We start from the raw sequence: 88,888 nt of genomic DNA, 5'->3' as shown, positions 1-88,888 counted from the left end.
GTAGATACACGGGATATAAATAGTAGGAGGAAGTACGCGTGCATTTAACAGTAGAGGCACTTCACGGTTAGCTTTTTTTTTTTTTCGGGTCCTCCGGCGCCCTGCGCACGCCGGAGGACCGGGCCGCCGAACGCGCGGCCCGGCTGCGGCGCATCGCCGGCGCGCCGTCCGGCCCGGCGGGCGACGCCGGCAAGGCGGGCCTGCTGCTCGCCTATGCATTTCCGGACCGGGTAGGCCGGCGGCGGGGTTCGGGCCGCTTCCTGCTGAGCGGCGGGCGCGGAGCGTACGTGCCGGAACGCGAGCTGCTCTCGCGCGAAGAATATCTGGTCGCCGCCGATATCGACGACCAAGGGACCGAAGGCCGCATCTGGCTCGCGGCCCCGCTCGAACCTGCGGATCTCGAAAGCTTCGCCGCCGAAGAAGGCGCCGAAGAGATCCGCGTCGAATGGGACGCGCAGCGAGAAGCGGTCTCCGCGCTTCGCGTGCGGCGCATCGGCGCCGTCGTGCTGCAATCCGCCCAAGCGGCGTCTCCCGACGACGAAGCGATCGCCGCCGCGCTGGCGCAGGGCATCCGCGCTTCCGAAGGGCGTCTGCTGCCGTGGACGAAGGAAGCCCGCGAGCTTCAGCGGCGCATGATCTTCATGCATTTGGCGGATCGCGAATTCCCGGCTTCGGACGATTCGGCTCTGCTCGCCGAATTGGAAGACTGGCTGCTTCCTTACGCGTCAGGCATCCGCAGCGCCGCGCAGCTCAAGAAGCTGAACTTGACGCAGCTCTTGGAGCAGCGGCTCGATTGGGATCAGCGCCGTACGCTCGACGCCGAAGCGCCGACCCGGCTGACCGTGCCGAGCGGATCGCGCATCGCGATCGACTACGGCGATCCGGAACGTCCGCACGTAGCGGTAAAGCTTCAGGAAATGTTCGGGCAGACCGAAACGCCGCGCATCGGCCGAGGCCGCGTGCCGATCACCGTTCAGCTCTTGTCTCCGGCCCGGCGTCCCGTGCAGATCACGTCCGATCTGGCGAACTTCTGGCGAGAAACGTACTTCGAAGTCAAGAAAGACTTGAAAGGCCGTTATCCCAAACATTATTGGCCGGACGACCCGAACGGCGCCGAAGCGACCCGGCATGTTCGGCCGAAGTCTTAAGGCATGTCTCTCGTTTTCGAACCGATTCTCCCGCCGCCGATTGTCTCTTGCAAGTTTCGCCGCGTTTTTACCGGGTAATAAGAATCGAACACGAATCCCAAAGGATCGATCAACCCATCTGATAATCCCAACTACCAAGGAGGACTTTCATCATGGCTAAGAAGATTGTGGGCGTATTCGAGAACGAACGGGAAGCATCGCGCGCGATTCAACATTTGCAGGATCAAGGTTTCACTTCGGACGATATCTCGGTGGTAGCCAAAGATCGCAACGATCTGAGAGCGATCGACGAAGAGACCGGTACCAAAGCGCCGGAAGGCTTGGCGGCCGGAGCGGCCACGGGCGGCGTGCTCGGCGGCGTGACCGGACTGCTTGCGGGCGTAGGCGCGCTGGCGATTCCGGGCATCGGACCGATTCTCGCGGCGGGGCCTCTCGCGGCGACGCTTGCCGGTCTTGCAGTAGGCGCCGGAGCAGGCGGCTTGGTCGGCGGTCTGGTCGGTCTGGGCATTCCGGAGAACGAAGCGGAAGAATACCAAGAATACCTGAACCGCGGCAATATTCTGGTATTGGTCGACGAAGACAGCCGCAGCAGAACGGTCTACGACTCGTTCCGCGACAATCGTTCGCTGAACGCCGACCGCTACCATCTGACCGAAGAAGGGTACGGCAACGAGATGCGTACGGGCGGAGCCGTGAATCCTTCTTCCAATATGGAATCCGATCCGGCGATCGACAGCATGCGCCGCGAACCGGGCCTGACGAACACGACGCCGGGCATGACGAATCCGGGCATGCGCGCGGAAGATGAAGCGCTGCTCGAAGCGGACCGCCGCAGACAGCTTGACGATACCGCCAATCCGTTGTCTTCGCGCGGCGATCGCAGAGAGTAACGGTCAGAGAGTAAAGGCTGCCGCATAGGTCGCGTAAGCGGAAGATTACGCGCCGGACAGCCGGACCGAACGGGACGACAATCGTATACGATATCGCGATCCAAGGCTGTCGGGAGAAATCCCGACAGCCTTTTTTGCGTGGGAGATTTTCCGTAAGGACGACTAAATTCGACAATTTATTTAATTTATCTAAATCTTTAACGAATTCATGACGATAAAAAGCGTAATCGCTCGATCTCTAAGTAGGCTATCAACCCTGCCGATCAAAGTGCTTTTTTCAAATAGAAGCCTACTAGATCGTCCACATTCAACGGGAGGTTACACATTCATGTTCAAAAAAGACAACCAAAGCTCCGATCTCGCGTTTCTGCTCGAAGAAAGTCGTCGACTGATCGGTAATGTCGAACAAAAAGAATCGGCCGAACTGGCTTCTCCTGCCGGAGGTTCTCCTCAACTGCAAGAATTGATCGGCAATCTGAACCAAACGCTGCAGAGCATGAAAAAGCGGGAAGAAGATATCGCCATGCGTCTCGATCTGGTGACTCAAGCGATTCAAGTAGGGTTGTGGGACATGAACGTGATTGCGGGAGATCCCGTGAATCCCAACAACACGTTTACGTGGACCGACGCGTTTCGGGCCATGCTCGGTTTCCGGGACGTCAACGACTTTCCCGACGTGCTGGACAGTTGGGCTTCGAGACTCCATCCGGACGACCACGGCTGGGTGCTGCAAGCTTTTGCCGACCATCTGTTGGACCATACCGGCCGGACGGGCTACGATATCGAATACCGGCTTCGGTTGAAAGACGGCAGTTATCGGTGGTTTCAGGCTACCGGAACGACGGTTCGGGACAAGCAGGGCATTCCGCTGCGCGTAGCGGGCGCGCTGTTCGACATTCATGACAAAAAGCTCAAAGAACGAGAACTCGCCGATTATATCGACCGATACGAATTGATCAACCGGGCTTTGGTCGAAGCGCCTTGGGATATGACGGTCGTAGCCGGAGACGTCGTCAATCCCAACAACGAATTCTGGTGGTCGCCGCAATTCCGCAAAACGCTGGGCTTCCAGAACGAAAATGATTTCCCGAACGTGTTCGGCAGTTGGAGCAGCCGTCTCCATCCGGAAGATGCCGAACGGACGATCCAAGCTTTCGCGGACCATATGAACGATTATTCCGGCCGAACGCCGTACGAACTGGATTATCGGCTTCAACTCAAGAGCGGCGAGTATCGCTGGTTCCATGCCGGAGGCGAGACGATTCGCGACCCGAAGGGCGTGCCGCTGCGCGTAGCCGGAACCATTCGCGACGTGACGCTGGAACGCAGAAAGCAGGAAGTCTCGGAAGTCATGAACAGCCGGATGCAGGAGCTGTCGTATTCGATCGACGAAATGGTACGCGCGATCGAATCGGTCTCCAGCCAAGCTCAAGAGATGGCCGCGGCCCAAGAAAAATCGACGCAAGCCGCCAAAGAAGCCAAAAAAAGCGCGGACGCGACCCGAAGCATTTCGGATTCGATCCGAGAGATCGCCAATCAATCCAACCTGCTTGGTCTGAATGCCGCGATCGAAGCGGCCCGCGCGGGCGAACTGGGGAACGGATTCGCGGTCGTGGCCGGCGAAGTGCGCAAACTGGCGATTCACAGCGCGGAAGCGACGAACAACATCGATCAGGTCTTGAACGAAACCAAGATGCTGATCGACGAAATTCTGGAAAGCATCGGACATATGACGACGTACACGCAGACCCAAGCCGCTCTGACCGAACAAGTGAACGCTTCGATGGACGAAGTCAGCACCATGACGAAATCATTGGTCGATATCATTCACGGTTTGTAAAATAAAAAGCATCGTTTCCGCTTATGACCGATCGAAGCGGAAACGGTGCTTTTTTATAATAAAAATTAAAAATCATCATATGAAAAATTCATAATAGAAAATCGGCGTTCGAATATTCATACGGCGCGGAGCGACGGTTTTCGTTCTCCTCCTGAAAAAAGGGAAAAAGCGCCGTTTCAAGCTTTTTTTAATCTCGAATCGATAAAAAATGCCCGAAAAGGTGTGAAAGCGCGCAAAGTCGATTATAATGGAAGGGAACAAGCGTTCACCTGAAAAGGAGGGGAAACACATGGCCTTCATGATCGCCCAACGGGCATTCATTAAACTGTACCTGATCACCATGGTCGAACAACAACGCGGATACGGATACCAGATGCTTGAAGAAATGAAAGAGAACTTCAAGCCGTTCGGATATGTGCCTCCGCAGAGTGAAATCTACCGCGCGCTGCACGAGCTGGTGCACGAAGGCGTATTTTATCGGACCAAGCAGCTTAAGGGAAGCGATCCTCGCATCGATTTCCAAGAAATCGTGCTGTATCATTTTACGGAAGACGGTCCGGAGAAAGCGAAGCTGTACAAAAAACAAGTCAAAACCGATCTCGACCGCTGCTTGGGCATGTTGAACAAAGCCGCGGAAGACAATTACGGAACTTAGTTCGGCCAAGATACCGGTGTCGAAGAAGAGGGGATGCGCCGCATCGCCTCTTTATCAAAAGACTTACTCGAGGAGGCCCAAACATGGTTCAACAGCTGCGATGGGGGATTATCGGAACGGCGGCGATCGCCGAGAGCGCGTTTATCCCGGCCGTTCAGGAATCCGAACGCGGCCGCGTGCTCGCGATCGCCAGCCGCAACGCGGACAAAGCGCGCGAAACGGCGGAGCGTACCGGCATCTCTCGGCATTACGGATCTTATGAAGAACTGTTGGCCGATCCGGAGATCGATGCCGTATATATCCCGCTTCCCAATCATCTACATAAAGAATGGACGATTCGTGCAGCCCGTGCGGGCAAACATGTCTTGTGCGAAAAGCCGTCCGCGCTGAACGCGGAAGAAACGGCCGAGATGCTGCGAGCGTGCGAAGAAAACAAGGTGCTGTTCGCGGAGGCGTTCATGTATCGGTACGGAGGCAAACACGAGCGCGTGCGCGAGATCATCCAATCGGGCGAGATCGGAGAGATTCGCGCGCTGCGCGGCGTATTCAACTACTGCACGCCGGACGATACGGGCAATGTGCGTTTCGACCGTTCGAAAGGCGGCGGTTCGATCTACGATATCGGCGTTTATCCGATCTCCGCCGCTCGCATGATTCTGGGAACCGAGCCGCTTTGGGCGTCGGCGCATGCTTTTTTCTCGCCGGAACATGACGATGTCGATATGGCCGCAAGCGGGCTGCTGGCTTTTCCGGGCGGCGTCGCTTTATCGTTCGAATGCGGCATGTGGGCGTATAACCGCTCTTATTTCGAAATCACCGGGACCTTGGGACGGATCGAACTTCCTTATATGTTCGGTTGGCGCGAGAACCCGCAGATCATCGTCGCGACCGATCGGGAGCGGCGGGAAGAGAAATTGCCCTGCGTCAATCATTATGCGCTGCAAGCCGACGCTTTCGCGCGAGCGGCGTTCGGAGAAGCGCCGCTTCCTTATCCTTCGGACGACGCTCTCGGCAACATGCGCGCGGTCGATGCCTGCCTTAGGTCCGCGCGCGACGGCGTCCGCGCGAACATCCACTGAAACTCTTCTCGAAGTCTACTGGATTCCGCCGTCCGCTTGACTTTTTCGACAGATTGAAGCCCTGCTTTCGAGCAGGGCTTTTTGCCGGTTTCGGACCTCGCTGCGTTTACGTCAAATTTTTTTTCACGTTTCCTCTTGCCAAATTCGTTTTCTGCGTTAAAATAAGGTTAACATTAAAAATATTTTAACGTTCATAAAAATTTGAGGAGGAAATAAAAATGGAAAACGCACATTCCGTTCCGGCCGAAAAGACAGGCAAGCCGCAAACCGCCAAAAAAGAAGGGATTCGGGCGCTGTGGCAAATCTCGGCGTTTCGCCAAATGCTGATCTCCCGCGTCCTTTCGAATTTCGGCGATGCGATCGATGCGATCGCGTACAGTTGGCTCGTCTACATGCTGACCGGTTCCAAACTGCTGATGGGCACGTTGTTCGCGGTAGGGACGCTGCCGACCATCGTATTGGGGACGTTCGCGGGCGTGCTGGTCGATCGTTGGTCCAACAAAACGACCGTCGTCGCGAGCGCGCTGATCCGCGGTTCGATCGTCGCTTTTACCGCTCTGCTCTACGTGACCGGCGCGATCGAAGTCTGGCATCTGTTCGTTCTGTCGCTGCTGCTGTCGTCGGTCGCCGCGTTCTCCAATCCCGCGATGATGTCGTGGATGCCCCGCGTGCTGCCCAAAGAGAAGCTGGTATCCGCCAATTCGCTCGCCGCTTCCGCGGCTCAGACGGCACGGCTCGGCGGTCTGGCGTTCTCGGGAGCGCTGATCGCTTGGGCCGGACTCGGCGGCGCTTTCGCTTTGAACGCGGCGATGCTGCTGCTCTCGGCTTGCGTATTGGGACGCATTCCTTCGATGCACGTCCCGAGACGCGAAGCGGCAGACGGAACGAAAGCGCCCGGGTTCTGGAAAGAGCTGGGCTCCGGCATATCTTATCTGTACGGTCAAAAAGTGCTGCTGTTGATCGTGGCGCTGGCCGGGTTTCTGAACTTCGCGATTTCGCCGATGGAAGCGTTGGAAGCGGCCTATGTCGGCGAACTGCTGAAGCAAGGTCCGGCCGCGCTGAGCGTGCTGAGCATCGGCATGTCCGCGGGCATGATCGCGAGCGGGCTGCTGCTCGGACAGATCGGAGGCCGCGTACGCAAAGGAACTTTGATGATCGCGGGCTTCCTGTTCATGGGCTTGTCGATCGGACTCCTGCTGTTCCCGCCGCACGCGGAGAGTCCGCAGCTTGCGCTGATTTTCGCGACCGCTTTGTATTTCCTGCTCGGACTGTCGGTCAATATGATCGCGTCGCCGACCACGTCTTACCTGATGGAGCAGACGCCGCCGGAGATGCTCGGCCGGGTGGGATCGCTGTTCAACACGTTATGCTTGAGCGCTTTTCCGATCGGAAGCGCGCTGTCGGGGGCCTTGGCGGAATCGCTCGAATTGGAGACGCTCTATCCGCTGATGGGGGCTTTGGTGATCCTGCCCGCGATCGTGCTGTTCGTTATTCCGAAGATGCGCGGCTTGCGCTGATTTCGCGCCATCTTTTGTGCAGTCGCTCCTTTTTCGCCTATAATGGAGAGTAAGAGGCGTCCCGAGCGATGCCGATCACCAAAGAGCGGGAGCTGGAGCAGTGAACAACGAATCCAAAAAAACGTTAACGACCCTGGAAGAAATCAAAATTTTCTCCGATCCGTATCGGCTGCGCATCATGAAGACGTTCGTGGATTTCGGTCGTCCGGCCACGGTCAAGGAAGTGGCCGACCGGATGGGCGAGGTTCCGGCGAAAGTGTACTATCATGTCAAGAAACTCGAAAGTATCGGTCTGGTCTCGATCGATCATACCGAAGTCATCAACGGAATCGTGGCGAAGTATTATCTGTATCATGACGGCGAAATCGAGATCCAATCCGCGGAGATCCAGCCGGAGATGCGCGGGGCTTATTGGTCCAACGTCAGACGCATGCTCGCGGAACAATTCGATCAAGTCAAAGAAAGGTTTTTGCGCCGCGCCGGCGGTTCGAGCGCCGAAACGGGACGGTTCATGCAGAACGCGCTCTATATGACGCAGGAAGAAGCGCAGGAAGTTTTCCGTCAACTCAACGAACTGCTCGAGCCTTTCAAACACAGGGATTCGGGAGAAAACCGTTTGTCTTACGACATCTTTATCGCGATGGGAGCGGATAAAGAAAAAGCGGAAGACGAAAAGCAGGCGAAAAAAGCGAAAAAGGCGAAAACGGATCGGCTCGAGAAAGACGGCAAGAAAGCCAAGCGGGCAGACGACAATACGACCGAGTGATAAAACGGAAGCAAGCGGGAGCAGCGGGGATTTTCGGCCGAGGCTCCCGCTTTTTCGTACGGGCGAGGTTTTTTCAAATTGAAAGCGCCTACCGTCGCGGGGTATAATAGGCCGTGTGCGATTCTATCTTTGTCCAAAAGGAGACTATATATGTCGATGAATCCAAATGCCGGAACCCCTCCGGTATACGAAGCCGCTCGCGGCGATTACAAAGGGGAAGAAGCCGTCTGGCTGAAATACGGCGATTACGAAGCGGCCGTACTGCCGAACGTGGGCGGCAACCTGATCGCTTACCGCGATACGAAACGCAACTTCCATTTCCTGCGCGAGCCGGAAGACATGCAGGCGTTCGTCGCCGATCCGGGCACGCACGGCATTCCGCCGCTGTTCCCTCCGAACCGTTACGATGCCGGGCTGCTGAGATGGAACGGCGAAGAATATTCGTTCCCCGTCAACGAAGAAGCGACGGGCAACTTCCTGCACGGTTACCTGCATACGCTGCCGTGGGACGTGGAAGCTTTCGGAGCGACGGAAGCGGGCAGCTTCGTGTCGGTCGTGCACCGCGTAGACGAGGGGCACAAAATGTACGCGTATTTCCCTTACGCTTTCACGCTGCGTATCCGCTATACGCTCAGCGCGCTGGGACTGGAACAAGACGTCGCGCTGTTCAACGAATCGGGCCGCAAGCTGCCTGCGCTGCTGGCGTTCCATACCGCGCTTAACGCGCCGTTCGCCGAAGGCAGTTCTTCGGAAGACTGCCGCATCAAGGTCACGATCGGCCAGCGCCGCGAACTCGACGGCCGCATGCTGCCGACGGGCGGTTTCCAGCCGCTGGCGGAATGGGAAGAAGAGATGCGCGAGAGCGGCGTCAATCCGTACGTGGATTCGATGGATAACCATTACACGGCAGTGCCGCAGGGCGGCCGCAACCGCGCCGAGATTACGGATAGCCGAATCGGCGTCAAGGTAGTCTACGACGTCGGAACTTCTTATCGCCACTGGATGATCTGGAACAGCGGCGCCGGCGGTTCGTTTATCTGTCCGGAACCGCAGGTGAATCTGGTGAACGCTCCGAATCTGTCGCTGCCGTCCGAAGAAACCGGGCTGTTCGCGATCGAACCGGGCGAGATCTGGCAGGCGACCAGCCGAATCTACGCCGTCGATCTGGCCAGCGGCGTATAAAGGCTCGTCGATCCGGCAGACTTGACGTTCTGTCGATCGACAGCCTCGGTTAGGGTGTACTCAACGAAGGAGGAATCGGAATGGACGTGAGAGAAGCGATCCGTACCCGGCGAAGCGTCGGGGCGGTCCAAGACCGGGAGGTGCCGCGCGAATCGATCGAGCGAATTCTCGAAGCGGGGACTTGGGCGCCGAATCATCGCAAGACCGAACCGTGGCGCTTCTTCGTTCTTCAAGGCGAAGGCCGAATGAAATTGGCTTCCGCGATGGCCGATACGGAAGCGGCAGAGAAAGGCATCTCGCCTTCGCCGGAAGAATACGAAGGCATGCTGGCTTCGGCGGGCAAAAAGGTATCGCGTGCTCCGCTGATTATCGCGGTCGGCTGCGAACCGGTCTCCGGACCGAAGATCATCCCGCTTGAAGAGACTTTGGCGGTCGGCGCGGCGATTCAGAATATGCTGCTCGAAGCGCATGCGTTGGGATTGGGCGCGGTCTGGAGAAGCGGCAACTTGTGTTACCATCCTTTGATGGCGCAGCGTTTCGGCCTTAGCGAAGACGGGCAGATGCTGGGTTTTCTGTATATCGGCTTTCCCGATCGGGAACCGGGCGATTCCAAGCGCGAGCCGTTCGAATCGAAAACGGCGTGGATCGACCAAGCCTAGACGGACGTTTAGGGTCGAGACTGCGCAGTTCGAAGATTCAGTTTTCAAAGCTTCGCCTTTCTTCGGAAAGGCGGGGCTTTTTTGCGCGTTTTACAGGTTGCGGATATAATGGAAGGCGAACGAAGAAGCGATCGTTCCAAGGAGAGGAGAACAAGGTCATGCAGGATGTATGGACGGAATCTTGGTGTCCTTCGGTCACCGATTCGGATTTTGCCGGGCGCATTCGGCCTTCGGCGCTGCTCGGCGTGATGCAGGACGCGGCGGATCGCCATCTGGAAGATGCCGGCGTGACGGTTGCTCGGATGTTGGAAGCCGGTTTGGCTTGGATTCTGATGACGACGCGCGTCGAATTCCATGCCGTACCGGAACTTGGGGAACGCCTTGTTCTGGAGACTTGGAACTGCGGCGCTTCGGGCGTATTGTGGACGCGCGATTATCGACTGCTCGGAGAAGACGGCAGCGAACGGGTCACGGCTTCGACGGCGTGGACGCTTGTCGATCTGGCGAAGCGGCGGATTCTCCGGCCTTCGGCTTTTCCGTTTCCTTTGCCGGTCAGCAGCCGCCCGGCGTCTAACGGCGTGCCGGAGAAAGTGATCCTGCCGGGCGAAGAAAGCGATTGGCAAGAAGGCGAATCGTACCGGGTTCCTTACAGCGCCGTGGATTGTTACGGTCACATGAACAATGCCCGCTACGCGGATCTGTGTCTTGATCTGCTTACGCCGCAAGAACTGCAGGAGCGGGAGATCCGATCGCTGCATCTGACGTACAGCCGCGAGGCCGCGTTAGGAGACGTGATCGGCCTTCGGCGCTGCGGGTCGGACGACGGAATTTTCGTGAGCGGCGAATCGAGCAGCGGACGCAGAACGTTCGACGCCGCGCTGGAACTGCGTTCGCGTTCGCAAGCTTGAGCCATAGCGAACTCGGAGCGCGAGGCAGGACAGCGCCAAGATCGATTCCAATGCTTGGATGTAAGCGAAACCAATAATCGAACAGAGAGGAGAGATTCAATGAAAACGAACCGATTAGGCCGTTCGGAACTGTCGGTCAGCGAGATCGGCTTGGGATGCATGTCGATCGGAACCGATGAAAAACATGCCTTAAGAATTCTGCACGAAGCCATGGATCTGGGCATCACTTTGCTGGATACGGCGGATCTCTACGACGCGGGGCGCAACGAAGAATTGGTCGGCAAAGCCGTCAAAGGACGGCGCGGAGACGTCGTCTTGGCCAGCAAAGTCGGCAATCGCCGGGTGCCCGGACAAGACGGTTGGGTCTGGGATGCTTCCAAAGCTTATATTCTGTCGGCGGTCAAAGACAGCCTGCGCCGGCTCGGCACCGATTATCTGGATCTGTATCAGCTGCACGGAGGGACATTGGACGATCCGATCGACGAGACGATCGAAGCGTTCGAACAGCTGCGGCGCGAAGGAGTGATCCGGTATTACGGAATCTCTTCGATCCGGCCCAATGTGATCCGCGAATACGTCTCGCGTTCGAATATCGTCAGCGTTATGAGCCAATACAGCATCTTGGACCGCCGTCCCGAAGAAGAAGTGCTGCCGCTGCTTGAAGCGAACGGGATAAGCGTGATCGCGCGCGGTCCGGTCGCGAGCGGCATGTTGACCGACAGCGGGGAAAGCAAGCTGTCCAAAGGATACCTCGGATACGGCGAAGAAGAACTTCGTGCGTTCCGCAGCGGTATCCGTTCGGCTGTGAAGCGGCCGCTGGCCGAAACGGCGCTGCATTATCCGCTTGCCGCTCCCGCTGTGGCGTGCGTGCTTGCCGGAGCAAGCACGTCCGAGCAGATTCATGCCAATGTCGAAGCGGCCCGCCGTCCGCCGCTCGGCGCGGAAGAGCTGGCCGCCGTTCGTTCGGCCGTGCCCGCGAACGTCTATGCGCAGCATCGGTGAGCCATAATCGCGTCAGGCGGCTTGCAAGCCATTAACAGTCAGTTAACCGTTGTCGAACAACCTGTTTATACTCAGCTGCTAGAATGATGAAGATCGGTAATTCTAACACATAGACAGAGAGGGGAAATCTCGGAAATATGAAGAGACTCTCGGTTAAAAAGAACAGAAAATGGCCTGCGCTGCTGGCCTCGGCGGTCTTGGCGACCAGCGTATGGCCGGCTCCGCTTCCGGTATCGGCGGCAACGGACAACAGCAATGTCGTTATTTCTCAAGTATACGGCGGCGGCGGGAACTCCGGAGCCAAATACATACACGATTTTATCGAGCTATATAATCCGACCGACGCTCCGATCAGTCTCGAAGGCTGGAAGATTCGGTATGCCGCGGCCGATAAAAGCCTTGAAGGCAGTACCAATACGGCCGCGTTAAACGGCACGATCGCGCCGAACGGCTATTATCTGGTAGAAGGTGCGGCAGGAAACGGAGGCACGGACGAACTTCCTCTTCCGGATGCGTCGACTTCGTTGGGTATGGGCGGTACGAACGGAAAACTGGATATTCTGAACGCCGCAGGCGAAACGATCGATATGATCGGTTACGGCACGGCGAATTCTTACGAAGGCAATCAGGCAGCCCCGGCTTTAAACAACACGACCGCAGCGATCCGGGGCGCAGCTAAGACTCTGCCTGCCGCCAATCGAGGCTCGGATACCGACGTCAACGCAGCCGATTTTGCCGTCGGCAGTCCCGATCCGCGCAACAGCAGCTACGTTTATGCTCCGGTCACCCAAGTCGAGAGCGTGAAGCCGTCTCTGGCCGCAGGCGCTCTGCCTTCGGGAAGTCAGGTTTCGTTCAGCAGCGCGACGCCGGGAGCAACGATTCACGTTTCCGTGAGCGCGCCGGGCGAAACGGCTCCTTTTGCGACCTACGCCGGTCCGATCACGATCGACGGACCGAAAACGGTCAAAGTCTATGCTTCGGCGGACGGTTTGGAAGACAGCGAGACGGTGACCTATGACTATACCTTGATGGAAAAGAGCAGCATTGCTCAAGCGCGCTCGACACCGGTCGATCAGATCGCGTTTACGGAAGGCGTCATTACGTTTATCGATAACGCGGAAGTCTATATTCAAGACGGCACCGGCGGAATCGTGCTCTATGGATATAATCTGCCGAGCGCCAAAGTCGGCGATCGGATCGTTGTCGGCGGCCAAACGGCGGTCTATCAGAAGCTTCTGGAACTCAAACCCGTCGCGGGTCTTCCCGCTGCGACGATCGAACCGAACGTCGGCCTGCCGGCCGCTCAGCAGTTGAGCGCTTCCGATCTGTCCGCGGCCAAGGGAGGAGCTTACGAAGCCGAGCTGGTTCGGCTGGATAACGTCAAGATCACGGCCAAAACCGGCAGCAATGTTACGGCCAGCCAAAACGGGCAAACGGAAACGTTCGCCATCTATTCGGCTTCGGCCAAACTCGCGGTCGACAAGACGTTCGACAGCGTTACCGGAGTCGTCAAACGCTACGGCGAAGTCTATCAGTTGATCCCGCTCGGCGAAGACGCTTTGGTGGAAAATACGTTCTCCGTCATCGCCAATCCGCAGGCCGGCAAGATCGTTCGCGGCGGCGAAGTCAAACTGGCGAGTCCGGCACCGAACGCGGCGATCCATTACACGACGGACGGAACCGTTCCGACTGCCGCAAGCACGCTGTATGCTTCTTCTGCTCCGATCATCTTGACTGAGGATACGACGATCAAAGCGATTCTGATCGCGGGCGGAGACACGAGCGAAGTTTACGAGTTCGCGTATACCGTCGTCGACCAGCCGCGGATCCACGATATTCAAGGAAGTTCGCATACGTCCGCATACGACGGACAGAACGTTTCGAATATCGAAGGGGTCGTGACCCAATACGGGTATTCGTTCGGCAATGGCGCTTACAAAGGATTTTTCCTGCAAGACAACGAACCGGACGACGATCCGGCTACTTCCGAGGGCATCTTCGTTTATTCGACGAATACCGGGTTGAAGCCGCAGATCGGCGATCTGGTTCGCGTATCCGGCAAAGTGAGCGAATATAACGAAGGCAGCGCGAACAATCTGACTTCGACGCAGATCGCGATGACGTCGGTCGAGAAAGTCTCGGGCCAGACCGCGCCGATGCCGGAGCCGATCGTCCTCGGAGCGACCGGACGTCCGATTCCGTCTTCGATCATCGACGATGACGACATGACGGAATTCGATCCCGAGACCGACGCGATCGATTTCTACGAATCGCTGGAAGGCATGCGGGTCACGCTGCCGAAGCCGACGATCATCAGCCCGTACTGGAAAAGCGGAGGCGGCAGCTCGGAGACTTACAATATCGCGACCCGCGTGGACAACGGCGGCGACGTGATCTCGCCGGCCGGCGGCCTCGTGCTCAAAGAGTATCTGAACTACAATCCGCAGCGCCTGATTATCGCTTACGGCAATCCGGGGCAGGAAGTCGGCACGGGCGATACTTTCGCTGCCGACGTGACCGGCGTGATCGGGTACAACAACGCCAACTTCAAAATCATTCCGGCGCAGGGCCAACTGCCGGCCATTACGCCGAGCACGTACGAGCAGGAGACGACGCAGATCGTTCCGGCGGAAGACAAACTCATGATCGCTTCGTACAATATCGAGAACTTCTACCCGGGAACGGGAGAAGAGAAGATCAAGAAGCTTGGCAAATCGTTTGCTTCCAACTTGAAACAGCCGGATATCATCGGCGTGGTCGAGATGCAAGACGGCGACGGTCCGACCAATAACGGGATGACCGAAGCCGATGCGTCCGCTCTGATCGCGGCGATCGCCGACGCGGGCGGTCCGACTTATCGGTATACGGACGTCGCTCCGGCCAATAACGAAGACGGCGGACAGCCGGGCGGCAATATTCGAGTAGGCTTCCTATACAATCCGCAGCGCGTTCAGCTCGCCGACAGCGTAAACGGGGTCAAAGGCGAAGCCAAAACGGCGGTCGCTTACGACGCGACCTCCGGGCATCTTACGCATAACCCGGGGCGGATCGATCCGACGAACGCGGCGTTCGACGAGTCGCGCAAACCGCTGGCGGCTCAGTTCGTCTTCAAAGGCGAATCGGTGATCGTGATCGCGAACCATTTCAATTCGAAGGGCGGCGACAATTCGCCGTTCGGCAAGATTCAGCCGCCTGTTCTGTCGAGCGAAGTCCAGCGGCACGAGATCGCCAAAGTCGTGAACGGATTCGTCAAAAACGTGTTGGCCGACAATCCGAAAGCCAACATCGTGGCGCTCGGCGACTTGAACGATTTCCAATTCACGCCTACCGCTTCGATCCTGCGCGGCGGCGAATTGGTGAATCTGATCGATACGCTGCCGCTAAGCGAGCAGTATACGTATACGTATGACGGAAACTCGCAGGTGCTGGACCATATTCTCGCCAGCAAAAATATCGCGTCTTCCGCGAAAATCGACGTGGTGCATCTGAACGCCGACTTCCCGGAATCGAGAGGGCGGGTATCCGACCATGATCCGGTCGTCGCGCAGTTCGATCTGAAGCCGGCGGCGACCAACCCGGATCCGGGCACGAATCCGGGAAACCCAGGAAATCCAAACAGCCCGGGAACCGTGCCGACTCCGACGCCGGGTTCAGGCAGTCCGGCCAACCCGAATCCGGGAACCGGCACGAATAACGGCCAGACGGGCGGAACTTCGCCGTCCGCCGGCGATACGCCGGTCAAGACGATAACGGCCGCGGAACTCGGCGCGCAGATCGCTGCGCTTCCGGCGTCTTCCGACGAGCTGCGGATCGCGCTCGATGCGGGAACGGGCGGAGCCGAAGCCGTTCTGCCGGGCGCGGAGCTGCTGCGTCAAGTCGCGGCCAAGCCGGATATGACCGTAGCGTTCGTCGCGGACCACGCGACCTATTCGCTGCCGCTTCAGGTGTTGCTCGCAGCGAATCTGACCGCGCAGCTCGGAGAAAACTTCGAACTCAAAGTCTCGATGACGAACGCGGAAAAGCCGATCGTCGACGGCGCGGCTCAGGCGGCGGCCCTAAGCTCGCTCAAACTCGCGGCTCCGATCGTGGAATTCCGGGTCGCGGCGCAGAGCGGCGGCAAGAGCGTCGACCTGAACGAATTCGGCGGCACGTACGTCAAGCGGACGATCGCGCTGCCGGAAGGACAAAATACGCAAGATCTCACCGGAGTCATGTACGACCCGGCCAGCGGCGAATTCTCGTTCGTGCCGTCCGTGTTCGCGAAGGTCGACGGCAAGAATCAGGCCGTTCTGCTGCGTAACGGCAACAGCGTCTATACGGTCGTCGAGTCGTCGCGAACCTTCGGCGATATCGCCGGGCATTGGGCGCAAGCGCCGATCGAAGAACTGGCTTCGCGCCTGATCGTCGACGGTACCGGAACAGATGCGTTCGCCCCCGCGCGAAACGTAACCCGAGCCGAATTCGCGGCGCTGATCGTCCGCTCGCTCGGCTTGACGCCGAACGCGTCGGCCGCCGCGTTCTTCAAGGATACGGACGGCGGAGCTTGGTATGCGGAGGCCGTCGGAACGGCTGTCGGCGCGGGCTTCATGTCCGGTTATCCGGACGGAACGTTCCGCCCGAACGCGCCGATCACCCGCCAAGAGATGGCGGTCGTCTTGTCGCAAGCGGCCGAGTTCGCCGGCTTCGCGCTTCAAGCCGACGCTTCCGCCGCGTCACGGCTCGGCGATCTGAACGAGGCTCCGGCTTGGTCGCGCGAAGCTCTGGCAGGGCTGATCTCGTTCGGCATCATGCAGGGCCGAGCCGACGGACGGATTGCGCCCGGAGCGGAAGCTACCCGCGCGGAGACGGCGGCGCTGATCGAGAAGCTGCTCAAAAAAATGCAGTTCATCGATTGATCGCTGCGCCGTTCGGCACAATGATAACGCGCTTTGAACACGAGAAGCCCGGCAGATTTCGATCCGCCGGGCTTTTTCGTGCGCGATACGGCCGGAAATCGGTAAGGCTTCGTTAAACTCTTACAGATAACGGGTAAAAGGGGAGAAGACGGACAACAGGAGGGAGCCACAAGTCATGGACGAAAAAAAGCAGCACGAGAAAGAGATCGAACAGAATCAACAAGATCCTCATCGGGAAGGCGCGTCGGATCATCCCGAACAGTATCCGACCGAGAACGAAAGCTTGTTCGATATGCATGAAGAAGAGCAGAACGTCGATCCGCTGCCGATGGAAGACATCAGCATGGAGCAGCAGGAAGAAAAAGACAAGGACGCGACCAAGCAGCGTTCGTCGAGTCCGGATAAATATCACAGCGGATTCTGATCCGCTCCGCGTATCGGGTTCTGCTTGCAGACTCCAAAAGCGTCCCGCTTGCATCAGCTAGGATTTTTTCGAAATCCGCGGCTCTGCGCATATATCGACGTATAGATAAACGAAACGCCTTCCGGCAGCCCGGAAGGCGTTTCGTTTAAGCTTTATGACCTGAAGTTCCAAGCTCGTCATGCCCAAGCGATCTTGGTTTCGATCTTCCGCAAACCGTGCCTTTTACTGATCGGCTTGCTGCGTCGAAACGTCGGCATTTTCGTCCGTCACGACGTGGCTGCGCAAGATCTCCAGTTTGCGGTAGCGGCGCGGACCGCGGCGCAGCACGGTAAACTCCAGATTCTCGTGTTCCCATTTCCGGCCTACGGCCAGATCCGGCTTGTGGCCGTACAGCCAGCCGCCGATCGTGTTCAATTCTTCGTCGTCCAGCGAGGTGCCCAGCATCTCGTTGATGCGATGGATGAACACTTTGCCGTCGACGATCAGATGGTCTTCCGACACCTGCACGATCTCGGCTTCTTCGGCCGCGTCGAATTCGTCGCGGATATCGCCGACGATTTCTTCCAAAATGTCTTCGATCGTCACCATGCCCGATGTGCCGCCGTATTCGTCGACGAGAATCGCGATATGGGTGTTTTCGTTTTGCATTTTTTTGAGCAGGTCTTTGACCGCCATCGACTCCGATACGGACATGACCGGATGAACCAGAGACGCCACGTCGATGTCGGGGTCTTCTTCGAGCGCGAGGAAATACTGCTTCGTGTTCACCATGCCTACGATATTGTCTTTGCTCGAATCGGCCACCGGGAAACGCGTGTATTGTTCCTGCACGATGATGCGGCGATTTTCTTCGCGCGTTTTGTCCAGATACAAGCAGGCCATGTCGGTACGCGGAACCATGATCTCGTTGGCCAGCATCTCGTCGAAAGCGAAGATGCGGCTGACGTAGCCGTATTCGCTCTGATTGATCTTGCCGCCTTCGTAACTCTCGTTGAGGATCAGGCGCAGTTCTTCTTCGGAATACGCTTCGCCGTGTTCGCTGGCCGGCTTCATGCCGATCAAGCGTCCGATCTGGTTCGCCGAACCGTTCAGCAGCCAGATAAACGGATACATCACTTTATAGAAGACGAGCAGCGAGCCGGCGACGGCCAGCGTCATCGTTTCCGCTTTTTGGATCGCGACCGTTTTCGGGAACAATTCGCCGACGACGACGTGCAGATAGGTGATGATCGCGAACGCCAGAACGTAAGACAATACCGAACCGACGGCTTCCGGAATGAACGGGAAAGCTTCGAATACCGGATGCAGGATCAGCTCCATCGTCGGCTCGCCGAGCGAACCGAGGCCGAGGGCGGTAATGGTGATGCCGAGCTGGCAGGCGGATAAAGAACCGTCGAGATTGGTGATGACTTGTTTGGCTTTGACCGCCCGTTTGTTGCCTTCCAGAATCAGTTGATCGATCCGGCTTCCGCGAACCCGAATGATCGCGAACTCCGTCACCACGAAATAAGCGGTAGCGGCGATCAGCAGCGCGACCAGTACCAGATTGATAGCTATAGTAGCTCCCATGACAATGATGTCTCTCCCTTCGAATATGAACGCTTTTTAATGAAATGAAAGAAAAAAGCGCATATCCACGTAGTTCGAGAGAAACTTGAGCGGCCGCAGCAGCAAGCGTTTCAATCGCAGCAGCACGGCCCATCCGGACAGCAGTTCCGCCGCATGCAGCGGGAAAAAAGGATCGTAGGGAGCCAGTTCCGGCCCGATCGTGGGCAGCTCGGGGAGCCACAGCAGCGGAGACAAGCCCGAAGGCAGCAGGCCTACGCCGGTATCCGCGCTGTTAAGATTGTCCAACGCTTCGTCCAGATCGATCGGATCGACGTCTTTGAGAACGGCGGGAGACAGGCATAAGATCAACGTCAACAACAAAACGAAAAAGAAACGGACCCCGTGAACGGCACGGTTTGAGACGCAACGGGGCCTTCGTATTCGGCTAGATAAGGGAATCGACCTCTTTCTATAAGGAAATGATCCGTAAAACGCAGCTACACAAATTGTAGGGATGCATGCGGTTATTGTCAAATGGACGTTCAAAAGCCGACTTTTTGGTTTATATACTTTTGAAACCGACTGTACAAAAACAAGCGACTTCGAAGCCGGCTCGGCTTAAGGATTCGAACGTCTTTTCAACTCGGAGAGGAGTCTGGTTATGCTGCATGATTGCATCATCATCGGCGGAGGAATCGCGGGAACGCAGGCAGCCATCCAATTGGGTCGTTACAGCGCGCATAAAGTGCTCGTTATCGATTCGGGTTACGGCCGTTCTTCCGTTTGTCATACTTACCATAACATCATAGGCTGGCCGGAAGGCGTCACGGGCGAAGATCTGCGTCAGACCGGACGCAAGCAGGCCGAAGCGTTAGGTATCGAATTTCTGGAACAGACGGTAACGGAAACGGCGCGGGACGGAGAACGATTCATCGTCACGACTGGCGACGGGCAGAGGTTCTCGGCGCATACGCTGCTGCTGGCTACCGGCATGATGGATCGGTATCCGGACATTCCCGGACTCCGCGAAGCGCTCGGCTACAGCGTATACATCTGTCCGGATTGCGACGGCTACGAGATCGTGGACCGCAAAACGGTGCTGATCGGCTCGGGCGAACACGGTTCGGGCATGGCGGTCCTGCTGGCGGAACGCACGCCGCATCTGACTTACGTGAACCACGAACGGGCGCCGATCGAAAAGCGTCTGATCGATAATCTGCGCAAGCACGGCATCGAATACGAAGAACAGCCGGTCACCGAAGTCCGCGTCGACGACGATCACGATATCCGCTCCGTGGTGCTGGAAGACGGCCGCGTGTTGGAAGCCGATCGGGGATTCATCGCGTTCGGAGGCAGTCACGTACGTACGGAATTGGCGGACCAATTGGGTATCACTTTGGAAGGGAATCGCCATATCAAGACCGATCCGCGTACCAAGATGACGGACGTGGAAGGCGTATGGGCAGCCGGCGATATCGGCTTGCACTCGGAGCTTTCGACCATCGCGATGGGAGAAGGGACGCAAGCTGCTATATGGATACACAAAAAATTGCGTAAAATCAATAAAAGCAGATAACGGAAGGTTCAGATTCGACAGAAGGGTTAATAATAGTGCAGCAGGTGCTGGGAAACCGGCAGTCGAAAGTCGAAAATCGTCTCGAAAAAACCGACATCTTAGGAGGAAACCGACAATGAGTAACATCAACGAACAACAGCATGCGGTAACCAAAGACGGAGAAGTTCAACCGGACAAGATCGAGCAAACAATCGACCGCATCAGCGACGACAAAAAAGACAAGATCTTACAAGATTTCGACGAATTCAAAAAGTATCTGCACAATCGGATCAAGATCGGCGAAAGCATCGGTCTCGGCGAAGAACAACTGGCGAAAGTCGCCGAAAAAGTCGCCGGATATCTGGCCGCTAACGAAGAACCGCGCAACAGCGAAGAAAAACTGCTGCAGGAATTGTGGAAAGTCGGCGATCAGGATCAGCGGCATAAGTTGGCTCACCTGCTCGTTCGTTTAGCTCAATCCTCCTGATCGAAGCTGCCCGTCGGGAGAGGGATTCTTGGAATCCCGCTGCAACCCGGTAGGACAAAAATCGGATTCGCACCCGCACAGCTTATGATCGACATGACACCAGCCAACCGATTTTTGAGGAAACCTTCCGGGCATTATGGAGGGTTTTCCTTTTTTTCGCGGTTATACGGCCGGTCGATTCGGGATTCTTGTTCTGAAATATTCCGAATCGCTGCCGATAAAATAAGTAAATATAAGAAGAAAGAGCGGGGGTGAACGTTTTGCCGATTATCGGAATCGACTTGGGAACGACGAATAGTCTGGCTTCTTATCGAACGGAAGAAGGCAGCGCTCTGATTCCGAACGCGCTCGGGAATGTGCTTACGCCTTCGGTGGTCGGCGTGGACGACAACGGCCAGATTCTGGTCGGGGAGATCGCGAGGGAGCGTCTGGTGACGCACCCGGAACGGACCGCGGCACTATTCAAACGATACATAGGCACGGAACGGCGCTATCGCTTGGGCGAACACGAATTTTCGCCGGAAGATTTATCCGCTTTCGTACTGCGTTCGATCAAACAAGATGCGGAAGCGTTCTTGGGAGAACCGATCGAAGAAGCGGTGATCAGCGTACCGGCTTACTTTAACGATATCCAGCGAAAAGCGACGAAGCGCGCCGGCGAACTGGCCGGATTGCGCGTCGAACGATTGATCAACGAACCGACGGCCGCGGCCGTGGCTTACGGACTGCATCTGGAACAGGAAGAAAGCCAATTTCTGGTGTTCGATTTGGGCGGCGGCACGTTCGACGTATCGATTCTCGATATGTTCGAAGGCGTGATGGAAGTCAAATCGGTAGCGGGAGACGCGTTTCTCGGCGGCGAAGACTTTACGGACATGTTGATCGCCCGTTTCCTCGATAAATTCTCGCTGGACGAAGACCGCTTGGACAAGCGGACGATGGCAGCGCTGCGCAAGCAAGCCGAGCAAGGCAAACGTCTGCTGACGATGCAGCAGGACGCGAAGCTGGTCTGCACGGTGGACGGGGAGACCTACGAATGGTCGATCGATCGCGGCTTGTTCGATCATCTGTCCAAGCCGCTGCTGAACCGCCTTCGCCATCCGGTGGAACGGGCGTTGAAAGACGCTTCGCTCAGTCCGCGCGAGTTGAACGAGATCGTGCTGGTCGGCGGGGCTACCCGCATGCCGCTGATCTATTCGTTCGCGGCCCGTTTGTTCGGCCGACTGCCGGCCGCCCGTATCCATCCCGACGAGACGGTCGCGATCGGCGCGGGCATCGTCGCCGCCATGAAGGAACGCCGGGAAGAGCTGCGCGAAGTGGTGCTGACCGACGTCTGCCCGTATACGCTGGGAACGATGGTCACGGTCAAAAACGGCGAAGGCGGCTACGATAACGGACATTTCTATCCCATTATCGAACGCCATACCGTTATCCCGGCGAGCCGGGTCGAACGTTTCTATACCGTTACCGAAGATCAGAAGACGATCCGCGTCGAGATCTTCCAAGGGGAAAACCGATTGACCCGCAACAATATCAAATTGGGCCAATTGGAAATTCCGGTGCCGCCCGGGCGCGCCGGAGAGCAGGCCGTGGATATCCGGTTCACTTACGACATCAACGGGATTCTGGAAGTCGAAATCACGACGTTGTCCACGGGCGAAACGCATCGGCTGCTGATCCGCGAAGACGCGAGCGGCATGTCGCTCGAAGAAGTCGAGAAGCGGTTCCAAGAACTCGAAGCGATCAAGATCCATCCTCGCGACAAAGCGGAGAATCGTCTGCTGCTGGCTCGCGGCGACCGCATTTACGAAGAATCCCTGGGAGCGGCGAGAACGCAGATCGCGGGAGCGCTGCGCCGCTTCGAGACGGCGCTTAACCGGCAGGACGAACGCGAGATCCGCAAAGAAGCGGGAACGCTGAAAGAACTGCTGGAACTGGCGGACAAACAGCCGGAGGAATGACATGAACATATGGGCCATGCTGGGAATCGAACCGACATCGGAAGTGAAAACAATCAAGAGGGCCTACGCGCGCAAATTGAAAGAATGTCACCCGGAAGAGAATCCGGAAAACTTTCAGCGGATCAGACAATCTTACGAATCGGCGCTGGAAGAAGCCAAACGGATCGCGACGGATCCGGGAGCGCGGACGGAGCTGAGCGAAGCGGAATTGGCGCATCTTCGCAGTCCGGAACCCGCCGCGGCGGACCCGGGGCCCGAATCGCCGGTCAAACAATTCGTTCGACGCTGCGAGATCTTGTATGCCGATATCGCGCGGAGAATCGATCCGGAGGAATGGCAGGAACTGCTGGACGACGAGCTGTTCTGGCCGATCGAGACTCGCGAACGGATCGGAATCGAACTGTTCGGCTATTTGCTTAAACATCCTTATCTTCCGCAAACCGTGCTGCGTCTGCTGGACCGGCATTTCGAATGGACGGCAAGCGAACGACGTTTGGCCGACGATTACGATCCGACCGAAGTTGCGCTCTTGATGGAGCGTTTCGGCAGCTTCTGGGAACTTCGTTACGACAAGCTGACCTCGGACGAACCCTACGATTACGACGCCTTCCTGAAATTCCGCGAACAAGCGCATTATGCTCTGGTCACGAACGACCTTTCGCTTGCAGAGAAAACACTTAAAGCGGCGGCGCTGCTGAATAATCGAGAACCGGACTGTCTGCGGTTGATCGCTTTGTTCTATTTGCGCCAGAACCAGTATGCATCCGCGCTTCAAGTACTGGAACAGTGGCTCAAAGACGAGCCGGACGAGCCGGAAGCCCGTTTGATGCATGCGGACGCCCTGCGCGGTTCGGAGCAGTGGGAAGCCGCTCTGCTCGATTACGAGCATTTGGCCGAACTGCTGCCGGGAAGCATTCATGCGCTCAGCGGCAAAGCCTCTTGTCTCGAAGCCTCCGGGCGTCTATGGGAAGCCAAAAAGGTGTATGAAGAGCTGCTGTCGCGTTACCCCGAAGATCTGGATGCGCAGATTCGGCTGTTGATGCTGAACGACAAGCTTGCAAACGAGCTGACGGGCGAGCCTCGCGAAGAAACGGCCGGCGTTCTGACTTTGGCGGAGTTGTATCTGGACACGGGACGCACGTCGGAATGCGCGGAGCTGCTGTTGGAAACGGAAAGCCGGCAAACGCTGTCGGCGGATCTGAATTTCCTGCTCGGCAAAGCGCTGGGGAAACTGGAACGTTATGCCGAAAGCGATCTGCGTCTGTCGCGCGCCGAATCGCAGACGGAAACGGAACCGTTCAAACAGGCGGATGTTCTGAAGCTTCGGGGATTGATCCGCATCGCGCTTCGGCGATTCGACGAAGCGCGCGAAGATCTGCGGCGCGTGCTTCTTTTGCAGCCGGCCGACGCGGAAGCTCTCTACCGATTCGGCGAATCTTTGCGGATGGAGGAACGTTACGAAGAAGCGCTTCAACTGCTCAACCATGCGTTGGAACTCTCTTCGAACTGGTATTACCATTCCGCGCGCGGCGATTGTTTCTACTCGCTGCATCGGTATCCGGAAGCTCTTTTGGATTACTTGCGCGTGATCCAATACGACCGAGGACTGGCGGAGGCTTGGTTCCGAGCCGGATATTGTTTCTTGCGTATCGGCGATTACGCGCATGCGCTGGAGTATTTCGGCGAATCGCTGGGCCGGGGTTTCCCGGAGATCGCGTTGTTACTGATGGCTCAGGCGCAGTATCGAAGCGGAGATACGGAGGAAGCCCTCCGGTCGACGGAACGTTATATTCGCGAACGGCCTCAAGACTATTACGGCCGGATCATCGAAGGCGATCTGTATCGCTTGGAGAACCGGTCGGAAGAAGCGTGCACTAGTTATGAGGAAGCCGCGCGCCTCGCGCCCGACGAATATCTGCCGCTTCGACTTTCGGCGCACATGCTGCTGCGTTCGGATCGTGCCGAGCAGGCGGAGAACCGGCTCAAGCTTCTGACGGAACGTTATCCGGAGAAAGGATGGGCGCATCTTCAGCGAATCCGTTTGTTGATCGCGCGAATGCGTTGGCAGGAAGCCGAATCGGCTATCGTAGCCTACACGGAGCGGATTCCGGCGAAAGAACAGGACCCTTTGGTGCTGCTGTACGGCGGATACATTTTGCTGCGGACGAAGCAGTACGTTCAAGCGGCCGAGTTTTTCGAAGCGGCGCGCAAAGTCGGACTGCGGGGCGAATGCGACGAATACTTGATTCGCTGTTACGTGGCTATGGGGCGTTACGATCAAGCGGAAGCGCTTGCGTCCGAAATTTCGTCCGCCGATGACGTCAGTCCCGTTCTGGTCGAGATCAAGCAAATCTTGGACAAAAACGCCGGACGCCGATGGAAATGGTTGGGGCGTTCCAAACCGATTCAACTGCCGCCTTTAGCGGATAATCCGGCTCTGACCGAGCCCGCAGGCGAGACATTATCGGACTTTCACGGGTTCTGAAAGGAGACAGAGCAATGGAGACGCTGCGTATACGCGAAACGGATGAGCGCGCCATGCGCGCGTTCGCTCTGGGAGCGGTATTGTTCCGAATGAACGGCCTGCTCGAAGAAACGGGCTTCGCTTGGCCGGCTTCCCGAAAAGAAGAATTGCGTAAATTGTTGGCGCATACCTGGTCGGTCAAAGACGAAGAGACGCTGGAGAAGCATCTTAGCTGGCTGCTGAAAGAAGGCGGCCAAGCCTCTTACCGCAAGACCGAGTCGCTGCTCGGCGCTTTGTCTCTGCGCGATCGCGAACAATATTTCGAACGGTTGAACGGCAATGCCGCTTTATTCAATCATGCAAGACTCGTTCAGATGTACAGCGGCAAGCTTCCGCCCGCGGGCATCGCCGCTTGGGATCTGGGCCAATACGTTTTTATCTGCCGAACGGCCCATTCCGCCGGTTTGATGGAAGCGGAAGAAGCTATGGAACGATCGCTTTCTGCCGCAAGGCACGCTCAGACGTTATATCGGGATTGGACGGAATTCGCCGTTTCCTATCTGGCCGGCCGCCAGATTTGGACCAATCAACCTTCGGCCGAAGCAGCCAAGCCGTACGTGGATTGCGTAGCGAAACTGCTCACCGAACCGCGGGGATTATGGCGAAGATTGGCGTGGGACATGTCTTTGAACGAAACGGAAGATGAAGGACGTCCGAAGGTTTCTGCCAACCCGACCGTAGATACGGATATTACCCCAGCTTATGACTCGGAATAAAAGCTTGACGACTCTTTCAGACTGATATATAGTTTATTACGAAAAGTTATTAAAAATATTTTCGTGATCGACAAGGAGGAGTTTTATCGTGGCAGCAGAATTTTTCGAGGCGCTTAAATCCAGACGTTCCATCTACGGCATCGGCAAAGACGTTTCGGTAGACGAAGCGAAGATCCAGAAAATCGTCGAAGAAGCGGTTCTCTACACTCCGACTTCGTTCAACTCTCAGACTTCCCGCGCGGTCGTTCTGTTCGGCGAACAGCATGACAAGCTGTGGGACCTGACTTTGGCGGAACTGAAAAAAGTCGCGGTATCCGAAGAAGCTTTCGAAGGCACGACGAACAAGATCAATTCCTTCAAGAGCGGCTACGGCACGATCCTGTTCTTCGAAGATCAAGACATCGTGCAGAACCTGCAAAACCAATTCGCTCTGTATGCCGACAACTTCCCGATCTGGGCAGACCAATCTTCGGGCATGCTGCAGCTGGTCGTATGGACGGCCCTGCACGACGCGGGTCTGGGCGCTACGCTCCAGCATTATAACCCTCTGATCGACGCCGGCGTTCAAGAAACATGGAACCTGCCTGCTTCTTGGAAACTGAGAGCGCAGATGCCTTTCGGCAGCCGCCTCGCCGAAGCCGGAGAGAAAGCTTTCCAACCGGTCGAAGAACGGGTTAAGGTATTTAAGTAAGGTTTTCGCAAAATCACAAATTTCGCGACTTTTATTAAGAGGAAAAGAGACGGAGCGGTTCTATCCGTCTCTTTTCGTTTCCCGGGAGCGATTCTAATCGAGTTTTGCGAAATACCGGAGTATAAGACTTTTGCAAAACTTCAATACTAGCGATTTCTAATCAAGGAAAAAGAAGCCGGACGCTTTAACCGGCTTCTTTTTGTATCCCGTGAGCGGCTTCAATCCGTTTTGCAAAATGTCGAAGTACAAGATTTTCGCCTACTCCCTTGTATCCCCTTTCAAAAAAATCAAATTTGTAAGAACTTCTTTATCGAATCGACATCCATTATTTATGACCAGGTCCTATAATGGAAACATACCAAGGAAATTCTTAAAAACAGTTTGTGCAAGCTAGCTTTCGGGTAATGAAGGTTACCGAAAACTTGCACCTAGTGACCTCTGAAAGGGGAGAACAACAATGAAAAAAACAACAATCGGTATGATCGGTACGGGGCTCCTCGCTTTTGTGATCGGATTCGGATATTTCCCGCTCTCGGGCGGCATGACTCCGGCTGCTGCGGCTCCGGCGGAACAGACGACGACGCAAAGCCCCGAGACTTCCACTGAAGCGCCGGAACAAACATATACAGTATTCATCAACTCGGTAGAGAAAGACGGTAACGGCGGACTTCAACTCGAGACCGACCGCATCGGCTGGTACACCGGAGAAGAAGCGGACAAGCTGTTCTTGAAAGATAACCCGGATGCCGAAGAAGAACTCGGCGGCGCGCCGGACGGTTATTACATCGTGAACAACGATACGACCGAAGTGAAAATGCCGGTCGCCAAATCGGCCGAAGTCCTGATGCAAATCTACGACCACACGGGCAACTACGAAGACGTTCAGATCAACTGGAACGAACCGATGAGCCTGGACAAATTCGATGCGCAATACAATAACCCGATGGGCCTGCTGGATCTGAGCGCGTTCCCTTACCATATCACGGTCAAGAACGGCGAGATCGTCAAGATCGTGCAGCAGTACATCCCTTAAACAAATACGTTTTTCGAACGAATCGGTCGAGCGAACGCTCGGCCGATTCTTTATTTGTTCAACTGATTAAACGCTTTCAAATCGGGTAATCAAAAATTAGGATTTACAGCTTATTTGATTTCTTATATAGTCAAATCGGTAAGGATTCAACCCGAGTGACTGGAGGCGTAGACAATGTCATCAAAGGTCAAAATTGCGGGATGTGCGCTGCTGGTCATTCTGTTCGAGGCGGCCGGAGTACGGTCTTTCTTGTACCCGGACTATGTGCAAGCGGTGCTGTACGCGGGCGCGGGGATCGTCTTGGCGTCTTCGGTAGTGCGCCGTAAGATCTGAAGATCGTACAAGGCGCAGTCGAAAAAGATTTACCCCCGAATGCTTTTCGTTCCCGCGAACGAGAAGCATTTTTCATATCTTTTAAAATATTTCTTTACAGGTGTCTTTACATGTGAGCGCAGAACAGATAGACTGTGAAACAGACTCGAAAGAGATCCCGGCGCGCGCGTGGGGAGAACGTCCGGTCGTTTCGTCAGGATTGCGTGCAAATTCACAAACTTTGAACGATAAAGAGCGTGAAACGGACCTTTCTTAGCGAACGAACGACTTCCTTCCATGCCAGTCTCGGGGACAGCAAGTTCCTAGAAGAACTTGATCGACCGAAGGCCGCGCCCACCAAGAGGAAATGGGGAGAAAAAGAATGGAAAACGCAAAAACGCTCAGCAAACCCAAACGGAGAAGTTTGCTGGCAAGTGTCGGAATGAGCTGGTTCTTCGACGCGATGGACGTGGCGCTGATCTCGTTCGTAGCGGCCGCGCTCGCCAAAGAATGGCTGCTCAAACCGCAGGAATTGGGCGTGCTCACGGCAATCAACTCGGTAGGCATGGCGCTCGGCGCCGCCTGCGCGGGAATTCTCGCGGACCGTTTCGGCCGCAAATCGGTACTGCTCTGGACGCTGCTGATCTTCTCGCTCGCGAGCGGATTGTCCGCCGTCGCAACCGGGTTCGTCATGCTGCTGATTCTTCGTTTTATCGGCGGTTTCGGTCTGGGCGGAGAACTGCCGGTCGCTTCGACCCTCGTATCGGAATCCGTGCCCGCCAACGAACGCGGCCGGACGGTCGTGCTGCTCGAAAGTTTCTGGGCGGGAGGATGGATCGCCGCCGCGATCATCGCGTATTTCATCATTCCGCATTTCGAATCCGGCTGGCGCATCGCGTTCGCGCTCGGCGCGCTGCCTGCTCTGTATGCGCTGTACCTGAGACGCAAGATCGACGATTCGCCGCGCTTCCTGTCGCAGAAAGGCAAGATCGCGAAAGTGTCGCTGCGCGAACGGTTCGCTCAAGTCTGGGCGCCGCAGTATCGCAAAACGACGATCATGCTGTGGATTCTCTGGTTCACGGTCGTCTTCTCCTACTACGGCATGTTCCTCTGGCTGCCGCAGGTTATGGTCTACAAAGACTACAGCTTGACCAAAAGTTTCGAATACGTGCTGATCATGACGTTGGCGCAGCTGCCGGGTTATTTCACCGCCGCTTATTTCATCGAGAAATTCGGCCGAAAGTTCGTGTTGGTCGTGTATCTGATCCTCACCGCCGCGAGCGCGATCTGGTTCGGACTTGCCGACACGACGGCGTCGCTGATCGCGGCCGGCATCTGCTTGTCGTTCTTCAATCTCGGCGCTTGGGGCGGCTTGTACGCGTACACGCCGGAGCATTATCCGACGAGCATCCGGACCACTGGAGCCGGCCTTGCCGCTTCGTTCGGCCGGATCGGCGGAATTATCGCTCCGTTCTTGGTCGGCTGGCTGATCTCGCAAGGCGTAGCGATCACCGCCATCTTCGCCATGTTCTGCGTCATGATCCTGATCGGCGCGGCCGCCGTCGCGTTCCTCGGCAAAGAGACCAAAGGCACAGAGTTGGCAGGCTGATTTTCGGATTTGCAGGAAAAATGAAGATTCGATTAGGTCCGTTCTCACTGGGAGAACGGGCCTTTTTCCATTAATATGGATATTTAGAGGGTTCCGGCGAACAGACCGGGTAATGGATAAGAGAGCCAATACGACGACATCAAAGGAGGAAAATAGATGCGATCGAAAAAATTCCGCAAAAAGGCGTTCTCGCTGTCTGCCGTTCTGCTGACGGTCTTGCTTGCCGCGTGCGCAGGCCCGGGAGGCGGCGGGATGTCCGCGCAAGCTTCGCAGGGAACCGAAAACGGCAGGGCATCGGAAACGTCGAAGTCGGCGGCGCTGCCCAAAGCGCTCGCCGCTTCTTCCGTTCGTACCGGCAAAGCCGCCGCGGCTTCTTCGTTCGTCGGCATGCACGGGCAGCTATCGATCAAGAACGGCAAACTGACGGATTCTTCGGGCAAGCCCGTCCAGCTCAAAGGCATCAGTTCGCACGGCATTCAATGGTACGGCGATTACGTCAACAAAGAAAGCATGAAGTGGCTTCGCGACGATTGGAACATGAACGTTTTCCGCGTGGCGATGTATACCGGCGAAGGCGGATACATTTCGAACCCCGATTTGAAAAAGAAAGTGAAAGAAGCGGTAGACGCGGCGATCGAATTGGGCGTATACGTGATCGTGGATTGGCATATTTTGTCCGACGGCGATCCGAATACGTACAAAACGCAGTCGAAAGCTTTTTTCAAAGAGATGGCGCAGACGTACGGCGATACGCCGAACGTCATCTACGAGATCGCCAACGAGCCGAACGGAAACGTGAATTGGAACAACCAGATCAAACCGTACGCCAAAGAAGTGATCGCCGCCATCCGGGCGGAAGATCCGGACAACCCGATCATCGTCGGTACCGGCACATGGAGCCAAGACGTGCAGGATGCCGCCGCTTCCCCGCTGGATGATCCGAACGTGCTGTATGCGGTGCATTTCTATGCCGGCACGCACGGAGCTTGGCTGCGCGAGCGGATCGACGCCGCTTCCGCGAAAGGGTTGGCCGTATTCGTCAGCGAATGGGGAACCAGCGACGCTTCGGGCAACGGGGGGCCTTATCTGACGCCTTCCCGGGAATGGACCGATTTCCTCGATAAACGGGGCATCAGTTGGGTCAATTGGTCGCTCGCCGACAAGCAGGAAGCTTCCGCCGCTTTGCGTCCGGGAGCGAGCAAGAACGGAGGGTGGACGGCAAGCGAATTGAGCGAGTCCGGCAAATTCGTGCGCGAGCGCATGAGAGCCGGTACTTCGGGTTCGGGCGGCGCGACGTCTCCGTCGACCGTACCGGGGCAGGTGCAAGGACTGACGGCGAAAGCGGGCAGCGCAAAGGTCGATCTGCAATGGACCGCCGTATCCGGCGCGGACAGCTATACGGTAAAAAGAGCGCTCGGCGGCGGAACCTACAGCGTGCTTAAGCAGGGCGTCAAACAAGCGGCGTTTACCGATTCGACGGCGGAGAACGGAAAAAGTTATCGATACAAAGTCGCCGCGGCGAACGCCAAAGGCGCAGGTCCGGATTCGAAGGAAGTCGCGGCCAACCCTGCGGCCTCGGGCGGAGGGACGTCGGGCAGCCCGGGAACCCCGCCTTCTGGCGGATCGGGCGATCTGACGCTGCTGTACCGGATTCTCGACGATAACCCTTCGGATAACGCGCTGCGGCCTGTTTTCAATATTCGAAACGAAGGAAGTTCGCCGCTCGATCTCAACAACGTCGCGATTCGCTACTATTACACGAACGAAGGCGGCGTCGCCCAGAATTACTTCTGCGATTGGGCGCAGATCGGCGCTTCGAACGTCAAGGCGACCTTCGGCCGAACGCCGGGCGCTCCCGAAGGCGCTGCGGATTACGTGGAGATCCGCTTTTCCGGAGGCACCGTTCCGGCAGGCGGAGAAAGCGGAGAGATTCAATCCCGCATTCATAAAAGCGATTGGAGCCCTTACGAAGAAAGCGGCGATTATTCGTATCGGGCCGGCCAACTGCAATTCGGCAAAACGGACCGTTCGGTCTTGTACGTCGGCGGGAAGCGGGTCTCCGGCAGCGAGCCGCAAAGCTGACGGAACATGGCATTTTGCAACGTTTCGGCGGGAACGGTAGAATAAAAAGCGGAGCCCCGCGAAAAAGGGGGGTTGAAATCGGCGCGGAATCGGGCGAGTTTGCGTTTCTTCGCCGCGACCCGCGCTTTATTCGAGGATGGGAGTGTAGCAAATGAGCGAGAAAGCGTTGATGCGTTCGGAGGTTCCCGAGTCTTCGACTTGGAATCTGGAGCATCTGTTTTTGTCCGAAGAAGAATGGAACCGAGAATTGGAGCTTGTCGCCGCGAGCGCGGAAGAAGTCACGCGGTTCCGAGGACGATTGGGCGAGAGCGCCGCGACCCTGCTCGACTGCCTGAACGCGCGGGAGGCCGTGAGCGAGCGGGCGACGAAGGTAGGCGCTTATGCCCACCTGCGCCAGACCGAAGATAGCACGAACCCGGACAATCAGGCGCGCGCGGCTCGTTCGGGCGATGCCATGACTCGATTGTTCGCCCAGTTCACGTTTATCGATTCGGAGATCCTTGCGCTCGAAGACGGCACGATCGAACGCTATCTGCAAGAAGAACCGGGGCTTGCGGACTTCGAGCGCAGTCTGAAGCGTCTGCTCGCGCAGAAACCGCATCGTTTGTCGCCGGAGACCGAGCAGCTGCTGGCTTCCATGTCCGAAGTGCGCGGCGCGCCTTACCGCACTTATCTGCGCGGCAAACTGGCCGACATGACGTTCGAAAGCGTAGAAGTCGAAGGCCGCCGTTATCCGGTGTCGTTCGCTTCCTTCGAAACCGATTACGAGATGAGCGCGAACACCGAACTGCGCCGCAGCTCGTTCGCTTCGTTCAGCAAAGGACTGTACGCTTATCGCAACACGTTTGCCGAGACGTACGCGACGGAAGTGAAGCAGCAGGTCGTGCTCTCCCGCCTGCGCGGTTACGATTCGGTCACGCAGATGCTGCTGGAGCCGCAGCAGGTGACGGAAGAGATGTACGGGGCGATTCTGGATACCATCCAAGAAGAGTTGGCTCCGCATATGCGCCGGTATGCCGAATTGAAGAAAAAGATCTTGGGCCTCGACAAGATGTATTTCTGCGATCTCAAAGCGCCTCTCGATCCGGATTACAGTCCTTCGATTTCGTACGAAGAAGCCTGCAAAACGGTGCAAAGCGCGCTCGGCGTGCTGGGCGAAGAATACGGCGAGATCGTCGAAGCGGCGTTTACGCAACGTTGGGTCGATCACGGCACCAATATCGGCAAATCGACGGGAGCGTTCTGTTCGTCGATCTACGGCGTGCATTCGTACATCCTGATGTCGTGGTCCGACAATATGCGCGGCGCGTTCACGTTGGCGCACGAAGTGGGACATGCCGGCCATCTGATGCTCGCGGCGCGCAACCAGCGGATGATCAATGCCCGGCCTTCGCTGTATTTCATCGAAGCGCCGTCTACGATGAACGAACTGCTGCTGGCCGAACATCTGCGATCCGGTTCCGACGACAAACGCCTGCGCCGCTGGGTGATCATGCAGCTGCTCAACACCTATTACCATAATTTCGTGACGCATCTGCTGGAAGGCGAACTTCAGCGCCGCGTGTATGCGCGCGCGATGAACGATCAGCCGCTGACGGCCAAAGTTTTGAGCGATCTCAAAGGCGACGTGATCTCCGGCTTCTGGGGCGACGCGCTCGAAATGACCGAAGACGCCAAGCTGACTTGGATGAGACAGCCGCATTATTACATGGGACTGTATCCGTATACGTATTCGGCGGGGCTTACGCTGTCCACGGCGATGATGCAGATCATTCGCGAAGAAGGACAACCCGCGATCGACCGTTGGCTGGAGACGCTCAAAGCGGGCGGTTCCAAGACGCCTCTGGAATTGGCCAAGATGGCCGGCGTCGATATGTCCGATCCGGCGACGATCCGCAGCGCGGTGAGTTACGTAGGGTCGTTGATCGACGATCTGCATGAATTGTTCGAAGAAGAAGCGCAGTAAGAGAGTTCGATCCGGCCGCCGAGCCGAGTCGATTGCGGCGGACAAAGCTTGAAAACAAGCTTTGTCCGTTTTTTTATGCAAATCCTGACTTACGTAAAATTTCTGAAAAGGCATTGACTTCGTTTAAAACTTTTGTTTTATTTATATAGACCGATTGTTATAATTCGTGGGGTGAAAAATATTGTCCATGAAAAAAAATACCCGGGAGAACATTCTCGATACGGCAGGACGGCTCTTTTTTACGCAGGGCTATCATGCCACCGGGCTTAACCAGATCATCAAAGAAAGCGAAGCGCCGAAAGGTTCCTTGTATTATTACTTTCAAGGAGGCAAAGAAGAATTGGCGCTCGAATGCATCCGGCGAATCGGCAAAGACGTCGCGGATATGTTCTGGAACAAACTCAGCGGAGAAGGCCCGGTAAGCGAAGTGCTGCCGAAGATGATGCTCGAATTGGCGGAAGAGATGAAGCAGCAGAACTTCAAGAACTTCATGCCGTTCAGTTTCTGGGCCGCGGCCGAAACGTCCTGCATCAGCAACCCTCTGCGTCAAGCCTGCACCGACGTCTTCCGCAGTTGGCAGCAGGTGTTGGCCGACAAAATGGTATTGGACGGGGTCCCGCGCCAAGAAGCGGACTCGCTCAGCCTTCTGCTGATCACGATGATGGAAGGCACGCTGATCGTGGCGACCACCACCGAAGACGTCGCGCCGCTGCTCACCGCCGCCGACTATGTCCCGAGATTGATCAATTCGCATACCCGAGCGTAACCGTCTACAGCGGGAACCGGGAAGCGTTGATATAAATACACAGAGTTCCATAGGAGGGACATACGAGTGGAAGCATCCGCACAAAGTCACGCAAATCCGGGAGTGGCCGGCAAAAACATAAAGGTCATCCCGATCCTCACGGCGCTGCTGCTCAGCGCCTTCATCGGCATGTTCAGCGAAACGGCGCTCAACGTCGCCCTGACGCAGCTGATGCAGGATCTCTCCGTTACGCCGGCGACCATTCAATGGCTGACGACCGGTTATCTGCTCGTGCTCGGCATTCTGGTTCCGGTATCGGGCCTGCTGCTGCAGCGATTCACGACGCGTCAATTATTCACGACCGCGCTCAGCTTCCTGATCGCCGGCACGCTGATCGCGGCGCTGGCATCGGTGTTCGAAGTGCTGCTGATCGGACGGGTCGTTCAAGCCGTCGGCACGGCGCTGTTGATTCCGCTGCTGTTCAACACGATTCTGGTCGTCATTCCGCCGGAACGACGCGGAGCGGCGATGGGTCTGATCGGCCTGATCATCATGAGCGCGCCGGCCGTCGGACCGACGATCTCGGGTCTGATCGTGCAGAATCTGACTTGGAACTGGATCTTCTGGATCAGCCTGCCGTTCTTGGTGTTCGCGCTGCTCTTCGGTCTGGTCTATATGCAGAATATTTCGGAAACGACGCGTCCCAAATTCGATATCTTTTCGATCCTGCTGTCCACGATCGGCTTCGGCGGTATCGTGTTCGGTTTCAGCAGCGCCGGAGAAGGCGCGGGCGAAGCGGGCGGCGGCTGGGAAAGCCCTCGCGTCATTATCGCGATCGCGGTCGGCGTCGTAGCATTGATCTTGTTCAGCTGGCGGCAGCTCAAGATGGAGAAACCGATCATCAACCTTCGGGTGTTCAAATTCCCGATGTTTACGCTCGGCCTGCTGATGGTCTTTATCTCCATGATGATCATCTTGTCTTCGATGCTGCTTATGCCGATGTACTTGCAGCGCGGCCTGCTGCTCACGACTTTCGCCACCGGCTTGATCATGCTGCCGGGGGGAGTGGTCAACGGCGCGATGTCGCTGGTCACCGGTCGACTGTTCGACAAGTACGGTCCGAAATGGCTCGTGATCTTCGGCCTGATCATCGCGGCGGTTACGCTGTGGTTCTTCTCGGGCATCACGACGGCTTCGGCGGTCTGGTTCATCATCCTGCTGCACAGCTTCCTGATGATCGGCATCTCGATGGTCATGATGCCGGCGCAGACGAACGGACTCAACCAGCTGCCGCCGGAATATTATCCGGACGGCACGGCGATCATGAACACGCTTCAGCAGGTAGCCGGCGCGATCGGCACGGCTTTGGCGGTCAGCTTGCTGACGACCCGTCAAGCGGCGTACATGAAAGCCAACCCGGGCGATATCGCGAATCCCGATTACGTGTCCCACGCGATGGCGGTGGGCGTAAGCGGAGCGTTCAAGATGGCTGCCGGAATGGCCGTCGTCGGCTTGATCGTCGCTTTGTTCATCAAACGCGTCGACGTTCGCCGCGGCAAAAAAGAAGCGCAGGCGGAGAAGCTGCCGCATTGATCGTGCGTGGACTTAGAGGTTGTTGAGAAGTGAAGACTTCCAACCAAGCCTTTGCATACGAAACAGTAAAGCCGTGCCTTCGGAACGAAAAATTCCGACGGGCACGGCTTTTTTATGCGGAGATGAAAATAAAGGATCGTCGAGCGGCTGCTTAATCAGACAATCGGATTCAGAACCGGTTGAACGTGACGAATTCGGATACCGGTTTGCGGTAACCGCGCGGACGCGATCGATCGGAATCTTCTTTGCCGATCGTGATCAGCATGACCGGGTGCATATGGTCTGGCGCGCCGACGGCTTCTCTGACGGCCTGCGGATCGAAGCCGATCATCGGGCACGTATCCCAGCCTTTGTCTTTGGCGAGCAGCATGAACATCATGGCCGACAAGCTGGCGTTGCGGACGGCTTCTTCGCGTTGGAAGTCTTCGCCGCGCATCTGGTAAAATTCGGTGACGTCGCGGACGGTCGTATCGTATTGCAGTCGATCGATGATGCCCAGCGACAAGAAACCTTCGTTCATCTCGGCGATATGCGTATACGCTTCTTTGTCGCCGAAGACGGCGATGACGGCGGAAGACAGTTTAATCTTGTATTGGCCGCCGGAAGCTTGATAGATCTTTTCTTTGACGTCTTCGTCGGTCACCGGAACGTAGTGGGCATGCTGTAAATTGAACGCCGAAGGAGCGAGTTTGACCAATTCGAAGATCTCCTTCAATTCCTGCTCGGAAATCGGCGTATCGGGTACGAATTTGATAGCGGAATGGCGATTGCGAACGAGCGTAGTCAGATCTTGCATGGTGGACACCTACATTTCTATGGATTTGGCGATTCGGAAGCCGGGGAGAATCTATTAAATGAAATAGGGTCAAGATATTAGGTTGCTATGTATCTTTAGGATAACTGCTGTTAAAAAGTAAGTCAATGAGTTTGTAGAAATTTTACAAACTCGAAAAAGCCGCCCGGGTTGGAGGGCGGCTTCTTCGCATAGATTCAAAACCAAATCGCAAACATCCAAGACCGAAATTAAGCTTTCACCAGATTAATATGCGATAATTCGGTCGGGGTATCGAAGAGAAACTCCAAATTATAATCGCCGCGTTTATACACGACTTTGATTTGTTTGGCGTTTCCGACTTTGATCGTGTTGGAGGAAGTCGGTTTAAACCAATTCTTCCACAGCATGCTGGCCGTCATTCCGCCGATATTGGTCTGGCGTTCGACGTTGGTCCCGAAATAACGGATTTCTTTCAGGACGCCGGCAGAGTCGTAAGACATGGAATAACCGGGATTGCCCATATCGGCGGTGTAGCTGTCGAATCCGGTTACGGAAGTCCGGGAGACGCTGGGCGCGCCGAAGCGCTTGATCACTTCGGTACGTTTTGTCTTGCCGACTACGAACTCGGAAGCATTGCCCGGGAAAGAGCCTTTCAAGGCCGGTTTATAGAATTCGTTAAGTTTCTCTAATGCCATGGCGCTGTCCGAAGAAGTCGGCGCTTGAGCGGCCGACGCGGAAGGCAGCGGCAGTTGGGTAACGGCTCCCAGAGAACCGATTGCGACCACGCTTGCGGCGGACAAAGCCAGCAGCGTTTTGCGCACGCGAACGGATGATTTCATGATGATCTCCTCCTTACAAGCGACTGCTTGATTTTCACTATTGAATTCACTATGTTGCTTATTACATATTACCTGATTCGGAGGAGTTGAAACAAGTTTGGCGTTCGGGCCCGAGGTCAAGCCTGTTCTTTCATCGAGCCTGCGGGATCCGTGAACAGTTTGCGGTACTGGCCCGGCGTATGGCCGGTTTCTTTTTTGAATTTGCGGATAAAGTTCGGCGTATCCTGATAACCGACGCGCTGAATGATCTCTTTCAGCGGTTCGTCGGTCGTCGTCAATTCCACGATCGCGGCCGCCATTCTTTTTTGCCAGATGTATTGGACGAAATTCACGCCGACTTTCTCTTTGAACGAACGGCTGAAATACGACATGGAGATCGAATAGTTATGCGAGATCGTCTCCAAGCTCAGCGAATGGTCCGCGTAGTGCTCGTCGATATAAGCAACGATCGTGTCCATTAATGTATGCGCTTCCGTCTCTTCTTTCTGCTCGACCTGCTCGCAGATCCGATTCGCAAGACGCAGGAAGCCTTGTTCCAATTCGTCCGGCGAAGAGAACGTTTCGAGCGAAGGGATGCAGCCCTGCAAGTTATCTACGCCCGCTTCGCTTGCGGTCTTCAGAATCGTATTCAGAATATCGAACCCGATGCAGCGCATATAGACGGCGGAGAGGGCAGGTGCGCGAAGCGTATCGACGGCTTCGCCGATCGAACGCGCGGCCACGTCGGCGCTTCCCTGCTTCAAGCTCTGAGACAGCTTGAGCAGGACGGTCTTGGATACCCAGCAGGCTTCGCCGGCGTCGGCGGTCAGATCGCTGAAATAAGCCAAGTTTATGCCTACGCCGCGCGTTCTCGATTCGAAAGCGGAGCAGGCTTCGATAAACGATTGATTCAATCGTTTCGTGCCGCTTCCGCAGGTTCCGATACCGATCGCCGCGTTCAAGCGGCCGATGCCTTGAAGATGATCGTAGACGGCGCTCGCGATCCGGGCGATCTGGGACGCTTCGTCGGTTTCGTCCAAAGGGTCGAAACCGACGATGACCGCGATCTGATCGGGTTTGGTCAGCTCGACGCCGTGCAGCCGCGCGCCCAGTTCCGGATATTCCGCTTCGGCCAGCATCGTCAGCATGAGCTGCCAGTCTTTCGCGTCTTCCGCCGCCGCTTCCGGCCGGTCTCTGCCGATCAGCATGGCGAAGTAACGCGAACGATCGAAGCGCAGTCCGAACGATTCCGGCAGTCCGGCCGCTTGCTCCGAATCGCCGCCGTGGCGCAGCAGCGTCAGCAGGAAATGATTGCGCGCGTAAGGTTCATGCAGATCGGCCCGCGCGCTGAACGCTTGCAGCGCGGAGCGGATTCGATCCAGCTCGTTGCCGCCGGCCGCTTCCTCGCGGACATCGTCCGATTCGTTCGAGAGGGCGGACACAGGCTTCGAACCGGCAAATTCGGACAATTGGAAGATCGGGCCGTACTGCCGGCGCGCGAGCATCCAAGCTCCCAGAGCGCCGAAGATCACCACGATCGAGAACAGAACGGCGATAAAGGTCCGAATATGCAGCACGCTGCTGAAGAATTGCGAACTCGGCATCAACGTCACGTATTCCCAGCCGTTCAGCTCCGACTTGACCGATACGACCGAATGCGGAACTCCGCCGATCTTCACGCTGTGCGTGCCGGTAGACAAGGAAACGAGAGAAGCGAGCGATTCCGCGTTCAAGCCTTCGCCTTGATTGTTTTTGACGGCGAGCACTTGGCCTTCCGCATCGAAAATGTAAGACGATCCTTCGTAACCGCCGAGAATCGAGTCGATCAGATTGGTCAGACTGGATTCTTTGACGAAATACATCAACGTGCCGTGCGGATTCGGGCTGTTCGGCACGATCGGCACCAGATAGACGAGCGTGGATTGTTCGAAGCCGGCTCCCCGTCCGACCAAGTCGGCCGGACGCATCGTCGTGTATCGCACCTCGTTCAGGTCGCGGTCCACCGCATCGGAATTCCAATTCCGGAAGCGGTATTTGTCCGCGAAGACGTCCAGATCGTACATGCCGACGCTCGAATAGATGCGCGGATCGCCGCGGAAATACAGGAACATCTCGTCGATGATCGGACTTGCGGCTTTGTAATTGCCCAGAGCGCTGATCGCCTCCGAGCTGTAATAAGCGTCATGCACGCGATAACGGCTTAATCTCGGATCGTAGGCCGCGCGCGAAGCGATATCGTTCATCTGTTGAAGATGCGTATCGACGATCGTTTCGGCTTGCTTCAATTGATTCAGATGCGATTGTTCGATCTGCGCGCGCAGATTGGAAGCCGTATTGTGATAGAGCACGAAGGTCAGGCAGACGAGCGGAACAACCAGAACGAACAGATAAGACGAAATGTATTTGAGGAAAAGCTTCGACTTGAAGTAGCTGGGTTTGACCTTCACGCTCATTCTCCTCTCGCGATCTGATGGTGAAAAACGATGAGTGTCCCGATGCCTCAAGTGTACGCAAGCGGCGGATTGTCAGACAATATGTAGAATTTGACCGGCCGTCTTCGCGCATATTGGCGCTGTCTTCGGTCTTTGGATATGTGGTTTTTTACTTTTTCTTCGGAATCGGGAGCTTCGATCTTTCTCCGATGTTTCTCCGCAATGTGAAATTCGGTTTGGTTTTTCATGAAAAAACCATAGAATCTGTAATGTATTCTAACATATTTAGGCGACAAAAAGAGAGTGCAAAATTCGGACATGACCAAAACCACATATTTACGATCCCCGAACCGTTCTGTAAACTCGCTGTAAACCCGATTCCAAGAAAGCCGGAATCAAGCCAATGGAAATGCTTACAAGAAAAACGAACAGCCTTGTATTCCGCTTTGAAAGAACGGAATTGATCCTGCAGGCTGTTTGAAAGAAGGAAGGGAAGCGGGGGAGGGTCACTGTTAGATAACATTACAACAAGGGAGTGAGGACCATGATGCACGAAGGCGCGAAAGCAGTGATGAACCCGCCGGATGCTCCGACCAAACGGAAGAGCAAAAAGCTGTTCAAGAAAATCGTGCGAAATTGGCAGCTCTACATCTTTATGGCGCCGGCGCTGCTGACCGTCATTATCTTCAACTACGTTCCGATGTACGGCATCCAGATCGCGTTCAAGAATTATGTGCCCGCTCTGGGCATGGCCGCCAGCAAATGGGTCGGATTCGATCATTTCACCCGGTTCTTCGAATCGTATTATTTCTGGGATCTGATCTGGAACACGCTGAGCATCAGTCTCTACGGTCTGATCGTCGGGTTTCCGCTGCCGATTCTGCTGGCGCTGGCGTTCAACGAGATTCGGAACGGCCCGTTCAAGAAAACCGTCCAGACCGTCACTTACGCGCCGCACTTCATCTCGATGGTCGTCATGGCCGGCATGATCATCACGTTCTTGACGCCGTCCAGCGGAATGATCGTCAATCTGCTCGAACTGATCGGCATCACGCCGCCGAGCTTCTTGACCGATCCCCGCTGGTTCAAGACCGTGTATGTCCTCTCGGACGTCTGGCAGGCGACCGGTTGGGGAACGATCATCTATCTGGCCGCGCTGACCGCCGTCGATCCGGGTCTGCACGAAGCGGCGATTCTGGACGGAGCTTCGCGGATGCAGCGCATTCGGCATATCAACTTCCCGGTGATCGTGCCTACCATTACCATTCTGCTTATTCTGAACATGGGCGGACTGCTGGGCGTAGGCTACGAGAAAATCCTGCTGCTGCAAAATCCGCTCAACATGGAATCGTCCGACGTCATCGCGACCTCCGTTTATCGGACCGGCCTGCTGGAAGCGCAGTACAGTTATTCGACCGCGGTCGGCTTGTTCAACTCGGTGGTAAACGCGGTTCTGCTGATCGTCGTCAATCAGGTCGTGCGGAAGACGAGCGAGAACAGCCTATGGTAAGTCTCTCGTTCGATCGGTTCGACCGTCAACGGAAAGGAGCGAGGCAGCATGGTTAGCTCGATCAAAGAAACGAAACAAGACAAGATTTTTCTGGCCTTCGTGTATCTGATCCTCACGGTCGCGCTCGTGATCGTGGCGTATCCGCTCATCTATATTCTCAGCGCATCGATCAGCAATCCGACGCTCGTGGCGGCGGGCGAGATGTGGCTGCTGCCCAAAGACGTGACTTTCGAAGGGTATCGCCGGGTCTTTCAAGACTCCAGCATCTGGAACGGTTATCTGAACACGATCATCTATACCGTCGTCGGCACGTTGGTCAATCTGATCGTGACGCTGCCCGCCGCTTACGCGCTCAGCCGCCGCGATTTCGTGGGACGCAATCTGTTCATGATCTTGTTCCTCGTGACCATGTTCTTCGGCGGCGGTCTCGTTCCGACGTATCTGGTCGTTCGCAGCCTCGGACTGGTCGATACGATGTGGGCGTTGATTCTGCCGGGGGCGACTTCGGTCTGGAACCTTATCGTATGCCGGACGTTTTTCCAATCTTCGATTCCGAAAGAACTTCAGGAAGCGGCGGAAATCGACGGCTGCAGCAACTTCCGTCTCTATTTCCGGATCATCCTGCCGCTCTCCACGGCGCTGATCGCCGTCATGGCTTTGTTCTTCGGCGTCGGCCATTGGAACAATTACTTCTCCGCGATGATCTATCTGAACCATCAGGAAAAATATCCGCTGCAGCTGGTGCTGCGCCAGATTCTCGTCCTGCAGCAGATGTCGGCGGAATCCGGCACGATCGGCGCTTCGATGGCGACTTCGCTCAACAGCAAAGCCGAAGTCGCGGCGCTCGTCAAATACGCGGTCATCATCGTGGCGACGCTGCCGATCATCGCGGTCTATCCGTTCCTTCAGCGTTATTTCGTGCAAGGTGTCATGATCGGTTCCGTCAAGGGCTGATCTTGTCATAGAAAAGCTTGTCCATCAGAAAAAAGGGGAGGATTTAGGGATGAAAATGAGTCGTAAAAAGGGCGCTGCGGCGCTCTCGGGACTTCTGCTCTTGTCCATGTTGGCTTCCGCCTGCCAGTCCGGCGGAGACGCGAAGACTTCGGAGAAAGGGGCGGAAAGCGCCGCTTCGACCGTAAGCAAAGACGGATTCCCGATCGTCGACAAGCCGATCACGCTGAGCGTATTCGCGCCGAGCGCCGATATGGCGCCGTGGGATACGATGCCGGTCGTGCAGGAAATGGAGAAGCTCTCCAACATCAAGCTTGAGTTCCAGACCGCGCCGATCGACAGTTTCCCGACCAAGAAGAATCTCGTATTCGCGAGCGGCGAACTGCCGGATATCTTCTACGCGGCGGACCTCACCCCGGCCGAACAGGTCAGCTACGGCACGCAAGGCCAATTGAAACCGCTCGAAGACCTGATCGACAATTATGCGCCGAATCTCAAGAAAATCCTCGACGAGAACCCGAACGTGCGCAAATCGATCACGACGACGGACGGACATATCTACGCGCTGCCATTTATCGATACGACGGCGGTCTGGTACCGCGGCCCGATGTGGTATAACGGCGAATTCTTGGAAAAGTTGGGCGCGCAGGAGCCGAAAACGACCGACGAATTGTACACGTACCTCAAACGCGTGAAGACCGAAGATCCGAACGGCAACGGACAAGCCGACGAGATTCCGCTGACTTCGGTCAAGCTGAACGATCTGCGGATGTATTTCCTCGGTTTCTGGGGCATCTATAACGAAGTGTATTACGCGGACAAAGACGGCAAAGTCCATTACACGCCGCAAGAAGAAGGTTACAAAGGCTATCTGACGTTCCTCAACAAACTGTGGAACGAAGATCTGCTGGATCACGAGACGTTCTCGCAAACGGACGAACAGAAAAAAGCCAAAGGCGCGAAAAACCAACTGGCGCTGTTCAGCGATTACTATCCGTACTTCACGCTGGGCGGCACGGAAGAAACGATGCAGGACCCTATGATGACGCCGGTCAGCAGCGAGATCGCGGGCACGCCGGTCTACGGCAAACATCCGGGCATGTCGGCCAACGGCACGTTCGCGATCTCCGCGACGAACAAATATCCGGAAGCCAGCATGCGCTGGATCGATTATCAGTACGGCTACGAAGGCGCGACGCTCTGGACGCAAGGTCCCAAAGGCAAGATGTGGGATTACGTAGACGAAGCGAAACACGAGAAAAAATTCCTTGACGTGCCGGGCGGCGGCGACCGCGAAGAATTCCGCGCGACGCTCACGCCGAACTACGGCATCGTGACGCCGGGCGTCAATATTCCGGATCTGACCAACGGCCTGCGCAGCGGCGTGGAAGATTGGGTCGTGAAGCAGAACGAAGAAAAATTGGTGCCCATCGCCAAAGTTCCGTTCCCGAACGTGTATCTGACGAACGACGCGCAGAGCGAAGTGTCCGCGCTGCTGTCGGATCTCAATACGTACGTCGAGCAGATGGAAGCGAAATTCGTCACCGGTCAAGAACCGCTGAGCAACTGGGACAGCTACGTGGCGCAGCTCAAGAAGATGGGCAGCGACCGGATCGTGGAGATCTATCAAGAGGCGTACGACCAGTGGAACAGCGAGAACGCGAAATAAGCGAAACTCGAACAACGGATAAAAAAGACCGATGACCGTTCGGCCGCAGAAGGCTTCGTACCTGAACCGGGTACGAAGCCTTCGTTCGAACGCTGCCCGTTTTTCGGAGCGAGGCGGCGCGATCGGACGAGAGAAACGGCGGATCGACGGAGAAGGAGGCAGCAATGACGGAAGCGAATACCGCGGAAGAAGCGCAAGCACAAGAAACGGCCGTTCACGAAGGCGTACACAATTACAGCAGCGAAGACGAATGGGTCAAGCCGGACGATCCGCTGCTGCTCGAACGTCTGGAATGGTTCAAAGACCAAAAGCTCGGCTTGATGATGCACTGGGGACCCTACTCGCAGCTCGGCATGGTGGAATCTTGGGCGCTGAGCGACGGAGATGCCGATTGGGCGCGGGACTGCATCGATTGGGGCGTGGAAGGCGAAGAACTCAAGCGGGAGTATTTCGACTTGAACAAGACGTTCAATCCGATCCGTTTCCAACCGGAATTGTGGGCGGATCTGGCTGCCGAAGGCGGATTCAAGTACCTGACGTTCACGACCAAACACCATGACGGCTTCTGCATGTGGGATACGCATACGACGGATTACCGGATCACGGGCTCCGACACGCCGTTTCATCGGCACAAATACGCGGACATCTGCCGCCATCTGTTCGACGCGTTCCGTTCGCGGGGCTTAGCGATCTCGGCGTATTTCTCCAAAGCGGATTGGCACACGCCGGACTATTGGGCGCCGGGCATGGAGCGGGGCGAGAAGATGTGGCGCGGCCCTTCTTACGATCCGAAAGAGTACCCGTGGCTGTGGGAAAAGTTCGTGAATTTCACGCAGGAGCAGATGACGGAGCTGCTGACGAAATACGGCCGGATCGATATGCTCTGGCTGGATGCGGGCTGGGTCAACGCGGAGCGCGGACAAGATATCCGGCTCGGCGAATTCGTCGACAAGATTCGGCGCGAACATCAGCCGTGGCTGCTGTCGGCTGATCGAACGGTAGGAGGGCCTTACGAGAACGTGATCACGCCCGAACAGACGCTGCCGGAACGGCCTCTGAACGTGCCGTGGGAGAGCTGCATCACGATGGGCACTTCGTTTTCTTTCAATTACGAAGACAAGTACAAGAGCGTCCGCGAGCTGGTGCATCTGCTGGTCGAGATCGTGGCCAAAGGCGGCAATCTGGCGCTTAACGTCGGCCCGCAGCCGGACGGCCGTCTGCCGAGAGCGGCGATCGAACGCATGAAAGGTCTCGGAGCTTGGCTGAAAATCAACGGCGACGCGATCTACGGCACGCGGGTCTGCGCGCCTTACGCGTCGGAAGATCGGAAGTTCAGATTCACGCGCAAAGGCGACGTCGTGTACGCGATTCGTTTGTATGCGGAAGGCGAAACCGTCGAACGCGAACTTGCGCTGGCGCTGCCGGAAGGTTCGTTCGAGACGGCCGAATTGTTGGGCGGCGAAGGTCCGCTTCCGCTGCGGCGCACGGAGTCGGGCATCACCTTGACGCTGCCGGACTCGGTTCGCGCCGGAGAGACGCCGATCGCGCTGTGCGTGCGTCTGAGCTGAACGCGGGAAGAACAGGAGGAGAAACATGAATTTGAGCGGAGTGCCGGAACCGGCAATCGCTTTTGCGCCGCGTTCTTATGGATGCAAACGCGCCTCGGGCAGCTTGGAATTGGACGGCCGGTTGGATAAGCCGTTCTGGGCCAACGCGCCGTGGACGGAAGAGTTTGTCGATATCGAAGGCGACTCGAAGCCTCTTCCTCATAAACGCACGCGCGTGAAAATGCTGTGGGACGACGACTATTTCTATTTGGGCGCGCTGCTCGAAGAAGACGAGATCTGGGCGACGCTGACGGAGCGGGAATCGGTTATTTTTCACGATAACGACTTCGAGATCTTTATCGATCCCGACGGGGATACCCATCAATATTACGAATTCGAGATCAATGCGCTCAACACGGTCTGGGATCTGCTGCTGGTCACGCCGTACCGGGACGGCGGTCCGCCGATCAACGGTTGGGATATCCGCGGGCTCAAGACGGCGGTGCATATCGACGGCACGCTGAACGACCCCGATGCGGATAATCGGAGCTGGAGCGTGGAAGTCGCGATGCCGTGGAACATTCTGCGGGAATGCGCGGAAGGACAGCGTCCGCCGCGGGTCGGCGATGCTTGGCGGGTGAATTTCTCGCGCGTGCAGTGGCAGGTCGACAAAGAAGACGGAACGTACCGCAAAAAGCTCGATCCTTCGACAGGCCGGCCTTATCCGGAAGACAATTGGGTCTGGTCGCCGCAGGGCGTGATCAATATGCATTATCCGGAAATGTGGGGATTCGTCCGGTTCGCCGGCGAAGAAGGTTCCGAAGCGGACGAAACGCTCGCGATTCCCGCGGACGAATCGGTCAAATGGAAACTGCGGCAGTTATACTATCGGCAGCGGAATCTCTACGCGCGTACAGGATCGTTCGCAAGCAGCTTGAACGCGCTGTTGGAAGAAGGTGCGGCAGACGAGGCGTTGGCGGCATGGAGCGATTCGGATGCCGGACCGACGATCGAAACGACGCGGAATTCGTTTCGGATCAGCGCGCGGGCGGCAGACGGAGAAGGGCGGTATTGGATTCGCGAAGACGGCAAACTGTGGAAGGAGTGAAAGCGGATGGGAACGGATAAAGCGGCACGCGACCCGATAACGGAAGCGGCCGGGAAAGCGGAATCCGGCAAAGTCGGGACTTCCGCGGCTCGGGAAAGCTTTTCGCTGAGTTCGGCGGAACTGGCCGCGCTCGAAACGAGCTTCAACCTCAGAAGAGAGCTGGCGAAGCATCGCGAACAGGAATTGTTCGGCGTCTTGACGGGCGATCTGAACGAAGAAGAACGGCTGGCGCTCGAATGGCTGTACGCGCATATGCCGATCAACGATCTGGCGGATTACGACGGCGAATTGTTCTTGTCGCATGTCCGGCAGGCGCTTGAGACGCGCCGCCGCATGCCGTGGGGCGCACGCGTGCCGGACGAGCTGTTTCTCCATTACGTGCTGCCGCCGCGCATCAACAACGAACGGATCGAAGATTATCGCGGCGTCATCGCCGGAGAGTTGGAAGAACGCGTCCGGAACCTGACGATGGCCGAAGCCGTGCTGGAAACGAATTACTGGTGTTACGAAAAGGCAACCTATACCGGCAGCGACGCCCGTACGATCTCGCCGCTCGGCTTGATGCGCAGCGCCAAAGGACGCTGCGGCGAAGAATCTACGCTGGCGACGGCCGCTCTGCGCAGTATCGGAATCCCGGCCCGTCAGTGTTATACGCCGCGTTGGGCGCATGTGGACGATAACCATGCGTGGGTCGAAGCTTGGGCGGACGGCGCTTGGCATTATATCGGAGCCTGCGAACCGGAACCCGCGCTCGATCGCGGTTGGTTCGACGGCCCGGCCCGCCGCGCGATGCTGGTGCATACCCGGGTATCGTCCGGTTATGCCGGACCCGAACCGATCACCGTCGGCGGCGGCGCGCATACCGAGATCAATCTGCTGTCCAATTATGCCCCGACGCGCAAGCTGCACGTACGCGTCGCGGATCGCTTCGGCCGACCGGCCGGCGGCGCGAAGGTGCAGTTTCAGCTCTATAATTACGCCGAGCTGCATCCGATCGCCGAGATTACGGCGGACGGGCAAGGAAGCGTCTCGTTCGTGACCGGCTTCGGCGATCTGGTCGTCCGGGCCGCGCAAGGCGGATTCTGGGGCGAAACGACGGTACGGGGCTTCGGCGCTTCGACGCCGGAAGAAAACGCGGAACTGGTGCTGGATCAAGAAGGCCAGCCGGAAGGCGCGGTCGATATCGATCTGACGCCGCCGGGAGAACTCGCGGCGGACCCGGAAGCGGAAGGACAAGCATTGAGCGAAGCGGCGCTTGAACGCCATCGGGAAAAGGTCGCCGAAGGCGAACGGATTCGCGCCGCTTACGAGCGGACGTTCGCGGGCGAAGCGGAAGCGAACGCGCTGGCCGCGAAAACGGGCTTGGACGCGAAGCGCACGCTGCGCGTGCTGGAAGACGCGCGGGGCAACGTCGAAGCCATCGCGGCGTTCTTGGAGGACCATGCGCCGCGCTTCGGGGAGTGGCCGCTTCGGCTGCTGGAGAGCCTGACCGCCAAAGACTTGATCGACAGCGATCGTCGGACGTTGGACGACCATCTGCTGCACGGCTTGGAAGCTCTGGCGGACTATGCGCCCGAGCTTGATCTCGGGTCCCCGGCGGCTCGGGCCGGGGGCGAAGAGGCGGACGGAAACGCGGCGCCGCTTCCGGAAGACCTCGCGCACGTGCTGAATCCGCGCGTGCGCTGGGAGCGGCTGGCTCCCTACCGAGGCGCGCTGCGCGCCGCTTTCTCCGCCGAGCAGCGGGCGGCCTTCCGGGCAGACCCGCGCACGCTGGCGCGTTATGTGGCCGCGAACCGGACCGTTCGCGGCGAGCTGACGCCCGTTCCCGGCAAAGCTTCGCCGGCCGGGACGTGGGCTCTTAAGACCGGCGACCGCGAGTCGGTCGAGATCCTGCTGATCGCCCTCTGCCGAAGCTTCGGCATACCGGCGAGACTGCATCCCGCCGATCAGCGGCCGCAGGCGCTTGTAGGCGGCGAATGGACCGATCTGGAGCGGCCGACAGACATCGGCCGGCAGTCCGCGACTGAGGAGGCTGATGAGTCCTCGCCTCGCGAAGCCCGAAACGAAGGAAGCGGTTCGTCGTCCGCCGCTTCGGACCCGTCGACGGCGCATCCCGCCGTCTCTCTACTCGGGTCGGCCGGTCTTGATGCTCCGAAATCCGCATCGGCCGAGGCCGATCCCGCCGATCCGGCACGTCAGCCGTCGGCCGCCGCTGCTGCGGCCGTTCCGCCCAGCGGCGGCGGAGGAACGCTGCGCCTGCTGCGCGGCGCGGCCGCCGAAGCCGCGCCTGTCTCCGTCGAAGCCGCTTATCGCGAGAATTTTACGCTGGCGCGGCTGGAGAACGGCTTCTACGCGACGCTGGAATACCCGTTCCGGGAAAAAGACGTTTATGACCGTCCGTTCGAACTGCAAGCTGGCGATTACCGGATGACCACGGGGATTCGCTTGCAGGACGGCCGCGTGCTCGGCCGACTGCTTTATTTCAAGATCGAGCCGGGCGCCGAGACGCAGCTTGAACCGTTGTTCCGTCAGCCGGAAGAAGCGGTTCCCGTATTGGGAGCCGCGCCGGGCGATGCGCCCCTGCTGCGGACCGGCGTCGAGACGGCTTCGCTTGCGGAGTTGGCCGGAAGCCGGGGAGCGCTGGTCGCTTGGATCGATCCGAGACTCGAACCGACCCGCCATCTGCTGCGCGAAGCCGGAGAATCGCGAACCGAGCTGGAAGCGGCAGGCAGACCGTTGATCCTGATCTTGCAAAGCGACAGCCCCGTCAACGCGGTCGAAGATCGCGCTTCGGGGAACGCCGAAGAAGCCGGTGCGAAACTGCCGCCTGAAGTCGCTTCGTTCGTGCCGAAGCCGCTGCCAAGCGGTACGGTATTCGCATATGACCGATTCGGCGAAGCGCTGAACGCGATGAAAGCCGCGTGTCCGCCGCCGGGTACGGAATACCCGCATCTATTCGTTTTGGACGAGTCGCTGAACGTTCGTTACGCCGAATCCGGTTATAAACCGGGCAGCTGCGGCGAAGCGCTTCAAGTGCTGCGCTCCGTTACGGATTGACGGCCGCGTCGCTCGTTTCCTTGATCGCGGCTTCATCACTTATAGAAAAGAGGAATCGACTTGACAGACCTTTCTCCGAATTCGTTATCCGACGCCGCCGAGTTCCGCACGGTCGGTTACGTCGGCCATGCCGATCTGCCGGATCTGCATGCCGACGATCTGCGCAAACTGACGCATATCAATATCGCGTTCGGCCATGTGCAAGATGACGCGATCGTCACCGGACACCTGCGCAACATGGAAGAGATCGGCCGTCTTCGCCGCGAACATCCGCCCGTCCGCATCCTGCTGTCGGTCGGCGGCTGGAGCGCGGGCGGATTCTCCGAAGCGGCTTCGACCGAAGCGGGACGCCGGCGCATGGCCGAATCCGCTCTGGCCGCCGTCGAGACTTACGATCTGGACGGCGTCGATCTGGATTGGGAATATCCGTGTTACGGAGAAGCCGGCATCGGCGCGAGCCCGAACGACCGCGTCAATTTTACGCTGCTGCTGCAAACGATTCGCGAAGCGTTCGACGCTGGAGGCGCTGCGGAAAGTCGGCATTATCTGCTGACCATCGCCGCAGGAGCGGACCGTTATTACATCGACGGAACCGATATGGCCGAAGCCCAGCGTTATCTGGATTACGTGCAGCTTATGACCTACGATATGCGCGGCGGATTTCAGGTATTGACCGGCCATCATACGAATCTGCATACGCCGACCGGCGATTTGTTCCGCATCAGCGTCGAAGAATCGGTCAACTTGTTCGCCGGAGCCGGCGTGCCGAAGGACAAGATCGTGATCGGGGCCGCTTTCTATTCCCGAATGTGGAAAGGCGTTCCGGACGTCGACAACGGCCTGCACCAGATGGCGGCGACCAGCGGCGGTTACGGACCCGAATTCACGGAATTGGATGCCGCGTATATCGATCGGAACGGCTTCCGCCGCTATTGGGACGACGAAGCGAAGGCTCCGTATTTGTACGACGGCGGCCGGCATGACGGCGGGACGTTCATTACGTACGACGACGAAGAATCGATCGCCTTTAAATGCGAATACGTTCGAGCCGAGCGTCTGGGCGGCGTGATGTTCTGGGAATATCGCTGCGACCGGACGGGAAAACTGCTGGAAGCCGTTCGCGCGGGATTGGCGAGCGAAACGCCGTCTTCGGTGCGGCGATAAGTGGCCGCTATATTCAGAATTCCCGTTTTGTAGATTTAGTAGGCTGACCGCATAAAATCTAAGGTTTGAGTTCTTCGGAAACCCGCATGGTTCAAGCGGGTTTCCCGTCGGAGACTTCGTATACGGGTTAGGTACGAACTCTCGGAGGGCGAAACCTAACCTCTTAAGCGGTCAAGGTAATAGAAGGTCGCGTCGACAATTTGGCAGCGTAGAGCACGCAGCCGACGGCCTTCCGGTAGCTGCATTGACAAAAAGGCAACGTAGAACACAGGATCGACGACCCTGCGATAGCTTCATTGACGAAAAGGCAACGTAGACGCGGAAAACGAGCCTCATTTGGCGATGCAGCGTTTCTACGTTGCTTTTTAAGCAATGTAAGATAGCGGGCAAGCGAAAAAGCCTGTTCTACGTTGACGAAAAGACAATGCAGGACACAACGTCGAATACCATCCGCGAGTCGTGCGGTCGAAAAAGCAGCCTAATGAGCTGACCACATAGAATCTAAGGTTTGAGCCTTTCGAAAACACGCACGGTTTAAGGGGGCCCGTCGGAGACTTCGTACACGGGTTAGGTACGAAATCTCGGAGGGTGAAACCTAGCCTCTTAAGCGGTCGGCGTACCAGTCTTATCCGTCCAAAGCCTGAACCCGGTCATCGGTCCGGCGTACGATAGACCGAATCGCGAAGGGGCTTTATAATCGAATGAACGGCCCGGTATCCCCCGTTGTCGACAGCGGGGGACTTCGTTGTTCTCGGACGCGGCGCTGCCACAAAACGAAGAAACGGGTTCTCGTCCAGAAAGGAAGGAATACCGAACTTGAGAAACGAAACCGAATGGAACGACGCGCACGGCAACGACGAAGAATACGCGAACCCCGAACGTTACGATCGGGAGAACGAAGCTTGGAAGCCCGAACTTCCGATGCTGCTCGAATACGCGGCGCAGGCCGCGGGCGGAGCGATACTGGAGATCGGCTGCGGAACGGGACGTACGGCGATCCCGCTTGCGGAAGCCGGTTTCGAGGTGGTAGGCGTCGATCTGCACGAAGGCATGCTCGAATTGGCGCGCCGCAAAGCGGAAACGGCCGGAGTCGAGATTCGCTGGATCGCGGGCGACGCGGCGGCGCTGAATCTGACGTCCCCCGCGGGATTCGCTTATATGACGGGCAACGGCTTTCAGCACTTTTTGACCAACGAAGACCAAAACCAGCTGTTCTCGGCCGTATCGCGCAATTTGAAGAAAGGCGGCGTATTCGCGTTCGATACCCGTTTCCCCGGCTCGGAAGAACTGATGCAGCCCGAAACGGAAGAATACTGGCGTACGGCCGAAGAAACGGACGGCAGCCGAACGAACCTCTATACGATCGCCCGTTACGACGCGCTGACGCAAATTCAGCACTACACGACGATCCGGCGGCAGGAAAACGGAACCGAAGAGCGTACGCATATCGATCTTCGTTATACCTATCCGCAGGAACTGCTGCGTTTGTTGGAACAAGCCGGCTTTGAAGCGGAAGGTCTGTACGCCGATTGGCAGCGTTCGCCGCTCCGTCCCGACAGTTATTCGATGGTTTGCGTTTGCCGGAAAAAATAACCCGTCGATCAGGTTTGATCCTTCGTTATGTTAACTAACCTGCCGCAGAAAGCGAAAGTTTTGCATTTCATCTGGTGATTATGTTCCGAAATCGTTATACTGGGAAAAGAATCTATGAGATTAGAGGAGGAACACAGCCTTGACGACTTTTCAGCAATTCGATTACGTACGCCCTAATATTGACCAGTTGAAGATTAATTTCAAGGACCTGATCGCCAAGTTCGAAGCGGCGGGAAGCGCGGCCGAACAGGAATCCGTGATGCACGAGATCAATACCCTGCGCAACAGCTTCGACACGCAACATCAGCTCGTCAGCATCCGCCACTCGATCGACACGACCGACGAGTTTTACAAGACCGAACAAGAATTCATGGACGAAGTCGGCCCGGTGGTCCAAGAGTACATATCGGATTATTATCGCGCGCTGACGACGTCGAAGTTCCGCGGAGAACTCGAAAGCAAATGGGGAACCCAGTTGTTCGCTCTGGCCGAAAGCGCGATCCGCACGTTCAGCCCGGAGATCATCGAAGACCTTCAGCTCGAGAACAAACTCTCGACCGAATACGACCAGTTGATCGCTTCGGCGAAGATTCCGTTCGAAGGCGAAGAACGCACGCTGCCGCAATTGCTTCCGTTCGAGCTGTCGACGGACCGCGATATGCGCAAACGCGCTTCCGAAGCCCGTTTCGGTTTCCTGAACGAAAAAGAACCGGAGCTTGACCGCATCTACGACGAGCTGGTCAAAGTCCGGACGAAAATGGCGAAAAAACTCGGCTATCCGAGCTTCGTCGAAATGGGTTACGACCGCATGATGCGCACCGACTACAACGCCGAGATGGTCGCGAACTTCCGCAAGCAAGTGCAAGAAGAGATCGTGCCGGCGGCGACCCGTCTGCGCAAGCGCCAAGAAGAGCGGATCGGCGTCGATACGCTGCGTTATTACGATAACGGCTTCAGCTTCAAGACGGGCAACGCGACGCCGAAAGGCGATCCGGAATGGATCGTGAAGAACGGCGAAGAGATGTACAAAGAGCTGGCGCCGGAAACGGACGAGTTCTTCCAATTCATGCTGAAGAACGACCTGATGGACCTCGTGAGCAAAAAAGGCAAAGCGGGCGGCGGCTACTGCACGTACCTGCCGGACTACAAAGCGCCGTTCATCTTCTCGAACTTCAACGGAACGTCGGGCGATATCGACGTCTTGACGCACGAAGCGGGACACGCGTTCCAAGTCTATTCCAGCCGCGGACACGAAGTGCCGGAATACCTGTGGCCGACTTACGAGTCCGCCGAGATCCATTCCATGAGCATGGAGTTCTTCACTTGGCCGTGGATGGAGAAGTTCTTCAAGGAAGACACGGACAAATACCGGTTCGACCATCTGGCTTCGAGCCTGCTGTTTATCCCTTACGGCGTATCGGTCGACGAATTCCAGCACTTCGTGTACGCGAATCCGGACGCGACGCCGGACGAGCGCAAGACGGCTTGGAGAGACATCGAGAAGAAGTACCTGCCGCACTTGAACTACGAAGGCAACGACTATCTGGAGCGCGGCGGTTTCTGGCAGAAGCAGGGCCACATCTTCGGCGCGCCGTTCTACTACATCGATTACACGCTGGCTCAATTGTGCGCGTTCCAATTCTGGAAACGTTCGAGAGAAGATTTCGCGGATGCTTGGAAAGATTATATCCACCTCTGCGGTCTCGGCGGCACGCAATCGTTCGTCGGTCTGGTCAAAGAAGCCGGTCTGATCTCGCCGTTCGAAGACGGCTGCGTCGCTTCGGTGATCGGCACGATCGAAGAATGGCTGAACAGCGTGGACGACAAAGCGCTGTAAGTTACGTATGATGAAGTTCTTTCGCGTTTAGGCATTTCCGACAAGCCAAGCCTCCGTTTTCTCGACAGAAACGGAGGCTTTTTTACAAAAATGCCGCATCACCGCGTTTCCGTATCGACTTCCCCGAAAAGGAGTGTTTGTGATGACCTTAACTTTCAAGGAATATCCGTATACCCGGCCCGACGTCCAAGAGTATTCGCGCCGTTTCAAAGAAGTGTTGGCCCGATTCGAATCGGCCGCGAATGTGCAGGAAGCCGAAGCGGCGAACCGCGAATACAACGAGTTATACGGCAATCTGGCGACGCAAGTCACGCTGGTCACCATCCGTTATTCGGTCGATACGACCGATGCTTTCTATCAGGCGGAAAAAGCGTTCATGGACGAAAATATCCCGTTCATGCTGGAATTCGAGAACGCCTATTTGCGGCTGTTGGTCGATTCCCCGCTGCGAAGCGAGCTGGAAGCGAAATGGGGCCGCCAATTGTTCGAACTCGCCGATTGCAATCTCCGTTCGTTCAGTCCGGCGATCATCGAAGAACTTCAGCTCGAAAATAAACTGACGACGGAATATTCGCGTCTGATCGCGTCGGCGAAAATTCCGTTCGAAGGCGAAGAGCGCACGCTGTCGCAGCTGCTGCCGTTCGAGCTGTCGACCGATCGTGACATGCGCCGCCGGGCGTCCGAAGCCCGCTACGGATTCATGGCGGAGCACGAAGCCGACTTCGACCGCATCTATGACGAGCTCGTTAAGGTTCGGACCGCAATGGCGAAAAAACTCGGTTATCCAAGCTTCGTCGAGATGGGTTACGATCGCATGAAACGCACCGATTACGATGCCGGAATGGTCGCGAATTTCCGCAAACAGGTGCAGGAAGAGATCGTGCCGGCGGCGACCCGTCTTCGCGAACGTCAACAGCAGCGGATCGGCGTCGATACGCTGCGCTATTACGATAACGGATTCGCGTTCAAGAGCGGCAACGCGGCGCCCAAAGGCGATCCGGATTGGATCGTCAAGAACGGCGAAACGATGTACCGCGAGATGTCGCCGGAGACGGACGAGTTTTTCCGCTTTTTGCTGGATCGCGATCTGCTCGATCTGCTCAGCCGCAAAGGCAAAGAAAGCGGCGGTTACTGCACCTATCTGCCGGATTACGGAGCGCCGTTCATTTTTTCCAACTTCAACGGAACGTCCGCCGATATCGACGTGCTGACGCATGAAGCGGGACATGCTTTCCAAGCGTACAGCAGCCGTCATGTCGAACATAACGCCTATCTGTTCCCGACGTCGGAATCCGCCGAGATCCACTCGATGAGCATGGAGTTCTTCGCGTGGCCGTGGATGGAGAAGTTTTTCGAAGAAGATACGGACAAATACAAGTTCGATCATCTGGCTTCGGCGCTGCAATTTATTCCGTACGGCGTATCGGTCGACGAATTCCAGCATTTCGTGTACGCGAATCCGGACGCGACTCCGCAAGAGCGCAAAAGCGCTTGGAGAGAGATCGAGAAGAAATATCTGCCGCATCTGAATTACGAAGGCAGCGACTATCTGGAACGGGGAGGCTTCTGGCACAAGCAGGGCCATATCTTCAATACGCCGTTCTATTATATCGATTACACGTTGGCCCAGATCTGCGCCTTCCAGTTCTGGAAACGTTCGAGAGAAGACCGCGAAGCGGCATGGCTCGATTACGTGCATCTGTGCGGTCTAGGCGGAAGTCTGTCTTTTACCGGACTGGTTCGCGAAGCCGGTCTGATCTCGCCGTTCGAAGACGGGTGCGTATCGTCGGTGATGAAGCAGATCGAAGCTTGGCTGGACAGCGTGGACGATCAGGCTTTATGATCGAAGCTTGACGGTACAGGAAGAGCAGAAGAAGAACCGGCTGAAGACGCCGGTTCTTTTTTGTGCAAGAGATCGGGAAAGAGAGGCGAAGAATCATGCGATTCGAAGACGAACATGAGTTATGGAATCATTTTCGGGGAAAAATCGACGAGCAGCCGAAGATCGACGAAGAGCTGCTGTCGGACATTCTGCATCATTATCGGGAACGTCCGATCGCGGCCATGTCGAGCGTCGTGATCGCGCTGCTCAAAGAAGACAAGATCACCACGGAGCAGCACGAACGCATCCGGCGTTTCGCCGCCCAAGAACCTCTGCTGTCCGAAAAAGCGTTCCGCAAAGAATCACTGTCGTTCGAAGCGCGTACGAAAATCGCAAGCGGCGAGCCGCTTTCCCGCGCGGAAACAGAACGGTTGTACGAAGCGGCAGCTTTCGGGGTATTGGAATCGGCTTTCGACCGCAAAGCGATCCCGAAAGGCGCGATAGACGTATTCGTCCGGCCTGCCGAAGGCGAGACCGACCGCAAACGCAAGCTTTCGCTGTTCGACAAGGCGCAGGCGCGCTTACGCGGCTGATTTGCGCCGGAAATCCTGCGGCGTCTCGCCGAGATGTTTATGGAAGACGTGCGCGAAATAACTGGCCGATTGGAATCCGCACGCCAACGCGATTTCCGAGACGGGCCGGTTGGTTTCTTTGAGCATCTCGCAGCTTTTCTGAATCCGGTATTGAATCAAGTAATTGTTCGGCGTCAGATGCAGATGCTGCTTGAACAATTGGCAGCAGCGGCTTCGGCAGACCGAACCGGCCGCCGCGATCTCGTCGACGGTGAGCTTGGACTCGTACCGCTGATGAATATAGCCGGTCATCTCGTGGATGATCGCCATCTGATCGCTGCTTCCGGAATCGGCCGGGCTTTCTTCGAGCCGTTCGGCCGCAAGCGCGCATAGAGAAGAAGCTCGCGTCAATAAGTGAAGCGGATTATCGGGATCGCGTTCCATCTGTTCGTGAAGCGCCACGATCTCGTCCAATATCTCCCGTTGCCAAGAAACGTCCGGAGACAGCAGCAGGTAATCCTCCGCTTCCAGACCGAACTTGCGATCCGAATAAGCTTTGGCCGCCGGAGAAGTCTCGCCCAGCAGAGAAGGATGAACGGTCGCCAGAATGTAAGAGTAGCTGTCCACGGCTCCGGCGATTCCCCGGTGCAGCCGCTTCGAATTCACGAAGATTCCCATACCGCCGGTCACCGGAACCGCTTGACCGTTGACATAATAAGTCATCGCGCCGTCGAGCATCAACATAAACTCCAGATCCGCATGCCAATGGTAAGCGAAAGCCCGGGCATCTCGGGTACGCGGCGCGTCTTTGTAGGCGCATATCGGGAGATCCGGCACATTATATTTGAGGCGTTCGGAAAAATCGGAGAAAATTTCAAGATCTCGGTCCATAGCATCCCTCTCCACAAAAATACGATATTGATAGTATAATACCCGATTTTCGGAGCGGATGCTTTCTTTTTATTGTACAATTTCGATACGTCGAATTTGGAATTCGCGTTTCCCGAACGCCGCTTCATCACCTTTAGCGTAAGCAGCAGGAGTGTGACAGAGATGAATATTTTGATTATCGCCGACGACCGTTGCGTAACCGAGACGGTCAGAAAAACCGTTTATCAATGCGAACCTTCATGCACGATTTTTGAAGCCTCGTCGCCCAGAGAAGCGCTTCGGTTAATGCGGTCGGCATACATGAACATCGTGTTCTCCGAAATCCATATGCACGAGATGAACGGACTGGCTTTCGTAGAAGCGCATAAGCAATTGTTCGCCCGCAACTGTTGGATTGCCGTCTCGGAATTCAAGAGCTTCCACGATATCAAAAAAGCGATCCAGCTCGGCGGCCGCGACTATCTGCTGAAGCCGGTGGAAGAGCCGGTACTTCACGGTTTGCTTGAAGGCCTGATTCATGAAGAAAACGCCTATTGGCAGGGCGGATACGGTTACGATTCCTGCGCTTGCTGTCATTGAAGCCTTCCGTCGTCGTTCCATAGCCCGTACATCCGATTCGCTCGGGTATTCGCGATCCATTTCTCCAGCCTGGCGGCATACTGCTCGGGCTGTTTGCGGCAGCTCTGAATCGTGTCGATCCGGATGCGGCGGTACGTTTCGGGCATGGCCAAAAAATTCGCGTATACTTGAGGCTCTTCCTGCATGCGCCGTTCGATCTCTTCGTCGATCGCGAACGAATCCAATCCTTTTCGCGGATAAACGCGCCGTCCCGACTCCTGCATCAAGCCCAGCCGTTCGAGACGCAGCGCCCGCTGCTTGTTCAGCTCCGTCCATGAAGAATTGCGGCTTCTCGGAGACAACCGCTGCGCGACCGTACCGTCCGCTTGTTTCTTTTTGATCCCGTCGATCCAACCGAAACACAGACATTCTTCGACGGCGTCGAGATACAGAAGCGTCCCGGGAGTCGGTTTCATCGCGACGTTCACCCAACAGCAAGCAGCGGACAAGGCGTTGGCATCCAGCCAGCGCCTTAACTCTGCCCTCGTAGTTACTTCCGTCAGCAAAGGCTTGATCTCCATGTCCTATTCCTCCTTGCGATCTTTTCGTACCCCGATATCTTCTTCTACATCTTACAAGAAGAAGACTGACAATAGTTTGTCAGTCTTTTCGCCGGAAATCGATCGCTTGCCGAAATATCTCCGCAGATACTCCGCAGTTCGATTACTTTCGACATATTAACCGAAAATCAGTGCGGAAATGCCCCGTTTGCGGTCAAGCAACCTTGCAAAAACCGCGGTCTGCTCCGATATATAAGATACGGTCTGTCAGATTCCGATCTGATTATATCGCGATTATTTCCGAGGAGCATGAAGCGAATGAGAAAAGTGCCAAAAATAGCGATACAGGGAATCAAATTGTCGACCGTTATCGGGATGTTGTGCACGTTTATTTTGCTGTCTTCGACGGCGATCGGGTCATGGGTCGGTTACAACAACGATAGAAAAGCGTTGGAGATGCAGACCTTGACGTTGAACGAATATCAGGCCGGAGAATTGGCGAGGGTCGCCGGGACCGCCGTTTCTTCGATTCAAGGGTCGCTGCGGCAATTGGCCGCCGTTTTGTCTTCCGGCGACCTGTCGCCCGACACGATTCAGAAGGATCTGGAACTGTTCGGCGACTCGAGTCGCTTTTTTAATTCCGTCGTCGTGATCGGACCGGATGCCGTCGTGGATTATAACGTTCCTTACGATCTGGGACTGGTAGGGACCAAGATCAAGACTCCGGAAGTATTGAATTTGTTGTCTGCCAAGATTCCTCTGTTGACGCCGCCTTACAACGGGCCGACCGGACGCTATTTGTTTACCGCCAGCCAACCTTTGTTTTCGCGCGACGGGACTTACAAAGGAATCATCGTCGGCTCGATCTACCTGAAGGAAGCGAATCGCCTTCGGGAAATTCTCGGAACCCAGAATCAGAAAGCCGACGGGTCTTACTTCTACGTGATCGACAACGACGGACGCTATCTCTATCATCCGAACGAGAAGCTGATCGGCCTGCGGGCAAACGAATGTCCCGATATCAGCGTGTTTGCTTCGGGCGGTACCGGATCGAAACGAACCAGCCAGCAGAACGGAGAGCGATACTTGGCCGGCTACGCGCCGATTTCGCAGACGGGATGGAGCGTGATCTTTCAGACGCCGACCGAGAACGTCAACGCGTTCGCGCGGCAGTCGATTCTGGATACGACCGTTTATCTGATTCCTTCCGTGCTGCTGTCCCTGCTCTTGGTTTTCTTCATCTCGAACCGCTTGTCGAGACCGCTGCACGCGCTTGCGCGTTATACCGACAATATGGCCAATCGCAAGGAACAGGACGTTAAGCTGGAAGGCGGACGCTGGAATTACGAAGCGGTCATGCTGAAGAAAGCGATTCTGTTGGCCGAGACGAATACGCGGCAAACGGAAGCCGATCTGCTGAAGGAAGCCAATCACGATCCGCTTACGGGACTGCTGAACCGCCGGACGCTGGAGCATATGACCGAAGAGTGGATGCGGCAGCGCAGAACCTTCGCGGTCGTATTCGTCGATGTCGACCGGTTCAAGCCGATCAACGATACGTACGGGCATCAACAGGGAGACGAAGTGCTTAAGCGGCTCGGCGCGATCCTGAACGAACAGGTCGGCGTCCACGGACACTGTTTCCGCTACGGAGGCGAAGAATTCGTGCTGTTGCTTTCCGACCTGCGGGAGAACGAAGCGTTTGCCGTGGCCGAACGTATTCGCGTCGTCGTCGGGACGGCTCCGATGCCGATCCCGCAGACGGTTACCGTCTCGCTGGGACTGGCGGCTTATCGCGGCGAAGAAAGCGCCAAAGACCTGTTCCACCAAGCCGACCTCGCGCTCTACCAAGCCAAAAACGCCGGACGCGATCGTACGGTGATCGCCGAAGCCAAGTAACCCACACAAAAAACACATAACTTCCGGGTACACTTCCCGATAAGAACGGATCGAAACAAAAGGGAGTGACCGGGATGATCGCAATGAGAAAAATGATACCGTCGGCGCTGACGCTGGCGAATTTGCTGCTTGGTTTTCTGGCCGTCGTTTTTACGTTCAAAGGAGAGCCGGAGGCGGCCGTTCTGTTGATCGTCGCAGGGTTGATCTGCGATTTCTTCGACGGCTACTGCGCGCGAAGATTGGATGCGGTTTCCGCGCTGGGGCGGGAATTGGATTCGTTGGCGGATCTCGTGACGTTCGGTATCGCGCCCGCGCTGCTGATCTATGCTTCTTCGCTGCATGAAGTCCGCGTATTGGGGGCGGCTTGCTGCATCGTATACGTATGCTGCTGCGCGCTGCGGCTTGCCCGCTTCAACGTCTCGCAGAGCAGTCTCGCCGGATTCGTCGGTATGCCGACGCCGCTTGCGGCCGTGCTGGCTTTGATCTTGACCGATCTGGCCGGACCTGCGCCGCTGGCCGCGTTCTGCCTCTTGGGCATCGCGGTTCTCATGGTGAGCCGTCTGAATTTTCCCGCTTTCAAAAAAGCCAAACCCGAACCGGCGGAGGACTGCTGATGGATACGGTGCTTCGTTTTCTCGGAGACTACGGGTACGGAGCGATCTACGGTCTGTTGACGCTCGGCATCGTGGGACTGCCCGTGCCGGACGAGCTGTTGATGACGGCCGTAGGCTATCTGACCTTGATCGGCACGATGAAGCTGCCTTACGCGATTCTGTTCAGCTTCGCCGGAGCCATGAGCGGCATGATGATCAGCTACGCGATCGGACGCAAAGCCGGAAGACCGCTGCTGGACCGCTACGGTAAATGGGTCGGCCTCAAACCGCACCGAATCGCCAAAGTGGAAGGATGGATGGGCAGATACGGGCCGTTGTCGATCGTGATCGGTTATTTTATCCCCGGATTTCGGCATGTCACCTGTTATCTGTGCGGAATCGGTCGGATGCCGCTTCGCCGCTACGGCGTATTCGCTTCGATCGGCGCGCTGATTTGGTGTTTGATTTTTATCTTCGCGGGAAGGATACTGGGACATGCGAGTTATTGAAGGAAGAACGGAACGGTATCGCCAACAAGCTTACGGTTCCGTCATGCGAGTCTTGGGCAGCCGCGTATGCAGCCGGAGCTTGAAGCGTTTCTGCGATTCGGCGTTCAGCCGGATTTTGATTCCGCTTTTCGTTCGGGCATACGGCATCGATACGAGCGAAATCGGTCGGCCGCTCAAAAGTTACCGCTCGCTGACCGATTTTTTCGTGCGCGATATTCATCCGGATCTGCGGCCGGCCGATCCCGATCCGGCAGCGGTGGTCAGCCCGGTGGACGGTTACGTGCAGACGTTCGGAGACATCGCGGACGATTGCACGTTCGAAGTCAAAGGGAAACGGTATTCGTTCGAAGAGTTGACCTCGATGAAGCTGGGCTATTCGGGCTTCGCGGGAGGCAAATTCATCATTTTGTATCTCAGTCCCGCGGAGTATCATCATTTTCACAGCCCGGCATCCGGCGAAGGACGTCAGATCGCGGAGTTAGGACGCCGTTCGCTGCCGGTGAACGCGGCCGGTTGGCGGTACGGAGGCCGCCTGCTGGCGTTGAACCATCGGATCGTATTCGAGATTCGGCGGCGAAGCTCGAGCCTGCTTATGGTGGCGGTGGGCGCGTTGAACGTCAATTCGATCGAGCTTAACAATCCGCGTTCTTTTTGGCGAAAAGGCGAAGAAGTCGGCTATTTTTCGTTCGGGTCGACGGTGGTCTGCCTGTTCGAGCGAGAGCGGATCGAGTGGAGCGAAACGTTACAGGAAGAAGATCGTTTGCGGGTAGGCGAACGGATCGCGATATGGAAGCAGAAGCCGGATAATGCGGCGGAGCAAGGAGGAGAACAAGCATGTCCAAAAAAGTGTTGGTCGTCGAAGACGAACGCCGAATCCGGGAGCTGATCGCGGATTATTTTGCCGCGCAGCAGTGGCAGGTCTGCCAAGCCGCGGACGGCGCGGAAGGATTGTACGTATTCGAGACGGAGACGCCGGATCTGGTGATCCTCGACCTGATGATGCCGGAGATGGACGGATGGGAGCTGTGCCGCAAGATTCGCAGACGATCGGATGTGCCCGTGATCATTTTGACGGCGGTATCCGGCGACGAGCGGGAGATCGAAGGATACGAGCTGGGAGCGGACGACTATATGACCAAGCCTTTCAGTCCGAAAGTGCTGGTGTCCAAAGCGGAAGTGCTGATGCGCCGGGTCGAAGGACGCCTCGTATCGGCCGGAGAAATTCCGCTCGGATTCGGCGCCGTGTTGAACGTGCGGAATCGCCGGGTAGAACACGGCGGCGAGATCTGCGATCTGACTCCCAAAGAGTTGGGGATTCTGCAATTGCTGCTGCGCAACCGGGGGATCGTGCTGTCGCGGGATACGCTTCTCGGTTATGTCTGGGGCACGGAATACGAAGGAGACGTCAGGGTCGTGGATACGCATATCAAGAAGCTGCGGAGCAAGATGGGGCCTGCGTCCGATTGCATCCGTACCGTGTTCGGCGTCGGCTATGCCTATGAGGAACCGTCATGACCAAGCGAAGCGGCGGCAAGAGGCGGCGAACCGGCATCACCGCCCGTCTGTTTCTGGTCACCGCCGCGATCTTCATGTTGTTTTACGCGATCGTGTTGGCGGGTCAGATTCTGGTCTTTCCTCAATTTTACGAACATCGGAAAATGACGAAGTTGGAGCGGGGAGCCGAAGAGCTGGCCGCTTGGTACGAAGAAGATCCGGCGCGTTTCGAGCAGGGAGACTCTTCGTTTTTGACTCGTCTTCGCCGGGATGACGTGAACGCGGCGCTGACCGATTTCGACGGCAACAACATGGCCAACGATCCGTTTCGGATTCAAGTCGTCCGTTCGGACGGGCAGGTGCTCGACGTCTCTTTGTTTTATCTGGTGGTGGCTTACCGCAGCGAACTGGAACGGCTCAAATTGTCGGCCGGCGAGTCGGTTCGGTTGTACGGCGAATTCGGAGAAGGCGGCGACGCCAAAACGTTTTATGCGTTCTACCTCGGGGCGGCCGATGCGGCAGAAGGCGGCAGAGAAGCCGGGGAGCGAGGCGCTCAGAACGAAGCGCAGGCGATCACGGGAACGCTGCTGACCAAGCAGCTTCCCGATACCAGCAAGCTGAGCCGCCGCATGGGACTGCTGTATCTGGTGCTCGACGAATTTTTCCCGTTGTCCGATTCTTACAGGGAGACGCTCGAGCAGATGAAGCCGGTCGAGCTGAAATGGATCGATTCGTTCAGCGGCAACCGCAGCGGAATCCGCATCCAACCCGTGCGCGGCGCAGACGGCGAGATCAAACTGCTGATTCTGGTCACTTCGCTTCAGGAGATCAAAGAAACGAACAGCGCTTTGCGCGTTTTCTACGCGTACCTCGGAGCCGGCGGGCTGATCCTGATCGTCCTGCTGTCCATCTTCTATTCGCGGATCGTGACCCGTCCCCTGCTTCGGTTGAACGAACGCGCGGAGAATATGAAGAATCTGGACTTTGCCGGCGAACAGCCGCCGCATCGCAGCGACGAATTGGGCAATCTGTCCAATACCTTGTTCGAACTGTCGAGCAAGCTCGGCGCGACGTTGGAAGAGTTAAGCGACACGAACGCGCGGCTGACGCGGGAGATCGAAGAGAAGAAGCAGCTGGAACAGCTTCAGAAAGACTTTTTCGCCAATGCTTCGCACGAACTCAAGACGCCGATCAGCATCGTGCGCGGATTTGCCGAAGGCATGAGGGACGGCATCGGAGCAGGTAGGCAGGATCATTATATCGGCGTGATCTTGGAAGAGAGCGAGAAGATGGAACGTCTCGTTCAAGACATGCTGGAGCTGCTGCGTCTGGATTCGCCGGCCGTCAAGCTGTACAAGTCGCCGGTGCTGCTCAGCGAATTGACGGAGCAAGCGCTTCAGAAACTGGTCTATCGCATGCGGGAAAAAGGATTGGCCGCGCGCATCGTCCGTCAGAACGAACGAACCGTGATCGTGGACGTCGGCAAGATCGAACAGGTGGTGCTGAATCTGCTGACCAACGCGATCCGCCACGCCGAACCGGGCAGCACGATCGAGATCGATGTCTGCGAAGAAGGCGGCCGCTGCGTCTACAGCGTGCATAATGCCGGCGCGGGGATTCCCGAAGCGTATCTGAGCCGAATCTGGGAACGATTCTTCCGCGCGGAAGCCGCCCGCGATCGGGAAAGCGGCGGCACCGGCTTGGGCCTTGCAATCGTCAAACGGATCTTGGAACTTCACGACTGCGAATACGAAGCCCGTAACGAGCAAGGCGGCGTGACGTTCGAGGTCGCTTTTCCCGATTGAAGGGTACGCGAAAAGTGCGAACCCCAAGCTCCCATGAAATCTGCGGGAGGTTCGCACCCCGCGCCGCGATTGGGATTGAACGATTTCGGTTGTGTTTTTGTCCGGTTTTCGTTAGGCTGATTTTGGTCGCTCCCCGTGCGGGAGCGTGGATTGAAACGCAGTAATATATCGAGAAAGTTCCAACGCAGCTAGAAGCGAGTCGACTCCGAGAGCCGTGCGTTTCCGCAGGATCACGAAGCGGCTTCGCTAACGGATCGTAGATTCCTTAGAACCGCAAAATAACCCTTTTCGAGATTCTAACGGATCGTAGATCTCTTAGCCGTCCGATTCGCCTCTTTTTAGGCCAAAAACCTGCCTTTTTTCACTCTAAGCGTCATCTCGTTCCGTTAGAATTTCAAAACTGCTTTGAATGCTCGCTAAGCGTCACCTCGATCCGTTAGATACCGAACGTTGATCCGAATCGATGCGGAAAAACCAAAGAAGGGACGACCACCGAGGTCGTCCCTTTTGCTTTTATTCTTTTAAACCCTTACTCCTGCTTATCCTGTGTCCGCCCCACGATAAACAGCGCCCCCACCAGAACCAGAATCGCCAGCGTCCACCAGAACGTATGCACCGCATCGTCGTGGTCGACGATAATCAAACGGATGATCGCCGTAATCCCGATATAGATGAAATAATGCAGCGGGAAATGGAAATTCGATTTGAAGTACTTCACGATCAGAGCGATGAATTCGAAATACAAAAAGAAAACCAGAAGTTCGTCCGCCAAACTAAAATAGCTGCTCACCGATTCCGACGAGAAGAACGCTTGGTTGACGATAAACCAAGTTTCTCCGATCAGAAAGACGCTGAGCACGAGAGCCATCACGAATAAACAGACATTCAAGATCATTTGCAGCAGTTCGGGTAACTTTTGTGTATGAAACCAGCGGAGTACGTTGATTAATTTCATTGGGAGATTTCTTCCTTTTTATCAAGATAAGTAGGGCCGTCCATTTTCATTTTTAACGTGAATAAACAGCAGGTTAAAGTGAGCAGCGACGATAAGCCGTATACGACAAATAGAGAAGAGACGTTCATCAGCAGACCGGAAACGCCCGTTCCCAGCAGCATGCCGGCCATCATGATCGGAATCATCAAGCCGTTGACCCGTCCGACATAATCCTGCCGCACTTCTCGGATCATGAACGCGGTAAAAATCACTTCGAAAAACGCTCCGCATAATCCGGACAACACACGCGTTCCCGAAGTCAACAGCGGCCAGATCGACAAGACCTCGACAAAGGTCAAGATCGACCAGATCATCATGATGCCGGTCATAACGCTGCGTCGATGGCGGCCTACCCATGCCGATCCCACGGCCGCCAGAAGTCCGCCTACCAACATGCCGACGCCTTCGGAAGCCGTCAGCCATTGCACGCCTTCTTTGGGCAGACCCAAACGTTCGAGCGCCAAGAAGACGTCGAGCGGCTGCGTCAATCCGATCGACAAACCGCTAAGCAGGAACAGAACCGCCGTCAGTTTCAGATTCGAACGCTCTTTGACATAACGAATGCCGTCTTTCAGATCCGTCCACGGCGAAGCGGCTTCTTCTCTGGTTTCTCTTTTCGAGTCGGGCAGCAGCAGTTGGATTCCCGCCGCGCTCAAGAAGACGATGATCAAGGCGATCAGAGAAGCGTCCAATCCTAGACGAGTATAGATGAACGTTCCGAGAACCGGGCCGAGAATGGTGAAGATCGCCATCAAGCTCTGCGTAAGGCCGACCGCCGTTCCTACCTGTTCTTCGGGAACATGCCGCCGGAACAGCACCGAAGACGAAGGCTGCGAGAACTGGCTGACGATGGCGGATACGACGGTGGCGACGAACACGGCCTGCCACAGTCCGGCCATGACCAAGAGCAGAATCAGCAGGATCGAGACCGCGCTGAGCGCGTCGCCTGCGATGACCGTTTTCTTGGGATTCCAGCGGTCGGCGAACGTTCCGCCGATCAGCGAGAACAAGAAGATCGGCAGATATTCGAGCGTAGTCAGCAAAGACACCGCGACGGGATTGTTGCCGCTTTGTTCCATAACGTAGAACAAGAGCGCCATATTGCGAATCCAGATGCCGATCTGCTGAAGCAGGTCGGCCCCGGCGACGATCAGAAATACGCGGTTGCGCAGGAGCAGATTCATGACGGGCTCCTCTTTTTCGCCGAAAAGCGCTCCGGATCCGCAAACGCTTGCCGGCTCCGACAAAGATCTAACATGTTTCGATTCTCCTTTTGCGTGACGAGTGTAGATTTAGAGCTTAACGCAGAGTTTTGTTTTTCTTGTGTTCGATTTCGACCCGGATATCGATCCGACGACGCGCAGGGGCGAAGCCGCCCACCGCTCGCGCAAACCTGCCTACCCGCGGTTCTTTCTTTTGACGCCCGGATATGGAATGATAGAGGGTAAGGAGCTGAGCGAATGTTTAACGATTTCAGAGCGGAGGGCGACAGCCCGGCTTACATGCAATTGAAGACGTATATCGAGACGTTGATTACGCAGGGGCTGATGCCTCTTCACCATAAACTGCCTTCCACGCGCGAATTGGCCGGACTGCTCGGCGTCAGCCGCACGACCGTGATCAGCGCGTACGAAGCGCTCGAACGCACGGGGTGGATCGAAGCGGTCAAAGGCCGAGGCAATTTCGTGTCCCGCGCGGCCGTGCATCTGGAAGAACCGCCGGGAGCGATCGACTGGAGACAAAGACTCAGTCCTCAAGCTTTTCTGTCGGAAGAGATGGATCTGATGAAGCACGGCATCAAATGGGAAAAAGGCATGATCGCGTTCACCAGCATCGCGCCCGACGAGAAGTTGTTCGACGTGAACGGATTCAAACGCGCTTTTCTGGACCGGATGTCGCTCGAAGGCGAAGTGCTGCTGAATTACGGCTACGCGCAGGGATACCGGCCGCTGATGCAGTATCTGATGAATTATATGCGCGGCAAAGGCGTAGAAACGGAAGGCAAAGACATTCTGATCACCAACGGATTCACCGAAGGCTTCGATCTGGTGCTGACGGCGATCGGACGGCGCAGCGGGCGTATTCTGTGCGAGAATCCGACCCACCAGACGGCGATCAAGATGATGAAACTGCACGGGTTCGAGCCAGTCGGCGTAAAGATGGAACACGACGGCATCCATATGGACGAGCTGCGGCGAACGCTGGACGAAGGCGGATTCGACCTGGCTTATCTGACGCCTTCTTACCACAACCCTACAGGAATCGTGACGTCGCCCGAGAAAAGGATGGAACTGCTGCGCCTGCTCGGCGAACGCGAAGTCCCGGTCGTCGAAGACGGCTTCAACGAAGAGCTGCGTTATTCCGGCGCGCACGCGGCTCCGCTTATCGCCTGCGCGGGCACCGGCAATTCGGTCGCGTATATCGGCAGTTTCTCTAAGATCTTGTTCCCCGGCATTCGGGTAGGCTGGATCGTGGCGGACCGCGAGCTGATCGGTTATCTGGAGAGCCTTAAGCGGGCGCGAACCATTCATACGTCGACGCTCGATCAAGCGCTGCTCTTCCAATATCTGCACAACGGCAATTTCGAACGGTATATGAAAAGGGCGCGAGCCGAATACAAACGCAAATACGAATCGGCCGTGCGAAGCTGCCGCGAACATATTCCGATGCGCGCGATGAGCGGCGAAGGCGGACTGCACGTATTCGTGGAGTTGGACGAGCGCCTCGATGCCAGAGCCGTGCTGTCGGACTGTCACGCTCGCGGAGTCGTGTTCACGCCGGGCGACATTTTCTTCACGGACGGCCGGGGACGCAATACGCTCCGGATCGGATTCTCGCGCGTGCCGGAAGAGAAGATCGAAGAAGGAATTCGTGTGATCGGCGAAGCGGTAACCGAACGATTGGCGAAGCTGCGCGGATAGAGCGATACTTATGCGACATACAAGGAAAGGAAAGAGAGGGAGCGATATGCGAACAAAAACAAACCGGTTCGATCGCGGTACGGCAATATTGCCGGAGTCGGCGCGCAAAATCGGATTCAAGCCGATAGCGGCAGCCGCGCTTCTGGCTTCTTTGCTGCTGCTCGGCGGGTGTGTGCGTTTCGGACCGCAGGCGGACGAAATGGAGAAGACCGCGAGCCGATCGGCCGAAACGAACTTGCAAGAGGAGAACTCGCCGGCAAACAGCGCCGATCCGGAAGAAAGCGCCGTGACGCCGGAAAAAGAAACGGATTCGGACAACGAAACGCGGACGGAGCAAAAAGGCGAGCCGGATTCGAAGGACCGAAGCGATGCGCAAGCAGACGATACCGCCGGCTCCGGAGAAAAAGGCGCTAAAGCGTCCGCCGCCAAAGACAAACTCGAGATCGAAGCGACGATCAATCGCGATGATTCGCAGTCGATGGTCACCGTCGAATTGCAGCTGCTGCCGCAGGGGTATTCTTTGGTGAGCTTGTCGTGGGAGCCCGCAGTCGAAGATCCGTCCAATCGGACCGATGTGTCTTCGCAGGCGGGACAGCCGATCTCCGGTTCCGCCGCGGCGAACGGAACTTCCGTGCAGGAGCAAACGGGGAGCGGTTCGCCGTCTTCCTCGGCAGAATCCGAGCGCGTCACCAGCACGTATCATGATGCCGTTCTCGCCGGTCAGGCCGGTTCGAAAGGGTTCTTCATCGATCAAGACGGCCAACGGATCGGTTATCGATATACCGAGCAGCAGAGAGGGCGTTCGGGAACTCTGCGACTCGATTTCCGGGACAGCGACGGAGCGACCGTGACTTGGGATGAAGCGGTTGTTTTGGGGACCGCGAATTCGCCGGATGACGAAACGAACCAAGAAGGCGGTTAAAGCGTACGCGCCGCGTTTCCGATTGACGGGTCCGGACGGTTTCAAGCTTGAATAAAGTGGATAAACATTCAGTACATCGGACCTGCGGATCAACATAAATCCGGCAGGACGAAGACAAGCCGTATCGGATTTTCGCTTTCGGCGAGCAAGATTTCTGCCGAGGCCGCGCTAATTTTTCGGTCCGGAAATCCGATATATAGAGCAAGAGAGACGGCGGCGGCGCGGAATGCCGGATGCCGTTTTTCCTAAGATATGGAAGCGTTATCAGGTTAATACGGAAAAGAGGGGACACACCTTATGAGAGTGCACGAATTCATGATCGAAGGAGACTTCAATCGCGACGAACTGCTCCGCATCTCATCGCAAGCTTCTCAGTTCGCTTCGGAGATCAAATTGACTTTCGGCGACGAAGACAACCAGCGGATCGTAGACGTCAAAAGCCTGCTCGGCATGATGCTGCTTCCGATCCATAGCGGCAGCAAAGTGCGGATCAGCGCGAGAGGACAAGACGAACTCGAAGCGTTGGAATATATGTGCGGCCTGTTTCAGCACGGATGCGCTCCTCATTAAACGATCGAAAAACGATCGAACGATCATAGGAGACCGTCAGGCCGAAGCCCATCCTCCTTCGAGAGCGATGGGCTTCTTTGCGCGGTTTCTTCATTCTTTTTCGGCGAATGCCGATATTGGGTAGCAGAGGCAGGAGGCGCACGGGCGAACGGGCCGGGAAAGGGGTCGATTCACGATGTTTCAACGTTCGTTTAATCTCGGCAGCTTGCAGGAAATCGACTCTTGCCTGGAAGATGCCGAACTGCACCGTCAAGCGGCGCTAAGCCGTTCGATTTTGATACAATTCTTCGCGTCCGATCTGGAGCCTTCGGAAGTACCGGGTCTTCATGAACGGATTTCGGCGAGCTTTCCGCAAGCGGTCGTCGTCGGAGTCACCACGGCAGGCGAAATTCACGAAGGCGGCGTGATCCAGCATCGTACCGTCGCGGTTTTCTCTTTTTTCCGACAAGCCGATGCGGTCATGCATGCCTGCGCTTGTCGTCGCGGAGAAGAAGAGTCGGTCGGACTTCGTCTGGCCGAAGAACTACTGGCGGACGGAAGTCTTATGCCGATCAAAGGTCTGCTGCTCTACGCGACGACCGGCAGAATGAACGCGGCGGGACTGCTCGGCGGTCTGCAGGGCAAGTTCGGAGACGCGCCGTTGTTCGGAGCGGGAGCGGCGGCTTACCATAACGCCGAGCAGGCTTGGGTATTCGCGAACGGGACGGTGTACCGGGACGGGGCGGCGATTATCGCTTTTCGGGGGAGCGAACTCGAGATCCGAGTCCATCCGTATTTGGGCTGGGAACCGCTTAGCCGAGGCATGACCATTACCGAGATCGGGGACCCGACTTTGATTCGCACGTTGGACGGAATCCCGGCGGCGGACGTGTACGAGAAATATTTGGGCATCTGCGGTACCGAACGGTTTTTCGAGCATATGCTCGAGTTTCCGCTGATGGTCGATCGTCAAGGCAGCCTGTTGGCGAGAGTTCCGATCCTGCGCGAACCCGACGGGAGCCTAAGACTCGTCGCGGACGTAAGGGTCGGCGAAGAAGTCCGTTTGTCTTACGGCAATCCGAAACACATCGTGATCGAAACTTCGGATATCGAACGGAAAATGGGCGATTTTCGTCCGGAAGGACTGCTGCTGTTCTCTTGTTACTGTCGACGAATTTATCTTCAGGAAGCCGCCGACAGGGAAACGGCGGCTTTCCAGAAATTCGCTTCGTCTTCGGGACTGTACACGTACGGCGAATTTTACGGGCAAGGCGACAACCTGCAGCTGCATAACGCGACGATGGTTGCCGTAGGCATGCGCGAAGGCGCATCGCCGCCGAACATAACGCAGTCCGACGAAAAATCGCTTGCGCTGCCGGAAACGGAAACCAAACAAATGGAGATGACCAGCCGGCTGGCCCGTTTTATCGGCGTGGTCGTCGGCGAGTTGGAGCAGGCTAACGCGGAGCTGCGGGAGATCATGCAGACCGATAGTTTAACCGGGCTGTTCAATCGCGGCCAGATGGATAAATTGCTCCGGCAGCGGATCGGCGAAATGGAAGAAGGCGATTGCTTATCCGTCATTTTGTTGGACGTGGACCGCTTCAAAGCGATCAACGATACCTACGGCCATCTGGCCGGGGACGAGGTGCTTCAGCAGACCGCAAAAATCCTGCGCCGCCATGCGGACGGACGGGAAGCCGCGGGCCGCTGGGGCGGCGAAGAATTTTTGCTGATCCTGCCCGGCATCGGATCGGACGAAGCGGTTCGGATCGCGGAACGGATTCGCCGGGACCTGGAGTCGGGAGACTTCGGCGACATCGAGCGCGTGACCGCAAGTTTCGGCGTCACCTCGGCGATGCCGGGCGAAGAGACGCGTCGAATCTTCAAGCGGGCGGACGAGGCTTTATATGCGGCGAAACACGGCGGGCGTAACCGCGTGGTATCGTTCCGCAGCTGACAGCCCGTGACCGACAAAGCCGAAAACGTCTCGGCTCGATCCCTCGGAACAGGGAAAGAGCGAGACGTTTTTCGTCGTTCGGGACTTCGTTCATCGGGCGAAACTCGCTTTATGAAACGCTTCGATATCGTCGAACAACCGTCTGCCGTCGCGCGGCAGCTTGCGATCGGCCGGCGTCGATTCGGGCTGGAGATCCAGCAGCATGGCGCGGTATTTTTCGGGCACCCAGATATACGAATGGACGTATTCCGTCGCTTCGAAGCCGCAGCTTTGCCAGAATCTCGTTCGGCCGCGTCCGATCTCGCTGTCGTCGGCTTCCGCTTCGATCAGCAGTCCTTGAACGCCGTACGTCCGCACGGCCCAATCGGCAATCGCGCGAACCGTTTCCCGGCCTGCGCCCCGACCTCGGAAAGCCGGCAGCACCGCCAGATAATCGATGATCAGCAGACGCGAGTCGGCGCTGAGTCCGGTCAAGGCCATCGAGCAGGTCGCCGCGTCCAGAGTGCCTTCGTGCAGGAAAGCGTCCATTTTCGTCATCATGTTGCGAACGATGCGTTCCGGTTTGCGAATATGTTCGGGAAAAGAAGCTTCGTAAACGGGACAGATGCGCGCCCATAACGATTCGCTCCACTCGGAAACGGTATGAAGTTCCAGCGAGCGGCGGCTCCGATCGGAGTGCGGGATCATAACCATTCCTTCTTTCGGTATACGGATCGGCAGGCCTTTCGTCGTCCGGGCTGCCTCTAGCATCCATTAACCATTTCCGTTTCGGGCGAAAAAACAGGACTCCGCTCCCGGCTTGAAGCCGAGAAAACGGAGTCCTGTTTCGGCGGAACGTTATTGTTCGGCCGTCAGTTTGAAGAAGCTCAGATCGTCTTGCAGTCCGCCGGCCATGCCGCTGAGATCCTGCGACGCGGCTCCGATCTCTTCGAGCGCGGCCAATTGCTGCTCGGCTGCCGCCGCCATGGCTTGGGATTCTTCCGCGGAATGAAGCGCGACTCGCGCAACTTCGGAGACGGAAGCCGTGACTTCTTCCACGCCCGCGGAAATCTGCTGCGAAGCGGCCGAAATGTCCTGCACTTGATCGTTGACGATTCGGGCGGATTGGCTGATCGCGCCGATCGCATGGCTGGCGCGATCGATAAAGGCCAAGCCTTCTTCCGTCTCCGAGTCCGTCCGCCGCATCAATTCGACCGTCTCGCCGATCAAGCCGCGAATATCGCCGATTCGCAAAGAGATCGTTTCTACGGAAGCTTGCGTTTGCTCGGCCAATTTGCCGACTTCGGACGCGACGACGGCGAATCCTCGGCCGTGTTCGCCGGCTCGCGCCGCTTCGATATTGGCGTTGAGCGACAGCAGTTGAGTCTGCCGGGCGATCGCTTTGATCGAAGCGACGATCTCGTCGATCTGCTGCGAATGCGCGTCCAGCCGCGTGACGCTGCCGGTCGATCGATTGACCGATTCGCGAATGCTTCGCATCTGATGGACGGCTGCCGACAATTCGCGATCTCCCGCTTCCGCCCGCTGCGTGGTCTCGGTCGCCGATTCGGCGACCGAAGCGGAAGATTCGGCGATCCGGGAGATGCCGATCGCCATCTCGTTCATGGCAAGCGCCGTATCTTCGGTCATGCGCCGCTGCGTCTCGGAGCCTTCCGCCACCGTTTGGACCGCGCCGGCGACCTGCCGCATGGCCAGCGAAGATTCGCGGGCGACTTCGCTAAGCTGTCCCGACGAGGCAGCCGAACGCTCCGAGGCTTCTTGCGCGACGGTCAGCGTCTTGTTCAACGCGTCGATCATGCGATTGAACGAATCGCCGACCTGACCGAGTTCGTCGCGAGTGTTGAGCGCGATCGGCTGCGACAGATCGCCTGCCGCCATAGCGGCCGAACGTTCGCTCAAGAGCCGTACCGCATTATGAACGCTGCGGTAAAACGCGATATAGAACAGCAAGATCAGAAGCAGAGTAACGGCCAATATGCCTATAACGAGATTGCGTTCGCCCTCGAACTTGTCGAGGCGCTGCTCGAACAACGTGTGCAAAGCTCCGGAAGCTTTCTGGAAAAAGGCATAAGTCGAATCGATCGTGGACGTTCCGGCTTGGAAGAAAGCTGCCGGTTCCGAAGACAGCGCCGGATCTTCCAAAAGCTGCTGCCGGGTCACCGTCAAAAAGTCTTCGATCGCTTTGAGGGCCGTTTGATCGGCGCCGCCGATTTGGGCGGCTTCCGCTTTCGGCTGAACTTTGGCGTAATGTTCGAGCAGTTGGTTCAATTTCTTGGATTCGTCTCCGATGCGGGCAATCTTTATTTTTACGTCGGTCATCAGGTCCGCATCGGCTTCGCGTTTGGTCAATATTCCGTTCCCGATTCCGCGAATTTGCGCCGTATCTTCGATCAATCTCGGAATCTGATCAATGACGCTGTTCATCAAATAATAAGAATCCAATTCGGAATCCAGCGACAACGACGAATCGTCGGCGATCTGCGTGATCAGATCCAGAGTCAGGCCGATCAGGTCGCTATGGCGCTCGAAGCTCTCGGCCGCCGTCAGCGAGGGCGTTTCTTCTTTTAGCTTTTGCCAGTCCGCAGAGATCTGCTGCCACTCGGACAAGGATTCGGCCAATCCTGATTCTTGAATCGACCGAGTCATCACGGCCGCGTTCTCGTCGGTCTTGGCGGAAGCGTCTTTCAATTTGTTCTCGCTGTCGGCTCCGCCTCCGTTCAGATAAGCATTGGCTTGCCCGCGATGCTGCTGCAAGGACAGCATAAAAGGTAAAGCCTTTTCGATCTGGGCAAGCCCTTGATCTTCCGATTGCGTGAACGCGATCTTCGCTTGGGTGTTGGAGAACCAAGAACCGAACAGGAGCGCGATCGGAATGACGAACAATACGCTGATCAGCAGAAACTTCTGAGCGTATTTGAGTCGTTCCAAGATGAAAGTAAACGGATATAACAATTTCGTCGACATACGTATCCTCCTTAGGGATTCCGGTTTTGCTTTTCGAATAAAACCAGAGGTTTTCGCGCTCTATAACGGTATATCGGAAGAGAGCAGGGAAACGTGCATATTTCTTTGAAAAAACCTTTAGCGGAGGAAAAGAAAAAAGCAGAAAAGCACGCGCAAAAAACTCCGTCGGCCGAGTCGGCTTGACGGAGTCGGAAGTTGTATGAAGGTTCGGTTAGTGCATGCGCTCGAATCGCTTGACCGCCCAGTAAGGGAGCGTAAGGGAACGATCCGACGTGTTAATGACAAAGAAGTGCGTGTCGTTCGAATCAGGATGGCAAATTCCGGTATAAAATTCGCCGCTGATCAGATGCAAGCGCAGCAATTCTTCATTGGATACGGCCTTTTTGATTTCTTGAACCGGCATGTTGTAGGCCCCCCTTAATTGCTGAATCGACTGTAGGTAAATAACTAGATATCGAGCTATCGATACCTTACATTACCCACGGTTTACAGGGGCCAATCATATTGCAGACAATATAGACGGGGAATAGCATAAAAATCCAAATAAGTATAAAAAGCCACAGGCTTTTAATCGTAGATTACGTTTTTGCCTTCTTTTTTCAGTGCGTCCAAAGACTGCAGCATATGATCGATTTCCGCGTCGGAATGCCGTTCCCAAGCGCCTAATTCCGCCACGATCTTCAAAGGAGAGGCGGAACGGTAAGAACGGGTCGGATTTCCGGGGAACCGCTTGTCCGTCAAGTTCGGATCGTTCTCGAATTCGCCCAGCGGCTCGACGACATAGATTCTTTCCTTGGAATCGGATCTTGCCAATTCGGCTCCCCATTTCGCCGCGTTCAGCGTGCCGGTAAAATAAATATAGTTCGATTTTTTATCCTGATAATTGGACAGATACAAAGGTTCGAGCAGATCCCCGATCTTCAGTTCGGCTTTGGTGCCGTGGAAAAACGGACCCGGATCCAGCGTCTGTTCGCGGTCGTTCATGTCCTCACATCCCTTATCCTTTTTGACCTGCGTCTACCAGTATAGGACTTGTCCGGGGCGGAAAACAGTCTGTAAATCGTCCGGAAATCGGATTATAATAGAAGTAGAGAAGAAGAGCGATAAAGTAATTGTTTACATTATAATAAAAACGACCTTTCCCGCAAAATTTGGGGAAGGTCGTTTTTTGTTGATTTTAATCTGAATAAAATAATAATGATTGTGCTCTAGACATTATTAGTGTTACGGCGAAACTTTTACCGGAAATAAGAAGTCGGAAGAATCAAATCTGCTTTAGGCCGTTCAGATGTTTCATAATATGATTGAACTTTAATCTTTTTGATCCCTGTTATATTCGTGTCGAAAAATTGGATGCCGTCTTTGGTGGACAGTTGGAAAGAACTTAACTCTTCGTTTGTGTCCGCATTAAAAACGGTGAAACTGGCAACGCGTTCTTTCTCGTCGACTGCAGCAACTTCCAGATGCAGCGTCTGGTAGGCTCCTTGAGGAGAGAAATAAATGCTTGCGAATCCCGCGTAGGGATTAGTGCGAGCCAATACTTGCGGGAAAGACTGATTATCGATCTGCGTAAAGGCCTCGTCTTTTGTATTATGGAAATCTTCGTATTTAGGCTTTACGTTCTCAAGAGGAACTTTCGCATTTTTTTCGCCGAAACTAACCGTCTTCGATTTCTCGTCGACCGTAACGTTGACTTTTGTGCCTTCTTTGATCATATCGACCGGTAGGTACGTTTTTCCGTTAATGACGACCGGCAGCGTTTTGGAAGCCGCACTCGTCGATTTAACGTTTCCTACGAGATAATGATAAGCGAGCGTTGTCCCCTTAACGATCGTTGAAGAAGCCGCATACGTTGCCGGAGCCCCCACCAGCAGCATAACACTCATCGCGATCAATAGCTTTTTCTTTCCTTTTTGCATCATTCTGTAACCCCTCCTCGATTATGTAACAACAATACTGATTTTAGTAGTTAGTTAGCGACAATCAAAGAAAAATAATGTCAATTACTCGAAAAAGTGAAAAAAGGTACTTATGTCACGGGTTTATTCCTTTGCTATGGACGAAATTTTGCACGCCTGCTATACTGTTCATTGATAATGAATCTCAATAGCGCCGGATCGAACGAAAGCCGCGTGCCTGAAGATCAAGAGAGAATGCTCATGCGGTTTGATGGGAAGCCGCGGTCCGGATGCGGCTCAACGCATACCCAAGGCCGTGCTCGAAGTCCCGATGCGCATTCGGAAAAGGGTGGTTGCCTTGAAATATTCGCAAGTGAAAACAAGGGGGACGCGGCAGCAATGAAAACGTCCGCTTTGCCCGAAGACCCGCAGCAGGCGATCCGCAAGGTCAAAGTCCGTTCCCGGCCTATAGCGGCTTCGCTGATTCTGGTCGGCGGGGTGATTCTGCTCGTGTTCGGCATGGCGCTCGCCATCGCGGTCGGCGCCAAAGACATCGCGCTGCCCGACGTATGGAACGCGCTGTTTCATTTTAACCCGGATCTGACGGAACATCAGATCATCCGCGAACTGCGGATGCCTCGCGTGATCGGGGCGGCTATCGTAGGCGCGGCGTTTGCCGTCGCGGGCGCGATCATGCAGGGCATGACCCGCAACCCGCTCGCCGATACGGGCCTGCTCGGTTTGAACGCCGGAGCGAGTTTCGCGCTGGCGTTGTGTTTCTCTTTAGCGCCGGGATTGTCGTTCCTCGGGCTGATGCTGTATTCGTTCCTCGGAGCCGGCATGGGCGTCGGCATCGTGTACGGCATCGGCTCGCGTTCCAAAGGCGGCTTGACGCCGATTCGCCTCGTTCTTGCCGGCGCGGCGGTCAGCGCTTTGTTCACGGCGTTGAGCGAAGGGGTAGCGTTGTACTTCAAGGTCGGACAAGATCTGGCGTTCTGGTACGCGGGCGGCGTAGCCGGGACCCAATGGCTTCAGATCCAGATTATTCTGCCGGCGGTCGCCGTCGCGCTCGTGTGCGCTTTCGCGCTGGCCCGTTCGATCACGCTGCTTAGTCTCGGCGACGAGATCGCGACGGGGCTGGGCCAGCGAACCGGAATGATCCGTTTGTTCGGCGTGCTCATCGTATTGGTTCTGGCGGGAGCGGCCGTATCGGTCGTCGGTTCGGTCGGTTTCGTAGGCTTGATCATCCCGCATTTGACGCGCAAACTGGTCGGCGTCGATTATCGCTGGATCATTCCGTGTTCGGCGGTGCTGGGCAGCCTGTTGATCGTGTTCGCGGATCTCGCCGCGCGCATGATCAATCCGCCGCAGGAAACGCCGATCGGCGCGCTCGTCTCGCTGATCGGGGTGCCGTTCTTCCTGTATCTGGCGGTCAAAGAAAGGAGGAGCCTGTAAATGGAATCGATCATTCATCAGGCCGAGCGCCGCAAGCGCAGCCGCGGGCTCCTGATTATCGCGATCTTCGTCGCATTGATCATCGTCGCTTTTATCATCAGCATGAATACCGGCTTTATCCGTTTGACGCCGATCGAGGTCATTCGAACTTTGTTCGGGGCAGGCACCGATCAGCAGCATCTGATCTTGTTCGAATTCCGCCTTCCGCGGATCGTCATCTCGATTCTGATCGGGGCGGGACTGGCCGTGTCGGGCTGCGTGATGCAAGGAGTGTCGCGTAACGCGTTGGCCGATCCGGGCATTCTGGGCATCAACGCGGGAGCGGGATTGATGGTCATGCTTTACGTATCGTTTTATTCGTCCAAAGTGAGCAGTTCGGTCTTCCTGCTGCCGATTCTCGCGCTGATCGGGGCCGGAGCGACGGCGGTTCTGATCTACGTGCTGTCTTACAAAAAAGGCGAAGGCCTGATTCCTACCCGCATGCTGCTTGTCGGCATCGGGGTAGCGGCCGGCATCAGCGCGGCCATGATCGTGCTGACGCTGCGTCTGCGGCCGGAAGAGTACCAGTTCGTCGCTTCTTGGTTGGCCGGACGGATCTGGGGAACCAGCTGGAAATTCGTCGTGGCGCTGCTGCCGTGGTTGATCCTGTTCATGCCGTTCGTGTTCTACAAAGCCAAAGTCATGAACGTGCTGAATATGGGCGACCAGACGGCGACCGGACTCGGAACCGCGATCGAACGCGAGCGTCTGCTGCTGCTCGCGGCGGCCGTCGGATTGGCCGGCTCATGCGTCGCGGTCAGCGGCGGAATCGGCTTCGTCGGCCTGATCGGCCCGCATTTGGGGCGCCGCCTCGTGGGACCGAAACATCAGATTCTGCTGCCCGTTTCCGCGCTTGCGGGCGCGCTGCTCGTTCTGGTCGCGGATACGCTGGGACGCTGGATCTTGCAGCCGACGGACATTCCGACCGGCGTCGTGGTCGCCGTGATCGGCGCGCCGTATTTCCTTTACCTGCTCGCGAAAACCAAAGTATGAGTAAGAGGAGCCGCTTTCTTCGCGAAAGCGGCTTTTGTCATGTCGACTTTCTATAAGACGAAAGCGTCGTATTTCGCTTCGTCCGAAGAAGCCGCATTGCAAAACGGCTGCATATCGCCTATTATGGAAGCGCTATCCGAACGGGTTTTCTATCGGCGGATCGGCATGAAACGCATTCGAAGACATCGAGAGAGGCGGACGAACGAACATGAAATACAGAAGATTGGGCAAGACCGAATTGAACGTGTCCGTGGTAGGCGTCGGCACTTGGCAGTTCGGCGGCGATTGGGGCAAGCAGTATACGCAAAAGGACGCCGACGCTATTCTCGAGCGGGCGAGAGAGCTGGGCATCAATCTGATCGATACGGCCGAATGCTACGGGCCGGACCATCTGTCCGAAAGCCTGATCGGCGACTATTTGTCGCGCGGGCGGCGCGAAGACTGGATCGTGGCGACCAAATTCGGCCATCACTGGCATGAACGGTGGGAGAACGCTTGGAACGTCGAGCAGATCCGCACGCAGCTCGAAGAGTCGCTTCGCGCGCTCCGTACGGACTACGTCGATTTGTACCAGTTCCACTCCGGCTCGGACGAAGCGTTCGACAACGACGAACTGTGGACGATGCTGGACAAGCAGGTGCAGGCCGGCAAGATCCGCAATCTGGGCATCTCGATCGGCAGCAACGACAATCTGCATCAGACGGATCAAGCAACCGAACGGAACGCCAAAGCGATTCAAGTCGTCTACAACCGGATCGACCGCGTTCCGGAAGAGCGGGTATTTCCTTCCTGCGAGCGTCAAGATCTCGGCGTGCTGGCGCGCGTGCCGCTTGCCAGCGGTTTCTTAAGCGGCAAATACAAACCGGGAGCGGTATTCGAAGACAATGTGAGAAAAGGCCGCGAGCGCGCGGAGATCGACGAGAAGCTGAAGCTCGTCGAAGAGATTCGCCGCAGCGAAGTGCCGGAAGGCGTAGGCATGGCGGAATGGGCGCTGGCTTGGTGTCTCAAGAACCCGGCCGTCAGCTGCGTGATTCCGGGCTGCAAAAGCGTCGAGCAAGTCGAGTCGAACGCCCGGGCCGCGGAAATCGAATAACGGAAGCAGGCGGAGCGCCGTAAGGCTCGGACAAGGATAGACCTGGCATCGCGGCAAAAGATTACGCATCGTCTAAAACGTTTCGATCATTCGGGCCGATCGCCCGATTTGATCGAAAACGGTTCGAAATTCGGAGGAAGAAGGAATCGAAAGTGAACAGGTGGAACGAACAAGTGGAACTCCCGCAGGATCTGCGAATTCTGTTCTTGGGAGACAGCATTACCGAAAACGGTACATACATCCGCGATCTGGACGCGTTCTGGTCGAAATATCTGCCGGATCGCCGCATCGAATGGATCGGGTTGGGCGTCAGCAGCGAAACCTCGGCGGGCGCTTCCGAGAACGCGCATCCTTTTCCGCGGCCCTGCGTGCATGAACGTCTGGATCGGGCGCTGTCGGAGACGCGTCCGGATTGGGTCTTCGTCTGCTACGGAATGAACGACGGGATCTATCATCCGCTGTCCGAAGAACTTTTCGCCGCTTACCGGAGCGGGATCGAGAAAACGGTCGCCGCGATCTTCGAAGCCGGCGCGCAGCCGATTCTGATGACTCCGCCGCCGTTCGACGCGCCTTCGGCGACCGGACGCCTGCTTCCGCTCGGCATGCCGGATTATTCGTTCGAAGCCGCTTACGAACGGTACGACGACGTGTTGGCCCGTTACGCGGAATGGGTGCTTCGCTACGGCCGTCGGAACGGCTTGAAGACGGTCGATCTTCGAAGCCCGCTGCTGGATTATGTCCGGGCGGAACGCGAACGCGATCCCGGGTTCCGTTACGGAGACGGGATTCACCCCGAAGCGCCGGGCCATGCGGTGATCGCTCGGACCATTCTGAGCCGGGTCTTCCGGATCGAGCTGGAGCGAATGCCGGAGTGGTTATGCGGAGAAAGCGAATTTCTGCGCCGGGTCACCGAGCGGCGCGAACTGTTGAAAGCGGCATGGCGCGAATATGTCGGGCATAGCAATCCGAACAAGTTCGAAGCGCTGCCGCTGGAACAAGCGCTGCAAGAAGCCGAAGCTCGTCTGCCGGACATTCGCGCGGCCGCCGAACGGGAAGGCGGGACGGCGGACGAGCGAACGTCGGACTGGAACGGATTCGAGCGGACCGATTACGTGCTGGAAGGCCGGTCTTGCTCGATCGTGCGGCCGAAGCGGACGGCGGAAGGTCGACCGTGGATCTGGCGGACCGAATTCTTCGGCCATTTCCCGGCTGCCGATCTGGAACTGCTGCGCCGAGGCTGGCATGTCGCGTACGCGAAGTTAAGCGACCTGTACGGATCGCCGGTCGCGGCAGAGCGGATGGAAGAGTTCCGCGCGGATGCCGTGAGGCGATTCGCTCTAGACGCTCGGCCGGTGCTCGAAGGCTTGAGCCGGGGCGGCTTGTACGCGGTTCGTTACGCGGAAACGTATCCGCGGCATACGCGGGCTATGTATCTGGACGCGCCGGTCGCGGATATCGCGAGTTGGCCGGGCGGGCTGGGTTCGGGATACGGTTCGCCCGAAGAATGGCTCGATTGTCTGGCGGTCTACGGGATCGACGTTTCGGCCAAAGCGGACGAGGCCTCGATTCGCCGCGAAGCTCGGCAGATCGCCGAAGAACTGCTCGCAGGCTTGACCGTGCCGGCGCAGGCCGGCATTCCGATACTGCTGGTAGCAGGCGGTCAAGACGAAGCCGTGCCGCTCGAAGAGAACGGGGAGCTTCTGGAACGCCGTTACCGCGAAGCCGGCGGCACGATCGACAAGATCGTCAAGCCGGAGTGCGGACATCATCCGCACGGACTTGAAGATCCCGAGCCGATCGTACGGTTTGCGCTGGCGTCGTTGGATAGATCGCGGGTCGACCGGTTCGAACAAGCATAAACGATTCGCTCTCGCTGCTCGGCAGTTTATCGGAGCTGACAGCCGAGAACGTCGAAAAAGCCGAAGAAACTGCCTATTCCCGTTGGGACGGCAGTTTCTTCGGCTTTTTGTTCTTATGGAGACGTTTGTCCGCTCTCCGACGAAGCCGCCGGATCGGGGACGCTCCCGCGCAGCAGCTCCGGCAGCGCGTCCGCCAAGCGATGACGAGTCCAAGCGTCATCGAAGTTCCACCAGCCGTCGAGCAGATGGAGCTGCGCGGCGTGCCGATGCATCGCGCCCGTCCGAATGAGAAGACGGGCGTCTTCCCGTGCGGCTTCGTTCGGGCCGCGCATCAGGAAGAAGCGATCCGCCGCGTACTCGCCGAGTTCTTCCGGCAGTACGCGGCGGAACCCCACGCCCGCTTCGATCATGCGGGCGATCTTGGGGCACGGGAGGAATCCGCCCGTGCGGTATAACGTGGCGGCCAAGCCTTGGCCGGCCATGACGTACAGCCGCGCGTCCAGCAAGATGAAAGCGGCCGCCGTTTCGCCCGCCCGCACGCCGGCGGCGGTCCACGCGGCGCGCAGCGCTTCGGCGTGCGCCGCGATCCAGGCCGCGGCTTCGTCCGCGCGGCCGATCCGTTCCCCGACGATGCGCAGCCGCTCGTCGGGCGGCATCAGTTCGAGGGAGACGGCGGCGCACAGACCGCCGAGGCGTCCGAGCAGCCCGTCGTCCGCGGCTTCGCATAGGACGAGATCGGGCCGGAGCGGAGCCAGCCGCTCGTCGCCGAGCACCGCGCCCAGATCGGCAATGCCGCCGAGTTCGGCTTCGAAAACGACCTGACGGCGAACGATGCCCAGCGGCGCGGCGAGCGGCCGCGCGCCGAGCAGCAGCAGATCGCCGACGAAGCCGTCCGAGACGGCGATCCGCCGAGGATTTGCCGGCGGGGGAGGGCCTGCCCGGCGCACGCTTTCGGTACGCCGCCGCGCCAAGCGGCGGTATTCGGTGGGCGGCACGCCCATGAACCGTCTGAAGCGCCGACTGAAATAATATTCGTCGCGGAACCCGACGCTGCGCGCGATCTCGCGCAGCGGATCGTCGGTCAGCACGAGCCGCTCGCGCGCTTGTTCCAGACGCAGTTCGTTCAGATAATCGAGCGGAGCCTGACCGGTCAAGCGGCGGAACCACATGCCGTACTGCCAGCGTCCGAGACCGGAAATGCGCAGCAGTTCCGCTACGGTCAGCGGTTCGCGGTAGCGGCGATGCAGCTCGTCGATCGAATCGCGCACCGCTTTTTCCGCGCGGAACTCTTCGGCGGCCGACGAAGCCGAAGGCCGGGCATGCGCTTCGAGCAGCGCCAACAGCAGCTCTTGCGCGGCGATCTGACGGCGCAGCGCATCGACCGGCGTGCCGTCGGGCATCGAGCGAAGACGGGTCAACGCGGGTTCGGCTTCGCGGGCGGGAAGCCGAACCGTTTTGTCCCAGATCGAATCGGGAAACAGGGAAGCGAACGCCTCATCGTCGCCGTCCGAATGGCGGATACGAAAAAGCCAGCGTTCTTCGGCGGCCGCAGGCGCGTTTTCGCGGAAAGCATCGCCGGAACTTCCGGGAAGCCGGAGCACAGCAGCGTATTCGCTTCGCTGCCCGAACGCGGTCACTTCCAGCTCGGCGGCATTCGGCGCGGCTTCCGAAGCGAAGTAGACGCGTTCAAGAGAATAAGGCCAAGAACTATCCGTTTGCATTCGCGGTCCGTCAGAACTTTCGCGGAACATCCTTTTACTCCTCCTTAAAGGTGATCGGTTCGGCAAAGGCGACGATTTCTGTCCCGGCAGATCAACGTCGACTCGGAGCGCGCGTCCCGAAAATCGGCTGTCCGGAACCCGGCGAACGCTTTTGCGTCCCGCTTTACTTCGTTTCGTTAATGACTTTCGCCAATTCGTCCAACAAACGTTCGCTGGTCGTCGCGTCGTCGAAATTCCATTTGCTGTTCATGATATGTACGCGTCCTTTTTGCACGGCGGGAATCGTTTTCCAGAAAGCGCTGCTTAGCAGCGTGTTCTGCGTCGCGACCGTTTCGGGTTCGGAATCCGTGAGAACGAAAATCTCCGTGCCGACATATTCGGGAATCCGTTCGCTCGATACGTCGATGAACCGTTCGTCTTGGTCGATCAGCTTCTGCACGTTCTCGTTGGGCGTCAGGCCCAAGCGTCCGTACAGCGTCTGATTGAACCCTTGATTGCCCATGATATAGACGGTCTTGCCGAGCAGCAGGACGGAAGAGGCGGTCGCGTCTTCGTCGAGTTTCAGCGAGGCCCGTGTGTCTTCGATCTTCTGCCGATACTGCTTCAGCCATGCTTCGGCTTCCGCCGAACGGCCCGTAACGTCGCCGATCGTCGCGAGGCGTTCCGGCATATCGATCGGATCGTCTGCGCCGATCACGACGGTAGGCGCGATCAGCTCGAGTTTGGACAGATTTTCTTGATCCCAATCGTCGAATATGATCAAGTCGGGATTTAACGAAGTCACTTTCTCCAGCGAATACGGATAACCGACGTCTTCGATGCCTTCGAGCAGATCCGGGTAAGCGACTTGCGTGGCGATGACGTCGAGCGAAGCGCCGACCGGCGTCGTTCCGATCGCCAGCAGATCGCCCGGATTGCTTCCGATATAGACGATCCGCTGCGGAGAGGCCGGAATTTCGACTTCGCGGTTCGTTTTGTCGGTATAAGTACGCGTCGCCGAAGTTTCGGCGGACGAAGGCTTTTCGCTTTCCGCCGCGGAAGCAGCCGCAGGGCGCGACGAATCGGCGGCGGACGAAGACGGAGTTTGAGCGCTGCCGCAGGCGGACAGAGGCAGGGCCAGCATCGCCAGCAGCAGAAGCGGACGGAAGAACTTGGCGCGCCGGTGCAAAGAGTTGAACATCATCGAAAGATTCCCCTTTTTTTTTAATAATGATAATCATTATCGTTAAAAGAAATCATAAGCGCTGCGCCCGTCTGTGGCAATGGACAAAATGCAGAATATCCATGCAAATAATGCGGGCGAGATATCAAAAAGGGCTGCGCAGCAGCTCCGGCAGACTGCCGAGCATCTTCATGCGTTCTTCCAGCATGCACTATGAATTATAGGCGAAAACGCTTTGGCGTATGTCGAAGACGCGTCTTGAACCTGACAAATTCTTTTCGTAAGCTTACAATAGAAAAAGTCAGCCGCCTCGAAAACCAAAATCGGCCTAGAGTCCTGAGAGGAGCCTATCCCATGCATAATCTGAATCCCGAACAATTGGACAACAAACAGATCTACAAACTGATGACCGGCACGATTACGCCGCGTCCGATCGCGTGGGTGACGTCGATTTCGCCCGAGCACGGCATCGTGAACGCCGCGCCGTTCAGTTATTTCAATATGATCAGCTCGGAGCCGCCGCTCGTGGCGATCTCCGTCGTTCGCCGCCCGACGGGCGAGATGAAAGACACGGCGCGCAACGTGACCGAACACGGCGAATTGGTCGTGCATATCTGCGACGAGACGTTGGTCGAAGAGATGAACAAGACGGCCGCGATGCTGCCGCCGGGAGAAAGCGAGATCGATCTGACGCGTCTTACGCTGACCGGCAGCGAGGCGGTAAGCGTGCCGGGGATCGCGGAAGCGAAGGTTCGCCTCGAATGCCGCCTCGAATCGCATGTTCCGATCAAAGCGGACGACGGACGGATCACGCACGATCTGCTGATCGCCCGCATCCTGCGATTCCGGCTCGACGAGTCGATCTACGACGAAGAACACGGTTACGTGCTGACGGAAAATCTGCGTCCGGTCGCCCGTCTGGCGGGCAACGAATACGCCGAGCTGGGACGCTTGTTCGCGATCGCCCGTCCGACGCAGCCCGGCGGCGGGGTATAAGCGCAGCCGCCGCGCTCGAAGGTCTGCGTCCGGCCGGCAAGGCGGATGCAGACCTTGCCGCCTCCACGACGAAAAATCCGCTCCGACCGCCGCAGGTGCGGGGACGAAGCGGATTTTTTACGGCGAAACGATCCGAACGGATTACAGAATCGGCGACAGCAGGCGCGTGAACGATTCGAGGAGCTTGCGAAGCAGCGGACGCAGCTTATACTGCTCGACGGTCAGCACTTCGCTGTCTTCCATGTCTTTGCGGAACAGCGCTTCGAGCTCGCCGGCTTTCTCGGAATCGTAGAGGATCGCGTTGACTTCGAAATTCAATTTGTAACTGCGGATATCCATATTGGCCGTACCGACGGAAGCGAGACGCCCGTCGACGACCATCGTTTTGGCGTGCAGGAAGCCTTTTTTGTACAGATAGCAGTTGACGCCCAGATCCAGCAGTTCGCCGAGATACGAATACGACGCCCAATAGACCATCTTGTGATCGGGGACTTTGGGAATCATGAGATGCACTTCGACGCCCGACAGGATCGCCATCTTGAGGGCGGTCATCATGCTCTCGTCGGGAATGAAATACGGCGTCTGGATCATGATCGTGTCGCGCGCTTCGTCCATCATCTTGATGTAGGCCAGCTTGATCGTCTCGCGGCTCTGATCGGGACCGCTGGAGATGATCTGCGCGCCGACTTTGCCGGTAAACGGACGGTCGACGGACAAGAACAGATTCTCGGGCAGCTTCTGCTTGACGGACAAACTCCAGTCGTGCAGGAAAATGGCGTGCATCTGGATCAGCGCCGTGCCTTCGATCCGCAGATGGGTATCGCGCCAGTACCCGAACTTTTTGACTTCGCCCAAATACTCGTCTCCGACGTTGAAGCCGCCGATATAGCCGCACGCGCCGTCGATGATGACCAGTTTGCGGTGGTTGCGGTAATTCATCTTGAAGTTGATGAACGGAATCCGCGACGGGAAGAACGGAGCGGCCACGCCGCCGGCTTCGCGAAACCCGCGCAGGAAACGGCGGGTGACCTTCTTGCTGCCCCAAGCGTCGTAGAGCACGCGCACTTCGAGTCCTTGCTTGGCTTTCTCGGTCAGGGCTTGGATCATGCGCTGGCCCAGACGGTCGTTCTGCCAAATATAATATTGAACATGAATGTAGCGTTCCGCCCGGGCGATGTCCGCGAGCAGCGCGTCGAACTTCTCTTTGCCGTCCGCGTAGACTTTGACTTCGTTATCCTGCGTATACAGCGAGAAGTCGCCGACCATGTTCATATGCAGCAGCTCGCGGTAGCGGGCCGTGCGCGGATCGTTGAACGGAAGCTTGTCGTCGAGCAGCTGCTGCCGCTGGACGGAGATGCCGGGCAGCAGGATTTTCTCTTGTTCCCGGAACTGGTAACGTTTGATCTTGCTCAAGTTCTGACCGAGGAACAAGTACAGAACGAATCCGACGATCGGCAGGAAAAAAAGCACCATCAACCAAGCCCAAGTGACGCCGATATCGCGTCTCTCCAGAAAAACGACGGTGAGCGCGAGCAGCAAGTTCAGCACGAGCAGGAACCATGGAGCATGGCTAAACCAATATAATTCCAATAACAGCGACCTCCGCTTTCGATTAAGAGTGCATTGATTTCGGTATCCTCATTATAGGTAGAGGGTTCCGAATATACCACAGTTTGTTTATACACGAGCCGGTAGGCAAGCCGTACAACCCAATATTCTAACCGATTGTGAGCAATAAGTGAACAATTCGGGATGTTTATCGGGCATAAAAGTCGAAAAAGCTTCAAACGTAGCCCGAACGGGCCATTCGTGAGCGGCGTCTTTTGTTTAAAATTTAATAGAAAGCTCGCGCCGCGAGGACGGAAGGCGGGATCGAACGATGAGTTACAAACAGATCAAATGGTTGATCTTGTTTCTGCCGACGGTAGTCGTCGGCGTGTGGGAGTACGTCCGGCATCAATTTCTGATGCCGGTTCTCTCCATGAACGCCGGCAACGTCTTGACGCCGGTATTGGTATTCGTGGTCAGTATCACGCTGCTGCGCCGGCTGTTCGGCATGCTGGAGCGCATGCAGCGCGAACTGGAACAGGCCCGCGCGGCCAAAGCGAATCTGGAAGCGCGCGAAGAATTGGCGCGCGAACTGCACGACGGCATCGCGCAGTCGCTGTTCCTGCTGTCGGTCAAGACCGACCGCATGGAACGGCGCGCCGCCGAAGCCGGGCTCGGCGAAGAACTCGACGCCGTGCGCCGCACGGTCCACGAAGTGGACCGTTACGTTCGCCAAGCGCTGGCGAACCTGCGCGAGCCTGCGAAGCAAGCGGGCGCTTCGTCCGCGGCGCTGCCCGCGGACGGCGCTCGGCCTGCCGCGCGGCCGGGTTCCGCGGCCGCGACGCCGGCCGAAGGCGGCGAGG

Annotated in this window: 71 protein-coding genes; 54 read left to right on the top strand and 17 right to left on the bottom strand. The window is 56.9% G+C overall.

Features of this window, described 5'->3' with window-relative positions:
- The first annotated feature begins 287 nt into the window (after nt 1-287).
- From CDO73_RS19055 to CDO73_RS18995, 13 genes are all read left to right on the top strand, one after another.
- A complete protein-coding gene (locus CDO73_RS19055; RefSeq protein WP_256972768.1) occupies nt 288-1,148 on the top strand; it encodes an ATP-dependent helicase C-terminal domain-containing protein in 861 nt (286 codons plus the stop codon).
- 152 nt (nt 1,149-1,300) lie between these two features.
- Nucleotides 1,301-2,038 (top strand): general stress protein, encoded by a 738-nt coding sequence (locus CDO73_RS19050; protein WP_088490111.1) that lies wholly within the window; start codon nt 1,301-1,303, stop codon nt 2,036-2,038.
- Nucleotides 2,039-2,366: 328 nt separating this feature from the next.
- A complete protein-coding gene (locus CDO73_RS19045) occupies nt 2,367-3,878 on the top strand; it encodes a methyl-accepting chemotaxis protein (RefSeq protein WP_088490110.1) in 1,512 nt (503 codons plus the stop codon).
- A 289-nt stretch (nt 3,879-4,167) separates the two neighbouring features.
- Nucleotides 4,168-4,533 carry a replication termination protein gene (locus CDO73_RS19040; protein WP_088490109.1) on the top strand — a complete coding sequence of 122 codons (366 nt, stop codon included), beginning with the start codon at nt 4,168-4,170 and terminating at the stop codon, nt 4,531-4,533.
- 83 nt (nt 4,534-4,616) lie between these two features.
- Complete coding sequence (locus tag CDO73_RS19035; RefSeq protein WP_088490108.1) at nt 4,617-5,612, top strand: Gfo/Idh/MocA family protein; 996 nt, start codon at nt 4,617-4,619, stop codon at nt 5,610-5,612.
- Between the two features lie 218 nt (nt 5,613-5,830).
- Nucleotides 5,831-7,129, top strand: a complete 1,299-nt coding sequence (locus CDO73_RS19030; RefSeq protein WP_088490107.1) for an MFS transporter — start codon at nt 5,831-5,833, stop codon at nt 7,127-7,129.
- A gap of 100 nt (nt 7,130-7,229) precedes the next feature.
- Nucleotides 7,230-7,895 (top strand): ArsR/SmtB family transcription factor, encoded by a 666-nt coding sequence (locus CDO73_RS19025; protein ID WP_256972767.1) that lies wholly within the window; start codon nt 7,230-7,232, stop codon nt 7,893-7,895.
- 150 nt (nt 7,896-8,045) lie between these two features.
- Nucleotides 8,046-9,077, top strand: a complete 1,032-nt coding sequence (locus CDO73_RS19020) for an aldose 1-epimerase (protein WP_088490106.1) — start codon at nt 8,046-8,048, stop codon at nt 9,075-9,077.
- Nucleotides 9,078-9,157: 80 nt separating this feature from the next.
- A complete protein-coding gene (locus CDO73_RS19015) occupies nt 9,158-9,736 on the top strand; it encodes a nitroreductase family protein (protein ID WP_088490105.1) in 579 nt (192 codons plus the stop codon).
- Nucleotides 9,737-9,894: 158 nt separating this feature from the next.
- On the top strand, nt 9,895-10,644 hold the full coding sequence (locus CDO73_RS19010) for an acyl-[acyl-carrier-protein] thioesterase (RefSeq protein ID WP_088490104.1): 750 nt from the start codon (nt 9,895-9,897) through the stop codon (nt 10,642-10,644).
- Nucleotides 10,645-10,743: 99 nt separating this feature from the next.
- The gene (locus CDO73_RS19005) at nt 10,744-11,646 is read left to right on the top strand and encodes an aldo/keto reductase (RefSeq protein WP_088490103.1); all 903 of its coding nucleotides are present in this window, start codon (nt 10,744-10,746) and stop codon (nt 11,644-11,646) included.
- 137 nt (nt 11,647-11,783) lie between these two features.
- A complete protein-coding gene (locus CDO73_RS19000) occupies nt 11,784-16,541 on the top strand; it encodes an S-layer homology domain-containing protein (RefSeq protein ID WP_088490102.1) in 4,758 nt (1,585 codons plus the stop codon).
- Between the two features lie 175 nt (nt 16,542-16,716).
- Nucleotides 16,717-16,965, top strand: a complete 249-nt coding sequence (locus CDO73_RS18995) for a hypothetical protein (protein WP_088490101.1) — start codon at nt 16,717-16,719, stop codon at nt 16,963-16,965.
- A 222-nt stretch (nt 16,966-17,187) separates the two neighbouring features.
- On the opposite strand, the gene CDO73_RS18990 is transcribed toward CDO73_RS18995, so the two are convergent.
- Both CDO73_RS18990 and CDO73_RS18985 read right to left on the bottom strand, forming a co-directional pair.
- Nucleotides 17,188-18,534 carry a hemolysin family protein gene (locus tag CDO73_RS18990; protein WP_088490100.1) on the bottom strand — a complete coding sequence of 449 codons (1,347 nt, stop codon included), beginning with the start codon at nt 18,532-18,534 and terminating at the stop codon, nt 17,188-17,190.
- A 36-nt stretch (nt 18,535-18,570) separates the two neighbouring features.
- On the bottom strand, nt 18,571-18,894 hold the full coding sequence (locus CDO73_RS18985) for a hypothetical protein (protein ID WP_088490099.1): 324 nt from the start codon (nt 18,892-18,894) through the stop codon (nt 18,571-18,573).
- Nucleotides 18,895-19,174: 280 nt separating this feature from the next.
- On the opposite strand from CDO73_RS18985, the gene CDO73_RS18980 reads away from it, so the two are divergent.
- The 13 genes from CDO73_RS18980 to CDO73_RS18925 all read left to right on the top strand — a co-directional run bounded on the left by CDO73_RS18980 (nt 19,175) and on the right by CDO73_RS18925 (nt 35,787).
- A complete protein-coding gene (locus CDO73_RS18980) occupies nt 19,175-20,089 on the top strand; it encodes an NAD(P)/FAD-dependent oxidoreductase (protein WP_088490098.1) in 915 nt (304 codons plus the stop codon).
- A gap of 124 nt (nt 20,090-20,213) precedes the next feature.
- The gene (locus CDO73_RS18975; protein ID WP_088490118.1) at nt 20,214-20,555 is read left to right on the top strand and encodes a DUF3243 domain-containing protein; all 342 of its coding nucleotides are present in this window, start codon (nt 20,214-20,216) and stop codon (nt 20,553-20,555) included.
- A gap of 260 nt (nt 20,556-20,815) precedes the next feature.
- Nucleotides 20,816-22,516: a molecular chaperone HscC gene (locus CDO73_RS18970; protein WP_088490117.1), complete on the top strand. Its 1,701-nt coding sequence runs from the start codon at nt 20,816-20,818 to the stop codon at nt 22,514-22,516.
- A 1-nt stretch (nt 22,517) separates the two neighbouring features.
- Complete coding sequence (locus CDO73_RS18965) at nt 22,518-25,001, top strand: J domain-containing protein (RefSeq protein ID WP_088490097.1); 2,484 nt, start codon at nt 22,518-22,520, stop codon at nt 24,999-25,001.
- A gap of 14 nt (nt 25,002-25,015) precedes the next feature.
- Nucleotides 25,016-25,756 (top strand): DUF1266 domain-containing protein, encoded by a 741-nt coding sequence (locus tag CDO73_RS18960; protein WP_088490096.1) that lies wholly within the window; start codon nt 25,016-25,018, stop codon nt 25,754-25,756.
- An 88-nt stretch (nt 25,757-25,844) separates the two neighbouring features.
- On the top strand, nt 25,845-26,447 hold the full coding sequence (locus CDO73_RS18955) for a nitroreductase family protein (RefSeq protein ID WP_088490095.1): 603 nt from the start codon (nt 25,845-25,847) through the stop codon (nt 26,445-26,447).
- Between the two features lie 457 nt (nt 26,448-26,904).
- A complete protein-coding gene (locus CDO73_RS18950) occupies nt 26,905-27,480 on the top strand; it encodes a hypothetical protein (protein ID WP_088490094.1) in 576 nt (191 codons plus the stop codon).
- A 174-nt stretch (nt 27,481-27,654) separates the two neighbouring features.
- Nucleotides 27,655-27,813, top strand: a complete 159-nt coding sequence (locus CDO73_RS26820) for a hypothetical protein (RefSeq protein WP_179218751.1) — start codon at nt 27,655-27,657, stop codon at nt 27,811-27,813.
- 361 nt (nt 27,814-28,174) lie between these two features.
- Complete coding sequence (locus tag CDO73_RS18945) at nt 28,175-29,401, top strand: MFS transporter (protein WP_088490093.1); 1,227 nt, start codon at nt 28,175-28,177, stop codon at nt 29,399-29,401.
- A 156-nt stretch (nt 29,402-29,557) separates the two neighbouring features.
- Nucleotides 29,558-31,483 carry a cellulase family glycosylhydrolase gene (locus CDO73_RS27360; RefSeq protein WP_306437535.1) on the top strand — a complete coding sequence of 642 codons (1,926 nt, stop codon included), beginning with the start codon at nt 29,558-29,560 and terminating at the stop codon, nt 31,481-31,483.
- A 151-nt stretch (nt 31,484-31,634) separates the two neighbouring features.
- Complete coding sequence (pepF, locus tag CDO73_RS18935) at nt 31,635-33,449, top strand: oligoendopeptidase F (RefSeq protein WP_088490092.1); 1,815 nt, start codon at nt 31,635-31,637, stop codon at nt 33,447-33,449.
- 187 nt (nt 33,450-33,636) lie between these two features.
- A complete protein-coding gene (locus CDO73_RS18930) occupies nt 33,637-34,215 on the top strand; it encodes a TetR/AcrR family transcriptional regulator (protein ID WP_256972766.1) in 579 nt (192 codons plus the stop codon).
- 102 nt (nt 34,216-34,317) lie between these two features.
- On the top strand, nt 34,318-35,787 hold the full coding sequence (locus tag CDO73_RS18925) for a DHA2 family efflux MFS transporter permease subunit (protein WP_256972770.1): 1,470 nt from the start codon (nt 34,318-34,320) through the stop codon (nt 35,785-35,787).
- Between the two features lie 169 nt (nt 35,788-35,956).
- On the opposite strand, the gene CDO73_RS18920 is transcribed toward CDO73_RS18925, so the two are convergent.
- The 3 genes from CDO73_RS18920 to CDO73_RS18910 all read right to left on the bottom strand — a co-directional run bounded on the left by CDO73_RS18920 (nt 35,957) and on the right by CDO73_RS18910 (nt 39,827).
- Nucleotides 35,957-36,583 (bottom strand): nitroreductase family protein, encoded by a 627-nt coding sequence (locus CDO73_RS18920; RefSeq protein ID WP_088490090.1) that lies wholly within the window; start codon nt 36,581-36,583, stop codon nt 35,957-35,959.
- A gap of 227 nt (nt 36,584-36,810) precedes the next feature.
- On the bottom strand, nt 36,811-37,401 hold the full coding sequence (locus tag CDO73_RS18915; protein ID WP_088490089.1) for a YjgB family protein: 591 nt from the start codon (nt 37,399-37,401) through the stop codon (nt 36,811-36,813).
- A gap of 116 nt (nt 37,402-37,517) precedes the next feature.
- Nucleotides 37,518-39,827 (bottom strand): AraC family transcriptional regulator, encoded by a 2,310-nt coding sequence (locus CDO73_RS18910; RefSeq protein ID WP_256972765.1) that lies wholly within the window; start codon nt 39,825-39,827, stop codon nt 37,518-37,520.
- 556 nt (nt 39,828-40,383) lie between these two features.
- Here CDO73_RS18910 and CDO73_RS18905 point away from each other — a divergent pair.
- From CDO73_RS18905 to CDO73_RS18855, 11 genes are all read left to right on the top strand, one after another.
- Complete coding sequence (locus CDO73_RS18905) at nt 40,384-41,322, top strand: ABC transporter permease (RefSeq protein WP_256972769.1); 939 nt, start codon at nt 40,384-40,386, stop codon at nt 41,320-41,322.
- A gap of 48 nt (nt 41,323-41,370) precedes the next feature.
- Nucleotides 41,371-42,276: a carbohydrate ABC transporter permease gene (locus tag CDO73_RS18900; protein ID WP_088490087.1), complete on the top strand. Its 906-nt coding sequence runs from the start codon at nt 41,371-41,373 to the stop codon at nt 42,274-42,276.
- A 49-nt stretch (nt 42,277-42,325) separates the two neighbouring features.
- Nucleotides 42,326-43,942, top strand: coding sequence for a type 2 periplasmic-binding domain-containing protein (locus CDO73_RS18895; RefSeq protein WP_088490086.1), 1,617 nt, complete (start codon nt 42,326-42,328; stop codon nt 43,940-43,942).
- A 164-nt stretch (nt 43,943-44,106) separates the two neighbouring features.
- Nucleotides 44,107-45,510: an alpha-L-fucosidase gene (locus CDO73_RS18890; RefSeq protein WP_088490085.1), complete on the top strand. Its 1,404-nt coding sequence runs from the start codon at nt 44,107-44,109 to the stop codon at nt 45,508-45,510.
- A gap of 25 nt (nt 45,511-45,535) precedes the next feature.
- Complete coding sequence (locus CDO73_RS18885) at nt 45,536-46,597, top strand: carbohydrate-binding family 9-like protein (protein WP_088490084.1); 1,062 nt, start codon at nt 45,536-45,538, stop codon at nt 46,595-46,597.
- A gap of 6 nt (nt 46,598-46,603) precedes the next feature.
- A complete protein-coding gene (locus CDO73_RS18880) occupies nt 46,604-49,654 on the top strand; it encodes a transglutaminase domain-containing protein (protein ID WP_088490083.1) in 3,051 nt (1,016 codons plus the stop codon).
- 60 nt (nt 49,655-49,714) lie between these two features.
- Nucleotides 49,715-50,818 carry a glycoside hydrolase family 18 protein gene (locus CDO73_RS18875; protein ID WP_088490082.1) on the top strand — a complete coding sequence of 368 codons (1,104 nt, stop codon included), beginning with the start codon at nt 49,715-49,717 and terminating at the stop codon, nt 50,816-50,818.
- An 816-nt stretch (nt 50,819-51,634) separates the two neighbouring features.
- Nucleotides 51,635-52,411: a class I SAM-dependent methyltransferase gene (locus CDO73_RS18870; protein ID WP_256972764.1), complete on the top strand. Its 777-nt coding sequence runs from the start codon at nt 51,635-51,637 to the stop codon at nt 52,409-52,411.
- 139 nt (nt 52,412-52,550) lie between these two features.
- On the top strand, nt 52,551-54,248 hold the full coding sequence (locus CDO73_RS18865) for a M3 family oligoendopeptidase (protein ID WP_088490081.1): 1,698 nt from the start codon (nt 52,551-52,553) through the stop codon (nt 54,246-54,248).
- A 142-nt stretch (nt 54,249-54,390) separates the two neighbouring features.
- Nucleotides 54,391-56,091 (top strand): M3 family oligoendopeptidase, encoded by a 1,701-nt coding sequence (locus CDO73_RS18860; RefSeq protein ID WP_088490080.1) that lies wholly within the window; start codon nt 54,391-54,393, stop codon nt 56,089-56,091.
- Between the two features lie 95 nt (nt 56,092-56,186).
- Nucleotides 56,187-56,663 carry a hypothetical protein gene (locus tag CDO73_RS18855; protein WP_088490079.1) on the top strand — a complete coding sequence of 159 codons (477 nt, stop codon included), beginning with the start codon at nt 56,187-56,189 and terminating at the stop codon, nt 56,661-56,663.
- Here the strand turns inward: CDO73_RS18855 and CDO73_RS18850 are convergent.
- Nucleotides 56,652-57,533, bottom strand: coding sequence for a helix-turn-helix transcriptional regulator (locus CDO73_RS18850; RefSeq protein ID WP_088490078.1), 882 nt, complete (start codon nt 57,531-57,533; stop codon nt 56,652-56,654). The two genes, CDO73_RS18855 and CDO73_RS18850, sit on opposite strands and share 12 nt — an antisense overlap.
- A gap of 162 nt (nt 57,534-57,695) precedes the next feature.
- Between CDO73_RS18850 and CDO73_RS18845 the strand changes: the two genes are divergently transcribed.
- Complete coding sequence (locus CDO73_RS18845; RefSeq protein WP_088490077.1) at nt 57,696-58,112, top strand: response regulator transcription factor; 417 nt, start codon at nt 57,696-57,698, stop codon at nt 58,110-58,112.
- Here the strand turns inward: CDO73_RS18845 and CDO73_RS18840 are convergent.
- Nucleotides 58,106-58,672, bottom strand: coding sequence for a YdeI/OmpD-associated family protein (locus tag CDO73_RS18840; protein ID WP_088490076.1), 567 nt, complete (start codon nt 58,670-58,672; stop codon nt 58,106-58,108). The genes CDO73_RS18845 and CDO73_RS18840 overlap by 7 nt on opposite strands.
- A gap of 297 nt (nt 58,673-58,969) precedes the next feature.
- Here CDO73_RS18840 and CDO73_RS18835 point away from each other — a divergent pair, with 297 nt between their 5' ends.
- The 6 genes from CDO73_RS18835 (at nt 58,970) to CDO73_RS18810 (ending at nt 64,951) form a co-directional block, all read left to right on the top strand.
- Nucleotides 58,970-60,550 carry a sensor domain-containing diguanylate cyclase gene (locus CDO73_RS18835; protein WP_179218750.1) on the top strand — a complete coding sequence of 527 codons (1,581 nt, stop codon included), beginning with the start codon at nt 58,970-58,972 and terminating at the stop codon, nt 60,548-60,550.
- Between the two features lie 83 nt (nt 60,551-60,633).
- A complete protein-coding gene (pssA, locus tag CDO73_RS18830) occupies nt 60,634-61,164 on the top strand; it encodes a CDP-diacylglycerol--serine O-phosphatidyltransferase (protein ID WP_179218749.1) in 531 nt (176 codons plus the stop codon).
- Nucleotides 61,164-61,652: a DedA family protein gene (locus tag CDO73_RS18825; protein WP_088490073.1), complete on the top strand. Its 489-nt coding sequence runs from the start codon at nt 61,164-61,166 to the stop codon at nt 61,650-61,652. Before pssA ends, CDO73_RS18825 begins: the two co-directional genes overlap by 1 nt.
- Nucleotides 61,639-62,538, top strand: coding sequence for an archaetidylserine decarboxylase (gene asd, locus CDO73_RS18820; RefSeq protein WP_088490072.1), 900 nt, complete (start codon nt 61,639-61,641; stop codon nt 62,536-62,538). Before CDO73_RS18825 ends, asd begins: the two co-directional genes overlap by 14 nt.
- On the top strand, nt 62,487-63,167 hold the full coding sequence (locus tag CDO73_RS18815; RefSeq protein WP_088490071.1) for a response regulator transcription factor: 681 nt from the start codon (nt 62,487-62,489) through the stop codon (nt 63,165-63,167). The genes asd and CDO73_RS18815 overlap by 52 nt, the downstream gene beginning before the upstream one ends.
- Nucleotides 63,164-64,951, top strand: coding sequence for a sensor histidine kinase (locus CDO73_RS18810; RefSeq protein WP_088490070.1), 1,788 nt, complete (start codon nt 63,164-63,166; stop codon nt 64,949-64,951). Before CDO73_RS18815 ends, CDO73_RS18810 begins: the two co-directional genes overlap by 4 nt.
- A 529-nt stretch (nt 64,952-65,480) precedes the next feature.
- Here the strand turns inward: CDO73_RS18810 and psiE are convergent.
- Nucleotides 65,481-65,906: a phosphate-starvation-inducible protein PsiE gene (gene psiE / locus CDO73_RS18805; RefSeq protein WP_088490069.1), complete on the bottom strand. Its 426-nt coding sequence runs from the start codon at nt 65,904-65,906 to the stop codon at nt 65,481-65,483.
- Nucleotides 65,903-67,129: an MFS transporter gene (locus tag CDO73_RS18800; RefSeq protein WP_088490112.1), complete on the bottom strand. Its 1,227-nt coding sequence runs from the start codon at nt 67,127-67,129 to the stop codon at nt 65,903-65,905. The genes psiE and CDO73_RS18800 overlap by 4 nt, the downstream gene beginning before the upstream one ends.
- A gap of 276 nt (nt 67,130-67,405) precedes the next feature.
- Between CDO73_RS18800 and pdxR the strand changes: the two genes are divergently transcribed.
- The 4 genes from pdxR (at nt 67,406) to CDO73_RS18780 (ending at nt 72,297) form a co-directional block, all read left to right on the top strand.
- Entirely contained in the window at nt 67,406-68,866 is a 1,461-nt protein-coding gene (gene pdxR, locus CDO73_RS18795) for a MocR-like pyridoxine biosynthesis transcription factor PdxR (protein ID WP_088490068.1), read from the top strand.
- 46 nt (nt 68,867-68,912) lie between these two features.
- Entirely contained in the window at nt 68,913-69,788 is an 876-nt protein-coding gene (locus CDO73_RS18790) for a hypothetical protein (protein WP_088490067.1), read from the top strand.
- A gap of 297 nt (nt 69,789-70,085) precedes the next feature.
- Nucleotides 70,086-70,358: an HPr family phosphocarrier protein gene (locus CDO73_RS18785; RefSeq protein WP_088490066.1), complete on the top strand. Its 273-nt coding sequence runs from the start codon at nt 70,086-70,088 to the stop codon at nt 70,356-70,358.
- A 175-nt stretch (nt 70,359-70,533) separates the two neighbouring features.
- Nucleotides 70,534-72,297, top strand: coding sequence for a sensor domain-containing diguanylate cyclase (locus CDO73_RS18780; protein WP_088490065.1), 1,764 nt, complete (start codon nt 70,534-70,536; stop codon nt 72,295-72,297).
- 90 nt (nt 72,298-72,387) lie between these two features.
- Here CDO73_RS18780 and CDO73_RS18775 read toward each other — a convergent pair whose 3' ends face one another.
- The 5 genes from CDO73_RS18775 to CDO73_RS18755 all read right to left on the bottom strand — a co-directional run bounded on the left by CDO73_RS18775 (nt 72,388) and on the right by CDO73_RS18755 (nt 77,183).
- A complete protein-coding gene (locus tag CDO73_RS18775) occupies nt 72,388-72,984 on the bottom strand; it encodes a GNAT family N-acetyltransferase (protein WP_179218748.1) in 597 nt (198 codons plus the stop codon).
- Nucleotides 72,985-73,134: 150 nt separating this feature from the next.
- Nucleotides 73,135-75,261, bottom strand: a complete 2,127-nt coding sequence (locus CDO73_RS18770) for a methyl-accepting chemotaxis protein (RefSeq protein ID WP_088490063.1) — start codon at nt 75,259-75,261, stop codon at nt 73,135-73,137.
- A 211-nt stretch (nt 75,262-75,472) separates the two neighbouring features.
- Nucleotides 75,473-75,664 (bottom strand): hypothetical protein, encoded by a 192-nt coding sequence (locus CDO73_RS18765; protein WP_088490062.1) that lies wholly within the window; start codon nt 75,662-75,664, stop codon nt 75,473-75,475.
- A 164-nt stretch (nt 75,665-75,828) separates the two neighbouring features.
- The gene (gene arr, locus CDO73_RS18760; protein ID WP_088490061.1) at nt 75,829-76,245 is read right to left on the bottom strand and encodes an NAD(+)--rifampin ADP-ribosyltransferase; all 417 of its coding nucleotides are present in this window, start codon (nt 76,243-76,245) and stop codon (nt 75,829-75,831) included.
- Between the two features lie 254 nt (nt 76,246-76,499).
- A complete protein-coding gene (locus CDO73_RS18755; protein WP_088490060.1) occupies nt 76,500-77,183 on the bottom strand; it encodes a stalk domain-containing protein in 684 nt (227 codons plus the stop codon).
- A 375-nt stretch (nt 77,184-77,558) separates the two neighbouring features.
- Here CDO73_RS18755 and CDO73_RS18750 point away from each other — a divergent pair, with 375 nt between their 5' ends.
- The 4 genes from CDO73_RS18750 to CDO73_RS18735 all read left to right on the top strand — a co-directional run bounded on the left by CDO73_RS18750 (nt 77,559) and on the right by CDO73_RS18735 (nt 82,598).
- Nucleotides 77,559-78,614 (top strand): FecCD family ABC transporter permease, encoded by a 1,056-nt coding sequence (locus CDO73_RS18750; RefSeq protein ID WP_088490059.1) that lies wholly within the window; start codon nt 77,559-77,561, stop codon nt 78,612-78,614.
- Complete coding sequence (locus CDO73_RS18745) at nt 78,615-79,646, top strand: FecCD family ABC transporter permease (protein ID WP_088490058.1); 1,032 nt, start codon at nt 78,615-78,617, stop codon at nt 79,644-79,646. It abuts the gene before it with no gap.
- A 208-nt stretch (nt 79,647-79,854) separates the two neighbouring features.
- A complete protein-coding gene (locus tag CDO73_RS18740; RefSeq protein WP_088490057.1) occupies nt 79,855-80,739 on the top strand; it encodes an aldo/keto reductase in 885 nt (294 codons plus the stop codon).
- A 152-nt stretch (nt 80,740-80,891) separates the two neighbouring features.
- On the top strand, nt 80,892-82,598 hold the full coding sequence (locus tag CDO73_RS18735; RefSeq protein WP_179218747.1) for a GDSL-type esterase/lipase family protein: 1,707 nt from the start codon (nt 80,892-80,894) through the stop codon (nt 82,596-82,598).
- A 113-nt stretch (nt 82,599-82,711) separates the two neighbouring features.
- Here CDO73_RS18735 and CDO73_RS18730 read toward each other — a convergent pair whose 3' ends face one another.
- Together CDO73_RS18730 and CDO73_RS18725 are read right to left on the bottom strand one after the other, a co-directional pair.
- Nucleotides 82,712-84,349, bottom strand: coding sequence for an AraC family transcriptional regulator (locus CDO73_RS18730; protein ID WP_088490055.1), 1,638 nt, complete (start codon nt 84,347-84,349; stop codon nt 82,712-82,714).
- A 133-nt stretch (nt 84,350-84,482) separates the two neighbouring features.
- The gene (locus tag CDO73_RS18725; protein WP_088490054.1) at nt 84,483-85,502 is read right to left on the bottom strand and encodes an ABC transporter substrate-binding protein; all 1,020 of its coding nucleotides are present in this window, start codon (nt 85,500-85,502) and stop codon (nt 84,483-84,485) included.
- A 333-nt stretch (nt 85,503-85,835) separates the two neighbouring features.
- On the opposite strand from CDO73_RS18725, the gene CDO73_RS18720 reads away from it, so the two are divergent.
- Nucleotides 85,836-86,477, top strand: coding sequence for a flavin reductase family protein (locus CDO73_RS18720; protein WP_088490053.1), 642 nt, complete (start codon nt 85,836-85,838; stop codon nt 86,475-86,477).
- A gap of 141 nt (nt 86,478-86,618) precedes the next feature.
- Here the strand turns inward: CDO73_RS18720 and cls are convergent, their stop codons facing one another.
- Complete coding sequence (cls, locus tag CDO73_RS18715) at nt 86,619-88,067, bottom strand: cardiolipin synthase (protein ID WP_088490052.1); 1,449 nt, start codon at nt 88,065-88,067, stop codon at nt 86,619-86,621.
- Between the two features lie 289 nt (nt 88,068-88,356).
- Between cls and CDO73_RS18710 the strand changes: the two genes are divergently transcribed.
- Nucleotides 88,357-88,888: histidine kinase (locus tag CDO73_RS18710; protein ID WP_256972763.1), on the top strand; the 532-nt coding region annotated here is incomplete at its 3' end.

It is taken from the genome of Saccharibacillus sp. O23 (assembly GCF_002205895.1).
Taxonomy (GTDB): domain Bacteria; phylum Bacillota; class Bacilli; order Paenibacillales; family Paenibacillaceae; genus Saccharibacillus.
This window is presented reverse-complemented; position numbering and strand designations above follow the sequence as displayed.

Bases quoted from the DNA above. Each gene is read 5' to 3' on its own strand.
- CDO73_RS18740 (WP_088490057.1), top strand. From the start codon at position 79,855: ATGAAATACAGAAGATTGGGCAAGACCGAATTGAACGTGTCCGTGGTA.
- CDO73_RS18930 (WP_256972766.1), top strand. From the start codon at position 33,637: ATGAAAAAAAATACCCGGGAGAACATTCTCGATACGGCAGGACGGCTC.
- CDO73_RS18860 (WP_088490080.1), top strand. From the start codon at position 54,391: ATGACCTTAACTTTCAAGGAATATCCGTATACCCGGCCCGACGTCCAA.
- arr (WP_088490061.1), bottom strand. From the start codon at position 76,245: ATGAACGACCGCGAACAGACGCTGGATCCGGGTCCGTTTTTCCACGGC.
- CDO73_RS18905 (WP_256972769.1), top strand. From the start codon at position 40,384: ATGAACCCGCCGGATGCTCCGACCAAACGGAAGAGCAAAAAGCTGTTC.
- CDO73_RS18815 (WP_088490071.1), top strand. From the start codon at position 62,487: ATGTCCAAAAAAGTGTTGGTCGTCGAAGACGAACGCCGAATCCGGGAG.
- CDO73_RS18780 (WP_088490065.1), top strand. From the start codon at position 70,534: ATGTTTCAACGTTCGTTTAATCTCGGCAGCTTGCAGGAAATCGACTCT.
- CDO73_RS18945 (WP_088490093.1), top strand. From the start codon at position 28,175: ATGGAAAACGCAAAAACGCTCAGCAAACCCAAACGGAGAAGTTTGCTG.
- CDO73_RS18995 (WP_088490101.1), top strand. From the start codon at position 16,717: ATGGACGAAAAAAAGCAGCACGAGAAAGAGATCGAACAGAATCAACAA.
- CDO73_RS18885 (WP_088490084.1), top strand. From the start codon at position 45,536: ATGAATTTGAGCGGAGTGCCGGAACCGGCAATCGCTTTTGCGCCGCGT.
- CDO73_RS18750 (WP_088490059.1), top strand. From the start codon at position 77,559: ATGAAAACGTCCGCTTTGCCCGAAGACCCGCAGCAGGCGATCCGCAAG.
- CDO73_RS18810 (WP_088490070.1), top strand. From the start codon at position 63,164: ATGACCAAGCGAAGCGGCGGCAAGAGGCGGCGAACCGGCATCACCGCC.
- CDO73_RS18915 (WP_088490089.1), bottom strand. From the start codon at position 37,401: ATGAAATCATCCGTTCGCGTGCGCAAAACGCTGCTGGCTTTGTCCGCC.
- CDO73_RS18845 (WP_088490077.1), top strand. From the start codon at position 57,696: ATGAATATTTTGATTATCGCCGACGACCGTTGCGTAACCGAGACGGTC.
- CDO73_RS18890 (WP_088490085.1), top strand. From the start codon at position 44,107: ATGACGGAAGCGAATACCGCGGAAGAAGCGCAAGCACAAGAAACGGCC.
- CDO73_RS18900 (WP_088490087.1), top strand. From the start codon at position 41,371: ATGGTTAGCTCGATCAAAGAAACGAAACAAGACAAGATTTTTCTGGCC.
- CDO73_RS18880 (WP_088490083.1), top strand. From the start codon at position 46,604: ATGGGAACGGATAAAGCGGCACGCGACCCGATAACGGAAGCGGCCGGG.
- CDO73_RS18755 (WP_088490060.1), bottom strand. From the start codon at position 77,183: ATGATGCAAAAAGGAAAGAAAAAGCTATTGATCGCGATGAGTGTTATG.
- CDO73_RS18775 (WP_179218748.1), bottom strand. From the start codon at position 72,984: ATGATCCCGCACTCCGATCGGAGCCGCCGCTCGCTGGAACTTCATACC.
- CDO73_RS18920 (WP_088490090.1), bottom strand. From the start codon at position 36,583: ATGCAAGATCTGACTACGCTCGTTCGCAATCGCCATTCCGCTATCAAA.
- CDO73_RS18725 (WP_088490054.1), bottom strand. From the start codon at position 85,502: ATGATGTTCAACTCTTTGCACCGGCGCGCCAAGTTCTTCCGTCCGCTT.
- CDO73_RS18835 (WP_179218750.1), top strand. From the start codon at position 58,970: ATGAGAAAAGTGCCAAAAATAGCGATACAGGGAATCAAATTGTCGACC.
- asd (WP_088490072.1), top strand. From the start codon at position 61,639: ATGCGAGTTATTGAAGGAAGAACGGAACGGTATCGCCAACAAGCTTAC.
- psiE (WP_088490069.1), bottom strand. From the start codon at position 65,906: ATGAAATTAATCAACGTACTCCGCTGGTTTCATACACAAAAGTTACCC.
- CDO73_RS18965 (WP_088490097.1), top strand. From the start codon at position 22,518: ATGAACATATGGGCCATGCTGGGAATCGAACCGACATCGGAAGTGAAA.
- CDO73_RS18855 (WP_088490079.1), top strand. From the start codon at position 56,187: ATGCGATTCGAAGACGAACATGAGTTATGGAATCATTTTCGGGGAAAA.
- CDO73_RS19035 (WP_088490108.1), top strand. From the start codon at position 4,617: ATGGTTCAACAGCTGCGATGGGGGATTATCGGAACGGCGGCGATCGCC.
- CDO73_RS18770 (WP_088490063.1), bottom strand. From the start codon at position 75,261: ATGTCGACGAAATTGTTATATCCGTTTACTTTCATCTTGGAACGACTC.
- CDO73_RS18765 (WP_088490062.1), bottom strand. From the start codon at position 75,664: ATGCCGGTTCAAGAAATCAAAAAGGCCGTATCCAATGAAGAATTGCTG.
- CDO73_RS18825 (WP_088490073.1), top strand. From the start codon at position 61,164: ATGGATACGGTGCTTCGTTTTCTCGGAGACTACGGGTACGGAGCGATC.
- CDO73_RS19010 (WP_088490104.1), top strand. From the start codon at position 9,895: ATGCAGGATGTATGGACGGAATCTTGGTGTCCTTCGGTCACCGATTCG.
- CDO73_RS18840 (WP_088490076.1), bottom strand. From the start codon at position 58,672: ATGGAGATCAAGCCTTTGCTGACGGAAGTAACTACGAGGGCAGAGTTA.
- CDO73_RS19040 (WP_088490109.1), top strand. From the start codon at position 4,168: ATGGCCTTCATGATCGCCCAACGGGCATTCATTAAACTGTACCTGATC.
- CDO73_RS18950 (WP_088490094.1), top strand. From the start codon at position 26,905: ATGAAAAAAACAACAATCGGTATGATCGGTACGGGGCTCCTCGCTTTT.
- CDO73_RS19020 (WP_088490106.1), top strand. From the start codon at position 8,046: ATGTCGATGAATCCAAATGCCGGAACCCCTCCGGTATACGAAGCCGCT.
- CDO73_RS18720 (WP_088490053.1), top strand. From the start codon at position 85,836: ATGCATAATCTGAATCCCGAACAATTGGACAACAAACAGATCTACAAA.
- CDO73_RS18980 (WP_088490098.1), top strand. From the start codon at position 19,175: ATGCTGCATGATTGCATCATCATCGGCGGAGGAATCGCGGGAACGCAG.
- CDO73_RS18895 (WP_088490086.1), top strand. From the start codon at position 42,326: ATGAAAATGAGTCGTAAAAAGGGCGCTGCGGCGCTCTCGGGACTTCTG.
- CDO73_RS18730 (WP_088490055.1), bottom strand. From the start codon at position 84,349: ATGTTCCGCGAAAGTTCTGACGGACCGCGAATGCAAACGGATAGTTCT.
- CDO73_RS19005 (WP_088490103.1), top strand. From the start codon at position 10,744: ATGAAAACGAACCGATTAGGCCGTTCGGAACTGTCGGTCAGCGAGATC.
- CDO73_RS18990 (WP_088490100.1), bottom strand. From the start codon at position 18,534: ATGGGAGCTACTATAGCTATCAATCTGGTACTGGTCGCGCTGCTGATC.
- CDO73_RS26820 (WP_179218751.1), top strand. From the start codon at position 27,655: ATGTCATCAAAGGTCAAAATTGCGGGATGTGCGCTGCTGGTCATTCTG.
- CDO73_RS18785 (WP_088490066.1), top strand. From the start codon at position 70,086: ATGAGAGTGCACGAATTCATGATCGAAGGAGACTTCAATCGCGACGAA.
- pdxR (WP_088490068.1), top strand. From the start codon at position 67,406: ATGTTTAACGATTTCAGAGCGGAGGGCGACAGCCCGGCTTACATGCAA.
- CDO73_RS18800 (WP_088490112.1), bottom strand. From the start codon at position 67,129: ATGAATCTGCTCCTGCGCAACCGCGTATTTCTGATCGTCGCCGGGGCC.
- CDO73_RS27360 (WP_306437535.1), top strand. From the start codon at position 29,558: ATGCGATCGAAAAAATTCCGCAAAAAGGCGTTCTCGCTGTCTGCCGTT.
- CDO73_RS19045 (WP_088490110.1), top strand. From the start codon at position 2,367: ATGTTCAAAAAAGACAACCAAAGCTCCGATCTCGCGTTTCTGCTCGAA.
- CDO73_RS18960 (WP_088490096.1), top strand. From the start codon at position 25,016: ATGGAGACGCTGCGTATACGCGAAACGGATGAGCGCGCCATGCGCGCG.
- CDO73_RS19000 (WP_088490102.1), top strand. From the start codon at position 11,784: ATGAAGAGACTCTCGGTTAAAAAGAACAGAAAATGGCCTGCGCTGCTG.
- CDO73_RS19030 (WP_088490107.1), top strand. From the start codon at position 5,831: ATGGAAAACGCACATTCCGTTCCGGCCGAAAAGACAGGCAAGCCGCAA.
- CDO73_RS18745 (WP_088490058.1), top strand. From the start codon at position 78,615: ATGGAATCGATCATTCATCAGGCCGAGCGCCGCAAGCGCAGCCGCGGG.
- CDO73_RS18850 (WP_088490078.1), bottom strand. From the start codon at position 57,533: ATGGACCGAGATCTTGAAATTTTCTCCGATTTTTCCGAACGCCTCAAA.
- CDO73_RS18790 (WP_088490067.1), top strand. From the start codon at position 68,913: ATGCGAACAAAAACAAACCGGTTCGATCGCGGTACGGCAATATTGCCG.
- CDO73_RS19015 (WP_088490105.1), top strand. From the start codon at position 9,158: ATGGACGTGAGAGAAGCGATCCGTACCCGGCGAAGCGTCGGGGCGGTC.
- CDO73_RS19050 (WP_088490111.1), top strand. From the start codon at position 1,301: ATGGCTAAGAAGATTGTGGGCGTATTCGAGAACGAACGGGAAGCATCG.
- pepF (WP_088490092.1), top strand. From the start codon at position 31,635: ATGAGCGAGAAAGCGTTGATGCGTTCGGAGGTTCCCGAGTCTTCGACT.
- pssA (WP_179218749.1), top strand. From the start codon at position 60,634: ATGAGAAAAATGATACCGTCGGCGCTGACGCTGGCGAATTTGCTGCTT.